Origin of the sequence: Blautia coccoides (assembly GCF_034355335.1) — a bacterium.
Classification (GTDB): Bacteria; Bacillota; Clostridia; order Lachnospirales; family Lachnospiraceae; genus Blautia; species Blautia producta.
The window spans coordinates 5737571-5852913 of sequence record NZ_CP136422.1 but is presented as its reverse complement, the minus strand read 5'-3'; the positions used below and the strand labels follow the sequence as shown (position 1 = coordinate 5852913).

The 115343-nt window shown below is 46.8% G+C and carries 98 protein-coding genes and 1 riboswitch (2 of these 99 running past the window's edge); of the genes, 74 read left to right on the top strand and 24 right to left on the bottom strand.

All coding sequences use genetic code 11. From position 1 onward, the window contains the following. Positions 1–233 carry the 5' end (the start) of a LacI family DNA-binding transcriptional regulator gene (locus BLCOC_RS26355; protein ID WP_115623871.1) on the bottom strand. The gene continues 799 nt to the left of window position 1, outside the view, so the window shows 233 of its 1032 coding nt (coding positions 1–233); it begins with the start codon at positions 231–233; its stop codon lies off the left edge, out of view. Between the two features lie 100 nt (positions 234–333). Next, the gene (locus tag BLCOC_RS26350; protein WP_029471496.1) at positions 334–1383 is read right to left on the bottom strand and encodes a LacI family DNA-binding transcriptional regulator; all 1050 of its coding nucleotides are present in this window, start codon (positions 1381–1383) and stop codon (positions 334–336) included. A gap of 351 nt (positions 1384–1734) precedes the next feature. Between BLCOC_RS26350 and BLCOC_RS26345 the strand changes: the two genes are divergently transcribed. The 23 genes from BLCOC_RS26345 to BLCOC_RS26235 all read left to right on the top strand — a co-directional run bounded on the left by BLCOC_RS26345 (position 1735) and on the right by BLCOC_RS26235 (position 26225). Beyond that, on the top strand, positions 1735–2829 hold the full coding sequence (locus tag BLCOC_RS26345) for an ABC transporter substrate-binding protein (protein WP_115623870.1): 1095 nt from the start codon (positions 1735–1737) through the stop codon (positions 2827–2829). A gap of 21 nt (positions 2830–2850) precedes the next feature. Beyond that, positions 2851–3678, top strand: a complete 828-nt coding sequence (locus BLCOC_RS26340) for an ABC transporter permease (RefSeq protein ID WP_029471494.1) — start codon at positions 2851–2853, stop codon at positions 3676–3678. Next, positions 3678–4451 (top strand): ABC transporter permease, encoded by a 774-nt coding sequence (locus tag BLCOC_RS26335; protein ID WP_049924672.1) that lies wholly within the window; start codon positions 3678–3680, stop codon positions 4449–4451. The genes BLCOC_RS26340 and BLCOC_RS26335 overlap by 1 nt, the downstream gene beginning before the upstream one ends. Then, the gene (locus tag BLCOC_RS26330; protein WP_115623869.1) at positions 4421–5185 is read left to right on the top strand and encodes an ABC transporter ATP-binding protein; all 765 of its coding nucleotides are present in this window, start codon (positions 4421–4423) and stop codon (positions 5183–5185) included. Before BLCOC_RS26335 ends, BLCOC_RS26330 begins: the two co-directional genes overlap by 31 nt. Positions 5186–5204: 19 nt before the next feature. After that, positions 5205–5948 (top strand): ABC transporter ATP-binding protein, encoded by a 744-nt coding sequence (locus BLCOC_RS26325; RefSeq protein ID WP_115623868.1) that lies wholly within the window; start codon positions 5205–5207, stop codon positions 5946–5948. Between the two features lie 40 nt (positions 5949–5988). Next, positions 5989–6765: an SDR family NAD(P)-dependent oxidoreductase gene (locus tag BLCOC_RS26320; RefSeq protein ID WP_115623867.1), complete on the top strand. Its 777-nt coding sequence runs from the start codon at positions 5989–5991 to the stop codon at positions 6763–6765. A gap of 12 nt (positions 6766–6777) precedes the next feature. After that, complete coding sequence (locus tag BLCOC_RS26315; RefSeq protein ID WP_115623866.1) at positions 6778–7611, top strand: transketolase; 834 nt, start codon at positions 6778–6780, stop codon at positions 7609–7611. Beyond that, positions 7608–8552 (top strand): transketolase family protein, encoded by a 945-nt coding sequence (locus BLCOC_RS26310; RefSeq protein ID WP_207660199.1) that lies wholly within the window; start codon positions 7608–7610, stop codon positions 8550–8552. The genes BLCOC_RS26315 and BLCOC_RS26310 overlap by 4 nt, the downstream gene beginning before the upstream one ends. Continuing rightward, positions 8549–9571: a zinc-dependent alcohol dehydrogenase gene (locus tag BLCOC_RS26305; RefSeq protein ID WP_115623864.1), complete on the top strand. Its 1023-nt coding sequence runs from the start codon at positions 8549–8551 to the stop codon at positions 9569–9571. The genes BLCOC_RS26310 and BLCOC_RS26305 overlap by 4 nt, the downstream gene beginning before the upstream one ends. Before the next feature lie 2 nt (positions 9572–9573). Further along, positions 9574–10245, top strand: a complete 672-nt coding sequence (locus tag BLCOC_RS26300) for a ribulose-phosphate 3-epimerase (RefSeq protein WP_165907280.1) — start codon at positions 9574–9576, stop codon at positions 10243–10245. A gap of 5 nt (positions 10246–10250) precedes the next feature. After that, positions 10251–10997: an L-ribulose-5-phosphate 4-epimerase AraD gene (gene araD, locus BLCOC_RS26295; protein WP_115623862.1), complete on the top strand. Its 747-nt coding sequence runs from the start codon at positions 10251–10253 to the stop codon at positions 10995–10997. Between the two features lie 97 nt (positions 10998–11094). Next, entirely contained in the window at positions 11095–11964 is an 870-nt protein-coding gene (locus BLCOC_RS26290; protein ID WP_115623861.1) for a triose-phosphate isomerase, read from the top strand. After that, positions 11961–13403, top strand: coding sequence for a lactate racemase domain-containing protein (locus tag BLCOC_RS26285; protein ID WP_115623860.1), 1443 nt, complete (start codon positions 11961–11963; stop codon positions 13401–13403). The genes BLCOC_RS26290 and BLCOC_RS26285 overlap by 4 nt, the downstream gene beginning before the upstream one ends. Before the next feature lie 476 nt (positions 13404–13879). Then, on the top strand, positions 13880–14284 hold the full coding sequence (locus BLCOC_RS26280; protein ID WP_115623859.1) for a DUF4430 domain-containing protein: 405 nt from the start codon (positions 13880–13882) through the stop codon (positions 14282–14284). A gap of 21 nt (positions 14285–14305) precedes the next feature. Continuing rightward, a complete protein-coding gene (locus tag BLCOC_RS26275) occupies positions 14306–14824 on the top strand; it encodes a hypothetical protein (protein WP_018595413.1) in 519 nt (172 codons plus the stop codon). 159 nt (positions 14825–14983) lie between these two features. After that, the gene (locus BLCOC_RS26270; protein ID WP_115623858.1) at positions 14984–16210 is read left to right on the top strand and encodes an amidohydrolase; all 1227 of its coding nucleotides are present in this window, start codon (positions 14984–14986) and stop codon (positions 16208–16210) included. 190 nt (positions 16211–16400) lie between these two features. After that, positions 16401–17792, top strand: a complete 1392-nt coding sequence (locus BLCOC_RS26265) for a glutamate synthase-related protein (protein WP_115625499.1) — start codon at positions 16401–16403, stop codon at positions 17790–17792. Positions 17793–17979: 187 nt separating this feature from the next. After that, a complete protein-coding gene (locus tag BLCOC_RS26260; protein WP_165907281.1) occupies positions 17980–19722 on the top strand; it encodes a cache domain-containing sensor histidine kinase in 1743 nt (580 codons plus the stop codon). After that, on the top strand, positions 19715–21178 hold the full coding sequence (locus tag BLCOC_RS26255) for a response regulator transcription factor (protein ID WP_029471480.1): 1464 nt from the start codon (positions 19715–19717) through the stop codon (positions 21176–21178). Before BLCOC_RS26260 ends, BLCOC_RS26255 begins: the two co-directional genes overlap by 8 nt. Positions 21179–21270: 92 nt before the next feature. Then, the gene (locus tag BLCOC_RS26250; RefSeq protein ID WP_115623856.1) at positions 21271–22674 is read left to right on the top strand and encodes an ABC transporter substrate-binding protein; all 1404 of its coding nucleotides are present in this window, start codon (positions 21271–21273) and stop codon (positions 22672–22674) included. Between the two features lie 77 nt (positions 22675–22751). Further along, positions 22752–23663, top strand: a complete 912-nt coding sequence (locus BLCOC_RS26245) for a carbohydrate ABC transporter permease (RefSeq protein WP_165392389.1) — start codon at positions 22752–22754, stop codon at positions 23661–23663. 3 nt (positions 23664–23666) lie between these two features. Further along, positions 23667–24500 carry a carbohydrate ABC transporter permease gene (locus tag BLCOC_RS26240; RefSeq protein ID WP_226826303.1) on the top strand — a complete coding sequence of 278 codons (834 nt, stop codon included), beginning with the start codon at positions 23667–23669 and terminating at the stop codon, positions 24498–24500. Between the two features lie 18 nt (positions 24501–24518). Continuing rightward, positions 24519–26225 (top strand): amylo-alpha-1,6-glucosidase, encoded by a 1707-nt coding sequence (locus BLCOC_RS26235; protein WP_115623855.1) that lies wholly within the window; start codon positions 24519–24521, stop codon positions 26223–26225. 106 nt (positions 26226–26331) lie between these two features. Here the strand turns inward: BLCOC_RS26235 and BLCOC_RS26230 are convergent, their stop codons facing one another. Next, positions 26332–27699 (bottom strand): MATE family efflux transporter, encoded by a 1368-nt coding sequence (locus BLCOC_RS26230; RefSeq protein ID WP_029471475.1) that lies wholly within the window; start codon positions 27697–27699, stop codon positions 26332–26334. Between the two features lie 218 nt (positions 27700–27917). On the opposite strand from BLCOC_RS26230, the gene BLCOC_RS26225 reads away from it, so the two are divergent. From BLCOC_RS26225 to BLCOC_RS26185, 9 genes are all read left to right on the top strand, one after another. Further along, positions 27918–28724 carry a hypothetical protein gene (locus BLCOC_RS26225; RefSeq protein ID WP_029471474.1) on the top strand — a complete coding sequence of 269 codons (807 nt, stop codon included), beginning with the start codon at positions 27918–27920 and terminating at the stop codon, positions 28722–28724. Between the two features lie 193 nt (positions 28725–28917). After that, the gene (locus BLCOC_RS26220) at positions 28918–29511 is read left to right on the top strand and encodes a hypothetical protein (RefSeq protein ID WP_242999008.1); all 594 of its coding nucleotides are present in this window, start codon (positions 28918–28920) and stop codon (positions 29509–29511) included. A gap of 201 nt (positions 29512–29712) precedes the next feature. Continuing rightward, on the top strand, positions 29713–31026 hold the full coding sequence (locus tag BLCOC_RS26215) for an ABC transporter substrate-binding protein (RefSeq protein WP_115623854.1): 1314 nt from the start codon (positions 29713–29715) through the stop codon (positions 31024–31026). 137 nt (positions 31027–31163) lie between these two features. After that, positions 31164–32045: a carbohydrate ABC transporter permease gene (locus BLCOC_RS26210; RefSeq protein WP_018595420.1), complete on the top strand. Its 882-nt coding sequence runs from the start codon at positions 31164–31166 to the stop codon at positions 32043–32045. A gap of 15 nt (positions 32046–32060) precedes the next feature. After that, entirely contained in the window at positions 32061–32897 is an 837-nt protein-coding gene (locus BLCOC_RS26205) for a carbohydrate ABC transporter permease (protein WP_029471471.1), read from the top strand. A gap of 16 nt (positions 32898–32913) precedes the next feature. Continuing rightward, positions 32914–33747 (top strand): response regulator transcription factor, encoded by an 834-nt coding sequence (locus BLCOC_RS26200; RefSeq protein ID WP_029471470.1) that lies wholly within the window; start codon positions 32914–32916, stop codon positions 33745–33747. A gap of 54 nt (positions 33748–33801) precedes the next feature. Further along, positions 33802–35562, top strand: a complete 1761-nt coding sequence (locus BLCOC_RS26195) for a cache domain-containing sensor histidine kinase (protein WP_029471469.1) — start codon at positions 33802–33804, stop codon at positions 35560–35562. After that, entirely contained in the window at positions 35563–37620 is a 2058-nt protein-coding gene (locus BLCOC_RS26190; protein ID WP_115623853.1) for a beta-galactosidase, read from the top strand. It abuts the gene before it with no gap. Positions 37621–37798: 178 nt separating this feature from the next. Then, the gene (locus tag BLCOC_RS26185; RefSeq protein ID WP_115623852.1) at positions 37799–38332 is read left to right on the top strand and encodes an NUDIX hydrolase; all 534 of its coding nucleotides are present in this window, start codon (positions 37799–37801) and stop codon (positions 38330–38332) included. Between the two features lie 28 nt (positions 38333–38360). Here BLCOC_RS26185 and BLCOC_RS26180 read toward each other — a convergent pair whose 3' ends face one another. Genes BLCOC_RS26180 through BLCOC_RS26170 form a run of 3 tightly spaced genes read right to left on the bottom strand, consistent with a single transcriptional unit; the run spans position 38361 to position 43154 of the window. After that, entirely contained in the window at positions 38361–40274 is a 1914-nt protein-coding gene (locus BLCOC_RS26180; protein WP_115623851.1) for a GHKL domain-containing protein, read from the bottom strand. Then, positions 40261–42426 (bottom strand): hypothetical protein, encoded by a 2166-nt coding sequence (locus BLCOC_RS26175; protein ID WP_115623850.1) that lies wholly within the window; start codon positions 42424–42426, stop codon positions 40261–40263. Before BLCOC_RS26175 ends, BLCOC_RS26180 begins: the two co-directional genes overlap by 14 nt. Further along, positions 42423–43154: a LytR/AlgR family response regulator transcription factor gene (locus BLCOC_RS26170; protein ID WP_018595429.1), complete on the bottom strand. Its 732-nt coding sequence runs from the start codon at positions 43152–43154 to the stop codon at positions 42423–42425. Before BLCOC_RS26170 ends, BLCOC_RS26175 begins: the two co-directional genes overlap by 4 nt. A 266-nt stretch (positions 43155–43420) precedes the next feature. On the opposite strand from BLCOC_RS26170, the gene BLCOC_RS26165 reads away from it, so the two are divergent. From BLCOC_RS26165 to BLCOC_RS26105, 13 genes are all read left to right on the top strand, one after another. After that, complete coding sequence (locus BLCOC_RS26165; protein ID WP_115623849.1) at positions 43421–43606, top strand: hypothetical protein; 186 nt, start codon at positions 43421–43423, stop codon at positions 43604–43606. A 219-nt stretch (positions 43607–43825) separates the two neighbouring features. Continuing rightward, a complete protein-coding gene (locus BLCOC_RS26160; RefSeq protein ID WP_115623848.1) occupies positions 43826–44746 on the top strand; it encodes a DMT family transporter in 921 nt (306 codons plus the stop codon). Between the two features lie 392 nt (positions 44747–45138). Then, entirely contained in the window at positions 45139–46599 is a 1461-nt protein-coding gene (locus tag BLCOC_RS26155) for a sensor domain-containing diguanylate cyclase (protein WP_115623847.1), read from the top strand. Positions 46600–46874: 275 nt separating this feature from the next. Further along, the gene (locus BLCOC_RS26150; protein WP_018595434.1) at positions 46875–48284 is read left to right on the top strand and encodes an ABC transporter substrate-binding protein; all 1410 of its coding nucleotides are present in this window, start codon (positions 46875–46877) and stop codon (positions 48282–48284) included. A gap of 11 nt (positions 48285–48295) precedes the next feature. Further along, positions 48296–50137, top strand: a complete 1842-nt coding sequence (locus BLCOC_RS26145) for a cache domain-containing sensor histidine kinase (protein ID WP_115623846.1) — start codon at positions 48296–48298, stop codon at positions 50135–50137. Further along, positions 50130–51701, top strand: coding sequence for a response regulator (locus BLCOC_RS26140; RefSeq protein WP_115623845.1), 1572 nt, complete (start codon positions 50130–50132; stop codon positions 51699–51701). Before BLCOC_RS26145 ends, BLCOC_RS26140 begins: the two co-directional genes overlap by 8 nt. 207 nt (positions 51702–51908) lie before the next feature. Further along, complete coding sequence (locus BLCOC_RS26135; protein WP_115623844.1) at positions 51909–53210, top strand: ABC transporter substrate-binding protein; 1302 nt, start codon at positions 51909–51911, stop codon at positions 53208–53210. Between the two features lie 268 nt (positions 53211–53478). Continuing rightward, positions 53479–54387 carry a carbohydrate ABC transporter permease gene (locus BLCOC_RS26130; RefSeq protein WP_018595438.1) on the top strand — a complete coding sequence of 303 codons (909 nt, stop codon included), beginning with the start codon at positions 53479–53481 and terminating at the stop codon, positions 54385–54387. A gap of 18 nt (positions 54388–54405) precedes the next feature. Continuing rightward, on the top strand, positions 54406–55248 hold the full coding sequence (locus BLCOC_RS26125; protein ID WP_018595439.1) for a carbohydrate ABC transporter permease: 843 nt from the start codon (positions 54406–54408) through the stop codon (positions 55246–55248). A gap of 12 nt (positions 55249–55260) precedes the next feature. Then, positions 55261–57369, top strand: coding sequence for a glycoside hydrolase family 36 protein (locus tag BLCOC_RS26120; protein WP_029471458.1), 2109 nt, complete (start codon positions 55261–55263; stop codon positions 57367–57369). Positions 57370–58066: 697 nt separating this feature from the next. Beyond that, positions 58067–58990 carry an Rpn family recombination-promoting nuclease/putative transposase gene (locus tag BLCOC_RS26115; protein WP_115623842.1) on the top strand — a complete coding sequence of 308 codons (924 nt, stop codon included), beginning with the start codon at positions 58067–58069 and terminating at the stop codon, positions 58988–58990. 229 nt (positions 58991–59219) lie between these two features. Next, positions 59220–60095, top strand: a complete 876-nt coding sequence (locus tag BLCOC_RS26110; RefSeq protein WP_115623841.1) for an Rpn family recombination-promoting nuclease/putative transposase — start codon at positions 59220–59222, stop codon at positions 60093–60095. A 278-nt stretch (positions 60096–60373) separates the two neighbouring features. Continuing rightward, positions 60374–60601 (top strand): HPr family phosphocarrier protein, encoded by a 228-nt coding sequence (locus BLCOC_RS26105; protein WP_026255494.1) that lies wholly within the window; start codon positions 60374–60376, stop codon positions 60599–60601. A 105-nt stretch (positions 60602–60706) separates the two neighbouring features. Here BLCOC_RS26105 and BLCOC_RS26100 read toward each other — a convergent pair whose 3' ends face one another. Beyond that, positions 60707–61543, bottom strand: coding sequence for an AraC family transcriptional regulator (locus tag BLCOC_RS26100; RefSeq protein WP_029471455.1), 837 nt, complete (start codon positions 61541–61543; stop codon positions 60707–60709). A gap of 283 nt (positions 61544–61826) precedes the next feature. Here BLCOC_RS26100 and BLCOC_RS26095 point away from each other — a divergent pair, with 283 nt between their 5' ends. The 7 genes from BLCOC_RS26095 to metG all read left to right on the top strand — a co-directional run bounded on the left by BLCOC_RS26095 (position 61827) and on the right by metG (position 69485). Next, positions 61827–63005, top strand: a complete 1179-nt coding sequence (locus BLCOC_RS26095; protein WP_115623840.1) for a Gfo/Idh/MocA family protein — start codon at positions 61827–61829, stop codon at positions 63003–63005. Positions 63006–63028: 23 nt separating this feature from the next. Then, positions 63029–63967, top strand: a complete 939-nt coding sequence (locus BLCOC_RS26090; RefSeq protein ID WP_115623839.1) for a sugar phosphate isomerase/epimerase family protein — start codon at positions 63029–63031, stop codon at positions 63965–63967. Between the two features lie 16 nt (positions 63968–63983). Beyond that, positions 63984–64898 (top strand): sugar phosphate isomerase/epimerase family protein, encoded by a 915-nt coding sequence (locus BLCOC_RS26085; RefSeq protein ID WP_115623838.1) that lies wholly within the window; start codon positions 63984–63986, stop codon positions 64896–64898. 25 nt (positions 64899–64923) lie between these two features. Beyond that, positions 64924–66321: an MFS transporter gene (locus tag BLCOC_RS26080; RefSeq protein ID WP_115623837.1), complete on the top strand. Its 1398-nt coding sequence runs from the start codon at positions 64924–64926 to the stop codon at positions 66319–66321. Then, on the top strand, positions 66303–66524 hold the full coding sequence (locus tag BLCOC_RS27695; RefSeq protein ID WP_081732816.1) for a cytidylate kinase-like family protein: 222 nt from the start codon (positions 66303–66305) through the stop codon (positions 66522–66524). Before BLCOC_RS26080 ends, BLCOC_RS27695 begins: the two co-directional genes overlap by 19 nt. Positions 66525–66715: 191 nt before the next feature. Then, a complete protein-coding gene (locus tag BLCOC_RS26070; protein ID WP_029471451.1) occupies positions 66716–67105 on the top strand; it encodes an HsmA family protein in 390 nt (129 codons plus the stop codon). A 409-nt stretch (positions 67106–67514) separates the two neighbouring features. After that, positions 67515–69485, top strand: coding sequence for a methionine--tRNA ligase (gene metG / locus BLCOC_RS26065; protein ID WP_115623836.1), 1971 nt, complete (start codon positions 67515–67517; stop codon positions 69483–69485). Positions 69486–69555: 70 nt separating this feature from the next. On the opposite strand, the gene BLCOC_RS26060 is transcribed toward metG, so the two are convergent. Further along, positions 69556–70008: a hypothetical protein gene (locus BLCOC_RS26060; protein WP_131918384.1), complete on the bottom strand. Its 453-nt coding sequence runs from the start codon at positions 70006–70008 to the stop codon at positions 69556–69558. After that, a complete protein-coding gene (locus tag BLCOC_RS26055) occupies positions 69965–70438 on the bottom strand; it encodes an RNA polymerase sigma factor (protein ID WP_242999109.1) in 474 nt (157 codons plus the stop codon). Before BLCOC_RS26055 ends, BLCOC_RS26060 begins: the two co-directional genes overlap by 44 nt. A gap of 279 nt (positions 70439–70717) precedes the next feature. On the opposite strand from BLCOC_RS26055, the gene BLCOC_RS26050 reads away from it, so the two are divergent. The 4 genes from BLCOC_RS26050 (at position 70718) to BLCOC_RS26035 (ending at position 75498) form a co-directional block, all read left to right on the top strand. After that, the gene (locus BLCOC_RS26050) at positions 70718–71728 is read left to right on the top strand and encodes a LacI family DNA-binding transcriptional regulator (RefSeq protein ID WP_029471448.1); all 1011 of its coding nucleotides are present in this window, start codon (positions 70718–70720) and stop codon (positions 71726–71728) included. A 145-nt stretch (positions 71729–71873) separates the two neighbouring features. Then, on the top strand, positions 71874–73139 hold the full coding sequence (locus BLCOC_RS26045) for a 6-phospho-beta-glucosidase (RefSeq protein ID WP_115623834.1): 1266 nt from the start codon (positions 71874–71876) through the stop codon (positions 73137–73139). Positions 73140–73154: 15 nt separating this feature from the next. Continuing rightward, positions 73155–74147: an N-acetylglucosamine kinase gene (locus BLCOC_RS26040; protein WP_029471445.1), complete on the top strand. Its 993-nt coding sequence runs from the start codon at positions 73155–73157 to the stop codon at positions 74145–74147. A 19-nt stretch (positions 74148–74166) separates the two neighbouring features. Further along, positions 74167–75498 (top strand): extracellular solute-binding protein, encoded by a 1332-nt coding sequence (locus tag BLCOC_RS26035; RefSeq protein ID WP_115623833.1) that lies wholly within the window; start codon positions 74167–74169, stop codon positions 75496–75498. A 152-nt stretch (positions 75499–75650) separates the two neighbouring features. Here the strand turns inward: BLCOC_RS26035 and BLCOC_RS26030 are convergent, their stop codons facing one another. Then, positions 75651–76826 carry an IS110 family RNA-guided transposase gene (locus BLCOC_RS26030; RefSeq protein WP_115622538.1) on the bottom strand — a complete coding sequence of 392 codons (1176 nt, stop codon included), beginning with the start codon at positions 76824–76826 and terminating at the stop codon, positions 75651–75653. Between the two features lie 291 nt (positions 76827–77117). Between BLCOC_RS26030 and BLCOC_RS26025 the strand changes: the two genes are divergently transcribed. From BLCOC_RS26025 to BLCOC_RS26015, 3 genes are read left to right on the top strand one after another with little or no spacing between them, the layout of a single operon-like run. Next, positions 77118–78011 (top strand): carbohydrate ABC transporter permease, encoded by an 894-nt coding sequence (locus tag BLCOC_RS26025; protein ID WP_029471443.1) that lies wholly within the window; start codon positions 77118–77120, stop codon positions 78009–78011. After that, positions 78008–78844 carry a carbohydrate ABC transporter permease gene (locus BLCOC_RS26020; protein WP_029471442.1) on the top strand — a complete coding sequence of 279 codons (837 nt, stop codon included), beginning with the start codon at positions 78008–78010 and terminating at the stop codon, positions 78842–78844. The genes BLCOC_RS26025 and BLCOC_RS26020 overlap by 4 nt, the downstream gene beginning before the upstream one ends. 18 nt (positions 78845–78862) lie before the next feature. Continuing rightward, positions 78863–79753, top strand: a complete 891-nt coding sequence (locus BLCOC_RS26015) for a glucosamine-6-phosphate deaminase (RefSeq protein ID WP_115623832.1) — start codon at positions 78863–78865, stop codon at positions 79751–79753. A gap of 21 nt (positions 79754–79774) precedes the next feature. Here the strand turns inward: BLCOC_RS26015 and BLCOC_RS26010 are convergent, their stop codons facing one another. Next, entirely contained in the window at positions 79775–80614 is an 840-nt protein-coding gene (locus BLCOC_RS26010; protein ID WP_115623831.1) for an AraC family transcriptional regulator, read from the bottom strand. A 350-nt stretch (positions 80615–80964) separates the two neighbouring features. Here BLCOC_RS26010 and BLCOC_RS26005 point away from each other — a divergent pair, with 350 nt between their 5' ends. Together BLCOC_RS26005 and BLCOC_RS26000 are read left to right on the top strand one after the other, a co-directional pair. Further along, positions 80965–84051 (top strand): glycoside hydrolase family 2 TIM barrel-domain containing protein, encoded by a 3087-nt coding sequence (locus tag BLCOC_RS26005; RefSeq protein WP_115623830.1) that lies wholly within the window; start codon positions 80965–80967, stop codon positions 84049–84051. A gap of 106 nt (positions 84052–84157) precedes the next feature. After that, entirely contained in the window at positions 84158–84982 is an 825-nt protein-coding gene (locus tag BLCOC_RS26000) for a tyrosine-protein phosphatase (RefSeq protein WP_044954607.1), read from the top strand. Between the two features lie 82 nt (positions 84983–85064). Here BLCOC_RS26000 and BLCOC_RS25995 read toward each other — a convergent pair whose 3' ends face one another. Further along, entirely contained in the window at positions 85065–85649 is a 585-nt protein-coding gene (locus tag BLCOC_RS25995; RefSeq protein ID WP_115623829.1) for a sugar O-acetyltransferase, read from the bottom strand. Between the two features lie 566 nt (positions 85650–86215). Between BLCOC_RS25995 and BLCOC_RS25990 the strand changes: the two genes are divergently transcribed. The 8 genes from BLCOC_RS25990 to BLCOC_RS25955 all read left to right on the top strand — a co-directional run bounded on the left by BLCOC_RS25990 (position 86216) and on the right by BLCOC_RS25955 (position 96331). Next, complete coding sequence (locus tag BLCOC_RS25990) at positions 86216–88822, top strand: cation-translocating P-type ATPase (protein WP_115623828.1); 2607 nt, start codon at positions 86216–86218, stop codon at positions 88820–88822. A gap of 24 nt (positions 88823–88846) precedes the next feature. Beyond that, on the top strand, positions 88847–89992 hold the full coding sequence (locus tag BLCOC_RS25985) for an AI-2E family transporter (RefSeq protein WP_115623827.1): 1146 nt from the start codon (positions 88847–88849) through the stop codon (positions 89990–89992). After that, the gene (locus BLCOC_RS25980) at positions 89982–90746 is read left to right on the top strand and encodes a TatD family hydrolase (protein ID WP_029471434.1); all 765 of its coding nucleotides are present in this window, start codon (positions 89982–89984) and stop codon (positions 90744–90746) included. Before BLCOC_RS25985 ends, BLCOC_RS25980 begins: the two co-directional genes overlap by 11 nt. Further along, a complete protein-coding gene (locus BLCOC_RS25975) occupies positions 90736–90957 on the top strand; it encodes a hypothetical protein (RefSeq protein ID WP_131918337.1) in 222 nt (73 codons plus the stop codon). The genes BLCOC_RS25980 and BLCOC_RS25975 overlap by 11 nt, the downstream gene beginning before the upstream one ends. Beyond that, positions 90950–91531, top strand: a complete 582-nt coding sequence (locus tag BLCOC_RS25970; protein ID WP_026255495.1) for a TetR/AcrR family transcriptional regulator — start codon at positions 90950–90952, stop codon at positions 91529–91531. Before BLCOC_RS25975 ends, BLCOC_RS25970 begins: the two co-directional genes overlap by 8 nt. A gap of 74 nt (positions 91532–91605) precedes the next feature. Further along, positions 91606–92982, top strand: a complete 1377-nt coding sequence (locus BLCOC_RS25965; RefSeq protein WP_115625496.1) for an alpha-amylase family glycosyl hydrolase — start codon at positions 91606–91608, stop codon at positions 92980–92982. 87 nt (positions 92983–93069) lie between these two features. Then, positions 93070–94980 carry a 1,4-alpha-glucan branching protein GlgB gene (gene glgB / locus BLCOC_RS25960; protein ID WP_018595461.1) on the top strand — a complete coding sequence of 637 codons (1911 nt, stop codon included), beginning with the start codon at positions 93070–93072 and terminating at the stop codon, positions 94978–94980. Positions 94981–95335: 355 nt separating this feature from the next. After that, positions 95336–96331, top strand: coding sequence for a dipeptidase (locus BLCOC_RS25955; RefSeq protein WP_115623826.1), 996 nt, complete (start codon positions 95336–95338; stop codon positions 96329–96331). Between the two features lie 10 nt (positions 96332–96341). On the opposite strand, the gene BLCOC_RS25950 is transcribed toward BLCOC_RS25955, so the two are convergent. From BLCOC_RS25950 to BLCOC_RS25910, 9 genes are all read right to left on the bottom strand, one after another. Continuing rightward, positions 96342–96926 (bottom strand): thiamine phosphate synthase, encoded by a 585-nt coding sequence (locus BLCOC_RS25950; RefSeq protein ID WP_115623825.1) that lies wholly within the window; start codon positions 96924–96926, stop codon positions 96342–96344. A gap of 22 nt (positions 96927–96948) precedes the next feature. After that, positions 96949–98109 carry a 2-iminoacetate synthase ThiH gene (thiH, locus tag BLCOC_RS25945; protein ID WP_115623824.1) on the bottom strand — a complete coding sequence of 387 codons (1161 nt, stop codon included), beginning with the start codon at positions 98107–98109 and terminating at the stop codon, positions 96949–96951. A gap of 14 nt (positions 98110–98123) precedes the next feature. Further along, a complete protein-coding gene (locus tag BLCOC_RS25940) occupies positions 98124–98891 on the bottom strand; it encodes a thiazole synthase (RefSeq protein ID WP_018595465.1) in 768 nt (255 codons plus the stop codon). Positions 98892–98921: 30 nt separating this feature from the next. Beyond that, positions 98922–99572 (bottom strand): sulfur carrier protein ThiS adenylyltransferase ThiF, encoded by a 651-nt coding sequence (gene thiF, locus BLCOC_RS25935; protein ID WP_115623823.1) that lies wholly within the window; start codon positions 99570–99572, stop codon positions 98922–98924. Between the two features lies 1 nt (position 99573). Continuing rightward, entirely contained in the window at positions 99574–99771 is a 198-nt protein-coding gene (gene thiS, locus BLCOC_RS25930) for a sulfur carrier protein ThiS (RefSeq protein WP_018595467.1), read from the bottom strand. A gap of 17 nt (positions 99772–99788) precedes the next feature. Then, positions 99789–101096: a phosphomethylpyrimidine synthase ThiC gene (gene thiC / locus BLCOC_RS25925; protein WP_115623822.1), complete on the bottom strand. Its 1308-nt coding sequence runs from the start codon at positions 101094–101096 to the stop codon at positions 99789–99791. 124 nt (positions 101097–101220) lie between these two features. Next, positions 101221–101331, bottom strand: a riboswitch (TPP riboswitch). 83 nt (positions 101332–101414) lie between these two features. Then, complete coding sequence (locus tag BLCOC_RS25920; protein ID WP_029471425.1) at positions 101415–103412, bottom strand: glycoside hydrolase family 31 protein; 1998 nt, start codon at positions 103410–103412, stop codon at positions 101415–101417. 129 nt (positions 103413–103541) lie between these two features. Then, entirely contained in the window at positions 103542–104429 is an 888-nt protein-coding gene (locus BLCOC_RS25915; protein WP_018595470.1) for an AraC family transcriptional regulator, read from the bottom strand. A 98-nt stretch (positions 104430–104527) separates the two neighbouring features. Continuing rightward, positions 104528–105568, bottom strand: coding sequence for a threonine aldolase family protein (locus BLCOC_RS25910; RefSeq protein WP_018595471.1), 1041 nt, complete (start codon positions 105566–105568; stop codon positions 104528–104530). A gap of 289 nt (positions 105569–105857) precedes the next feature. Here BLCOC_RS25910 and BLCOC_RS25905 point away from each other — a divergent pair, with 289 nt between their 5' ends. Beyond that, the gene (locus tag BLCOC_RS25905) at positions 105858–107009 is read left to right on the top strand and encodes a MerR family transcriptional regulator (RefSeq protein ID WP_165907233.1); all 1152 of its coding nucleotides are present in this window, start codon (positions 105858–105860) and stop codon (positions 107007–107009) included. A 44-nt stretch (positions 107010–107053) separates the two neighbouring features. Here BLCOC_RS25905 and hisD read toward each other — a convergent pair whose 3' ends face one another. The 3 genes from hisD to nhaC form a co-directional block, all read right to left on the bottom strand. Beyond that, positions 107054–108235, bottom strand: a complete 1182-nt coding sequence (gene hisD, locus BLCOC_RS25900; RefSeq protein ID WP_416387591.1) for a histidinol dehydrogenase — start codon at positions 108233–108235, stop codon at positions 107054–107056. A 153-nt stretch (positions 108236–108388) separates the two neighbouring features. Further along, entirely contained in the window at positions 108389–109288 is a 900-nt protein-coding gene (locus BLCOC_RS25895; RefSeq protein ID WP_165907232.1) for an acetamidase/formamidase family protein, read from the bottom strand. A gap of 26 nt (positions 109289–109314) precedes the next feature. Next, positions 109315–110763 (bottom strand): Na+/H+ antiporter NhaC, encoded by a 1449-nt coding sequence (gene nhaC, locus BLCOC_RS25890; RefSeq protein WP_115625495.1) that lies wholly within the window; start codon positions 110761–110763, stop codon positions 109315–109317. A 429-nt stretch (positions 110764–111192) separates the two neighbouring features. Here nhaC and BLCOC_RS25885 point away from each other — a divergent pair, with 429 nt between their 5' ends. The 4 genes from BLCOC_RS25885 to BLCOC_RS25870 form a co-directional block, all read left to right on the top strand. Then, entirely contained in the window at positions 111193–111864 is a 672-nt protein-coding gene (locus BLCOC_RS25885) for a response regulator transcription factor (RefSeq protein ID WP_115623818.1), read from the top strand. A 1-nt stretch (position 111865) separates the two neighbouring features. Further along, positions 111866–112771, top strand: a complete 906-nt coding sequence (locus BLCOC_RS25880) for a sensor histidine kinase (protein WP_115623817.1) — start codon at positions 111866–111868, stop codon at positions 112769–112771. 73 nt (positions 112772–112844) lie between these two features. Continuing rightward, positions 112845–113528 (top strand): ABC transporter ATP-binding protein, encoded by a 684-nt coding sequence (locus BLCOC_RS25875; RefSeq protein ID WP_018595479.1) that lies wholly within the window; start codon positions 112845–112847, stop codon positions 113526–113528. Beyond that, a protein-coding gene (locus BLCOC_RS25870; protein WP_115623816.1) for an ABC transporter permease crosses the window boundary here: on the top strand, positions 113525–115343 show its 5' portion. Its footprint extends 809 nt past the window's final position; only the first 1819 of its 2628 coding nucleotides appear in the window; its start codon is at positions 113525–113527; the stop codon falls past the right edge of the window. Before BLCOC_RS25875 ends, BLCOC_RS25870 begins: the two co-directional genes overlap by 4 nt.

Here is a 115343-nt window from a genome sequence, read left to right as displayed (position 1 = left end):
TGGTCACCGTAAATACAGTCAATAGAGTAAGACGGCACGGATGCTTCAGGAATGAGGTTTCCGTTTTTTAATGTTTGCGCAGCAGCGTTTGGGATGTACCCGCTTTTTCGGACAATGGACCAGATCTTGTCCTGTGTGTGTTTGCTGGCAGCGCTGCCTCCTTTATTATTTATCACTCTTGAGACTGTGGAGACGGAAACACCGGCTTCCTTTGCAATATCCTTCAGTGTCATTTGATTTCCTCCTGTGTAGTTATATTATAGGCCAATACGGAAAATCCATACTACCACGGATATTCCCCAAATGAACAGGGCAGATATGCGGAAAATCAAATCATTGCTGTCTGTTTGTGGTCCGGCATTTTGAGCAACTGTCCCGTTTGGCAATAAAAAACGGAAGTTCAACCTTCATTGGAAGGGTATGCCTGCCGTTTATTCGGTCAATTAATGTACGCGCAGTCTGTCTGCCCAATTCTTCGATGGGGATGTGCACGGTGGTGAGCATAGGGGTTATGTATTGAGCCAGGTCGATATCATCCACACTGATGACGGAGATATCTCTGCTGACCTGTTTTTTGTTTTCGTGAAAGGCTTTGATGGCACCAATAGCAGTCAGATCATTTGCACAAAAAACAGCTGTGAAATCGGAACTGCTGTTCAGAAGCTTTTGGGCACCTTTGTATCCACCGTCTGTGGATTGGATCACGTTAGCTGTATTGTGAATCGTAAAATTTATATTATGCAGGGATAGGGCATCCTTGTAGGCCAGAAAACGGCATTCATTCGCCTGTTCTCCAATGTAGGCGATTTTTTTATGCCCTAATTCTATTAAATATTCTACTGCGCTGATACCTGCCTTGTAGCCGTCGCATATAACCTGGTCACATTTGAGAGGAATCGCGTTGAGTCCTACATATATAATATTTTTGTAGACTTCTTTTAGAATCTTTAACTGTTCCTTTGTAAACATATATCTGCCAAGTATGACAAGGCCGCATATGTTTCGTTCATCTGCCTGTATGATAGAATCCAGAGACTTAAGGTCCATAGGGCGGTATGTATGTTTGATAATGTAATTATAATTAAAGGCCTCCTGTTCCAAGGCCCGTTCCAGTTCCGAGAAAAAAGGGTCAGTATTCAGATTAGAAGTGCGGGCCTGGAGGCAGTCAATATAATACAGTGGTTTTTCTTTTGGATCCGTTAGAGAGGTCCTGCGTTTCAGATTTTGGGCCAGGACATTTGGAGTATAACCATTTTTGCGCACAATAGACCAAATTTTATCACGGGTTTCTTTACTGGCAGCCCCCTGTTCCTTTCCGTTGATAACCCGGGAGACAGTTGAGATAGAGACGCCGGCTTCTTTTGCGATATCTTTTAAGATCATGGAATTCCCTCCTTGTCCTGGTCATATCTTATTTTCATTTCTTCTGCAAAGCATGGCACACAGCCTGCAGAGACAAATCCCGGGATACGTTTTGTATCCATATTTTCATTATATTGAAAAAATAAAATATTAAAACGCAAAAAAATACAAACGTTTGCGTAGAAAACTGTAATCTCTGTGTGCATAAAAAAGTTAAAGAAAACACAAAGATAATCATTAAATTGACTGTAAAAATACTAAAAATAGGAAAAACGTTTGTGTAAATAGGCGTTGAAACGAAAGAAAATACAAGATAAATTGGAGATAGTAACAAAAAGAGCGTGGATCAAATCATATTTGGGAGGTAAAAACATGAAGAAAAAATTGGCAGTATTGTTAATGGCAGGGCTTTTGGGTGTTACCCTGGCTGCATGCGGAGGCAGCAAAGAACAGAAGAAAGAATTGGAGACCACGGGAAATGAAAGTAAAAGTGAAGAAAAGATACCGCTTAAGATCAGCCACCATCCGTATCTGCACGCGCTGCCCAGTATCTATGCAGAGGATAATGGACTCTACGATGAATTCGACTATACCATTGATATGTATGCGGGAGGTCCTGTTCAGAACGAAGCTATTGCATCAGGAGCCTGGGAAGTTGGTACTACAGGAATCGGCGGAGCGGTTCTTGGGTGTCCTTCCTATAACATGAAAGTTATCGGATACGCCTGCGATGATACACAGGCACTGGATATCTGGGTGAGAAAGGACAGCGCGCTGGCCGGAAAGGAAGCAGATGAGATGGGAGTCAGAGGCAGTGCGGAAGACTGGAAGGGTAAAAAAATCCTCTGCCAGACAGGAACTACATGCCACATGACGTTGATAGCAACCCTTGAACATCTTGGCCTTACCATGAATGATGTGGAGATAATCGATACGGCGGTAGCACAGTCATATGCTGCATTTAAGGCAGGAGAAGCTGATATTGTTTGTCTGTGGTCACCATTCGGATATCAGGCAGAGGACGACGAGGGATGGGTAAAAGTGGCGGATGCAGGTCATCTGGGATTAAAGATGCCCACCTTGATCGTTGCCACAGAGGATGCGGTGAAGAACAGGCCAGAAGTGGTACAGGAATGGCTGAAGTGTTATCTGAAATCAGTGGAGGAATTGAGAGCAGATCCGGAGGGCAGTGCGAAACTTTTGTATGATTTTGAGGAGGAAGAGGGGATTTCCATGACTGAGGAAGCTGCGAAAAGAGATATAGAGACCCGTATTTTCCCTTCCCTTGAGGAAAACAAAAAAGCGTTTGCACAAGATGCGGACGGAAATAGCGCAGCCCAGGAGGATTTGCTGAAGTTTGCTGACTTTATGATATCACAGGGCAAATTAACAGAGGCGGACAAACAGGCCATGATCGATGATAAGGCAGTTGACGGAACTTTTATGGCAAAAGTTGCACTGGATTAAGGTGCTTATGAGGTAAGAACTATGAAAGAAACAGAAAAAATTGTGAGTTCTGTTCAGATTGAGGAGAAAAAGAGAGCTAAAGAAAAAATACATCTGTTTTTGATCTCAGCAGCCAGTGTCATTATATTTCTGGGAATTTGGGAGACGGCAGTGCGGCTGGCCTGGGTAAATCCTCAGTTTGTATGTTCTCCATCGGAGGCCTTCCTGGCATTTGTGGACAAACTCACTCAGCCGAATCCTGACGGGGCAGTCCTGGGGGTACATATCTGGGAAAGTTTAAAGCTGGCATTGATAGGTTATGTGGCAGCAGCAGTTATAGGAGTGCCTTTGGGGCTTCTTCTTGGATATTATCATACATTTGACCGGTTAGTAAACCCTATTTTTGAGATCATCCGTCCAATTCCTCCCATCGCCTGGATTCCATTGTCTGTTATCTGGCTGGGAATAGGAACTACGGCAAAATGTTTTATCATTTTTCTGGCTGCCTTTGTTCCCTGTGTGATCAACTCTTATACAGGTGTGAAGCTTACAAATTCTGTACTGATCGATGTGGCGAAGACATGCGGGGCAAGCAGGTGGAAGATTTTTATCACAGTCTGTACCCCTTCAGCTATGCCCTTGGCATTCACGGGTATCAGGGTGGCTTTGGGCAATGCCTGGTCCACTCTGGTTGCGGCAGAAATGCTCTCTGCCACTGCGGGATTAGGTTATATGATCCAGCAGGGGAGAGCGCTTGGAAGATCAGACATAATCATCGTTGGTATGCTTACGATCGGTGTCATAGGAGCTGTTCTCACGGCTGTTCTGAATAAATTGGAGAACAGGGTGATCAGATGGAGGGCCAAATAATGGAGAGACGTAAGATAAAAGACATTTGCCTGACATGTATATCCCTTATTGCCTTGGTTGTTCTATGGGTGATCGTTTCCAACAGTAAGCCTGATTTCTTTCCCACTCCTCAGGCGGCTTGGGAGAGATTTGTAAAGATGGCGGAAAAGCCCATCAGTAAAACTACGATCATGGGCCACATTTGGATCAGTCTGAAAAGAGTTTTGACTGCCCTTGTGCTGGCGGTTGTCTCAGGTATCGGTATCGGCCTGATCATGGGGTGGAGTAAAAAAGTGAACGCTGTGCTGAGTCCTATTTTGACGGCTCTGCGTCCGATCCCTCCTATTGCCTGGATACCACTGGTGATTCTATGGTTTGGAGTCGGTGAATTTTCAAAGGTTCTCCTGGTCTTCATAGGCGCGTTTTTTCCGGTGGTATTAAATACGGCTACCGGTGTGAGTATGGTGGACCCTATGTACTTAAATGTAGGCCGTGTGTACAATGCAAATACCTTCCAAATGCTGCGCCATGTGGTTATGCCGGCAGCTCTCCCGGCTGTCATGGCGGGAGTAAAGATTGCGCTGAGCAGCGGCTGGATGGTTGTTGTGGCGGCAGAGATGATAGCCAGTAAATCAGGACTTGGCTTCCTGATCACAAGAGGCAATGAGAGCTATGATGTGGCTCTTGTCCTGTGCGGAATGATATTGATCGGCCTGGTGGGCGCAGTTTTAAGTGCGGTCTTTACATTGATGGAGAGGTGGTTATGTCCGTGGACAGAAAAGAAAAACGGGTAAAATTAACATTAAAAAATATATCAAAATCCTTTTATGCCAGAAAGGAAATCTTCGAGGCCGTGAGTAATATTTCCATTGATGTCTACGAAAACGAATTTCTTGTCATACTGGGGCCTGGACAATGCGGGAAAAGTGTACTGCTGAACATGATAAGCGGACTGGAGGAGCCTACAGCAGGAGAGGTAATGTTCCCAAACAATGACGAAAAAAAAGTGGGTTTTGTATTCCAGAAGACAGCGGTATTTCCCTGGAAGACGGTCATGCAGAATGTGGAATTCTCCCAGGAGCTGAAAGGGGTCAATAAAGCGGAGCGAAGAAAACAGGCAGAGTATCTGATCGAGCTGGTCGGACTAAAGGGATTTGAAAATTCCTATCCGCGTCAATTGTCAGGAGGGATGAAGCAGAGAGTGGGAATCGCAAGAGCTTATTGCAGTAATCCGGATATTCTACTGATGGATGAGCCTTTCGGGGCACTAGACGCGCAGACACGGTATCAGATGGAGGAGGAAGTGCTGAGGATCTGGGAGAAGGAAAAACGCACGGTGATTTTCGTCACAAACAACATTGAGGAGGCTGTATATCTGGGAGACAGGATCATTCTGCTCAGTGAGTGTCCTGCGTCAGTGAAAGAAATTTATCCTCTGGAGGCCCTTCAACGTCCAAGAGATTATGTGGATACAGAGTTTCTCAAAATGAGGGAAACCATAGAGAAAAATATGGATTTGGCATTATAAAAGAAGGCAGGATACACATATGGGAGAAGAGGTAAAGGTAAGGGTAGAAAACCTGACAAAGTGTTTTGGGGATTTAAGGGTTCTTGATAAGGTTTCCTTCCAGATTAAAAAAGGTGAGTTTGTATGTATTGTGGGTCCTACAGGCTGCGGAAAGACAACGTTTTTGAGGCTTTTGACAAAGCTCACAGAGCCGACGTCAGGAGAAATATACATAGACGGTGAGCCGGCGGATCCCCGGAAACATAACTTATCTTTTGTGTTTCAGGAACCTTCGGCATTTCCGTGGCTGACTGCAGAAGAAAACATCCAATATGGACTGAAGATCAAGAAAAGGCCGGCTCGGGAGATAAAAGCGCAGTCCGATAAGATCATTGGCTTATTGGGATTGGAGAAATTCCGAAAAGCATATCCCCATGAGATGTCAGTTAGTATGGAGCAGAGAGTGGTGATCGGCAGGGCTTTTGCCATGAATCCCGACTTACTGCTGATGGATGAGCCGTATGGTCAGATGGATATTAAAATGAGATATTTTCTGGAGGATGAGGTGATAAAGCTTTGGAAAGCAACAGGCAGTACGGTTTTGTTTATCACACATAATCTGGAAGAGGCAGTATACCTGGCAGAGAAAATACTGATTTTATCTAATAAACCTGCCAGGATAAAGGATGAGGTGTTTGTGGATCTGCCGAGGCCGAGAGATATTGCAGACGAAAAGTTTGTTGAGATCAGGAAAAAAATAACAGAGGAGATTAAGTGGTGGTAGACAGCGATCGTTATGTGTGGGGGAATACGGAGGACAAAACATGAAAAATCTCAAAGGGAAGAAAGTGTTGGTGACTGGGGGTGCGCAGGGGATCGGCTTTGCAGCCGCACAGTGTTTTGCCGAAGAAGGCGCGGATGTTTTTATAGCAGATATCAAGCTTGAAGATGCGGAGACAGCGGCGGAAAGACTGCAAAAGGAATATGGCATTACCAGCAGAGCATATATGCTGGACGTTGGTGACAGGGACAGTATCAGCTCTTGTTTTAGGACATACAAAAATGAACAGCAGACTCTGGATGTTTTGATTAATAATGCAGGTATCCAGATTCGCAGCCCATCTCTGGAATTTTGTGAAGAGAAGTGGGACCTGCTTATGGATATCAACTTAAAAGGTGCCTTCTTTTGTGCCCAGGAGGCAGCAAGTATGATGAAAGACGGGGGCGGCTCTATTGTAAATATTTCGTCAGGAACTTCTACGGAGACCCTGCCCGGAAGAGCGCCGTACTGTATCAGCAAGGCCGGGATCAACGGCATGACTGCTGTACTGGCAGCCGAGTGGGCAAAATATCACATTCGGGTAAATGCGGTTGCGCCGGGTTGGATCCTGACCCAGTTATTAATAGACGGGATAAGTATGGGGATTGTCAGCGAAAAGCAGATAAAGGCAGCCGTTCCTATGAAAAGGCTGGCTGATGTCAGGGAAATTGCAGAGCCTGTAGTTTTTCTGGCATCAGAGGAGGCCAGTTACGTGACAGGCCAGACTTTGTTTGTGGATGGGGGACAGACGGCTCTGGGACTGCCCGATATGGAGTTTTGAGGAGGTGTGTAAATGAGACTGCAGGAGAGAGAGCAGGAAGTGCTCAGACATGTTCAGGAAATACGGAAAAATACAGTGATCAGTCTGCACAGTGCAGGTTCCGGTCACCCGGGCGGAGCGTTGTCTATAGCGGAGATGTTGGCAGTACTGTATTTTTATGAGATGAATGTCAGCCCGGACAAGCCGGCAGAGGAAAACCGTGACCGTTTTGTTTTATCAAAAGGCCATGCAGCGCCTTCCTACTATGCTGTATTGGCAGAAAGGGGATATTTTGAGAAAAGTGTTCTGACTACGCTTAGGAAAATGGGGAGTATTCTTCAGGGGCATCCGGATATGAAAAAAGTACCGGGGGTTGACATGTCAACAGGCTCCCTGGGGCAGGGGATATCTGCAGCATGCGGCATGGCTCATTATGCAAAGAGAATGGGCAGAGACTACAGAGTTTATTGTATCATAGGGGACGGCGAAATGCAGGAAGGGCAGGTATGGGAGGCATTTATGAGCGCAGGGCATTTTAAGCTGGATAATCTTGTGGTGCTTTTAGACAACAACAACCTGCAGATCGACGGAAGAGTGGATGAGGTTATGTCTGTATATCCTGTGAAAGAAAAGCTGCAGGCTTTTGGATGGGAAGTGGAGGAGACAGACGGGCATGATGTCAAAGGGCTTATGGATTCGCTGGACCATGCCAGACAGGTAAAGAATAAGCCTTTTTTTATCATAGCAAAAACAATAAAAGGCAAAGGAGTATCTTTTATGGAGAACCAGGCAGGATGGCATGGGGCTGCTGTCAATGACGAACAGTTTGAGCAGGCTATGAAAGAGTTGGGGGAGGAATGCATATGAGTTCAACGAGAGAAGCATATGGTGCTGCACTGACAGAACTGGCAGATAAATACGAGTTTTTTGTTTTTGATGCGGATTTGTCAAAAGCCACTCAGACCGTCCATTTTGCAAAAAAATATCCCGGCCGATTTACAGATATGGGCATTGCTGAGTGTAATATGATGGGATATGCGGCAGGGTATGCTGCCAGCGGAGCGGTGGTATTTGCAAGTACATTTGCAGCGTTCGCGGCAGGCCGGGCTTATGACCAGATCAGAAACAGCATAGCCTATCCAAACCTGAATGTGAAGATTGCAGCTACCCACGGCGGTGTATTGATCGGTGCCGACGGCGGTTCTCATCAGTGTGTGGAAGATTTGGCCCTTATGAGGGCAGTTCCAAATATGACAATTCTCTATCCTGCAGATACCACAGAAACAAAAAAATGTGTGGAAGAGGCGATCCAATATAAAGGACCCGTTTATCTCCGGTTCGGAAGACTGGATTCTCCGGAAATCTATACAGGAAACAGGGTATGTAGAGCAGGGATCGGAAAAGGTACTTTAGTAAATGAGGGACAGGATATAACCATCGTGGCTGTGGGGGATCTGGTCAGCAGAGCTTTGGAAACTGCCCGGATAATGGAAAAGGACGGTATCTCCGCCGATGTCATAGATATGGCATCTGTCAAGCCTATGGATGAAGATCTGCTTTTGGAATCTGTAAAAAAGACAGGGTGTGTAGTGACTGCAGAAGACCACAATGTACTGGGGGGATTAGGAGGGGCGGCCAGTGAAGTGCTCTCCAAAAAGTATCCGGTACCGGTAGAAATGATTGGGATACAGGATGAATTTGGCTGTTCAGGAAAGCCTGAAGAGCTGGCTGAATATTACGGGCTGACCAGTAAAAATATTGTAGATGCTGTATATAAAGTAATAAAAAGAAAAGAAGGGAAATCATGAGAAAAATTGTTTTTGAAGGTCCGAAAAGAGCAGTGATCCAAGAAGCTGAGAGACCAGTGTGCGGAACCGGACAGGTATTACTGAAGATGAAACGGGTTGGAGTATGCGGTACAGATATTCAGGTATTTGCAGGAAAAAACAGATATATGGAATTCCCTGTTGTACCGTTCCACGAGGGGATCGCTGTGGTTGAAGAGACAGGGGAAGGTGTGAATGATATAGCACCGGGCTGTCTGGTGACGATCCGCCCTATTCTTAGCTGCAATACGTGCTATTCCTGCAAAAAAGGCAGAAAAAATGCCTGTATGAACTTTAATTCATTGGGAGTTCAGTCCGATGGTCTTGGCGCAGATTATTTTGCAGTCAGCAGGGAATATGTATATCCGCTTGAGCAGGATGCGGATCTGGACAAAGTTATTTTTATCGAACCCTTTGCCGTGGGGGTACATGCGGCTTATCAGGGCGGAGTGAAGGGGAAAGCAGTTTTAGTTGTGGGAGGCGGTACAATAGGAAATTTTACAGCCCAGGCATGCAGACTTGCCGGTGCGGAAAAGACCGCGGTCTGTGATATCAGTCAGGATAAGATTCGGATGGCTGAGAAGTCGGGGATTGACTTTGCGGTTAATACATCAGAGCTTACCCTGGTACAGGCAGCGCAGAAATGTTTCGGGGGTTTTCCTGATGTGATCATTGACTGCGCAGCGGTGCCGGCAGTTTTTTCCCAGATCTTAGAGATGGCAGGTAAGACGACCGATATTGTGATAGTTGGAAATTACAGTGTTTTGGTGGAAACAGACATTGCAAAAATCCAGAGAAATGAACTGACGGTGAAAGGATGTATCACATACCGAGAGGAAGATTTTATAAGGGCAAAGGAGTTGATAGAGGAGGGCAGTGTCTATCTGGAGGGTTTTATATCAAAAAGGTATTATTTCTCCCAGGTCCAGGAGATGATGGAGCAGGCATTGGAGAATAAAGGGATAAACATGAAAACGATCATGGACTTTGAGGAGGAATGAGAATGTATCATATTGCACCTACAATGCTGTGTGCAGACCTTTTCCAAATGAGAGAAAGCATGGACGTTCTGGATAAGCTTGGGATCGACTGGTTTCATATAGATGTTATGGATGGAAATTTTGTGCCGAATTTTGCATTTGGTACGGATTTTCTGAGACAGATGACAGCAGTGGGGAAAAGTCCTTTTTACCTGCATCTGATGGCTGTCCGGCCGGAGGACTACGTGGATTTGTATGCTAAGATCGGAGTGAGATATTATTGTTTTCACTATGAAGCGGCTAAGAACCCGTTTCGGCTGTGCCGGCAGATCAGAGCGCTGGGGATGAAGCCTGCAATTGCTTTAAATCCGGCTACGCCCATCAGTGCTCTGCAGGATTTGATTCCCTATCTGGAAGCGGTGACACTTATGTCAGTGGAACCTGGGTTTTCGGGGCAGAGTTTTATGGATTTTACATACCGCAGAATAAAAGAGTTAAGGGAAATGGCAAAAGAATATAAGCTTTTGATCGAGGTAGACGGCGGTGTAGATAATGATATCGCAAAGAAGTGTATGGATGCGGGCTGTGATGTTGTGGTAGGAGGATATTTTACAATATTTCAGAAGAAAAAGTCAATAGAGGATAATTATAATGCGTTTCAAATGGCTGTAAAAGAATGCCGGACCGGGAGATGAGCAGTATGGAGTTGAAAGAGTTAAAACAAATGGTAGTGGAGGCAAATAAGGAACTGCCCCGTCGGAAATTAGTCAAGTATTCCTGGGGGAATGTGAGTGCAGTGGACCGAGAGAAAGGTGTTATTGTCATAAAACCTGTTGGGGTGCCTTATGAGGAACTGACAGAGGAAAATATCAGTGTTGTGACAATGGATGGAAAAATACTGGGGGAATCCTGGACTCCATCTGTGGATTTGGATATTCACAGGGCGGTTTATGAGAATTTTTCCGGTGTCAATGCCATTGTCCATACACACTCCACTTATGCCACAATCCTGGCTCAGCTTAGGCGCCCGTTAGTCTGCTTTGGGACTACACATGCAGACTATTTTGCGGATGATATTCCATGTGTCAGAGAGTTAGAGGAGAGAGAGGTCCTTGATAGGTACGAATGGAATACAGGAATGTCTATTGTTGACTACTTTAAAGAAAACCATATTTCTCCGGAGGATATTCCGGCTGCCCTCACACCGGGACATGGCCCGTTTACATGGGGAAAAGATGTGTGGGACGCTGTTCACAAATCAGTTGTGTTGGAAGAAATAAGCAAAATGGCGGTTTGTATGTTATGCATAGACAAAAATGCACAGCCTTTGAAACGGTCGGTGGCAGACAGACATTATAACAGAAAACATGGGGCTGATGCGGCATTCACAAAAGATGATTATGGGCATGGGATGGTACAGAGACAGACGGATGTGGAGATGCGTTGATACAGAGACAGACGGATGTGGAGATGAATCGATGCAGAGGCAGAAGGATGTGGAGATAAGTTGATACAGAGACAGAATGATTGGGGGGATTCAAAGGATGAAGTATATATTTGCGAACTTAAAGCGGTTCGATATACCAAAGGAAATGGACGGAATTAATGGTTTGGCGCCGGTCAATAAGTGGGGAAGCTGTCTGACCAAGCAGATTCGTGAGACTATGAACCAATATGGTGATCAGGCAGAAATTGCTGTTTTCTATCCGGAAGCCTATCTGCTTCAGGCGGCGGAGGCAAAAGGTGTAGAGGATAAATGGAAGATAGGAGTGCAGGGCGTTTACCGGAAGGATACGGAAAGAGGAGGAAATTTTGGCGCATTTACCACCAACAGAACGGCTAAAAGCGTAAAATCCATGGGATGTGAATACGTTCTGATCGGACACTGTGAGGAGCGCATGGATAAAGCCGGAGTTCTGGCTGAGGCGGGAGTTGTGGATCCCGGAGCTGTGAACAGAATTTTAAACGAAGAGATATCCTGTGCGGTAAAGGCAGGACTTTCCGTTTTGTATTGTGTGGGAGAGACAGAGGAGGAACAGGACAAATGGCAGGAGGTGATCGGGCAGCAGCTGGATGTGGGGCTGGGTCAGGTAGAACTGTCCCGGGTCGCTGTGGCTTATGAACCTCTTTGGGCAATAGGGCCAGGGAAACCTGTCCCGGATGCTGATCACATTACAAAGGTGGCCAAATTTATTAAATCACGCACAGGCGGCTGTCCGGTGATATACGGCGGCGGACTGAAAGAGGAAAATGCCCGGATGCTGGCAGAAATCCCGTGCGTGGATGGGGGACTTATCGGGTTGACAAAGTTCAGCGGTGATATTGGATTTTATCCGGCGGGTTTTGCTGTCATCGTAGAAAAATATCTGGGAGAAGGTAATGGAGAAGATAAGGGAGAAGGTGAAAGGGTATGAAACTGGAGTTTGAATATGGTACAGGTACCATGATGGCTGATCTGCCGGATGAACTGACGGACGTTTTTATTCCGGGCATAACGGTTTCTGATCCTGCTTGTATTTCCAGAAATCAACTGGTAAATAAGACAAGGGAATCTATTTTACACCCTGTAGGAATGCCGCCCCTTTCAGAGTTGGCTGGTAAGGGCAGTACAGTGACAATAACCATTCCCGATATAGTAAAAGGAGGGTGCCAGCCTACTTCCCATAGAAAGCTTGCGGTTAAACTGATTCTGGAAGAGTTATATAAGGCCGGGGTGGAGAAAAAAGATATTCTTCTGATATTTTCCAATGGACTGCATCCCAGAACTAATAAAAAGGAGATGCAGCAAATTCTGGGAGATGAACTTTTTCACGAATTTTACTATTCTCATCAAATCATCAGTCACGACAGTGAAGATTATGAGCACCTGGTTGATCTAGGCTGCACAGAACGCGGCGACAGGGTTTTGATGAATAAGTATGTTTATGATTCGGATGTACCTGTTTTGATCGGGCATACCCAGGGGAATCCCTATGGCGGTTATTCCGGCGGGTATAAGCACTGCGCAACAGGAATAACACACTGGCGGAGTATTGCGTCACATCATATTCCAGATGTGATGCACGGAAGTGATTTTACACCGGTCAGTAATCATTCTCTCATGAGGACAAAGTTCGATGAGATTGGCATGTATATGGAAAAATGTATGGGCAGAAAGTTTTTCTGCTGTGATGCTGTCCTGGACTCCATTTCCCGGCAAATAGAAATCAACAGTGGTTATGCAAAGGAAATGCAGCCGCTCTCATGGCAGACAGCAGACAAAAGGACATATGTGCCATGGGCGGAGAAAAAATACGATGTGATGCTGTTCGGCATGCCGCAGGATTTCCATTACGGTGATGGTATGGGAACGAATCCGATCCAGATGATGCAGGCTTTGTCGGCACAGATCATCCGCCATAAGAGGGTGATGAGTGACAATTGTGTGATCATATGTTCTTCTATCTGTAATGGATACTTTCACGATGAACGCTGGCCATATCTGCGGGAACTATATGAAATGTTCCAGCATGATCATATGAATATACTTCCGGATATGGACAAGTACGGGGAGTATTTTGCTACGAATGAGGAATATATAAGAAAATACCGTTTTGCCGGTGCATTTCATCCTTATCATGGATTTTCTATGATGAGCTGCGGTCATATAGCAGAAATGAATACCTCTGCGATATATATCGTTGGTGCGCAGGAGCCTGGAATTGCAAGGGGGATGGGGTTAAAGACTCGGGCCACTTTTGAGGAGGCATTGGAGGATGCTATGAAAAAATATGTTGGGGTTAAGCCTAATATTCTGGCTTTGCCGCTGGCCTTTAAGAGGGCTTCAGTGCATCTTTGTATGAAAGAGGAGTAAAGGAAGGAAATATAAGCGTGGGAGCGGAAAGCGGGGAACATGAAGTTCTCCGTTTTTTTGTGGGATTTTTATTATTGTCCATACAACCACAATTCGGTGAAGCGCGCTGCCTGGCATGGAGTGAACGGTAACTCATTATTATGATTTGTATAAAATGCAGGTGTAAAGAGGTTTGACACCTTATAAGCCGGTGTGTTAAGATGAATTTAATTAAAGTGGTGGGAGAGTAGGATATCCACTGCGAAATAAAACAACGAAGTCTGTCATTAGGGGAATCAGGTGTAAATCCTGAGCGATGTGGTCACTGTAAGTGGGAATTAGAAATCCCATGAGCCAGAATGCCTGATGCCGGATGGAATGAAGCTTCCGAACAAAGCCATGCATTCTGGATTCTCTATAGAAACATATACTGATTCGGAAACGGACCGGCCACGGAAGCGGGTCTGTTTTTTTACGTTTAGAGGAAGGAGAAGAACATGAAAGAGAAAAGCAGCACCAAGAAAATCGTAATAGGAGCAGCCGCCCTGGTCATCGTATGTGCAGCCCTGCTACTCATTTACAGGAATTTCATGCCAAAAGGTATGGAAGGAGAAAAAACCATAACAGTAAAGGTGGTACACGGAGACGGCAGCGAGAAAGATTTTAAGTACGGGACAAACGAAGCATATTTAGGAGCTGTTATCCAGGAGAATAAGCTGGTGGAAGGTGAGGATGGACCTTACGGGCTTTTCATGACATCGGTGGATGGAGAGAAAGTGGATGATTCCAAACAGCAGTGGTGGTGCCTGACAAAAGGCGGAGAACAGGTCAATACATCAGCGGATCAGACGCCCATAGAAGACGGGGATACATTTGAACTGACCCTGACGGAAGGCTATTGATTGAAAGGATGCGATATACCAATGAAAACAAGGTCTCTTGTTATTATGGCAATGCTGACAGCCATTCTGTTTCTGGGACAGGTATGCATGGCATTTCTTCCTAATATTGAAGTGGTTACATTGCTGGTGATCCTGTACACACAGGTGTATAGGAAAAAGGTTTTCTTCATTATCTATGCGTTTGCACTGCTGGAAGGTGTGTTTTACGGCTTCGGCCTCTGGTGGTTTAACTACCTGTATGTCTGGAGCATCCTGGCACTGATCGTTCTGTTGGTGCGAAGTGAGTCACCCCTTGTGTGGAGCATGATCTCAGGAGCCTATGGCCTGGCCTTTGGCTTTTTATGTGCGCTGCCCTATTTTGTGTCAGGCGGTGTGGGCGGCGGTCTGGCCTATTGGATCTCAGGTCTGCATTTTGACGTGCTGCACTGTGTCGGCAATGTAGTGGTCTGTCTGGTATTATACAAGCCGCTGTATTATATTTTGAAGAAGCTTGAAAACAGCCGGCAGGTCAGTGTACACTCAAGTCCTCAGATCCATTAGAGGATGCCGAGGGCTGCTGACAGATTCGTGAACACCAAATTCCGGATTCATTTTGCCTTAATACTATTTTACCACATACCTTGCAGGAACTTGGGGGAATACGAAAAGCCTCCTTTGCGGATACTAAAGAAATCAGGTATCTGTAAAGGAGGCTGTTTTATGCTGATCATAAATGGAAAAATATTTACAATGACCGGAAAACCGGTAGACTGCGGATATGTAAGAACCGAAGGCGAGGTTATTACAGAGGTGGGAACAATGTCTTCCCTGGACAGGAGACATAAGGGAGAAGAAGTTCTGGATGTGGACGGTGCCTGGGTGATGCCCGGGCTGATCGAAGCTCATGCCCATATCGGGATTTCGGAGGAGAAGTGGGGGGCTATCGGGGATGACTGTAATGAGCAGACCAGTCCTGTGACACCGGCTCTGCGGGCAATTGACGCTGTGAATGCCATGGACCCGGCATTCCATGACGCCATCAAAGCAGGGATCACTTCTGTCATGACCGGACCGGGAAGTGCCAATGTAGTGGGAGGACAGTTTGTCTTTATGAAGACGCAGGGGCGGTGCGTGGACAATATGGCCCTCCTTGATCCGGCAGCTATGAAGGCAGCGCTGGGGGAAAATCCCAAAACCGTTTATGGGGACCAGGGAAAATGTCCCTCTACCAGAATGGGAGCGGCAGCGCTTTTGCGCAGAACACTGACGGAGGCTGTACAGTACAGGAAGGACAAGGAGCGGGGCAGACTGGACAGGGAAGATTTTGATATAGAACCGTGGATGCCGGTTCTTCAGAAGGTGATCCCATTGAAGGTACATGCGCACAGGGCAGATGATATTCTGACCGCGATCCGTATTGCAAAGGAATTTAACATAGATATCACCATAGATCACGGCACAGAAGCCCATCTGGTGGTGGATGAGGTGAAAAAATCAGGATTTCCTGTGATCGTGGGCACGGACTTGACTTCACGTTCCAAATTGGAAGTGCAGAATATGAGTTTTAAGACTAATAAAATATTGGCGGAGGCAGGCGTGCTCATTGCCGTGACCACAGATCATCCGGTGGCACTGATCCAATATCTGCCCCTGTGCGCAGGCCTTGCCGTGAAAGAAGGGCTGCCTATGGAGGAAGGCCTGAAAGCCATCACCATTAATCCCGCAAAAATATGCCGTGTAGAACAGAGGGTGGGAAGTCTGGAAGCCGGAAAAGACGCAGATATTGCCATTTTCACAGGAAATCCTATGGAGATTTTTACAAAGACGCTTTATACCATTATAGATGGTGAAATTATCTATAACGGAATGAGAGAGGAAGAATCATTTTCTGATACCCAGGGAAGAACAGTAAAAGATATGAAAAAAAACGAGCAGGGGGATAATTAGTAGTATTCTGCAGTCCGCTGTGGTAAGATAAATTATAAGGATTCAGTGGGTCTGCGCATTTACTGCGCGCTGGCCGTAAGAAGGCTTTTTGCCTATAACTGTAAAGGTACTGAACAGATACGATGAATTTATCATAGGCGGACTGCAGCTTTATGCCTGTCAGACCGCAGGGACAAAGGAGGATGTAAGTGTGGCAAAATTCAAATGCAGTGTATGTGGGTATATTTTTGAAGAGACAGAGGAAAAAAAGTTTACGGACTTAAAGCAGTGTCCTGTATGTAAGCAGCCGGCTTCCGTATTTGTACGCATAGAGGAGGAAGAGGAGGTGCAGGCACAAAAAAGTCCGGATGAAGGCACTCCCCTTGATTATCCCCCCGAATATGTGCGCCGTGATGCTTCCTGCCGCTACATGGCAGAAATCCATCAGATGGCAGTCACCGGAAAACCGATCATCGAAGCCATGGGCACGCAGATGAAAATGCCCAATTGGGATGATATCCTGATACTGGGCGCCCAGCTCAATCCTCCGCCGCTTATGGAGAACGAACCGGTGAACACCACTACAGTCATTGGTAAGCATGCCAAGAAGCCAATGGTTCTGGATATGCCGGTCTACATATCCCATATGTCCTTCGGGGCTATGTCAAAGGAGATGAAGACATCTCTGGCAAAGGGCAGCGCCATGGCCGGGACTGCCATGTGCAGCGGAGAGGGAGGTATTCTGCCTGAGGAAAAAGCGGCTGCATATAAGTACATATTTGAATATGTTCCAAACCACTACAGTGTTACGCCTGAGAATCTGTCCACAGCGGATGCCATAGAAATTAAAATCGGCCAGGGTACAAAGCCGGGAATGGGCGGCCATCTGCCTGGTGAAAAGGTGACACCTGAGATTGCGGCCATCAGGAATAAACCTCTGGGGCAGGATGTCATCAGTCCGTCCAAATTCCCTGACGTGAATACAAAAGAGGATTTAAAGGCGCTGGTGGATCAGCTCAGAATGGCCTCTGGAGGGCGCCCCATAGGGATCAAGATCGCGGCGGGGAAAATAGAGAAGGATTTGGAATATTGTGTGTTTGCAGCACCTGATTTTATCACAATTGACGGCAGAGGAGGGGCTACCGGGGCCAGCCCCAAATTGGTGCGGGACTCCACCAGTGTGCCTACGATCTATGCGCTTCACAGAGCCAGAAAATATTTGGACAGTGTGGGTGCTGAGATCGATCTTGTCATCACCGGCGGTCTGCGAGTGTCCTCGGATTTCGCAAAAGCCATTGCCATGGGCGCGGACGCCGTGGCCATTGCCTCAGCAGCCTTGATCGCTTCCGCCTGTCAGCAGTACCGCATCTGCGGTTCCGGCCAGTGCCCCGTAGGTGCGGCAACCCAGGACCCGGAACTCAGGCAGCGCCTGAAAGTGGATGCGGCAGCGAAAAGGACAGCAAATTTTCTGAACTGTAGCAAAGAGGAGCTGAGAACCTTTGCCAGAATCACAGGGCACAGAGATGTACATGAACTGAATGTGGAGGACTTGTGTACCATCAGCCGTGAGATTTCAGAATACACGGATATTGCCCACGCCTGACAGCTTTTACAGAATAAATAATGTTATAAAAACAGAATGAAAAACCATATAGACATATAGAGTGGGAGAAAGCAGTTTACTGCTTTCTCCTGTTTTTTATGATTGTAAACAATACAGCTTTGGTTATATAATTTATGTTATGTCGAATAATGACGAATATGGTCGCAAGCCAAGATTGGGGGATGTTATGAAGAGCAGAAAAAAATTGGGGCGCAGCATTATGGATATGGGACTGAGACAAAAGACAGTGGCTCTGGCTATGATGTTTTTCGCTGTGGTGGTCGTCTTGTCCAGTGCCACTTTTTTTACCATATACGAAAATATGAGGATAGAGACCACAAAAAAGGCTGTGGAAAGCCTTACGGCGCAGAAAAAAGAGGAGGTGGAATCTTATTTTGACAACCTGGAAAGTTTGGCCTACAGCATAGGATTCTCTTCCTGGATGCAGACCCTGTTCCAGCCCAAAAGTCTGGACACGCGCACCATGCAGGAGGTCTCTGAAAATATCGAATATTTTCTGGGAACCATATCAGGGATGAATGAGGGGGTCCGTCTGGCTGCCATCATGGACAGCGGAGAACGCCTTCAGGGGACATCACCTTTTCATCTGGATTACTCTGTACACCTGGAAAGAAAGAGCTGGTACCCTGTATTCCTCTACAATGGAAAATACATTGAGGAAGGAGAGGGGAAAGGACTGTATACAAAGGGCCAGGGGTGGTATATGAACATCTATTATCCCATCAACAACCAGTATTCTCTTGAACAGGAAGGTATCCTGGCTGTCACGCTGCCTGTGCAGAACATTCTGCGTTTTACAGATATGGGGGCAAAGGGTGAATACATGACTATAAAAAACAGCAGTGGAAAAGTCATAGCCTCCAGTCTGCCTGAAAAGATATCAGAAGAGATAGAGAAAAGGCCTTCCTATTACAGCAAAAGAACAGCGGAGATTGATATAGGAGGGGAATTCTGGACAGCGGAGGTGATCCTGGACACATCAGGTCTTGCTGTGGACAGCAGGAACATCTGGCTGGGTTTTGGAGCAGCTCTTCTGCTGGCAGCAGTGTTCTTTTTACTGGCATCCGTCATGTTCTCCAGATACCTGACAGTGCCTATTCTGGAATGCAGGCATGCCATGACAAAAATCCGCAACAACCAGATGGGTATCACCATGGAAAACCATTACCATGACGAGATCGGAGAACTGATAGACGGATTTAATGAGATGTCCTGTTCTATCTGTGACCTGATAGAAAAGAACAGAGTGATCAGCACTCTCCAGAAAGAAACAGAATACCAGATGCTGCTGCAGCAGATAAATCCTCACTTTTTATATAATACACTGGAGATCATAAACGGTCTTATATTGAGCCACGAGGAAGAGTCAGCGGTGAGTATCTGCGAGAATCTGGGAAGTATGTTCCACTATAATCTGAAGCAGGAAAAATGGATCAGTGTGAAGGAGGAGATGGCCTACTTTCGCCAGTACCTCCTTATCATGAAGTATAAAATCCCCGGACTGTCTGTCTTCTGCCAGACAGAGGAGGAGGTGGAGAAGAAAAAGATACTCAAGGCAGTCCTGCAGCCACTGGTGGAAAACTGTATCAGACATGGATTTGCACAGAAGACAGAGGAATGCTGTATATCTATATCTATTGAGAACCAAGACGGGAAGATGTGCATTTCCATTATGGACAACGGCAGAGGAATTTCCAGGGAAAAATACATCAGCCTTGTAAAGGAACTGCAGGATATCAGGGATAACCCAAACCAGAGAAAAGAATCATCCGCGCACATTGGTATCTGGAATGTGTTCCACAGGCTGTACCTGGAGTATGGAGACGCCATGGACTTCCAGATCATATCTAAAGAAAACGCGGGGACAAGAATACAGATGGTACTGCCGGGGGAGGACGAACATGATTAAAATATGCATTGCCGACGATGAAGAATATGTATTGAAGAGCATACGCCGCAGGATTGAACAGTCCGGTCTGGATGTGGAGATCGCAGGCACGGCGAAGAACGGAGTGGAAGCCTATGAGCTGTATGAAAAGGTAAATCCGGACATTTATTATGTGGATATCAATATGCCTCTGTGCAGCGGACTGGACTTTGTGGAGAGAGTCCGAACGCTGGATAAGAACAGCATAACAAAGTTTATAATTGTCAGCGGCTATGATGATTTTGCCTATATGAAAAAGGCCATAAAAACAGGTGTTGTGAATTACATTATGAAGCCTATTTCCCAACAGGAATTTATGGATACCCTGAGGGAGGCGTGTGAGGATATTGAGGCGCTCAGGGAAAAGCAGATAGAGGAGTACGGAAGGCAGTGGGAGTTTTTTCAGGACTACATGGAGCGCCGGGAGAAGTTTTCTGGGACAGCCCTTTTGTTTTATGGAGAGGATGTTCTGGCGGGCATCAGGGAAGCCGCAGAGGGACTGAGGGAAATTCTGCATGAGAAGATTTCCCATGATTCTTGGGATCATATCCGATTCCACGGAAGTGAGCATCTGGCCATGCTTCTGGGTTCCGATGTGTGGCTGAATGAAAAGCAGATCTGCGCGCTGTGGGAGGAGACAGGAAAATATCAGGAGGTATATCTGGCGTATAAAACGGGTAGAGATATGAAAGTGACGGATATGGCAAATACTCTGGAGTACGCCATGCTCGGCAGGTTTTTCCCCGGTGCCCTTCATATTATGGAGGCGGACAGGCCTGCGGATCGTGGCGGAGAGATGAACCTGGAAGTTCTTGACAGGGCTATAGAGAATACAAGAGAAGAAAAGTGGGAGGAAGAGGTGGAGAGCGCTTTTGATGAAATCTTTGCGCACAGAGACAACAGGGGCCTTTTAAAATCCTTTTACCATTCCGTTTTGATCCTTACTGCCAATAAATATACCCAGCACAATTTTGAGATCCCTGAAAAGCTCAAGACAGAGCTTTATCCGTTTTCCCTGATGAACTGCGCAGATCAGGAGGAAATACGCCATAAGGTGAAGGGCTATATCAGGATGATACACGAGAAGATAGCCGGAGAGTCTGAAAAGGACGGCCTTGTGCAGCAGGTGATCCGATTTCTGGAGACACATTATACGGAGGACATCAGTCTCACAGATGTAGCAAATGAATTTTTTGTGGTACCCAACTACCTTGCAAAGAAGTTCAAAGAAAAGAAGAATATGACAGCCATGCAGTATCTGGAGAATTTCAGGATGGAGAAGGCTGCGGATTACCTGAGAAACACAGAACAAAGTGTCACGGAGATCGCCGGTAAAGTGGGATATAACGATGCAAATTATTTTACACGTACCTTCAGAAAACGGTACGGTATATCCCCCAGGGAGTATAGAAACAGGCAGAGGGTGGATTTGTGCTAGTTATTGGAAGGAAATGTACTAGTTTGGAAAAGCCTGTTTTTATAAAATGAACTTATCAAACAGAGGAACAGTAATAAGAAGGAGGAAACAAAATGTTTAAGAAGAGTTTAGCCGTTATACTGGGCACCTGTATGGTTTGTTCATTGGCAGGATGCGGCAGTGCGCCGGATTCGGGGTCCGGAAATTCAGGAGCAGACAGTAAGAAAGAAGCGTCAGCGGGCGGCAAAAAAGTAGTGAGCTTTTATTCCTGGTCCGAGAGCGCGGAACAGGACTTTGACAAGGCAGTGGTAGCCCAGTATGAGAAGGAACATCCGGATATAGATATAGAGGAAAACTTCATTCCCTATAATGAATATCTGAGCAAAATGAATACCATGGCTGCAGCGGACAGTCTCCCGGATGTGTTCAAGATGCCTGAGGGAAGCGTGCTGGAGTGGGGGTCCAAGGGGGCGCTTCTGGATCTGGCGCCTTTATATGAGAAAGCGGGAGTAAAACCGGAAGACATCATGCTGGAATCCACTGTTTTTAGGAGCGGAGAAAATATTTGGGGCAGCGGCTGCAATGTGGCGACGATCGCCCTGTATTATAACAAGGATCTTCTGAAAGAGGCAGGCGTGGAATTCCCCACAACAGACGCGGACAACCCCTGGACCTGGACAGAATTTGTGGAAAATGCAAAAAAACTCACAACAGACGGCAGTGGAAAGCATCCTGGTGAAGATGGGTTTGACACGGACAATGTCAGCGTGTATGGCACTATGATGCCTACAGACTGGGTTATATTTACACCCCTTTTATATACCAATGGTGTTGGAATCGCCAGCGAAGACGGAACCAAGTTGGAGATCAATTCCGAGAAAGGGCTGCAGGTGATCCAGGGGATCGCAGATCTGTCTTTGAAAGAAAATTGCGCACCTTCTGTGGGAATGGCCAAAGGCGCGTTTGCAGATAAGAGTACCATGCTTATGAATGGTCAGGTTGCCATGCTGATCGACGGTTCCTGGGCATTGAGCAACTATTCAAATGAAGGCTTTGACGTGGGCGTGGCACAGATCCCGGCCTTTAGCCAGGCGGCAAATATGAGCTGGACAGCAGGTATCTGTATGTCACCAAAGAATGCCGAAAATGAGGAGGCCTTTGATTTTTACCGGTACTATACTGACTTTAATGAGGCAGTCAACGCGGCAAATGAGAACCAGGTGGCACTGGGCGGACTTCCCCATACATTGGACGTCTTTGACGGCGGAGAGAATGAAAAGGCATGGATGTCCACTTATACCAATATAGACGAGAGCAGCAATTGTGAAGCATTTAAAAATATCCTGAACCAGGAAAATACACGTGTGGGAGAGAATATAACCCTCAAGAATTTCCCGGTTATTGTAGACAATACTATCATTCCTATCCTGGACAATGTATGGCTGGGAGAACAGACAGCAGCAGATGCCCTTGGTTCTCTGGATGTGTCCTCAGAACTGCAGGGAACATGGAATTGACATGAGCCTTTGTGTCTCAGGAACGCAGGTTCCTGAGACATTTCTGAAAAGAGGACAGACCGTGTCAGGAGGAAGATATGAATAAAAAAGCTACAAAAACAAAAATGAATATAAAAGAAAAAAGTCAGTTGAAATGGGGATATTTCTTTATCGCTCCGGCCATCATAGGCCTCATCTGTTTCAGCTTTGGTCCCATGCTGTTCAGTCTGGGTATCAGTTTTACAAAATGGGATGTGATCTCCGCAAAAGAATTCATAGGGCTTGACAATTATAAGGCGCTGTTTCATGATCCCCTGTTTTTTAAATCTTTGAAGGTTACGTTATATTACACTCTTTTAAGTGTACCTCTGATCACCTGCATTCCGCTGTTGATCGCCATGCTGCTGAACACAAAGGTGAAAGGGATTTCCATATTCAGAGCCATATTTTATGTACCATCCATAGTTCCTATTGTTGCCAGCGCGGCTGTGTGGATGTACATCTATAATCCCATGTACGGACTGCTCAACAGTATCCTGAAGGCACTGGGCCTTCACACACAGAATTTCATATTCAGTGAGGGCGGCGCGGTGCCTTCCCTTGCGGTGATGGCACTCTGGGCAGCGGGAAATACAGTGGTCATATATCTGGCAGGTCTGCAGGGCGTGTCCCGGCAGTTGTATGAGGCGGCGGAGATTGACGGGGCAGGTGCCGTTGCCAGGTTCTTTCACATAACGGTTCCTATGATGACACCTATCATTTTCTACAACTTTGTAATGGCGATCATCAATTCCATGCAGATATTCACACAGGCGTACATTATGACAGACGGAGGGCCGGCAAATGCCACCTTCTTCTATTCCCTGATGGTATACAGGACGGCATTTAAACAGTCACGGATGGGATATTCGGCTGCTATGTCTTGGATTTTCTTTATCATCATTGCGGTTCTCACGCTTATTGTGTTTAAATCCCAGAAGAAATGGGTCGTTTACGAGAATGGAGATTGACGTATGAAGAGTAAAAAGCAAAAGAGGGTCAAGATTACCTGTTACATATTATTGATAGTGATATCCATTACCATGCTGTTTCCGTTTTTCTGGATGGTGCGCAGCGCATTCATGACAAACAGGGAGATCACAACGGTTCCGATCAAGTGGATTCCCTCCCGGTTCAGCTTTGACAATTTTAAGGAGGCGTTTACAAAGGATTCCTTTGGAAGATACTTTTTGAACTCCGCGGTCATTGTGGTTGTGAACATGGTTGGTTCTATCTTAAGCTCCAGTTTTATCGCATTTGGTTTTTCAAGGCTGAAATTCAAGGGCCGCAATATCTGGTTCGCGCTGCTTTTGTCCACCATGATGATACCATACACGGTCCTTATGATCCCGCAGTTTCTGATATGGCAGTCTGTGGGCGGGTACAACACGTTCCTTCCTCTTACGGTTCCCTGTTTTTTCGGAACAGCGTTTAACGTGTTCCTAGTGAAGCAGTTCTACAGCGGGATACCAAAGGAGTATGATGAGGCGGCACTTGTGGACGGAGCGAATTATTTTACCATCTATGCAAAGATCATCATGCCCATGGCAAAACCGGCGCTGTGTACAGTGGGCGTCTTTACCTTTATGAATACATGGAATGATTTTATGGGACCGCTGCTCTACCTGGATGACCAGAAGCTGAAAACAGTCTCTTTGGCACTGCAGAATTTTATGGGGCAGCACAACAGCCAGTGGAATCTGCTGATGGCAGTGGCCACAGTCATTACGATCCCAATGATCGCCGTATATTTTGCGGCGCAGAAATATTTTATTGAAGGAATCACATTTTCAGGATTAAAAGGATAACAGCAGGAGGTATTGAAAGTGAAGCTTAATTTAATGGAGGTGCCGTTCAGCACCAGAGGGTCTTATCTGGCAGTGTCCTATCTGGAAGGGAAATTCCAGGGAAAGGAAGTTGAGACCGGACTGTATCTCAGAACGGTTCACGGTTCTGCAAAATCTTCTTTCCTTGCCCGTATCACTCCGGTGCACGAGAAAAAAGCACTGCAGTATACATATGAGGCAAAGCCTCAGAATATCAGAATCCACACAGAATACGGGGAGGCGGGAATTGCCTTTGCGGATGATAAGACAATGGTGTTTAACGGGGATGTGGATCTGGAGCTGGACTTTATGTCAGAGGGGACTATGTTTACCTTTGCGCAGCCCTGGAAGTCAGGGGACAGGGATTTTTATCTTGTAAATTGTTTTAACGGCAACTCCCGCTATATGCTCCGTGCCGGGGAGGGTACCATCACACTGGACCAGAAATGGAGTGTGAGCACAGCGGAGTATTGCCGGCTGCTGCTAGGGGCAGGTACAGGGGAAAAGTATACAGTTACACTGGAAGAGAATTTTGAAGACTGGATGGACAGAGGCCTGGACTATGATTATGAGGAAGTGGTAAATAACAGTCTGCATCAGTTCATGGAATTTTACCGCTCTATGCCTACGGTTCCCGCAGAATATGAGGAGGCAGCTCTGGTTGCGGCGTACGTGGACTGGGCAAGTATTGTATCTCCCTGCGGCGTACTCCAAAGGGAATCCATGTTCATGTCAAAAAACTGGATGTGCAATGTATGGAGCTGGGACCACTGCTTTAATGCCATGGCTCTGGCCTACAATAATCCTAAGGAGGCATGGGATCAGTTCATGGTCATGTTTGACTTCCAGAAAGAATCGGGAAATATTCCTGACAGCGTCAATGACGCGGTGGTCATCAATAATTACTGTAAGCCTCCCATTCACGGCTGGACTTTGAAAAAGCTCATGAAGATTATGGACCTTAGCAAAGAACAACTCCTGGAAGCCTATGAGAAACTGAGCAGATGGACAAACTGGTGGCTGAATTGCAGAGATGAAAATGGGGACGGGCTTTGTGAGTATACACACGGAAATGACTCCGGCTGGGATAACGCCACAGCATTTTCCCAACTGCCGCCTGTTACACTGCCTGATCTGAACGCATTTCTTGTACTCCAGATGGATGTTCTGGCTGATGTGGCGGAGAAACTGGGATATATGTCAGATGTGGATATGTGGAAGACACGGTCTGAACGGATGATGCAGAGGATGCTGGACGTCCTTTTCCGTGATGACAGACCGGCTGCTCTGGCGGGATTTGATATGAAACAGGTGGAGACAGACAGCCTGATCCTGTACCTTCCTATCATACTGGGAGATAAGCTGCCGGAGAAGATCCGCAGGAACATGACAGAGTCCATAAAGAGTGAAAAATTCAACACAAAATACGGATTGGCAACTGAGAGCATAAAGAGCAGTGCGTATGAAGCTGACGGCTACTGGAGAGGGCCGATCTGGGCGCCGAGTACCATGATCATTTTGGATGGAATGAGAGAATGCGGGGAAAACGAATTTGTGCAGGAGATCACCCACAAGTTCTGCCGTATGGTGCAGAAAAGCGGCTGTGCGGAGAACTTTGACGCGCTGACCGGATGCGGTCTGCGTGACAGAGCATACACATGGACTGCCAGTGTTATGCTGGTAATGGCTCACGAGTATCTGAATTGAGAATATAATTTTGATTTGCCGGGGGAAAAGAATCACAGACAGATTCTTTTCCCCCGGCCTTTTTGTGTTATTAAATTAGTTCGATACCTTCACCGCTGTGTGCTATCTACATTTCATTGGGAAGGCTCTTATAAAATTTTTTCTGTTTCACAAAGTAATAGATAATAAACAGCACGGCTGTCAGTGCCCAGGAGATCGGGTAACTCATAAGTATGCTCTGGATTCCGGGAATATGCGGTACGACTGCAAAAATCCAGAAGATCCTGAGCAGGCAGACGCCGCCGCAGGTCATGATCATAGGGATCAGCACATCCCCGATACCGCGGAGGGCGCTGGAAAGGATTTCGATGAAGATAAACAATACATAGCTGGGCGCGATCACCTGGATGATCTTCATTCCCACTTTGATAACCTCCGGGTCCTGGGTGAACATGCGGAAGATATAGCTGCCAAACAGCAGGAAAAGGGCACTTACCAGTATAGACGCGATAAAGTCCATGAACAGGCAGACAAACACGCTTCTCTTCATACGGGAGTATTTGCCTGCTCCGTAGTTCTGCCCCACGAAGGTGGTGATGGCAATGGAAAAAGCACCGGATATCATCCAGTAAATAGAGTCCATTTTGCCGAATGCGGTGTAAGCCGCCATGGTATCTGTCCCCAGATTATTCAGCGAGGTCTGTATGATAATATTTGAGATATTATACATGACGGATTGGATTCCGGCGGGAAGACCGATCGTGACTATGGACTTGAGCAGGAATCTGTGAAAACGGATGTTTTTCATCTCCAGAAGGTACATGCCTCCGGGCTGCATGAGTGCCCGCACCACCAGGACAGCACTCACCGCCTGTGATATCAGTGTGGCAATGGCAGCGCCCTCAACGCCTAGATCCAGTCCCACCACTAAAAGCACATCCAGAAATATATTGATAAAGCAGCATACGATCAGATAATAAAGAGGACGTTTGGAATCCCCCACTGCCCTTAAGATGGCAGAACCCACATTGTAGATAAAGACAAATATGATTCCTCCGAAATAAATGCGCAGATAAGACGCGGAACCTGCCATTACATTTTCAGGTGTGTGCATCAGATCCAGCATGAAAGGCGTAAGGAGCAGGCCGAGGACAGTGATGATGATACTGCCCGCGATGGAAAGGGCTGCCGCTGTGTGCAGAGTGGCGTTTAAGTCCTTTTTATTTCTGGCTCCGTAGTATCTGGCGATGATGACTGTGGCACCGGATGAAAGCCCCACAAAAAATCCCACTACCAGGTTGATGATCTGCCCGGAAGAACCGCCCACGCAGGCAAGAGCTTCCTTACCCACAAAACGGCCTACCACGATGGCGTCTGCCGTGTTGTAAAGCTGCTGAAATAATGTGCCCAGCATAATGGGAAAGAAAAACAGGAGAATCTGTTTCCAGATGACTCCTTCTGTGATCTGATTGCTTTCCATTGGTTTTGTACCCATGTATTGTTTCCCCCTGTTCATCGTGTCTGAAACCATGCACAGAGCATGTTTCTATCCAAAAAAAGCACATAAGGTGTATCACCCTATGCCCTATATATACATATATAACACAGTTTTTTAAGAAAGTCGATAAGATAAAATTGTTTTACATATTTTTGATGATTTTTGTGGTATGATAGAAGCAGAAAATCAGATTTGGGGTAAGACTGGAGGAACATATGAAGGTAAAAATACGTGTAGCGGACCCGGCCGGCAATATCACGATCTTTGTCATGACACCGCTTAAGAGAGACCAGTATGCGGAGGCGGCAAATCAGCTTTTGAAAATGAGTGAGTACAGAGCGGAACAGGTGGGATTTGTGGAGGAGAACAGGGACGGCTCCCTGCATATGCAGATGATGGGCGGAGAATTCTGCGGAAATGCCACCAGGAGCTTTGGATACCTGAAAAGCCTTTTGGACCCGGCTCATCCGCGGCTGGTGGAAGTGGATGTAAGCGGTTCGGATACTCCTTTAAACGTTGAGACAGACCTTGAGGCAGGTACAAGCCGCACCACCATGCCGCTTCCTCAGAAAATAGTAGAGCTGGCGGTGCCCGGACAGGGAAGCTGTCCCATGGTCTGCTTTGACGGCATCAACCATATTATTGTGAAGGGGCCAAGGCGGAGTGACGCATTTGTACAGGCTGTGTTAAAGGCAGCCCAGGATCATGAAAAATGTGATGCATACGGCATCATGTTCCTGGAACCCAGCGGTGACGGTATGGAGAAGTGCTATCGGATGACGCCTGTGGTATACGTGGCAGAGACAAATTCCCTGGTGTGGGAGTCAAGCTGTGGCAGCGGAAGTATGGCCTGCGCAGTGTATCTGGCCGGCAGAAAAGAGGACGGCACTTATGTGTATGTGCTGAGACAGCCGGACGGGCTGATCGAAGCTACGGTGATCCGCCGGGAAGGAAAGACAGTACAGTGCAAAATGGGCGGAACTGTTTCTATTTCAGAAGAACTGGAAGCGGAGATCCTGTGAGGCAGCAAATGAGTGAATGATAACATGCAGAGCTGTGAATCGTAATATTCTGTAAAGCCGGTGTTGTGTAAAATAAAAGAGAAAGGTTGACATAAATATGCAGAGGAGCAGTTTACATAATCCATATCCAGTAATTGAAAATGATGGTACCCTGTCATTTGGGGGAAACCAGGCGTGGTCGGATTCCGCCGTTATGAGAAAGTGTGGATGCGGTGTTATAGGCGGTACAGATTTATTGTTGTATTTAAGTTTACATAAAGATATCTGCCGGACGGAATTATTCAAGGAAGCATATTTGGAAAACGGTATTCTTGAACTGCCCGAGTATATGAATTATGTAAACTATTTTAGGAGGAAATATCTTCCAGTGATCCCCCATTTCGGCATGGCCGGATGGATGCTTGTGCTGGGGCTTAACAGATATTTCAGGCATGAGAGAATCAGACTTCGGGCGGCTTTCGGTGTTCTGCCCAGGAATCTGTGGGTGAGGATCAGCGCTATGCTGGCCCATGATATCCCCGTGATTTTATTGGTAGGGCCTAATTTTCCTTTTGTGTGGGGAAAGCACCGGCTGAATATGTACTACCGGTCATCAGAGGGAGAGTATTCGCCCTCCTGTCAGATAAAGGCGCATTTTGTTACCGTGACAGGCATGGATGAGACCTGGATGAGGGTTTCCTCCTGGGGAAAAGAATATTATATCAACAGGCAGGAGTATTACAATTATGTGAGAAAGCACAGCAGTTTTCTCATCAGCAATATCTGTTATATTAAGAGCAGGAAATAGCGGAGATACGGAAACATTTGGCTATACTGGGAATTATCGCGGACAGCGGATGGGCTGTTTGGTGATAATTCCCTTTTTGTTTTCCTGATACACCTATACAATGGTCAAAATATCAAACATTTTTGGTAAGAAAGACACCTGTTCCGTTATAATGACATAAGTTACAATGATTTCATCAAATAAATTACGGAGGAAATAAAAATGAGAAAGAGAACAACAGCTATATTGCTAACAGCAGCCATGACAGCCGGCATGCTGGCAGGATGCGGAGGCAGCCAGGGAGACGGAAGTAAAGAGGCTTCCGGTTCAGGAGGAAAAGAAGGGGACAGCGATACCCTGACCGTTATGTGTGTGGGGACAGAGGCAGATACTTATATTGATGCCTACAACTCCATTGCTGAAAAGTTTTCAGAAGATAATGAGTTTGGGGTAAAGGTAAAGATTGATTTTTATGAAAATGAACAGTATAAGACAAAGCTGACGACTCTGATGGCCTCAAATGCGGTGCCGGATGTGTTCTTTACATGGGAATTGTCCTATCTGCAGCCGTTTGTGGAGGGTGGTAAGGTAACGGATATCACGTCCTATCTGGAGAAGGATGCAGAGTGGAAGGACAGCTTTGCGGACGGAACCCTTGAGCTGCTGTCATATGACGGTAAAAATTATGGAATCCCTACGCAGAAATCATTATGTGTTATGTTTTATAACAAAAAGATATTTGAGGAAAACGGAGTTCAGGTGCCTTCTACATATGATGAGTTTCTGAGTGTGTGTGATACCCTGAAAAATAATGGGGTGACACCAATGGCTATGTGCGGTACAGACGCCTGGATCCCTGCCCAGTTTGTACAGCAGATTGCAGGCGGAATGGCAGGCGACAAACTTTTCCAGGATATTTGTGACGGAAGTGAAAAGTGGAACAATGAAACCCATGTAAAAGCGGCCGAAGAAGTGAAGAAAATGGCAGATGCGGGATACTTTCAGGATGGATACATCGGCATGGGACCGGAGGAATCAACAGATTTATTTACCAACGGAAAATCCGCCATGTATTTTATGGGAGCATGGGACGCGGATAAGATCCAGAAGAGCGGTATAGGGGAAGACGCAGGGGCTTTTGTACTGCCGGCCTATGACGCACAGTTCAATAATATTTCCGTAGGCTCAGTGGATACCAGCTTTGCAGTATCGGAGACCTGTAAAAATAAAGACGCGGCTGTGGCATTTTTAAAATTCTGGACCTCCCAGGAAATGGAGGAGATGCTGCTGTACGAAAACAGCAGAATACCGGCAGACAATTTTGAACTGGATACCAGTAAACTGACACCGCTTATGGGAGAAGTGCTGACGATCTCCAATGAGCAGGTAGGACTGACTCCCTGGTGGGACAGGCAGTTTGGAGCCGGAGAAGGCGTGGAGTTTAACAATACCTGCGTCTCGGTTCTTGGAGGGGAAGACGCAAAAGGGGCGTTTGATGCCCTGCAGCAGTTTGCGGAGGATAATGCAGACAGGTAAAGGGATTGTTTAGCAGATGGCTTGGGGGGATGGGGAAGGAGGAGGACTGCAGTTTGCCTCCCCCTGGGGCATCACCTTCCCCTGACTTTGGCTGCGATAGTTAATAAAATAGTTTGGGTTTGGCGAGGTGAAATGGGATGAATAAGGTTTTAGGAAATAAGAAGAGTATCGCGGTTTTTGTGCTGCCGGCTTTTTTGATATATGCGGTTTTTGTGTTGGTGCCTATCGGATATAATGTGTATGTAAGTTTTTTGCAGACAGATCTGATGAGTCCGAGCAAGTTTGTGGGGTTTAAGAATTATGTAAATTTATTCCGGGATTCTACCTTTACCGGAGCTTTGAGGAACAATATTCTGATGGTGATCGGGTCATTGATCGCGCATTTGCCGCTGGCGCTGTTGTTTGGAAATATTTTATTTCAGAAAATTAAGGGAAGTCATTTCTTTCAGACGGTGTTTTTCCTGCCGAGTGTCATCTGCGGAGTGGCTGTGGGGCTGACCTGGACTTTTGTGTATAACTCGGAGTTTGGACTGCTCAATAAATTTTTGGAAGTGATCGGACTGGAGAGTCTGCAGCATGTGTGGCTGTCCGATAAGAATCTGGCGCTGTTTTGTATCATTGTGGTGGTGATGTGGCAGTTTGTGGGATATCACATGATTATCCAGCTTGCAGCTATGAAGAATATCCCCTCCTCTTATTATGAGGCGGCGGAGATAGACGGGGCCAGTAAATGGGTACAGTTTAAGAGTATTACCTTTCCTCTGATCAAACCTATTTTGAAGGTGGATGCTGTACTGATCATCACAGGCTCCCTGAAATATTATGATCTGATAGCAGTTATGACCGGAGGCGGTCCCAATCATGCTACGGAACTTATGTCAACCTATATGTTTTACCAGGGGTTCCGGACACTGAAGTATGGGTATTCCGCCGGGATCGGCGTGATTCTGCTGATCCTGTGCATGTGTTCTGTATTGCTGTCAAACCTGGTGTTCCGTTCGGAACCTGTTGAATTTTAAGAGGAGGACAGTGAGATGAAATTATCGGCAAAGGATAAGGTTTTTCTTGTACTGAAATATATTGTGCTGGGGATTTTTACCATACTGTGTCTTTATCCTCTTTTGTGGCTGTTTTTAAGCTCATTTAAGACAAATACAGAGCTGTATGCAAACCCCTGGGGACTGCCGGAGCAGTTTAGGCTGGATAATTATGTTCAGGCCATAACAGAGGGGCACATTTTGCAATATTTCGGCAACTCTGTTATTATTGCAGTATCAGCCGTTTTGGTGGCAGTTGTGCTGAGCAGTATGGTGTCTTATGCGATCACAAGAATGGAGTGGAGGCTGTCTAAGCTGACGCTGAATATATTTTTGCTGGGAATGATGATCCCGGTGTATGCTATGGTGGTTCCCCTGTTTTCCATGTTCAACAGGATGGGGCTTTTGAATACGCATCTGGCAGTTATCATACCGCATATTGCAATTGCTTTTCCTATGGCAATATTTATTATGACGGGATTTATGGGTTCTCTTCCAAAGGAAATGGAGGAGGCTGCTGTTATGGATGGGTGTAATATCTACCAGATATTTTTTAAGATCATTATGCCTATCTCCAAATCGTCTATCGTGACGGTAGCGGTGGTTACTTTTATCAATATATGGAATGACCTTCTGCTTCCCCAGATTTTTCTGACGGATTCCTCCAAGATGACGCTTCCGGTGGGGCTGACAGAATTCCAGGGACAGTATGCAACCAATTATGTGGCAGAAATTGCGGCGGTCATTATCACCATCGTTCCAAGTGTCATTGTTTACATATGGCTGCACAGACATATTATGGAAGGCATGGTGGCAGGAGCAGTAAAGGGTTGAGACAAGGGAGGAAGACATGAATTTACTGGTTGCGGATGATGAAATGGCTATTCGGAAGGGAATGCTCTCCCTTCCCTGGGGCAATATCGGGATTGAAAATGTGTATGAGGCAGAAAACGGACTGCAGGCCAAAGAGATACTGCAGCAGCAGAAGGTTGACATCATGATCAGTGATATTAAAATGCCCGGCCTTACAGGGCTTGAACTGGCTGAATATGTAAAAGAGTATGATCTGGATACAGCCGTGATACTCCTGACAGGATTTTCTGACTTTTCTTATGCCCAGAAAGCAATCAGAAATGAGGTCTTTGACTATATGCTGAAACCCCTGAGACCCAGGGATATTCTGGAAACGGTATCAGGGGTAATGAGGCGGCTGGAACAGAGGCGCTATCAGGAGAAGGTGGTGCGCAGATATGAGACAGATGCGGACAGTGTTGATCTGGGAGACCAGATACGCTGCCATTTCCGGGGCATCAATCCCCAGTGCATGGAGATCCTTCAGGATATGGCACAGAGCTTTACACAGGATATCACATTGAACTCCATTGCAGACACCTACCATTTTTCACCGGCGTATCTTTCCAGAATGATCAGGAAGGAGACAGGTTACTCCTTCAGCGAGATTTTAAACAGTATGCGCCTGGCTGAAGCAGTGTGGCTGCTTCGTGAAGACAGCGTGAAAATTGGACTGCTGTGTGAAAAATCAGGGTTCCGGGACGCCAGATATTTCAGCCAGGTGTTCAAAAAAGCATTTGGATGCAGCCCGGGAGAATTCAGGAAAAACGCCGGACAGCAGAAAAGTCACAGCATTAAGAGCATACTGGAGCTGATACAGGAAAAGAAATGACATAAGGGCAGGTATGCACAGAGATAAAATAACAGAGATATCCGGGGGCATGTAATGACAGAAAAAGGAAAAGGGAAGCTGAAGATCACGGGAATAAGAAAAAAGATGCTGCTTGTATTTGCCGTTCTTATTACCATAACAGGTGCCGGCATCTCTGTCTTTTCCGCGGCGGTTTTCAAACAGGGATATGGAAAAATCTCCAAGGTCTATCTCCAGGACATAACACAGCAGACCACCAACAATCTTGAAAACATGATACAGACCATAGAGGATATCAATATTCAGATCCTGTCCAGCTCTGTGATACAGGAACAGCTTGAAATTGTAAACGGACAGGAGATGGAGCTGTACAGTATCAGGAATATCAGCAAGATCGTGGAACGGGAGCTGGAGACAAATGCTCTGTTCAGTTCCGATGTGGTTTCCCTGAGTGTCTTCTCAAAAAGCGGTCTGGAATTCTCTGTGAAGAAGATCACGGGGCGGGGGACTGATCTGGCATTTTCCGAGAGGGAGATCTATGCCGCCAACGGGACAACCCTCTGGGGGCTGGTAGGACCGGATGATGACATCTGCATAGCCAAGGCCATTCTGGATCTGACCACTATGAGGCCTATAGGATATATTAATATTGTTTATGAGAGAGAATATTTTGGTGACATTGTCAGAGATAATTCCACAGAATATTCCGGAGCGTGTTATGTAGTGGACCGGGATGGGGTGATCACAGTCACGAACCATGAAAGATACCTGGGAGATGAATTTCCTGTTGAGATAGAGAAATTGAGAGAGTCCGAGACATGGCGGTATGACATACTGAATGGGACAAATTCTTTTTATTATGTGGGGAATGAGATGCCGAATGGATGGACCCTGGTGGAGGCGGTATCTGTAAAGGAGTTTTACAAAAATACATACAGGGTGATCGGATTAACCGGTATTTTTCTTCTGGGAATCTTAATCCTCAGCTTTATCTCTGTGAGCATGGCGACGAAGCATATTGCAAAGCCCACCCAGGACCTTCTGGAGAGCATGAAGCTGTTTGGAATGGGAAACCTGTCTCACAGGGTGGAGGTTAAGACCACAGACGAGATCGGACAGATAGGAAGCGAGTATAACCGCATGGCGGAGAATATCGAGACCCTCATTGAAAAGGTGTATAAAATGGAGATCACGCAGAAGCAGGCTGAGATTGACTTTTTATGTATGCAGATCAATCCGCATTTCCTCTATAATACCCTGGATACCATCAGTTGGATGGCCATCATGCAGGGGAATCTGGATATCTCAGAGATGACGATATCTCTGGCAGACTTGTTGAGGGCAATGATCCAGAAGGACAGATTTGTCACTGTGGAGGATGAGATGAAGACGGTGAAGGATTATCTGCTGATACAGGGACAGAGGTTCGGTGATAAGATTTCTGTTATATATGATATAGATGAACAGGCATATCCCTGCCGGATTCCTAACTTTATCCTTCAGCCTCTGATCGAAAATGCTATCATCCATGGACTGGAACCAAAGCTTGAGAAGGGGACGCTGCGCGTGCAGATAAAATTGGAAAATGAGGCAGTGGCATTTTGTATTGCGGACAACGGAGTGGGAATGAGCAGGGAGGAAATTCAGGCATTGTATGAGAAATGCGAGATGAATGATACCAATCAAAATATTGGACTTAAAAATGTTTACCGAAGACTCATCCTGTGTTATGGTGAAACCAGCAGGCTTCATATAGAGAGCGAAAAGCACAGAGGAACAAAAATCAAGTTTATCCTGCCCATGACGATTATAGGGCAGCAGGAGGAGGAAAACTAAATGAGGAAAACACAGAATTTCAAATGGGACGGCCTTTCTCTGGGTACTTGTTATTACCCGGAACACTGGGACAAAAAGCTGTGGAGGGAAGACCTTAGGCGGATGAAGGAGAACGGAATCTTTACCATCCGAATCGCAGAGTTTGCGTGGAGCAAGCTGGAGCCAAGGGAGGGGGAATTTACTTTTGAATTCTTCGATTCATTTCTGGATTTGGCTGAGGAGGAGGGGATGAAGGTTATATTCGGCACCCCAACGGCTACGCCTCCGGTCTGGCTGACAGAGAAATACCCGGAGGTGCTGAACTGCCGTCTGGACGGGACACCGTTTCGGCATGGGATGAGGAGACATTATAATTACAATTCTCCTGTCTATCGGAAGCTCTGCTCCGTTATTGTGGAGAAGGCGGCAGAACACTACGGACAGCGTCCCTGTATTGTGGGGTGGCAGATTGATAATGAGATCAACTGCGAGGTGGATGTCTTCTATTCTGAGAGCGACACAGCGGCTTTCAGGGAATTCCTGAAGGGGAAATATGGGACACTGGATGCTTTGAATGAGGCCTGGGGAACTGTATTCTGGAATCAGACCTATACAGAGTGGGAGGAAATCTATGTGCCCAGACCCACCGTGCACGATTCCACAAATCCCCATCAGGTTCTGGATTACACCAGATTTATATCTGCAAGCGCTGTGCAGTTCTGTAAAATGCAGAGTGATATCATCAGAAAATATAAAAAACCTCAGGATTTTATCACAACAAACGGTATGTTTGGAAATCTGGACAACCATGAGATGATGGATGAGTGTCTGGATGTCTATACGTATGACTCCTACCCTAATTTTGCCTACTGTCTGTGTGAGGACCCCAAACACTCGGACGATTTAAATGACAGGAAATGGAGCCGGAATCTGTCGGAAGTGCGTTCTGTCTGTCCGCATTTCGGCATTATGGAACAGCAGTCAGGGGCAAACGGATGGAATACCCGCATGGAGGCTCCGGCTCCGAAACCCGGGCAGATGATGCTCTGGACCATGCAGAGTATTGCACACGGTGCGGACTATGTGAGCTTCTTCCGCTGGAGAACCGCAGTTATAGGAACAGAAATATACTGGCATGGAATCCTGGATTATGACAACAGGGACAACAGGAAACTCTCTGAGGTTCACAGAATCTGGAAACGTATCCAGGCTGTCAATGAGATGGCAGGAGCGGAATATCAGGCAGCATTTGGGCTTGTGCGGGACTACGATAATATATGGGATTCCCAGTTGGATGTGTGGCACATGCGGCTGGCGAAGAAAAGTGAAAAAGAGATTTTTACAGCCTCACAGATCAGCCACACACCTATGGATATGGTGTATCTTCTGGAGGATACAGATGCAGAGGAACTGATGAAATATCCTGTTCTCATTTATCCCCACCCCCTGATCCTCACAGAGAAAAGAGCAGAGGTGCTGGAGCAGTACGTGAAGGCAGGCGGATGCCTGATCCTGGGATGCAGAACAGGGCAGAAGGATGAGAACGGCAGGTGTGTGATGCAGCCAATGCCGGGTCTTCTCTCCTCTCTTGCACAGACAGATGTGAAGGAGTTTACGTTTATAGGGCCGGCGGACGATGCAGTGTTCATGGATTGGCAAGGAAAACAGGTGGAGACAGGGCTGTTTAATGATATTCTTGCCACCACAGGGCCGGATGTCAGAATTTTGGCAAAATACAGCTCTAACTATTATGAAGGGCGCCCGGCGCTGGCAGAGACTGTATGCGGCAAGGGAAAGGTTCTGCATTTCGGAGGAACCTTTACCAGAGAAAATGTAAAGGAATTCCTGGCCTATACAGGAGTGCTGAGTCCTTATCAGGAACTGGTGGAGGTGCCGGAGGCCTGTGAAATAGCCATGAGGGTGAAGGATGGAAAAAAATATCTCTTTGTTCTGAACTATGGCAAAGAGCCGCAGAAAATTGTGCTCAAAGAGGCAGTCATGGATATGGACACAAAAGATGAGGTACAGGGAAATGTCCTGCTTAAGGGATATGAGACCAAAGTTTACAGGATTTTTTAACACATATCAGGCAGAATGAATCACAGAAATTCAGGAAAACGCAGAAGTCCGCAGAGTCTTATACGGCGGCTTCTGCGTTTTATATTGCGTTCAGATAAGGGACAGCCATGATTGCCACAAATTTTCTTTGGCGGTATAATGAAAATATTATCCATGAAAAGACAGGAGGAACAGCAGAATGGAAATATTGGATATTGTAGATGAATCAGGCAGTCCCACAGGGGAGACCATTGACAGGGAGACTGCCCATGCAAAAGGGATCCTGCACCGCACCGCTCACGTGTGGCTTCTTCGCAGACGCAATGGCAGGACAGAGGTACTGCTTCAGAAACGGAGCAGGGATAAGGATTCTCATCCCGGATGTTATGACATTTCAAGTGCGGGGCATATACCCGCGGGTGTGGATTTTATTCCCTCTGCGCTCAGAGAACTGAAAGAGGAGCTGGGAGTAGATGCCCGCGCGGAGGATCTGGTTTTCTGTGGCAGGAGAAGGATTTTTCACAGGGATGTGTTTTACGGCAGGGATTTTGTGGATAACCAGGTCAGTAATATCTACTGTATGTGGACAGACATAGAACCGGAGCAGATGAGGCTTCAGAGAGAAGAGGTGGAGGAAGTAAAATGGATGGATCTTGATCTTTGCAGAGAAATGGTCAGGACAAACGGCATTCCCCACTGTATTTACATGGAAGAACTGGATATGCTGCCCTGACAGCATATCCAGTTCTTCTGGAAGATCATTAATGGTCCAGGGGAATCAATACAGATACCTGGAAAATATTATCTTTTGCCTCAAAGCTGACCAGTCCCCCATGCCGCTCCACCACGGCCTGCACGGATTGGATTCCCAGGCCCATTCCTTTTCTTTTGGAGGAGTAATAATGGCCGTCTTTTTGACGGATGACCCCGTCAAAGCTATTGTCTGCAACAAGACGAAGCTGCTTCCGGCTTGTCTTGCCTTTCAGAATGATGAAGCGCCTTCCTGTCTTCTGACGGGAGCAGGCTTCCACAGCATTTTCCATGAGATTTCCCAGTAAAATGCATAAATCCGCATCCGTAAAGTCTAACCCTTCAGGCAGAAGAAGAACGGCGTCAAAGTCGGCATGGATCTGGGCCGCCGCGGTGGAGTAGTAATGCAGAATGGCATCTGCCGCAGGATTGTTAGAGTATGTGACTACGTCGTGTACTTCTTTGGAAGGCTCATATTCTGCCAGATATCTCCGGATGCCTTCCAGGGACTCCTTGTCTGCCAGGCCCCGAAGTGTGCGCATATGATGCCGCAGGTCATGGGATGCGGTCCTTGCGGCATTGATCTGCTCCGTTAGCTGCAGATAGTGATCTTTCTGCATGGCGAGCTGACGTTCCATCTGCCGGTGTTCCTCCTGCATGGTAAGGCTGCGGCGGTATGCCTCCGCAAGATTGCCGCACAGTACACAGAAGAGACCAACCATGAGGGCTGCCCCGCCAATCTCTACAAACCGTCCGCCGTATACAGGCTCATACATGGACATAAACCGGTCCGAAAGAAGAGCTGCGGCAAATATTACTGAGGTGTAGAGCAGCAGGAGCGAATATTTTTTCTGCAGAATGAATGCCATGGCTGAAGTGATGAGAAGGTAGAGGGCAGTTCCGTATTTTAACAGGCCCGAAATAAAGGAAAAGCCTGTGAGCATACTGACACTCATGCGGGAAGCAAAGATACCCACAGCCAGGGAGATTACGGTTCCCAAGGAGCAGACGGTGATCCATGGGATGGAAAATACACCCTTCAGACTGCAGAGGCGGCTCTGCAGTATCACTACCAGCAGTAGAATAAAATAAAAACAGGTCAGATTCAGTGTGTACCAGGGCTGTACCCCGGTGGTGAAAAAGCCGTGCAGCAGGGGAAAGGCCGTATACCCAATATGGCACAGGCACAGCAGGGCGTACAAAAACCCTTTGTTCCACCGGGCGCGGACTCCTATGTAAAGGGACAGAAATACACCAAAAGAGGCCAAAAGCAGAGAGGCAATGCGCAGCATATGCCGTGTTTCCCTGGCGCTGCTCACCGCATCGACCGTTCCGAAGGCTGGTGGATAGACCATTCCGCTGTATATCCAGGAATAGTCAGTGACAGCCAGAAGGAGGACAGCGGTTCCTTCGCTCTGGAAAATGACCATGCGGTTGTTGATGGCAGGTTTGTAGGCGTGAGGCGCCGGATTTCCTGATTGCAGAAGCAGTTCATTGTCCAGGTAAAGACTGTAGGAGGAGTAGATTTCCGGAAGCTCCAGCGCATATGAGCGGAGACCGGGAGGAAGATGCAGGGTGAGGCGGTAAGTACAGCATCCGTGAGGAGAATTAATATAATTTCCTGTCTCCATTCCTCCGTACTGTCCTACGGATACATACTGCCGGTAAGTATCTGCCGGCCTTTTGGCAAAGGTTTCAGGTGAAAAGCTCACATTGGGATAAAACTCCCATTCGCGGATCAGGTAGCGCAGGGGATCTTGGGCAAGCTCACCCTCAGACAGAGAGAGGACGCCGCAGATCGGCAGGGCACCATTTCGTGTATATTTATTGTCATATCGGTACAGCAGTCTGAACATAAAAAGCGAAGCGATCAGAATGAAAAAAGGAATGACTCCGAGAAGAAACAGCTTTTTAGCGTTTTTCATGGTGTGCCCTCCTTTTCAGTATAACTATAATGACAGCAGAGAAAGACAGGATACCTGCAGCCAGGTACAGGATGATATAAGCTGCCTTTTTCCGGGACAGTGGTTCCAGTATCTGCCCGTCTTCCTGCTGAAGTGTGTATGTGCCGGTGGCGTATATTTTAGCTGAGGCTCTGTTCTGCGGGGCCAGATACTGTATCTGGCTTTTACTGCCTGTGCCTACGTGGATCAGAGACAGTTGTTTGGCCTCATCCTTGTCCGGGAAGGGAAAGGGCATGGTCACAGTGCTCTCTGAAAACGTGCCGGCTTCGCTGCCGTCAATACGGATCGACAGGGTAAAGGAGTAATCGTCCGTCTTCTGAATGGAAACCTCAAACAGAGCATGGTCTGCCAGATCCAGAGCGGAGAGGTAGGCAGAGGGGATTTCCACGGTGATCCCCTTCTTCTCAAAAAGAACAGAATCCGGATTTGCCTCCAGCAGCATCCGCAGGCGTGCTCCAGTGATGATAGTTGAGGTGTCAGTGACCTGTTCCATTACAGGCGTCTGTTCCTTGTCCCCGAGGGAAGTCTCAGATGTTTTCTCCGAAGGGGCAGTGGTCCCTGTCTTATCCGTATTCGTGCTTGCAGTGACAGAGGTATCCGGCTGCGCGGATGAGGGCGGCGTTTGAAGCGTCGGGCGTGTAATGTGGGTCTCTGTGCCGCTGCCGTCCGGCGTTGTGCTGTCCAGTGTTGTACTGTCTGACGTTGTGCTGTCCGGCGCTGAGTTATCCGGCACAGGCTGCTGTTTTTCGTCTGTGGTGCCGGGCATATCCTCTGCTTCCTGGGTATCGGTGACAGGAGGGGGCTGATTGAAAGACGGAAGTTCCTGTTCATTCCGGTCACCGCCGTCGTCATCACCACCGCCGTCAATATCCACTTTTCCGAAGGAGAATTTCAGGACGTTGGATCTGCCTTCCCTGCTTCCCCCCTCTACTAAAAGGCAGAAGAGATATTCTTTATCCTCAGAAAGGCCTACTACCTGCGCACTGAGAGAATAAACAGCGCTGCCTGGCAGTTCCATAATATCCCGCCAGGTTTTTCCGTTGTTATCTGAGTAAAATAATGTCATTTTGCGCGCGTCTGTAATTTCTGAAAAAAACTGTATTCCCACGCTGTCCATGAGTTGATAGGCGGCTGAAAGGAATGGCTGATCCGGTGCTATGATATGCAGGGGAATCTGCATAGGAGCCGGATAGACGGGAAACCAATCGGGGATAAGGGGCACAACCGTAATTGTGAAATCCCCTGCTGTGGGGTAGGAGTCCTGTAATCCTTCTATACTGACAGGGCAGTCGTATGCGTAATCAAAACCGTCATCGGAAGTGATAAGATAGTGCAGGCTGTCTCTGATGATCTGGTCGGAATAAACGCCTGTGGGATAGCAGTAGCCGGTAGTTTCAAAATGTCGGTCATATAAACGGAAATCAAAGTCCAGGGCTACGGCATCCGGTGATTCCGGATAAACCTGACAGCCCAGCAGGGAGACAGAAGAAAGAGCGGAAACGGCAGTGCCGCTTTCGCTGGTGATGCTGCTGAGCACAGCCCGCAGAGGCCGTTTTGTGCTGAGGGCCAGCGCGCCTTGTCCCTGTGCTGATATATGGGCCAGTGCCAGAACAGAATCGGGTCCGTCTTCATAGGATACAGCCACAGCATTTCTGCCGCAGGCAGTGACAGAGGCCAGATTGGAGTCCCATACTCCCTGATCCACTATCTGTACAGCGGTACAGCTTTCTCCGGAAGCTGTGATCTGTGTCTGTTCTGTGGTGTTCAGGTATCCGTTTACCAAAAACATAGGCTGTGTGCCGGTACCTCCGTAGAATTCAACAGGTCCCTTTGCGTAAAAGCTGCAGTCGTACGGAATCTGTATGCTGTAATTTCCCATATAAACCGCAGTGGGGGTGCTGAATTCCATTACATCGGGAAAGTTTTCCCATATAATATCATCCGTGAGGATGATCGTGTCTGTGGGATGGTACAGCAGTGCTTCGTACAGCTCACATGCATTGGAGCAATAGGTCATTTTCGTGGTCTCTGAGGCTCTTACAGGACAGGCAAATAAAAAAGTCAGGGGAAACAATATGAGAACAGAGAAAAACAATGTTTTGGCTGATTTCATATATCCTCCTCTCTTCGGAGATCTTTCAGGGAGTATTCAAGAAAGGCTCTTTTCAAAGCTTTTCTTCCCCGCTGGCGGATCGGTACATGTTCGTTGTTTTTCAGGAGAAATTCATCGGAAGGTACGCTGTCTATCCAGTCCATATTGACCATGATATTTCGGTTACAGGATAAAAAACGGGAATCCCCGGCAAGGGTGTCCAGAACAGCGGCAATGGGGTCATAAACCATGATCTGTTTGTCCAAAAGATGAACATAGGTGTGCCTGGCAATACAATCAACATAAAGAATATCACCCAGCAGAATTTTTGTTTTAAGGTTTCCTTTTGCCGTAAGTGTTATGTACTGGCTGTTTTTTTCAAAGGGGCAGCAGACAATGTCAAGGGCCTTCTCCAGGGCCTCTTTTTTCAGAGGTTTGGTCAGATAATAAGATGCATTTACCTCATAACTTTCCACTGCATGTACATAACTGGTAGTGAAGAAGATAAGGGAGCAGGAGGTGTCTGTCTGCCGGATCTTTCTGGCTGTGTCCATGCCGTTTATACCGTCCATATAGATATCCAGGAAAACGAGGTCATATCGTCCCGGGTAATGGGAATCAAGAAAATCCTGACCGGAGGAATAGCATGTCCAGTCAGCAGATATGTTTTTATTCTGAAAGTAGGATTTCAGCATTTTGATCAGTTCCCGGCTGTCGTTTTCTATGTCTTCAACTATAGCTATCTGCATAAAGATGTCTCCCCTCATTGCCCTGTAATGTATTATTTATAAATATTTTAACATAACAATTTTTAATTTACATTGCCAAAAACGGAATTTGGAGCAGAAAACCGGATTTTCAGTAATGAAAATATGACTTTTCGTCTTCAAACCGGAGTTTGAGTAAGGGTTTCTATCCATTCATTGTGGTATATGATATATTTTTATAATAAAGCACGAAAGCACGGAAAGTAAAAGGCTGGTTTATACTGTCCACGCGGATGGGAGGAAATATTATGGATGAAAAAAGAGAATTTTCTATTACGATCACAGGCTTTGAGTGTAATACATGGCAGGGGGACTTTGCGTGTGATGGATTTAATGCACCGTTTTTGAGTGAACTGGATCTGATTCATCTGATGGAAGACCAATTGAATGTATGCTCTCCCGTAACACCAAAGTTACAGGATCCGGAAGAATAGTCAGGAGAAGGAAACGAATGGGATATTAGGAAAAGTATCGGCAGACCAAATGGCTGCCGGTACTTTTTTTAGAAAGAAATAATATTGAATCTTATTGGTTAAAAAGTTATAATGATAAGGCACATAAACCAACAGCGGAAGAACCGGGGGATTCCGGTCAGTGCAGTGAATGTTCAGATCTGCTGAAGAGTTATAACACGCAGACAGAAGAGGAGAGAAATGAAAAAGAAAACAGGATATATCTATTTGTTTATTACATTTTTTATATGGGGCAGCATCTACGTGGTGAGCAAATTTGCCCTTGACGTTATGGCGCCTTTTATGCTGCTTCTTGTCAGGTATCTGGTCTCAGTGGCAGCTCTTGCCGTGCTGCTCAAACTGCGGGGAACCAGGAAAAAGGTGAAGAAGGGAGACTGGAAATATATTCTGATCGTAGGCGCTCTGGGATATTTTGTCTCCATTGGCTGTCAGGTCATAGGAACAAATCTTCTTGATGCCTCCCTGGCTTCTCTGATCAATGCCATGAATCCAATCTCCATTTCTATACTGGCTGTGATATTTCTGGGAGAAAAGATATATATAAAAGATGTGGTGAGTATTGCGGTATCCCTTGTGGGGGTTTACATAATATTGGGAGCAGGAGGAGGCAGTATCAGTGTCGCAGGCGTGCTGGCCTCAGTATGCTCCGTGCTTTTGTGGTCAGGGGCATCTGTGGCTATCCGGAGGATCTCCGGTGGTTACGATCCTGTCCAGATCGCGCTGTACGGAATGGCTGTTGCGCTTCTTTTAAACATTCCGGCTGCTGGAGTGGAGGCGGTGAGTGTACACAGCACCTTTACTGCCAAAGCTGTCTGGTCCTGCATTTATCTGGGAATTGTGGGGACAGCGGTTGCGCATACCTTATGGAATATGAGCCTGAAGCTTCTGGATGCCAGCGTGTGTTCCATGTTTTATCCTCTGCAGCCCTTGACCTCTGCAGTGCTGGGGATTTTCTTTCTGCACGAGGTGATCACGTGGAACTTTGTGGTGGGAGGCCTGCTTATCTGCGCAGGTGTGCTGATCACAGTTCTCTTTACAGCAGGGAAAAAGCAGCAAAGAGAAGTAACCGGCGGTGTGAAACAGAAAGAAAAGTTGGAGTGAAAAATGCATAGCACAGAAAAGAAGGAGCCGGCTTATATTAAGCGTTATTAAGCGGTATCTATCAGAACGAGCATAATGGGCAAAAATATACGCCGATATTTTCTCCTCTCAACAAAAATGATCAGAAAAGGCAGAAACAGGACAGCTATTTCTTTAGCATCTGTATCACCTATTGCGGTAAAAAGTGTGGAACCAGAATAAGGATTCCACACTTTTTTGTGGTTTAGCCGGTCCCCTGTTCAGACAGCGGCTATTCTGCAAAGTATGAACAGGGACATTGCCTGTCTCTTACAGGTGTAGAAGAGGGTAAAATCTATTGAATCTTATTCCGTAAAAAGCTATAATAGTAATATTATATATTGGTTGGATGCGGGAGACGCGGGGGAGAACAGATGGAATTGTCAGATATGCATTACAGTAAAAAAAGAAAATACAGATATCCCGCAAAAAGCCGAAGAATCTGGATCATGATTTCCGTTTTGCTGGTATCCTGTTGTATCCTGGATCTGATCTATTATAAAAAGGTACAGGATGGACTTTTGGAACAGACATACAGTGATCTGAAAAAGGAAAGTAATATCGCCCGGGGGAATCTGGAAAGCCGTTTACAGGCAAAACAGGAATGGCTGGAGATGATAGCAGCGTTTTGTGATATACCGGACGGTTCAGGAACCGAAAACTGGTGGGATAAGACCAGGCAGTTCTGCTCAGAAGATTACAGACTGGAAATGGGAGATACGCAGGGCAATATATATTACGGAGACCACCAGTCAGGCTATGTTGGGGATAAACCGTATTACCGGGAAATTATAGCCGGAAAAAGAAGTATATCCGGAATCCAGTCCATGGGATATCAGGATCAGAATAGTATTGTAGTGGGGGTTCCCATCTTCCGGGACGGGAAAGTGGAAGGTGCCGTATGCGCGGAATATACAGTGAGCAGCCTGGGAAATCTGATCAACGGCTCGGAAATGAGTCAATACGGGGCGAATCTTGTATTTACCCCCGAGGGCAAACTGGCTGCATCCTACAGCGGGATGGAACATTTTGAGACGGTTTATGAAATGCTGGAAACCATGGAATATAAAAAACAGGGTGAAGTCCGGCAGTTCAGAAAGAGTATAGAAGCCGGGGAATCGGGATATCTGATATATTATAACGAGGGTAAGATGCGTCTTCTCTATTATCAGCCTGTGGGGATCAGGGACTGGGCAATAGCTACCCTGGTTGTCACAGACAGTTATGAGAAGATTTTCAATGATTTAAGGAGCATGTCCATTGTTATCCTGTTGGCAACCACTGTCCTGATCATGGCTGCCGCTATTCTCACGGCTTACGCGCTGAAGGTAAGGCGTAAGGAGATCGAGAAGGTGAAAAAGGATGCCCTGACAGGAGTTTTCACCAGAGAGGCCGCGCTTCAGATGATACAAAAAGAGTTTGGAAAAAAGGACGGCGGGAATTATAGGGTGTGCATGTTCCTGGATATAGACCATTTCAAAGAAATCAATGATACATATGGGCATGATGCCGGTGACAGAGTCCTGATCGAATCAGGGGCAATTTTAAAAAGATGTCTGAGAAATACAGATATCGTGAGCAGATACGGCGGTGATGAATTCTGTATATGGGTCTATGGTGAGGCGGACAGCACTGTGCTTGTGAACATTGCCAACAGGATCCTGGGGGAATTCCGTAAAATCGGCTCTGTGAGTGTCAGCATCGGGATTGCTGCGGCAAAACAGAAGGAGTCTGATTACCTGGAGGTTCTAAAACGGGCGGATCAGGCCCTGTATAAGGCAAAAAGGCAGGGCAGGAATCAGTATGTTTTGGATTATTCAAAAGAGGAGACATGAGTGTGAGATGTATTCCGGTTTCGGGAGTATTGTATGGATTTTTATTTATAACTGTAGGAACAGGGATAGTTATGAAATGATACGATAAATATGTAAAATGAGAGACTGATAAATGGAAATATAAGCCGTCAGATAATTTCAAATATCTGGCGGCTTATATTTGCTTTTACCGGGTAAAATGGCAGGAATATACCTGTAGGATATTATTCTTGAATATTGGATATATCTGTGGAAAAATTTTCTGAACTTGTCCGCTTTACAGGGAACGGTTGTTTATGATACCGTGGATAAAGGTGAAGGGCAGGACAAAAGGATACTGTCTGAAGACGGATACAGAGGAGAAGAGTATGAGAAAGAAACAGGTATTGTTTATACTTACGGCTATTTTATTAACTCTGTCAGGATGCGGGGCCAGGGTTCAGAAGGGCGAAGGACTGGTGCCTCCAAAGGGACAGGATACAGAGGAGAAGACAGAGCTGGCCGTATTTTATTCCGGTGAGGATGCCAGAAGAATTTCCGTGATGGAGGAATTGTGCGAAAAATTTATGGAAGAGAATCAGGATATACAGCTTATAAGTGAGCACTCCGGCAGCGGAATCTACTCGGAGACATTAAAAGCGAAGGAAGCGGCCGGAGAGTTTCCCGACATTTTTGAGATTCAGGATCCGTATACTTTTGCGGAGGCCGGAAAGCTTGGAGTCATAACAGAGAATGTGGGGAAACTGGTGGAACAGCCGTTTACCATTGATGGAAATATCTATGCTGTGCCTTTTTACAAGACTTCTTTTGGAATTATCTATAACCAGGTGATCTTTAAGGAACTGGGATTGGAAGTTCCCAGGACATACGGGGAATTTTTGGAGGTGTGCAGAACTTTAAAGCAAAGTGGTACTGCACCTTTAGCTGCGGGGGGAAATCCCACAGAGACGGGAAAATACTGGCTGAATTATTATTTTCAGGTGGATATTGCAAAAGAAGACCCAAACTGGCAGAAAAAGAAAAATGAAGGCCGGGTATCCTTTCAGGACGACAATGTAAAGAAAATGCTCACAGATTATCAGGATATGATGAATGGGGAGTATATGCTGGAAGACTCTGTAAATATGAATGAGAATCAGGTTATTCAGGCTCTGATCAACCAGGATGCTGCCATGGTACTAACGGCACCTTCTATGGTTTCAAAAATATGGGAGGCATACCCTCTGGCAGTGGAATCCGGAAAGAATACCCTAGGCGAGGAGCTGGAGGAGGATCCCTGCAGATTCCGGCTGGGTTGGTTCTTTCTGCAGGACCAGGCAGGTGAGCCTGTGGTAGTCAGTGAAAAAGGTGCACAGTGGGCAGTTTCGGACACCTGCGGGGAGAACGCGGAAAAGAACCAGGCAGCCATGAGATTCTTGGAATTTTGTTACAGGAAAGAGAACTATAGAAAAGTATTGCAGACCGTTTACGCCATCCCTGCAACTAAGGAGAAAATACTGTACCCTGCCCCGGCAGTGCAGCAGAGCTTTCTTGTGGATTACAGGTATGCAGATAAAAGCGATGTGTATCTGGGGAATGAGGATACACCGGAGAATTTCAAGCGCAGCATGTACGATGTATTTTTTTCTGTTGCAACTAAGACCATGAGTGTGGACACAGCGGCGGAAAAACTGGATGAATACTGGGACAACATGGCGGGAGGCTGAAGGAGGAGCAAATGAAAAGAAAGGAAAACAGACAGCACTATCAGAGCCTTTTTGTAAAATCCGTGGCTGCACTGATTTTAATCGGCATTGTTCCTCTATTGATCATGGGTATATCCATCTACAGATCTTATATGGACTCCCTGAGACAGACCCTTCTCTCCAATATGTACCGAAGTGCCCTCTATGTGGGGAAAAATGCGGCGGATATGTTTCAGGAGATGGAGGAGACTACAAAATATTTTTATAATTATAATATCACAGAGTATGATTACCTCTATGAGCTGATGGAGGATGATACTATTACCCAGGCCCGCAGGGAAGCTTTGATGAATGACGTACTGCGAGACATTTTATATATGAATCAGCATATTGACCATGTGTTTTTTATCACCCCCAAAGGGGAGCAGTATTCTGTCATGCGTCCGCCGGAGGTCATGGTGAAGGAGGAGGAGATGAGTCAGTTTCATGAGGAAAATTTCCTGAAAGGGGAGAAACAGATGCGCCTTCTGCCTACTCACAAAACCAGTTATTATTCGGATGTCAGCGATTTTACTGTGACCAGGAATATCATGAACACAAGAACCATACAGTCCGCGGACGGACAGGTGCTGGGAACGCTGTATATTGATGTGAGCGCAGAGTATTTTGACAGTATCATCAATGAGACGGATTTGGAGGATGGCTGCAGGATGTATGTCATAGACAGAAAAAAGAAGGTCTTTGTCTACAGCCAGGAAAAGGAAAATATCGGAGGCAGCATCGGTAAGCTGGAGGATTATCTGTCTGATATGGAGGAGGATAAGCAGTACATAAAAGCAGACGGGAACTATTTTATATATAGGCTGATCCCTGAGACGGACTGGATCGTGACCGAGGAGATTCCTGCGTTTAACCTGGAGAACAGCTATCAGGAAATACAGACGAATATTTTGATCATCATTGGATTCAGTGTGGTCCTGCTCATGATCATCTATTTCTTTTATTCAAAAATGATGAATAAGCCTATCCTCACATTAAAAGATGCTATGGAACAGATCCAGGACGGCAATCTGGACACAAGAGTGACAATAAAGTCCAATGACGAGGTAGGATTCCTTGCAAAAGGATTGAATCAAATGACGGAGAACCTGCAGAATCACATACAGCAGGTGTATATAGCGGAAATCCGGCAGCGGGATGCGGAGATAGAGGCTTTGAAGACGCAGATACAGCCTCATTATCTCTACAATACTCTGGATGTTATCCGAATGACTGCCATTACAAATGATGATAATGTGACGGCAGAGATGATAGACAGTCTGTCAGGTCAGCTCAAGTATCTGATAGGGAACGCCAGGGATATGGTTACTCTCCAGGCTGAGATTGACAGTATACGCAATTATTTTAAGATCATCCGTATCCGGTATGACAACCGTTTTGAGCTGGAGATCAATATCGAGGAGAAGCTTTTGGGCTTGGAAGTCCCTCAGCTGATCATCCAGCCTGTAGTGGAGAATGCAGTTAAATACGGTCTGAAACCCAAAGACGGTACAGGGGTCATAGCTGTCAATGCCAAGGAAGAGGAAGGCTGTCTGGTGATCACAGTGATGGACAACGGTGTGGGGATGGAACCGGAGCGGCTGAACGCGGTACAGGAACGTCTGGAGAGCCCTGAGACAGTCAAGCACCCCAGGAGTAAACGGGCCAGTCTTGGACTCAAGAATGTGTATGACCGCATTAAGCTCATGTTTGGTGATGCTTACGGTCTGGAGATAAGCAGCTTTGAGAATATAGGAACTATGGTAAAATACCGGCTTCCCATCATAGACGGGACCAGTCCGGCAAAAGAGGATTCGGGAGGAGAGAATGTTTAAAATTATTATTGCAGATGACGAGCCGGTAATTATCAGGGGGCTGAAAAAAATGATGAATTGGGAGCGGCTGAACGCGGAGGTGATCGGGGAGGCTGCCAACGGGGAGGAACTGCTGAAAAAGACGGAAGAGCTGAAACCGGATATTATTATTTCGGATGTTGCCATGCCCAGAAAGACAGGACTGGATGTTATCCGGCAGATTCGGGAGAATGGTTGGAAGATAAAGGTCATATTCCTGAGTGGATATCAGGAGTTTGACTATGTAAAGAAGGCGATCAGCTATGAGGCTGTGGACTATCTTCTGAAACCCGTGGGGCAGGAGGAACTGGAACAGTCTATTCTGAGGGCAGAGAAAATGCTGCGCACAGACAGTCCCATGGAATACTGGGAAGAAGAGAAGGATGACATGCAGACTGTTTTCAAGAAGATCAATTCAGAGTACGAGTGCAGAGATCTGTACAGCCATTTTCAGGAGATGGGGATTGAGACGGAGGGAAAACGGTTCGTTGGTGTGTGTTTTGCAATCTCCCCCGAATTGAATCGGAAAGTGACAGACCAGAATATGAGGGAGCTGCTGCGGTTCTCTATATTTAAGCGTATCCAGGATCATCTCCGGGAGAATAAATGCGGATTTGTGATCAAGCGGGAACCAAACAGCAGCAATGTGGTCCTCCTAATGGAGAAGGACTGTGATGAAGAATGGATTAAGCGGAAAATCGGACGAATCAGAGAGTGCATTTATGGAGAGTATAAAACATGGCTCATAACCGGTGTGGGAAAGTGTGTGGAGCAGGCCGCTGACCTGAAATATGCGTATAAAACCGCAAAATTTTCCTGTGAGCTGTACTATTTCTGCCGGGAGGAAGTGGTCTGGTATCAGGAGATATCCAGAGAATTCTGTTCCTCTTTTGAAGATTATAATTCATGCTATAAGGAACTGCTGGATCAGATCCTGAATAGGAGAGAGGAATGGACAAAAACTCTTTCCAGGATTTTAGATATTATTGAAAACCTGCATTACGGAAACAGATATGCAGCGGAGAACCGCAGTATTGCCATGGCTATGGATCTGTTCCGGGATTTGCAGGAATATCATGTGCTGACAGATGGCGTTAGGGAAGAGTATGACAGATTTACGGCAAAAATACGGACTCAGAGTACATTCCGTGATCTGAAAAAGCTGGTGTGCATTTATCTTGAAAAACTCATCAGAGAAAATGTATGCAGCGGTGCAGACAGTGAGCGTGAGTCCATCACTCTGGTAAAGAATTATATCCAGGAGCATTATGCGGAGGATATAAGTCTTGGGAGCATGGCCAAGATGGTATACATGAATCCGTATTATTTCAGTACATTTTTCAAAAAAGAGACAGGACAGAACTTTAAGAATTATCTGGTGGAGGTGCGCATGAGGCAGGCTATGAGACTGCTTATGGCCTCTGATATGAAGACATATGAGCTGGCAGAGGCCGTGGGGTATCATGATGTCCGTACATTTACGGATAAATTCAGGGAAGTCTTCGGAGACAGCCCCTCCGCATATAAAAAGCGCAGAAAAATATAAAGCATCTGTTTAGTCAGATCTGGGCATTTACTGGGCTGACCATGTATAAGAACAAGGGGAATATAAAAAGGGTGGTGTTTTTAATATTATTCCGTGGGGTTTTTTAGGAGAGCGTCCGATTTCATTGTCCGTGTTTTGAAAGTATGATACTCTTTCGTCAGTACAAGTGGTACGGAAAAATTCAGATGAAGGAAAGAGGGAAATATCATGAAGAAAAAGGTAGTAGCAGCGTTAATGTGTCTCACAATGGCTATGTCACTGGCAGCATGCGGCGGCGGTTCCAGCAGCTCAGGGGGAGAATCAGCTTCCAAAGGGGACAGTAAGGACCAGGAGAGAGTTGTAGAACTTTGGACCTGCTGGACAGACGGCGCGGATACACAGATCGCGGGTACGGAGCAGATCAAGAAGTTTGAGGAGGAGACAGGAGTCAAAGTAAATCAGACAAACTTCACATATGATATGCTTCATGAGAAGATTCTGACAGCGGCAGCAGGCGGTAATGTACCGGACCTGATCTGGGGACTTCCGGAATATGTAGGCGAGTTCTACAACATGGGAATCGTTGAGGATCTGACAGACCGGTTTAACGAATGGGAAGATAAAGACGCCCTGTCTGAGGCTGTGGTGAAAGCCATGACCATTGACGACAAGATCGTGGGTATCCCCTATGAGATGACTGTGCGTGCCTATCTGACACATGAAAAGGACATCACAGCATCCGGCATTGAAGTGCCGGAAACATGGGAAGATCTGCTGGCACAGACAGATTATAAAGAGAAAAACGGAAAATACCTGACAGAGCTGGCCTGCACAGGCGTCCGCTCTGCACAGGAACTGCTGGTGTACCTGGCTCAGTACGATCTGGAAATTGCCTCTGCACAGGATGACGGAAAATATAAAAACACCTGGAAAGACAACAAGGATGAGCTTGATAAAGCTGCAAAAGTGTTCCAGTTCTACAAAGACCTTGTAGACCAGGGCATCATTGATCCTAACTGCAAGAATTGGGGCTGGGAAGAGACAGACGAGAACTTTGCAACGGGTATCACCTCCACATATGTATCAGGAAACTGGCTGGCAGAGCGTGAATCCTCCAACCCGGATACCATGGATGATGTGGCAGTAACCGCCATCCCTTATCCCTCAGACGGACATGAGGCTACTTACATGGAATGTAAACCGCTGTTCATCATGGCTGACAGCAAGAATAAAGATGACGCGTTTGAGCTGGCGACTGCATTCTGCAGTAAAGAGTGGCAGGAAGCAGGATTTGCAGACCGTTCCCCGCGCTCTGATGTATCTACAGACAGCAAATGGAGCAAGGATTTCCAGGCATTATCCGATACAGGGATCACCTTCCCTCCGGTAACTCTGGGAGGTATCACACAGGCGATGCAGGATGCCATGGCGAAAGTGCTTCAGGAAGGTGAAACTCCCGAAGCAACCGCAGAATGGTTATGTGACGCAGTCAATGCCTCCTTATCCGATTCCGGTGAATTAAGCGAATAAAAAACAGAATGCCGGAATGTTTAGGCAGCAAGCATAAGCGTTTCGGCGCAGGAGTCCGGCTTGCCGGGCTCCTGTTTCTTTTCAGGCAGAAGTTCGTCCATTGGAAATGTTACGTTTCAGGCAGAAGTTTGGCCATTGGAAATGTTACGTTTCAGGCAGAAGTTCGTCCATTGGAAATGTTACGTTTCAGGCAGAAGTTTGGCCATTGGAAATGTTTCATTTTAAATAGAGTTCCGGACTCGGAAATTCGTATAGGAGGGAATTAGAGTTGAACAAATTTAAGAAGCTTACCAGAGACCAGCGGAAATGGCGGACAGCTATTATCATGCTGCTTCCCGCGCTTGTTTTCCTGGCTCTTTTGATCGCGTATCCCCTTGGGAAAGTAATACACGACGCGTTTTACCATGTGCATCTGATCAACAAATCTATGACCGGTTTTGCCGGGATGGCCAATTTCCAGAAGGTACTGGCAGATGAGCATTTTGGTCAGGCAGTGAAAAACACTGCGTACTGGACTATCTTTTCCGTGCTGGGTGAATACTTGGTGGGTATGGTGACTGCAGTTCTGCTGAACCAGAAGTTTAAGGGCAGAGCCATATTCAGGACCTGTATCTTTATTCCGTGGCTTGTGCCCATCATCGTTGCAGGCATGACATGGGACTGGCTGCTGAACCCGGAGTTCGGTATCATCAATTATATGCTGACCAATATGCATATTATAAGCCAGCCCATCAATTTTCTAGGGGATTCCAAGTATGCCATGGCAACGGTTATTTTTGTAAATATATGGAGAAGTTTTCCTTACTACACCATCTCCTTTTTGTCAGCCATGCAGTCCATCCCCGGAGATCTGTCCGAGGCGGCTGCCATTGACGGGGCAGGCGTGTTCAAACGTTTTTTCAAGGTTACGCTCCCGCAGCTGCGCAGTGTTTCCCTTGTGATCGTGTTTATACATATTATCTGGACTGCAATCAACTTTGATTTTATCTGGGTTATGACAGAGGGCGGGCCAAACTATGCAACGGAGACCCTGCCGCTTATGATCTATCGCTATTCTATGAAGAAGTTTGACGTTGGTGCTGCTTCGGCGCTTTCTACCATGATGTTTACGGTTATGGTGGTGCTGTTTATTTTCTATTACAGGAAGCGTTCCAGTCTCAGTGATGATATGGCATAAGAAAGGAGGAGATAAGAGATGTTAAATAAAAGAAACCGTGTTATCAGCAAGATCGTTACCTATGTATCCCTGGTGTTTTTTTCAGCTATCTGTATTTTCCCCTTTTTGTGGATGCTTTTGTCAGCACTGAAGCCGAAGACGGAGATACGTACAGCAACGCCGTCGTTTTTGATCCATGCCCCCACTTTGGAAAATTTTAAAAGGGTACTGGTGGATGTGGGATTTTTGCAGTATATTAAAAATAGCTTTTTTGTTTCTATTGTGGCTTGTATCCTTTCCATGATCATAGCAGTTATGGCCGGATACGCCCTGAGCCGGTATTATAAGATGAAGCTGGTGAAGACTTCCAATCTGGCGATGATGCTCTCCCAGATGATTCCCGGTGTGTTACTTTTAGTACCCCTGTATCTGATCATGCAGAAAATGCAGATCCTGGAGTCTTACACCTCCCTGATTCTGGCTTACACGACTTTTGTAATACCCTTGTGCACCTTTATGATGAGCAGCTTTTTTGATACAGTACCCCTGGCACTTGAGGAAGCGGCGGAGATTGACGGGTGTAATAAGGCACAGACTATTTTTAAGATTATATTGCCCTTATCTCTGCCAAGCCTGGTGTCCACAGGACTTTACGCTTTTATCAACGCGTGGAACGAGTTTATGTTCGGGTATATTTTTATCTCCACTGATAAATATCGGACACTAACCCCGGCTATCATGCTATTTAAAGGGGTAAATACGGTTGACTGGGGCGGCCTTATGGCCGGTTCTGTAGTTGCCGTCATACCAGTCACTTTTATTTTCCTGTTCCTGCAGAGGTATTTCCTGGCAGGACTCATGAGCGGTTCAGTGAAGGGCTGATAGGAGGAAGAAATGAAGAGAATTGAATTATACGAGAACAGTATCCATATGCTGTGGGAGGTGACAGAGACCGGAGAGATCAAACTTCTGCACTTTTCCGCACTGCCTTTCGAGGAGGAGAATCTGACATCAGAGACAGGGACCCAGTCTTTCTATCCAGTGGAAATACTGGTTACGGGCCAGGACCGGGTGGGGGAGCGGCATGGTCATAAATATATCCAGACTTCCCCCGGATACAGGATGAAATACCGAGAATTCAGGGACTTCAGGAATGAACTGGGAAGGAAACTGGAGGTGGTGACAGGGGATGATATTACCGGCCTTGATGTTACCAGCCATTATCAGTTCTATGACGGGATTTCTGTGGTACGTGTCTGGACTGAGGTGAAGAACAGGGGAACAGAGCCACAGGGGCTGGAATATGTATCCTCCTTTGCGCTAAACGGCATTGAGAAGGAGGGAATGCGTGAGTTTGATGAGAAGCTGATGCTTAAGATTCCCCACAATGCATGGCAGAAAGAGCTGGACTGGGCTTCTTATGATCTGCATGAGCTGGGACTTTCCTCCACTCAGCCGCACTCCATGCATCGTTCTTCCAAGACTATCGGAATAGGAAATACAGGCAACTGGTCTGCAAAGGAGTATATCCCCATGGGATATCTGGAGAATCAGGAGACAGAGAGTTCCCTGTTCTGGCAGATTGAGCACAATGGTTCCTGGTATTGGGAGATCAGCGACCAGGACGGTCATGTGTACCTGAAACTGAGCGGTCCCACAGAGCATCACAACCATTGGTGGAAGAATCTTCAGCCGGGAGACACTTTTGTAACGGTTCCTGCGGCTGTGGGGGCAGCAGTGGGCGGTTTTGATGAAGCAATGGGAGAACTGACAAAATACCGCCGGGCGATCCGCCGGATGAATGATGACAATGAGAACCTGAAGGTTATTTTTAATGATTATATGAACTGTCTGTTCGGAGATCCCACAACAGAGAAGGAAATTCCGCTGATCAACAAGGCGGCAGAGGCAGGATGCGAGTATTTCTGTATTGATGCAGGCTGGTATTCCGCAGGCTACTGGTGGGACGGCGTGGGTGAATGGCTGCCCTCCGGGGAGCGTTTCCCGGGCGGTATCAAAGAGGTGACAGATTACATACGGGCGAAGGGAATGATTCCCGGTGTATGGCTGGAGCTGGAGGTCATGGGGATCAAATGCCCGAAGGCAGACAAAGTGCCGGATGACTGGTATTTCATGCGCCATGGAAAGCGCGTTTATGACAGGAGCCGTTACCAGCTTGATTTCCGCAATCCCCAGGTGCGTGCTCATGCCACAGAGGTGATCGACCGGGTTGTAAATGAGTACGGTGTGGGATATATCAAGATGGATTACAATATAGAGCCGGGAATCGGCACGGAACTGGATGCGGACAGCTATGGAGACGGGCTTCTGGGACATAACCGGGCATATTTGGAATGGCTGGACGGTATTTTTGAAAGGTACCCGGATCTGATCATAGAAAACTGTTCCTCCGGCGGTCTGCGTATGGATTACGCTATGCTGTCACGCTACAGCATTCAGTCCACCAGCGACCAGGAGGACTATGTGAGATACGCCACGATCACAGCCAACGCACCCTCCGCAGTGACACCGGAGCAGGCTGCGGTCTGGTCTTACCCTCTGACTGACGGGGACTGCGAGGAGGTTGTCTTTAATATGGTGAATGCGCTGCTTCTGAGGATCCACCAGAGCGGACATTTAGTGAACCTGAGTCCGGAGCGGTTCGGATATGTGAAGGAGGCAATTTCTTATTATAAGACGATCCGCCATCTGACGAAAAAGGCATTGCCTTACTGGCCGTTGGGGCTGTCCTCCTATAGTGACCCGTGGGTGAGCCTTGGATTAGAAGCGGAAGGGAAGGATTTCCTGGCTGTGTGGAGAAGAAACAGCCAGATGCCTGTACAGGAGATCCCTGTTAAACACCTGAAAGGGAAAGCGGTAAAAGCAGTGTGTGCCTACCCGGAGAGCGCGGAGTGTGCATATCACTGGAATAAGGAGGCAGGCACCTTGACCGTTGAACTGCCGGCAAGGGTAAGTGCCAGGATTTTTGAACTCAGGTATTGATCAAGCAAAATAAGAATTGTTTTGTGCAGTGACAGGTGAAAGGGTATTGCCTTGCATTTGCAAGGCAAGCCCGAGGCAGCCACGCGCCAGACTGCGTTTTTGCAGTCTGTGTGCATGCTTTTGTTACTATGAAGCCGTAAGGCTGAATAGTAACGTTATGGTAATGGTTCAGTCTTTCACTGTCCCGCGAGGTGTTGCCTTGTATTTGCAAGGCAAGCCCGAGACAGCCACGCGCCAGACTGCGTTTTTGCAGTCTGTGTGCATGCTTTTGTTACTATGAAGCCAAAAGGCTGAATAGTAACGTTATGGTAATGGTTTAGTCTTTCACTGTCCCGCGAGGTGTTGCCTTGTATTTGCAAGGCAAGCCCGAGGCAGCCACGCGCCAGACTGCGTTTTTTGCAGTCTGTGTGCATTCTTTTGTTACTATGAAGCCGTAAGGCTGAATAGTAACATGTTTTGTATGAAAGCTTGGGAGATATGATTGACACGGCTGTGGAAGCATGATAAAGTATTGGCATCAATAAAAATGTATTTTCTGTTATACATTTCTGATATCCCTGTTCAGGGATGGAATACCCAAAAAAACAATTAAATAAACTGCTGTCTGAAAGATATTGAGGTATCAGTCTGTAACGGTTATAATATGAATATAGATAACCAGTATTTCTTTATCCTTCAGATACAGAGAGGAGGAAGGATGAAGAGAGATACTAATGACGGATTCATCATGAGGCCCAAGGTGGATTTCTGTTTTAAGGAACTGATGGAGGATGCAGAGGTACGAAGAGGGTTCATAGCGGCAGTTTTGCACATTTTGCCGGAGGAGGTTGTTGAGTCAACTCTGCTCCCAACACACCTGAGAACCAGATACGAGGAAGATAAGCTGGGGATTCTGGATGTACGTGTGCTTCTAGCCGGTGGGACACAGATTGATATTGAAATTCAGGTCAGTCCGTTTCCGCTGTGGCCGGAGCGTTCCCTGTTCTATCTTTCAAAAATGTTTACAGACCAGTTGGAAAAGGGTAAGGGATATGAAATTCTGGAAAAATGCGTACATATCGGAATCCTGGACTTCATTTTGTTTGACGCGGAGAAAACTTTTTATTCCTGTTATCATATGAGGGAAGATACCAGTCACCATCTTTATACGGATAAACTGGAAGTCCATATCCTTGAACTGCCTAAACTTAATAGGTATCAATATCCTGAAACAGAGCTTCTGAACTGGGCAAAATTCATGAATGCCGAGAGGCAGGAGGAGTTTGAAGAGATGGCGGAGAAAGATAAATATATTGAAAAGGCATATGAAGCTTTGAAGAATATCAGCGCAGATGACGAGAAAAGGCTGGAATATGAAGCTAGGGAGAAGGCGCTGCGGGACCATAATTATCTTATGAAAAGTAACTGGGAAGCCGGAATGGAAGCGGGAAAGAAAGTCGGATTGGAAGCCGGAAGGAAAGCCGGAGAGAAAATCGGAATAAGTAAAGGCATGGAACAGGGCGAGAGCAGAGTCAACAGACTTGTACAAATGCTGATCGCAAACTCACGTACAGACGAGATTGAAAGAGCAGTCAGTGATAAAGTGTATCAGAATAAATTATTTATGGAGTTTAAATTATAACAATTCTTTTTGGCAGAGGCTGAATTCCGGATAACGGCACATTCCTTATATTCCGGAATTCAGACTATACTCATATATTTCTAATTTCCCTGTTCAGGGAATGAACACCCACAAAAATAATTGAATAAACAGTTGTCTGAAAGGTGTTGAGGAATCTTCCTTTTATAGTTATACTATTTATATAGATAACCGGTATCTTTTCATCTTTCAGAAGCGGAGAGGAGCATAGATGGAGAGATATGCAGACATAGAATTCATCATGAAGCCAAAGGTGGACTTCTGTTTCAAGGAGCTGATGGAGGATGCAGAGGTACGAAGAGGTTTTACAGCCGCTGTACTTCATATTCCGCCGGAAGAGATAGCAGAGACTGTGCTGCTTCCAACCAGTCTGAGAAAAAAATATGAGGAAGACAAACTTGGAATCCTGGATGTGTGTGTATTGTTAAATAACAGTACACAAATTGATATTGAGATCCAGGTCAGTCCGTTTCCGCTGTGGCCGGAGCGTTCCCTGTTTTATCTTGCAAAAATGTTTACAGACCAGATAGAAAAGGGTGAAGGCTATGAAAGACTGGAAAAATGTGTACACGTTGGGATACTGGATTTCATCCTATTTGGAGAAGATGAGGAGTATTACTCCTGTTTCCATATAAGAGAGGACCTCAGAAACCGTCTTTACACAGATAAGCTGGAAGTACATATTCTGGAACTGCCCAAGCTTAAAAAGAATGACTATCCTGAAACAGAGCTTCTGAACTGGGCAAAATTCATGAATGCCGAGAGACAGGAGGAGTTTGAAGAGATGGCGGAGAAAGATAAATATATTGAAAAGGCATATGAAGCTTTGAAGAATATCAGCGCAGATGACGAGAAAAGGCTGGAATATGAAGCCAGGGAGAAAGCGCTGCGGGACCATAATTATCTTATGAAAAGCAACTGGGAAGCCGGAGAGAAAATCGGAATAAGTAAAGGCATGGAACAGGGCGAGAGCAGAGTTAATAGACTTGTACAGATGTTGATCGCAAACTCACGTACAGAGGAAATCGAAAAGGCGGTCAGTGACAGGGAATACCAACAGGCTTTGTTCCGGGAATTCCATTTATAAACTGGGCAGCCTCCATAGAACAAAATCTAAAAAAAATACACATTGCTATTTTCTCGACTTTGTTATATTCTTATAATTACCGCGAAAGACTTCCTGGGCCGGCGTGTATCTGAAGTTCATTGTGACGCACAGCCTGCCGAAAGAAATATTCAGACACACGCTATGATAAACAGAGCAGTGCAGCAACAGAGTCATGGGCGGCAATTGAGATACCAGGCAGAGCCGCACAAGACCCTGCAGTGGAGGAGAATAAGACAGAGGATAAAGGAGGAACCGGCATGTGTGAGAGAACCGTTCGCTTCAGTGAGATCAATGAAATTAAGGAGTTTGTGAGCGCGGCATGCCGATGTAAATTTGACATCGACGTTGTCAGCGGCAGAATCGTGATTGACGCCAAATCCATTCTGGGTATGCTGAGCCTGAACTGGAATGAGGAGCTCCGTGTGGTTTATGATGAACAGGACCCGCATTTTGAGAACGTTTTACAAAAATATATGACCAGTTGAATAAAGTGTATCGAGCTATATAAAATCCCGTCTGCGTATGCAAAAGCATGTGTTCAGACGGGATTTTTCTGTTATACAGGTATAACCAGTTTAGGATGTGCGTTACTATTTTTCCAGCTTTCGGTATTCCTTTGGGGAGAATCCCAGCTTTTGGTTAAATAAGTTGATCAGGCTGTTGCTGCTTTGATACCCTACCTCATAGGCGATCTCCTCCACCGTCATTGCAGTTCGGGCGAGAAGAATTTTGGCCTGGTCAAGCCGTGTATTGATAACGTAGTCGATGGGGGACAGCCCTGTCTCTTCCTTAAAGCGGTGTGAAAAATAATAAGTGCTTAGATTGGCAATACCTGAAAGCTCTTCCAGTGTGATTTTTTTGCCAACATGACTTCTGATATAACGAATAGTCTTTTCAATAGAAGTATCTTCTTTCTGGTTATGGAGATCCCTCTCGCTGAGCAGCTGGAGCAGTTTGTAGATCCGCATAGAACTGTCAAACATATTCTCAACTCCATCCTGCTCATAAAACTTTACCATATTGTAAATCAAATTTCCGACCAGCGCATTGTTCTGATTGCGTATCAGCGGTCCGAATAATTTTAGTATATGCCCACAGATTTCATGGGCATTGGAACCATCAAAATGGATATACACGAACTCCAGTCCGTCCATGGCCTGGTAATAGTGAGGTTTGACACAGTCCAGCAGCAGCACGTCTCCTTTCTTCGCATCAAAAGATTCCCCTTCATACTCCACATGCAGAGTTCCCTCTCTGATATAGGCCACAAGAAGTGGAGGAAAATATTCCCTTTTCATAAAGTACCTGCTTGTGCAAAAGTAATGCCCGCACCAGGTAGGGTAAAAATAAAGCTGCCTGGCTGTATCGGAAGGCGTAAAAGAGAAGCATACAGAGCGGGCAAGTACACCGGTATCAACACTTTTCATATTTCCTTATCTCTCCATCTTTTTATTCCATTATAAGCCCTTTGTTTGATAAAAGCAATATCCATGAACTTTTTGGCAAAAATCCATATTTAAAAGCACGCTGTTAATGCGTATAATACAACTATCAAAACAAACAAACCAAAACAAATACAAAAAATCACCGCAATATAAAGGAAAATGGCCATTTTCGTGGTGGGAGAACTGCGTGCAGTTAAAATGCATCAAAAAAACGAATAATTATTAAAAAAGCAAATTAATATGAATTTATCAGGAGGAAAATAAAATGTTAAATGGAGAAAAGAGAATTGAAAGACCGCTTCGCTGGGGAATGATCGGTGGAGGAAGAACAGGAAATGTAGGCTACAAACACAGACTGGGAGCATTGAGAGACAACACGGCATATGAACTGGTGGCAGGAGCTTTTGACCTTGACTTCGAACGCTGTAAAGATTTTGGTATGAATCTGGGCGTAGCAAAAGACCGCTTATACCCGGATTACAAGACCATGTTTGCTGAGGAGGCAAAACGTGCAGACGGCGTGGAAGTGGTGTCCATCGCGACCCCCAATTTTACACACTATGAAATCACAAAGGCAGCTCTGGAAGCAGGACTTCATGTAATCTGTGAAAAACCTCTGTTTTTCAAAGTAGAACAGGGTGAGGAGATTAAAGTTCTGGCAGAGAAGATGAATAAAATTGTGGGTGTTACATACGGATTTTCAGGAAGCCAGCTCCTGCTTCAGATGCGCCGGATGGTGCAGAACGGGGACCTGGGAGACATTCATATGGTAGAGCTGCAGTACACACACGGTTTTGCCTGTGATGAGATTGGCGATAAAGTTTCAGAGGGACAGAAATGGCGCGTTGACCCGGAAAAATCAGGACCTTCTTTTGTACTGGGCGATCTGTCCACACATACTTTCTACATGTCAGAGCTGGTTTGTCCGGATCTGAAGCTGAAAGAAGTTCTCTGCGACCGCCAAAGCTTCGTAAGATCACGGGAACCCCTGGAGGACAATGCCTACGTTTTGATGCACTATGAAAACGGAGCAGTGGGCCGTATGTGGGCTTCTGCTGTGAATGCAGGCTGCATGGACGGACACAGGATTCGTATCGTAGGCTCCAAAGCTTCCGTTGAATTCTCAGATAACCAGCCAAACGAACTGCTCTATCAGGTACAGGGTGAGCCAATCCGCAAGATGATCCGTTCCATGCCGTACCTGTACGACGAGTGTAACGCTGACGAGCGCCTGGGTGCTCTGCACGCAGAGGGACTTCCGGAGAGCTGGGCAAATATCTATCTGAAATTTGCCATTGCCATTGACGCTAAAAACAGAGGCGATGAGGAAACTTTAAAAAATCTCGTTTATCCGGGGATCGACGCCGGTATCGAGGGTATCCGCTGGGTGACAAAATGTGTGGAATCCGCTGACAAAGGCGGTGTCTGGGTGGATTTTAAATGATTGGATAAGAGGAGGAAAATAAAATGCAGTTAGCTATATGTACAGATGTTTTTGCAGATTTATCTTATACAGAGATGCTTGATAAAGTGAAATCTCTTGGAATAGACGCAGTGGAGATGACAGCAGGAGGCTGGGGTGCCCGTAAACACTGTGATACGGCAAAATTGCTGGCTGACCCAGCAGAGCTTGAAGCGTTCAGGGGTGAACTGGAGAAAAGGGGCATGCGTATTGCTGCCCTGAATACCTCCTGCAATCCCCTCTGGCCGTCCGAGACAGGTAAGGAGTACAAAAAGTCCATGTATGCCTGCGTGGATCTGGCAGAAAAACTGGGTGTCAAAAAACTCGTAGCCATGGCCGGACTGCCAGCAGGCAGTGAGACAGACACTACACCGAACTGGATCACATCCACTGTTTCATGGCCTGATTTCATGACACCTGCCTATGAATACCAGTGGAAAGTCACGATTGCTTTCTGGAAAGAATTTGCGGAGTATGCAAAGAGCCATAATATTGGGCAGATTGCCATAGAAGAGTTCCCGGGAACTATGGTGTGGTCAGCAGAGACTATGCTGAAGCTGAGAGAGGCAACAGATCCCATCATTGGGATTAATCTGGACCCTTCCCATATGATGATACTGGGAGCTGATCCGATTGCGGCAGCCCGTGCGCTGAAAGGCTGTATCTTCCATGTACACGGAAAAGATGCCCGCATTGAGCGCGGTCTGGCCGATACAAACGGTATTCTGGAGCCAAAGCCTGTGACAGAATCTGCTGATCGGGTATGGAATTACGTTGCAGTGGGATGCGGAAAAGATCTGCAGTGGTGGAAGGAATTCTTCTCAGTTCTCAGTATGATGGGCTATAACGGAGATGTATCTCTGGAGATGGAAGACCTGACCATGTCTGTGGAGGCAGGGGTAGTCACATCCATTGATGCCCTGCGTCAGACCATCAGCCGGTAGAGCAGGAGGGATTACCATGAAGATTGCATTTGATGTTGATGTACTGGCAAAGCAGATGGATATCAACCGGATGGTGCATCAGGTGTCGGACTGGGGATATCAGTACATCGAACAGTCCCCCCATCCCCGCATCAATCCTTTTTATAAGCACCCTCTCTTTTCAAAAGAATGTGAGGCCGAATACCGCAAGGCTCTGAGAGAGACAGGTGTGGAGATTTCTTCCTTTATTGTGGTATACCGCTGGTCAGGCCCCACAGAAGAGGATCGCCAGTTTGCGGTGCGTAATTGGAAGCGTATGATCCAGATCGCCGGAGATATGGGGGTAAAAGTCATCAACACAGAGCTGTCCGGTGACCCCAACAGGCAGGAGATCTGCAATGGCATGTGGTTTAAGTCCATGGATGAACTGCTCCCCATAATAGAAAAAGAAGATATCCGGGTGGAAATACAGTCTCATCCTTATGATTTCTGTGAGCTGAACAATGAGACCTGTGATATGGTGAAATCCTTCCGCTCCAAACATTTGGGATATGTGTATTCTTCCCCTCACGGCTTTTTCTACGATGAGGGAAAAGGAGATGTCCGTTCCATGCTGCGCTATGCAGGGGATGAACTGACTCATGTACTCTTTGCGGATACCTTTAACCAGACTCTGGACTGCCGTTATATTGCAAACCCTCCATGGCTGAACGGGCGGGGAAAAGCTGATGTGACGATTCATCAGCATCTTGCAATGGGTGAAGGAGATGTGGATTTTGACGGCATTTTCGAGACTCTGCGGGAGATGGATTTTGCCAATAAACAGCTTCGTGGGGGTGCGCCGAAGGCAGGCGGAGACAACATTGCCTGCGTATCCATGTTTGGATTCCCGGAAAAAATGGACCGTCAGGCGCCTGAAGCGCGTGAGCGGATCGAGAAAGAACTTCTCTGAGAAAAGAAAGGAATGGAGAAGCGGTATGAAAAATGAAAACACTACAGGAATACAGCAGTCAGGCGGAAAACTGGGCTGGGGAACACGTGTAGCTTATGGATGCGGCGATACGGCCTGCAATGTGGTTTTCGGTATGATCAGTACGCTGCTCACGTTGTTTTATACGGATTATGTGGGCATCAATGCGGCAACTGTAGGATTAGTTATGCTTTTATCCCGTATTTTCGACGGTGTTTCGGATGCCATAATGGGGATCATTGTGGAAAAGACAAATACCAGGTGGGGAAAATCCAGGCCCTGGCTGCTGTGGATGTGCGTACCATTTGCAATTTCGGCAGTGTTGCTGTTTGCGGTTCCCCAGACGAAGGTGAGCCTTCAGTTTTTGTATATGTTTGTCACTTATAACTTCTGTAATACAGTCTGTTATACTGCTATCAACCTTCCCTACAGCAGTCTTTCGGCCATGATGACAAGAATTTCATCGGAGCGGGATATGCTGAGTATTGTCAGGATGGGACTGTCCCCCTTTGGCCGGATCCTGGCTGTGACCTGTACTATGCCGGTGGTGAAATTGTTTGGGGATGATCAGGCTGCCTGGGTGAAAACAATGGCAATGTGGGCAGCCATAGCCCTTGTGCTCCTGCTGATCTGCTTTTTCAAATGTGAGGAAAAAGTGGAGATTGAAGCTAAGAAAAATCAGAAAAAGGTTCCTGTAAAAAGTGCATTAAAAGCACTTGTATGTAACCAGTATTTTTGGGCGGTTGTGGTTTTATGGACCATGCAGAACGGAATTTACTGCATTACCGGAACCATCCTCCCATATTACTGCAAATATATATTTGGTAATGATACCTGGATGTACAGTACCTTGTATCTGACAGAGACACTATTGATCGTAGCAGTGATTTTCTGTTGTCCTGTTCTGCTGAAAAAGTTTGGAAAGAGAAATATGTCCCTGGCTGGCATCTGGCTGGCACTTATCGGTCAGCTTGTTTTCTTCCTGAACCCAACCAGTTTTCCCTGGATGGTCATGAGCTGCATTGTCCGTGCGGTTGGGCTTGCGCCTTTGAATGCGGTAGTATTCGGTTTCCTTGGAGATGTGGTTGAATTTGGTCAGTGGAAGACACATATTCGGCAGGAGAGCTTGATCTTTGCAGGAAGTTCCGTGGGAATGAAGCTGGGAGCCGGGTTGTCTTCCGCAATTATCACAGGGCTTTTGTCAGCTGCGGGTTATATCAGTTCCTCGGCAGGCGCTGCCATGCAGCCCCAGTCATCGGTGGATATGATCATTAATATTTATAAATACGGCCCTCTTGTTGTCTGGGTGACAGTTCTTATAACCCTGACCCTTTACAAGCTGGATAAAAAATACCCGGCTATTATGCAGGAGCTTATTGAACGTGAATCCCGCGGAGAATTATAATAATACAACAAATATATGGCAGCCAGTCCCTGAAAGAACTGGAGAAGGGAAATAAGACAAGAGAGCGGTATTATAACTACTACACAGGACAGAAATGGGGAGACCTACAGAATTATGACCTGATGATCAATTCCAGCAAATTATCTCCAGAGACAGCGATTGATTTGATTCTTGGTTATATCGAAAAGAGAGACCAAAAATGATGGGATATATAAGAGCCGAAGGGCAGAGCAATGGAAATTGCCCTGTCTTCCGGTTTTTCTCTTGTGCTTCCAGGCAGGCGTGCTATAATAGGGTAATGCGTGTAACTGCGCAGCATTTTCCGCCCTGCCGGGCAGCTGCTGCAGGACACGGGATAGCTGGCAATATATAAAAATAAAGGGGGCATATTTCTATGGACATGAAACTGATCATGGCTATAATAACCATTACACTGGCGCTTGTTTTCTATACCATAGGTGTTTTCTCAGAGCGAAGGGCGCATACCCTGAAAAAGCAGCATGTTTTCATTTTCTGGCTTGGCCTTGTTTTTGACACCACCGGTACTACGATCATGAGCCTTATCACAAAAGAAGGCGGCGGGGCACAGAACGGTATGGGGCTTCACGGCATAACAGGTGCACTGGCCATTGTTCTGATGCTTTTTCACGCATTATGGGCAACGCTAGTGCTTGTGAAGAAAGATAAGAAGAAACAGGAAAGCTTTCACAAATTCAGTATTTTTGTCTGGCTTGTCTGGCTAGTACCTTATGTTCTGGGCATGGTAATAGGTATGAGCCATTGACCATAAAGACAAAATTTCCGGCTTTACAAAAAACAGGAAATGTGCTAGCATGAAATTTATAGTGGAAACACGAGGACGGAGAGAGTATGTGCAGATTCTTCTTTTACAGAGAAGTTCCGTTTGCTGAGAGGAACAAAGAAGACTGTGCAGAAGATGGCTCCTGAGAGGCGCACCGAACTGTAACCTGACACAAGAGGCAGGAGCGGCAAGGCTGCGACAGGTTCCGCCTGTTACAGCGGGAGGGTATGCAGGTACCTGATAAGGTCTGTGTTGTGAGACACAGATGAAAAGAAGTGGTAACACGGGTTGGAATGCTCGTCTTCTCAAAATGAGGGGATGGGTGTTTTTTTTGTTCTTAACTGTAAGGGTACGGAACAGTTACCCGTTGAGAAAGTAAAGGAGATAACAAATGGACAGGAAAAAATATTATATCACAACAGCGATTGCCTACACCTCAGGCAAACCGCACATTGGCAACACCTATGAGGCTGTTCTGGCTGACAGCATTGCCAGATTTAAAAGACAGCAGGGGTACGACGTGTTCTTCCAGACAGGAACCGATGAGCATGGACAAAAGATCGAGATGAAAGCAGAGGAAGCAGGTGTAACCTGTAAGGAATTTGTGGACCGGGTATCCGGGGAGATCAAGAATATCTGGGACATGATGAACACGTCCTATGACAAGTTCATTCGTACCACAGATGACTATCATGAGAAACAGGTACAGAAGATTTTCAAAAAGCTGTATGACCAGGGCGATATCTATAAAGGGCATTATGAGGGGATGTACTGTACTCCATGTGAATCCTTTTTCACAGAATCCCAGCTTGTGGACGGCAAATGTCCGGACTGCGGACGCCCGGTGACTCCGGCAAAAGAGGAGGCATATTTCTTTAAAATGAGCAAATATGCCCAGCGGCTTATCGACCATATCAATGAACACCCGGAATTCATCCAGCCGGTTTCCAGAAAAAATGAGATGATGAACAACTTCCTGCTCCCGGGACTTCAGGACTTGTGCGTGTCCAGAACCTCCTTCAAATGGGGAATCCCGGTAGATTTTGACCCGAAGCATGTGGTGTATGTGTGGCTGGACGCCCTGACCAACTATATCACCGGAATCGGATATGATTGTGACGGGGATAGCACAGAGCAGTTTAAGAAAGACTGGCCTGCAGACCTGCACCTGATCGGCAAGGACATTATCCGTTTCCATACCATTTACTGGCCGATTTTCCTGATGGCTCTTGAACTGCCTCTTCCGAAACAGGTATTTGGGCATCCCTGGCTTTTACAGGGGGATGGCAAGATGAGCAAATCCAAAGGAAACGTCATTTATGCAGACCAGCTTGTGGACTTCTTCGGAGTGGATGCTGTGCGTTACTTTGTGCTCCACGAAATGCCATTTGAGAACGATGGTGTCATCACTTGGGAGCTTATGGTGGAACGCCTGAATTCCGAGCTGGCAAACACTCTGGGCAATCTGGTAAACCGCACTATCTCTATGTCTAACAAATATTTCGGCGGAGTGGTATCCAGTACAGGTGTGACGGAGCCGGTTGATGAGGAATTAAAGGCAGTTGTCCTTGGCACAAAGAAAAAAGTAGCGGACAAGATGGAGGAACTTCGCGTGGCAGATGCCATCACAGAGATTTTCGCCCTTTTCAAACGCTGCAACAAATATATTGATGAAACTATGCCGTGGGCACTGGCAAAAGACGAGAGCAAAAAAGACCGTCTGGCAGAAGTGCTTTATAATCTGGTTGAAGGTATCTGCATCGGAGCGTCCCTGCTGGAATCTTTTATGCCTGAGACAACAGAGAAGATCCTCTCTCAGTTGAATGCGTCAAAGAGAACCTATGAGGAGCTGGATACCTTCGGTTCCTATCCTTCAGGCAGCAAAGTGACAGAGAAACCAGAAATTCTCTTCGCCCGCCTGGATGTCAAAGAGATCATGGAGAAAGTGGAAGCTATGCGTGCCGCTGAGGCAGCAGCAAACGCACCGGAGGAAGAGACAGAGGAAGAAAAGCCCGTTGTGGATATAGAAGCAAAACCGGAAGTGACATTTGATGATTTTATGAAAATGCAGTTCCAGGTGGGAGAGATCATTTCCTGTGAGGAAGTGAAAAAATCCAAAAAACTCCTTTGCTCCCAGGTGAAGATCGGAAGCCAGGTGAAACAGATCGTCTCCGGTATCAAAGCCAGCTATAAGCCGGAAGATATGGTAGGCAAAAAAGTAATGGTTCTGGTTAACCTGAAACCGGCAAAATTGGCCGGAATCCTGTCAGAAGGCATGATCCTGTGTGCGGAGGGGCTGGATGGTGAACTGGCGCTTATGACACCGGATAAGGATATGCCGGCCGGAGCTGAGATTTGCTGAAAATGATATAGGAAAACTGCCGCTGTGTGGAAGAACTTCTCCCGCAGCGGCAATTTTAATGGAATGGATCTTATTTTAAATCTGACCAGATTAATTTTGAATCCTTCTTTATTTCGTAAATGATTTTCTGCACTTCATTCTCATTGCCTTTCTCCTCAAGTTTATCCATCTTATTGCTTTCTTGAAAAGCTTTCTCGCTCAAATAATACACATTTTCAACAGATTTTGGTATACTTTTATCATCCGGTGAGGCTTCATCCGTTTCTGCAGAAAAATCCTGTACTAACATTTTCTCCCCGTCCAGGTCCAGTTTTCCGGCATAACCTGCGTCAACTGCATAGATTAATTCCGTCTTTCCATCCTCCACATACAAAACACGGGTTCGGCTGGTCATGTTTTTAGTGGAATACAGCTTGTTGTTTTCTACATACATGCCGATCTCCTGCATCGTCAGAAAGGTTTCATTAAAATACCAGTGGCTATAGACTGCCCTGACAATACACAAGGTCAGGACTACAGCCATAATAAGTTACCCTGGCCCAGTTTTCGCTCTTTTCAAACAAGGTTCCGATTTCCGTAAATGAAAGCTCGCCAAATGTCCGCAAAGAAAATACTTCTTTATAAGGTTCCTGCATTTGATGCAGAACTGTATGGATCTTAATGGCATCACTGTGATCTGCCATTTTTTCTTTCAGATTCAAGGGGGAAGCAGCTTCTTTCGGTTCAGAAACAGATATCTGTTTTTGTTCTTTTTTTACATGGTCATACAATGTCCGTTTGGCAATCTGACATAGCCAGACACGCATATCACAATCTCCGCGAAATTGTCCTATTTTCTTTATTGCCTTAAAAAAAGTTTCCTGTGTGATATCCTCAGCGAGAGATTCATTTTGAGAGATTGAGCGAATATACCGGTACACAGTTGTAAAACATGTCAGATAAATTTCATCCATGTCCATATGTCATGTCTGTTCCTTTCGTATGTTGTATATGTTGTTTTCTCTCTGCACTTTTTCTCCTTTCTTTGGCCTTGCTCTTATAAGACGATGGAAAGCATGGCTTTTTGTACAGCGATTGATTATACGCATCATATGAAAATATTTTCAGTACAAACCACAGAAAATGCCGGGGTATTTTTGTGCAAAAAGTAAAAATTGGTGATAATATACAAAAAATAATTGACGTGGAACGATACACATGATAGGATTGTACATGAAAAGAGGAGATACGATATGGTGACAATATATGATGTGGCAAAGAGAGCAGGGGTATCAAAGACACTGGTGTCCAGGGTACTGAATAATCAGTCAGGTGTAAGCCCGGAGTCGAGGAGCCGCATTACGGAAGCAATGAAGGAGCTTCACTACAAACCTAATACACTGGCCAGGTCTCTGGTATTACAGAGGACAAATGTTGTGGGTGTTATTCTGGATTCTTTGACAGAGCAATATTTCTTCGATGTGATCAGAGGCGTGGAAGATACAGTAAAAGAGAACCATTTCAGAGTTATATTCTGCAGCGGAAGAAATGACAGAGGCGAAAAGGAAAACTATATAGATTTTTTCAGCAACGGAGCAACAGACGGTGCCATTATCTATGGAAGTGCACTGGATGACGCAGACCTGATCCGCAAGCGTGCAGAGATGGAATTTCCTTTCGTGGTTGTGGAGAATGAGGTGGAGGATGCCAATGTAAACAATGTTCTGGTGGATAATACATACGGTTCCAAGCTGGCTGTGGACCATCTGGTGGAAAAGGGATGCAGACGCATACTGCATGTTACAGGGGCAAAGGGAACAAAGGCTTCACTGCGCAGATGGCAGGGATATCTGGCAGCTATGGAACAGCAGGGGCTTGCAGAGTATATCTCTGTTGTGGAATGTGATGAATTTGGTGTAGATGAGGGATATAAGGCTGTAAAGACCTGGCTGGCAGAACACTGTAGGGAAGATTTACCGGATGCCATATATTTCGGTGCTGACAATACAGCTTTTGGAGGCATGATCGCTCTGGAGGAGGCAGGCATTCAAATACCTGAGCAGATCAAGATCGTGGGATTTGATGATGACAAGCCTTGGGGAGTGGAAAAGAAACTGAAAAAGCTCACAACGATTCGCCAGCCGTTGTATGAGGTGGGGGCAAAGGCAGTGCAGGTTCTTCTCAGGCAGATACAAAATCCGGAGACACAGAGACAGAAGATCGTTATAAAACCGGAACTGGTAATCCGTGAGACAACAGAATGAATGATTAGGACAACAAGGAAAATCCTTGTTTGTTCTTTCAGATAAATGTGGAACGATACACAACGGAAACAAGCACATGGGAAGGATGTGTTTTTTCTATCGGGAAATGTGGAGCGCTACACAAAAAATAAAGGAGGTCAATCATATGGAGGGAATGAAGTTTACAATTGTAGGAGCGGGAAGCTCCTACACCCCGGAATTGCTGGACGAAATGGCAATGAGAAAGGAGCAGCTTCCGGTAAAAGAGATAATGCTCTATGACATTGATGAAGAACGTTTGGGTATCATGGAAGGATTCTGCCACAGATTTGCGAAAAAACTGGGACTGGAAGTGAAGATATGTGCAACAACCAGCCTGGACAAGGCGTTGTACGGCGCAGATTTTGTGGATACCCAGATAAGAGTCGGGGGGAACAAGCAGAGAGTAAAGGATGAAAAGATTCCTCTTCGATATAATTTGGTAGGACAGGAGACCACAGGCGCCGGTGGAATGATGAAAGCCTTCCGGACGATTCCGGTCATGCTGGAAGTGGCTGAAAAAATGGAGGAGCTGTCTCCAAACGGGTGGCTCATTAATTATACCAACCCTACAGGACTGGTGACGGAGGCGGTCACCCGTTATACTAAGGCAAATATTGCGGGCTTTTGTTCCGGAGGCATCTTCCCCAAGATGTGGGCAAAACGGGCACTGGGGATACCATATGAACAAGTGCAGTATGATTACATGGGACTGAACCACATGAACTTTATCAGCAATATCACCATAGACGGGCGTCCTGTCACAGAGACAGAGTTTGAAAAGATCGCGGCACAGAATGATGATGTTGATCTGGAACTGATCAAGCTTTTAGGTGTGATCCCAAGTCCTTATCTGCAGTGGTATTATCATACCAACGAAAAAGTTGCCAAATTTAAAGCTGCACCAAAAACCCGTGGGGAATATGTGCAGGATTTGGAGAATGACGTATACGCTGCCTATGCAGATGAGACAAACTGTGAGAAGCCAAAAGCCTTGTCAAAGCGCGGCGGAGGCGGATATTCTGAGGTGGCAATGGGATTTGTGAATGCTGTTTACAATAATGTAGATACTAAGATGGTAGTGAACGTGCCAAATAAAGGGGCTGTCTCTTTTCTGCCGGACAGTGCAGTGGTGGAAGTCGGATGCCTTGTAAATAAGACTGGAATGCAGCCATTACATGTATCAGAGGTTCCGTCTATGTGCTGGGGGCTGGTTGCAGCAGTGAAAAATTATGAACAGCTGGCTGTGGAGGCAGCAGTGGAGGGCGATGTGAGAAAGATGAAGCTGGCACTGCTGGCACATCCCCTTGTCCGCCAGTGGGAGTATGTGGAGAAGCTGGTACCGGAGCTTCTGGAAGCCAATAAAGAATACCTGCCCCAATTTCATTTATAAGCCAGGAGGCACAGTATGAGATATGTATTGGGTATAGATCAGGGCGGCAGTAAAACCCACGTTGTCATAGCAGACCAGGAGGGAAATCTTCTGGGAATGGGAAAAAGTTATGGTGCGTGCCATTCCAGCACCAGTCTGGAATATGCGGTACAGGCTATTATACAGGCGGCTGACCAGGCCATATCCGGATGCGGTCTGCTGAAAGAGGATGTGACGGCAGTGCTGGGGGGGCTTACAGGGATTGACTGGGATTACGAGGCAGAGCTTCTGGAGAATGAGATACAAAAACATTTTCCGAAAGCCCATGTGAAAATTGTGAATGACTGTATAATTGCCATGCGGGCGGCAACCAGAAAACAGCAGTGCGGAATTCTCTGCGCGGGTTCAGGACTGAACTGTGCGGTACAGAATGGCGAGAATTGTTTTGTATACGGATTCTATATTCCCGATGAATATCAGGGCGGATGGAGCCTGGGCAGAAGGGCAATACAGGCTGTGTTTGACGCCCACATGGGACTGCTGGAAAAGACTGAGCTGACACCGCGTCTGCTTAGACATTTCCGGGTTCGTACAGTGGATGAACTGCTGTATATGCAGGTTACAGGAAAGATTAAGAGCAGTGACTATCTGAGCCTCCCTATTATTCTCGAGGAGGCCGCGCAGAAGGGGGATAAAACAGCAGGAGATATCTGGATACATTATGGAAAGAAGATAGTGGCTTACCTGGAGGCCCGTATGAATAAGATGGGAATTTTGGGATGCGACGTGGATATTGTGCTTTCGGGCAGTATCTTTAAGTGTAAATTTCAGGGGTTTCAGGAAGCAGTCAAAGAAGAAATTTTGAAGAGAATACCCGGGGCTAATGTGATTGCCGCAGAGTATGAACCGGTGATAGGTGCAGTATTAATGGGAATCAATGGAATGAACGGGGTTCTGACTGAAAACATTTACAGAAACATAGAAAAAGGTGCTGACAGATTTCCGGTGAGAAGACTGGAAAATATCTGATGGGATAAGGAGAAAAGATATGAGAGCAAAAAAAGTATTGGGGTTTGTATTAGCGGGGACATTGACTGCAGCATTAATGGGATGCGGGAGCACCGGAGGCAGTGTGGAAGAGAAGAGTGACGGGGATAAAAAAGAGAGCAGCAAAGATTCCGGTGAAGATATTGATCTGACTTTCTGGCATATATGGCCGGATGCGGAGATGAGCGAGATTGTAGACAATTATGTTGAAAAATTCGAGGAAGAGCATCCTAATGTTCATATTGAAGCTGTTGCTACACAGGAGGTTGAATATCAGAATAACAAACTTAAGGTTGCAGCAGCCACAGACTCTCAGGGGGATGTATTTGTGTGTTGGGGCGGCGGATATGCAAAGAATTATGTTGATGCAGGTAATGTGCTGCAGCTTGATGAGCTGATGGAAAAGAATAATACAAAGGACGAACTGCTGGAAGGTACTCTTACATACGGAACTTATGATGATAAAGTGTACGGACTGCCTCTGAAGCAGTGGGCAGGCGCTCTGTTTTGTAATGAGGAACTGTTTGAGGAGTATAACGTAAAGATACCGGAAACTTTTGAAGAGCTGATCGAGGCGGCCAAATCGTTCCGTGCTGAGAATGTGACGCCTATGGCTTTAGGGGCAAAGGATGGATGGCATATTGGCATGATCCAGAATGTCCTTGCTGTGCGCACAGAAGGTGCTGACTACATGAACCGCGCACTGCAGGGGGAAGAGACCCTGGATACAGAAGGAATTGTAAAATCTGCCGAACTGTTGTGTGAGTTAAATGATGCAGGTGCATTTCCGGATGGAACCCTTGGACTGGGGGCTGAGGAAGCTCAGGAGGAATTCTATATGGGCATGGTGCCCATGTATTTCGGCGGCAGCTGGGTGGCATCAGGGTGCGACAGTGATGAGAACGATATTCAGGGAAAGATCAAAGCCGTACCAATGCCCACTGTAGATGGAGGAAAAGGCGGGATCAACAGCTTTTCAGGTGGTGCTATAGATATGATCATGTTGAATGCAAATACAAAATATCCGGAGATGGCATATGAATTTGCTGTGGGAATCACAAAATACATGTCCGAGGAGGCATATAAGATTGGCGACAGTCTTCCGGCTTGGAAAGTAGAGGTGGATGAATCCGAGGTCAGTCCTACTTTAAAACAGATTGAAAATCTGATCAAAGACGCTGATGGATATGTACTGGCATGGGATACTTTTCTGGAGGGAACGGCTATTGAAAAACATTATGAACTGCTCCAAGGGCTAATCGCAGGAACAACAACACCTGAAGAGTTTGCGTCGGGAATGCAGGAAGCACAGGTCCAGGTAAAAAAAGACTAACTATTAAAGAAAGTCAATAAATAGTTTCAAAAACAGAGATGTTTTGAGTATAGTGGCGATGACTTATTCATCGCAATCAGTACCTTGAAAATTGCATGACAAATAGAGCATCGAGTATGATGCTCTGACAAGAAGATATGATGTTGGAAGAATTAGATTGCTTTTTGGTATTGCTGTCCAGTGCGTTCGAGATGATAAATTAGCCGAACTAGTTTCTTGGTCGCGTGAGACATTGCAACATAGTAATGCTTGCCTTCAGCTCGTTTCTTGGCAAGATAAGCCTTGTAGGTTGGATCCCATAGACAAACATATGCGGTTGCATTAAACAGAGCATATCTAAGGTATCTAGAACCACGTTTTTCCATTCTGGCATAACAGTTATCTAACTGGCCGGATTGATAGGTAGAAGGCGACATTCCTGCATAAGCAAGGATCTTATCTGGAGAGTCGAATTGGCTAAAGTCACCTATTTCAGCAATAATCATGGCACCCATTCGATAGCTGATTCCAGGAATGCTAAGGATTGGAGAATTGATTTCATCCATGATGACTTTAATCTCGTTTTCAATCTCTTCGATTTCAGAATCTAGCTCTCTAATGAGCTTAATGGTGTGCTTTAATTCAAGCGATTTAGCTGGCATATTTGAACCGATAGAGGTTCTTGCAGCCTCTCTAAAAGCGATAGAGGTTTCTTTTGTGTAGTGGCCTTTAGATGCGGTTTCAAGAAGATTTGAAAGTCTTGTGAGATGTGCATTAGCTACCTGTTTTGCACCAGGAAATTCGTAGAGTAACTCATAAACAGAATTCTGATGAAGTGTTGGAACAAGCTTTTCTAACTCAGGGAAAAGGATACATACAAGACGGGATATAGATGTTTTAAGCTTCGCGCGTTCTTTAACTTTATCAAAACGATAGCGAGTAAGTGACTTAAGCTCTTCGTTGTGATACGATGTGTCTGAGTAGGACTTTAAGTTCACGTCAGACATTAGCATAGAAGCAATTGTATGGGCATCAACTTTATCCGTTTTCGTCTGTCTAAGGCTTAGACTTTTTCTGTACAGATTAGTATGTAACGGGTTGATAACAAAGGTGGCCAGACCTTTATCAAGCAGATATCCGAGAAGATTGTAACTATAGTGTCCAGTGGCTTCTAGGCCTACTTTTACTTTAGAAGCATCTTCCATAACGGATTCTATTTTCTGATAAAGCTCGTCGAACCCATCGAGATTGTTTTTGATGGTAAAAGCCTTGAAAAGGACTTCGCCATCAGAGTTTGTGATAAAGCAATCATGCTTATCTTTTGCGACATCAATTCCTACGTAAATCATATAGGACCTCCTGATATAAAGTATTGATACTGTCTTAAGATCCACAGGGCTCCTTGCAATCGTAACCTACTTCTTGATAAACCGTCATGCGGTAACTAACTGATTAACAAATAAACAAAGAGACTGTGGTTGGAGCCTTTTTTAAACCATCAAGTGGTAGGAGGTGATAACCAATCCACAGTATCTTAAAATAGCATAGTCAAACCTGTAGAAAAGGTAAAGAAAGACTATGACTTTATATAATAGTAGGAGATACCGAGTAAGTACAGAGAGGGAAAGTGAGGCAGTAGTATGGAACGAGCATTGAGGGATAAAAAAGCAATTTGTATTTTTGTACTGCCGGCACTCATATGGTTTTGTGCCATTGCACTGTTCCCGGTTTTTCAGTCAGCAGGTTACAGCCTGCTGGACTGGGATGGGGTGACAAAAGCAAAATTTATTGGTGCGGCAAATTATATAAAAATGTTCCAGGACCCCTTATTCTTTAAGTCCATTTGGAATTCAATCTTACTGGCAGCCGCTTCTGTGTTTATCCAGCTTCCCATTTCCATGATTCTGGCATTGGTGCTGGCAGGAGGTGTCCGAGGGGAGAACTTTTATCGAAACGTATTCTTTGTACCGGTTATAATTTCCGGCACGATCATTGCCCATCTGTGGCTGAAGATTTACCATCCTTCCTATGGACTCCTGAATATGGGATTGGGAGCCGTGGGGCTGGATGCCCTCCAGAGAGAATGGCTGGGAGATAAGGGGACAGCGCTGCTTGCCTGCTTTGTGCCTATGGTCTGGCAATATATTGGTTATCATATGCTGCTGTTTTATTCCGCGGCAAAATCAATTTCCCCGGAGATCATAGAGGCGGCCCAGGTAGATGGGGCCACCAGATTCCAGACTTCAATACGGGTCATCATTCCAATGATCGTACCCATGATAAAGGCCTGTGTGATTTTTGCAATTATTGGTTCCCTGAAATCCTTTGATTTAATATATATTTTGACAAACGGCGGGCCGGTCCACGCGTCTGAAGTACCATCACTTTTGATGTATAAAAAAATATTTGTGACAAATGAGTATGGATATGCCAGTGCCATTGCAATATTTATTATATTGGAATGCCTGCTGTTTACCTTTATTGTACAGAAAATATTTAATCGTATCCAGAAAGATCAGGAGGAGCCGGTATGAAGAAAAGAAACTCAAAGCTTAAGAAGACCGGTACAGTTAAAACAATTATTTTACTGTTTATCACAGTGATCCAGCTATTTCCACTATACTGGATGTTTACTTTTTCCCTGAAAAGCAACCGTGAGATATTTGGTGGAAATATTGTGGGTCTGCCGGAAAACTGGGAGTGGGAAAACTATTCCAAGGTGTTTGAAAAGGCCCATCTGGGGAAATATCTGTTTAACAGTACAGTGGTTACAGGCCTGACTATTTTATTTACCCTGATTTTGTCTGCTATGGCTACCTATGCCATTGTCAGGCTGAAATGGAAGCTGAGCAAACTGGTATATTTTATTTTCCTGACAGGGATGATGCTTTCTATTCATGCAGTGCTGCTTCCCCTGTTTGTAAATATGAAACCAGTGTTGGACACTTACTGGGCGCTCATTATTCCATATGTAGCATTTGCCATGCCAACAGCTATATTACTGATGGTGGGAACTCTGGAGGCACTGCCGAAAGAACTGGAGGAAGCTGCTTTTATTGACGGGGCAAATATATACAGAGTTTTCTGGCAGATCATCATGCCGCTGTTAAAGCCCATATTATCTACTGTTGCCATCCTTACTTTTTTGTCTGCATGGAATGAAATGATGCTTGCCATTGCCTTTGTAAGCGGGGAGAAATATAAGACTATCACAGTGGGGGTTAATGATATGGTGGGAAAATACTCTACCAAATGGGGACTTATCGGTGCGGGACTGACCATAGCCACGATCCCTACGCTGTTTTTATATGTATTCCTGAGTAAGAACATTCAGAAGAGTCTGGCAATGGGAGCTGTCAAAGGATAGAACCGAGAGGAGAGAAATATGAAAAAAATTTGCAGATGCCCGTATATCCCCTGTAAACACAGGAACCACTGTACGGCCTGCATCATACATAACAAGGAGGACAAGACATTGCCGAACTGCATGGAAGAGATTGATAAAAATATGGGAGCGTGTCTCCCCATAAAGATTCCGGCCACGGAAGTTATGCCGGACATGGAGGGGATGTCCAGACGATGCGCACAATTAGTAAAAGAGTGTCTGGACGAGAAAAAAAACGCATTATTGTGTTTTCCGGCAGGAAGCACTGTGGTGAGGACCTGCGAAATACTGAAAGAGATGAAAGAACAGGGAGTAGTTGATTTTTCACAGGCGGAATTCGTTGCTCTGGATGAGTGGCTGGACTTGGAAGAGGAGAGTGAAAACTGCACGAACTTTCTGATGCAGCATCTGTATGGGCCACTGGGAATTCAACCGGAAAAAATGCATCTGTTTGATATTCATGCAGAGAACCTTCAGGATGAATGCAAAAGGATTGACAGTATTATTTTTGACCGTGGGGGAATTGACCTTATGCTGCTGGGTCTTGGCATGAATGGGCATCTGGGGTTAAACGAGCCGGGCGGAGATTTTGAGGATTATGCAAAGGTGGTTGATCTTTCCGAGACGACTATGAATGTAGGGCAGAAATATTTTTCCGGCCCTATGAAACTGACCAGGGGAATCACACTTGGGGTACATCATATGTTTGAGGCAAAGAAAGTGATTCTGCAGGTTTCGGGAAAGGCAAAGCAGGATATTGTAAAAGAAATGTATTATACAAATCCCACAGAAGAACTACCGGGTACTGTTCTGAAGCTTCTTCCGGGAGGCCTGGTAGTTCTAGATCAGGATGCCGCAGAGGGAATCCAAAATCTTCTGGCCGAGTCATAGGGAATAAATACACAGACAGGGTTATGTTTTCCGGTATCCCGCCGGAGAAACCCCTGTCTGTTTTTTGAATATCCTGCTGAAATACAGGGGATTTTCATATCCAACCAATGCCCCGATCTCACTGACCGTATAGTCCGTAGTCTCCAGAAGTTCCCTGGCTCTGCGGATCCGGACGGAGGTGAGATACTTGAGGGGCGGGACGTTCATGTACTGCTTGAAGCTGCGGATAAACCAGCAGGTGCTCATATGCTGCTGTCTGGCATAATCCTCAATCTTTATGTCCCGGTAATAATTTTCGTTAAAGTAATGGATTGCTTTTTCCATCTCTTTTTGAATCCTGTGTCTCTCCCCCGGCCCTTCCATGCGGTGACGGCGCACAAGCAGAAGAAGCTGTTCTAAAAGAAGGGGAAGCAGGTCCTCATAGGCGGGACGGAACACCTGAAGCTCTCGTATCATCTGGAAGAAAAGGTCCCTGTATTCAGAGAAAACACCTGCATACAGAATTTGATTTTGTGCAAACCCGGCCTCTTCCAGGAGGGATTCTGCCCGGCTGCCTGTAAAGTGGACCCAGAAGGCCTCTGGTTTGTCTTTTCCGTAATACACATATTCCTGGCGGACGAAGGGCCGCAGGAGAACCAGGTTCCCCTCACCTACCTCCACTTTCTCCTGACCGATGGTAAACCAGGCACTCCCGGAAGCAATGTAAATAAGCTGGTAATCAGCCCGTCCCTTGGGTCTTAAGGTAGACATGGAGGGACGGGAAATGACTCTGTATACCCCGCTGCTGTTAATGCGCAGGGGGACCTGCATATTTTCTAAATCTGTTTCTGCCTGGTTCAGGTATCCGGTATTTACATACATAAGACGGCACTCCCTCATTCTTTAAAAAGCTCTAGTCTCTTTTCTTGATTGGTTATTCTTCAGCCTTTCCGCTTCATAGCGGCAAAAGCATGCACACTGACTGTAAAAACCGAAGTCCGGCGTGTGGCTGTCTCTCGATTGCCTTGCAAATGTAAGGCAGCACCCGGTAGGACAGCGGAAGGCTGAACAGTTACCTTGATTGTATCATTTTGTGCATGTTTTGTCTAATACAGGATATGGATTTTGCTGTTGTGTATTTTATAATAGGCAGTATAAAGTGATTGTTCAACAGTGTTAAACAGTAACTGAACAATTGCCGCAAAAATTATATTTCAGGAGGGCAATGACAAATGATCGTACCTAGATATTATGAAAACCTTCACATGCTGCACGAGAACACCATGCCGAACAGGGCCTACTATATACCTGCCGGCACACAGAGAGATGATCTGTGTGAAAACAGAGAGAATTCCGACAGATTTCAGCTTCTGAACGGCAGCTGGAAATTCAAATATTTTGACAGTATCTATGACTTAAAAGATGAATTTTTCAGAGAGGGATACAATACAGGAAGCTTTGATGAGATTCCAGTGCCGGGATGCTGGCAGAATTTCGGATATGACAAACACCAGTACACCAACACACGCTACCCATTTCCCATGGACCCGCCGTATGTGCCCCAGGAGAACCCCTGCGGAGCCTATGTACATACTTTTGTCTATGCGGAAAATGAGAATGCACCTAAAGCTTATCTGAACTTTGAAGGCGTGGATTCCTGCTTTTATGTATGGGTGAACGGCAGTTATGTGGGATACAGCCAGGTATCACACTCCACAAGTGAGTTTGACGTGAGCAGCTTTTTAAGAGAGGGTGAGAACACCCTGGCAGTGCTGGTCCTGAAATGGTGTGACGGCAGTTACCTGGAAGACCAGGATAAATTCCGTATGAGCGGCATATTCAGGGATGTATATTTGCTGAAACGCCCTGCTCAGGGAATCTTTGATTATTTTCTTACAACAGACATTGCGCCGGATGGAAAAAGTACGTCGGTTGATGCCGCAGTGACCTTTTTTAATGAGGCAGTACCTGTAAAAGTTTCTGTTTATGATGCGGAGGGAAATTTAGCGGCAGAGAGCAGCCAGGTCTCAGAAGACGGGAAGATTCGCATGACCCTGGAGGATCCGATTCTCTGGAATGCAGAGGAACCATATCTGTATACCGTTGTACTGGAGGCCGGTGGTGAGGTTATCACAGACCGCATGGGTATCCGGGAAATCTGTACCAAAGACGGAGTGGTTTACATAAATGGAGTAAAAGTGAAATTCCACGGTACCAACCGCCACGACAGTGACCCTGTCACAGGATTTACCATCAGTCTGGAACAGATGAAGAAAGATTTACAGCTCATGAAAGAGCATAATATCAACTGCATCCGTACCAGCCATTATCCAAATGCGCCGCAGTTCTATCAGCTCTGCGACGAATACGGTTTCTTTGTTATAGATGAGGCGGACAATGAGAGCCACGGAACTGCGGATATCTATATGGAGGACGATTCCTGGGAGGAGAGAGCATCCAGATGGAACCATGCCATTGCAGACAACCCTGCTTTTACAGAGGCCACTGTGGACAGGACACAGCGCTGTGTTCACAGGGATAAGAACCGCCCCTGCGTGGTGATCTGGTCCATGGGAAACGAATGTGCATATGGATGCACTTTTGAGGCGGCGCTTGCCTGGACAAAGGAATTTGACCATACAAGGCTGACACATTATGAGAGTGCCCGCTATACGGCAAAAGATAAAAAATATGATTATTCCAACATAGATCTGCACAGCCGCATGTACCCGGCCATTGAGGAGATCCATCAGTATTTTGCGGAGAATCCCGACAAGCCCTATGTCATGTGCGAATACTGCCATGCAATGGGCAACGGCCCCGGTGACTTTGAGGACTATTTCCAGGTTGTCCAGCAGTATGACGGCGCTTGCGGCGGCTTTGTTTGGGAATGGTGCGACCATGCCATTTACATGGGCAAGACCATTGAGGGCAAAAAGAAATACGCATACGGCGGCGACCATATGGAATACCCACAGGACGGCAATTTTTGTATGGACGGCCTGGTGTATCCTGACCGCACACCCCATACCGGACTTCGGGAGTTTAAGAATGTACACCGGCCGGCCAGAGTGGTCTCTTTTGACCAGGAGAAAAAAGAGGCAGTGCTGCACAATTACATGGATTATGTAAACTTAAAGGATTATCTCTTTATCACCTACAGCGTAAACTGTGACGGTGCAGTCATTGGGGAGGGATGTATCTGTCCTGACAATATGCCGGATATCAGCGCACACAATGAGGGGGTCATTGGACTTGACTATCAGGTGCCAAAAGCCGGAAAATGTTACCTGAAACTGGAATATCATCTGCAGAACGCAACAAAATTCCTGCCGGAAGGCTTTAAACTGGGCTTTGATGAAGTACAGCTTCAGACAGAGGATATGAGAAACCAGAAGGCAGTGAAGATATTGGAAGTGACAGAGGAATCAGGAGAAACAGGCAAAGAGGCAGGGCAGCCGCCTGTATTCAGTGTAGCCCAGGATGACAGGAACCTGTTTGTGAGCACAGACAAATTCTCCTACACCTATGATAAGCTTACCGGATTATTCTCTGAACTTAGTTATGTAAACTGTAAAGTGTTGGAGCGTCCAATGGAATACAACATTTGGAGAGCGCCCACGGACAATGACAGAAACATTAAAAACATCTGGAGAAAGGCAAAATACGACAAGATCGTGGCAAGAGCCTACCGCACGGACTACACGGTCCTGGAGGAGGAAGTGCAGATACACACGGTTCTGTCCGTTTCAGCAGTCATCATCCAGAGAATTCTGGATATTGATGCCACGTGGACTATCCGTGCCAACGGAAGGATCGACGTAAAGCTGGATGTGAGAAAAGATCCGGAATTCCCGGAACTTCCCAGATTCGGCCTTCGCCTGTTCCTGCCCCGTGATATGGCAGACATCACATATTATGGATTGGGCCCTGTGGAAAGCTATCAGGACAAACGAAAAGCCAGCTATCATGATGAGTTCCATGCAAATGTAAAAGACCTGCATGAGGATTATATCCGCCCGCAGGAAAACGGCAGTCATGATGAATGTGATTATGTAAAGGCCGAAGGCAGCAGGATCAGTCTGGCAGCAGTAAGTGCGGACACCTTTGCTTTTAACGCGTCTGTATACACACAGGAAGAGCTTACGGAGAAGGCACATAACTATGAGCTGAACGCTTCTCCTTATACGGTGCTCTGTCTGGATCACCGCCAGAACGGAATCGGTTCCAACAGCTGCGGCCCCAGACTTCTGGAGCAGTACCGCTTTGCTGAAAATGAATTTACCTTTGCAATCAGCCTGCTTCCGGTGGTAAAATAATAAAATAACCGAACATATGAGATGGGGATGCGGACAGCCGCCTCTGCGGGACAGCAGAGGCGGCGGCCGGCAGCCCCATTTTCGTACGCAGCGGAGACTTTGATCTATGGAGGAGGATATTATGTGCAGCAGGATTGAAATGGAAGGCCCTGTTTATAATACACGGGATCTGGGAGGGTATACAGGAAAGGACGGCAGGACCATCAGACCCCGCCGCCTGTTAAGGAGTGGTGCTCTTGGAAAATGTACAGAGCCTGATATCAGGCGGCTGACAGAGGAGTATGGGCTGAAAACAGTGGTGGACTTAAGGACAAACGGTGAGAAGACAGAACTGCCGGACCCGGAGATAAAAGGGGTAGAATTCATACATGATCCTCTTTTAAGCGACGCCATGCTGGGAATCACTAGGGAGGGCCAGGAGCAGGCGGACAGTCTTTCCGCCATGATCCTGGAACTGCTCAAAGAGGCGGAAAACCATCCCAAGGAAAAGATGGAAAAAATTTACCTGGCGCTTGTCTCAGATGACTTTTCCGTCACCGGACTGAAACATTTTTTTGATATCCTTTTAGCTCAAAAAGAAGGGGCTGTCCTCTGGCACTGCTCTGCGGGAAAGGACAGGGTAGGCACGACTGCGGCCCTTCTGCTGACCGCGCTGGGCGTGGACCGGGAGGTGATCATTCAGGACTATCTGCTGACAAACGGATATCTGGAGCCGGAGACAGAGGCCATGATCGCAAAAGTCGCCGCAAAGGTTCCAAATGAGCGCATTCTTAACGGAATCCGCATTTTAAACGGAGCGGAGAGAAGTTACATAGAATCCATGTTTGCCGAGACAGAGAGACAGTGTGGGAGCACAGAGGCATACCTGCAGGAACGGCTGGGACTTACGGATGAGAAAAGAGAGATGCTGAGGGAAATGTATCTGGTGTAGAGGACAGAGAAAAGCAGCAGATGTATGATACCATGCGCTGGGTGAAGCGGTATAGTCAGTCTGCTGCTTTTTTCGTGCAGTTTTAGCAATTCTTACGTATCACCTTGCAGGGGTTTCCCACAGCGACACTGTTATCCGAAATTGATCTTGTCACAACACTTCCCGCGCCGATCACCACATTACTGCCTATAGTTACACCGGGCAGGATCACGGCGCCGCCGCCGATCCACACATTATCGCCTATTATGACAGGAGCAGTCCTGGTCTTGCAGAAAGAGAAACTGCCGTCCTCCTTTAGCGGACCGAAACGGTCTGCCGCGTTGGTGGGATGAAAGGCAGTGTAAATCTGTACATTGGGGGCGATCAGCGCATTGCTGCCAATTTCAATCCTGTTGTCATCCAGAAAGGTACAATTCATATTCACTTCACAGTTATCTCCGAAGTAAATGTTGTTCCCATAATCCACATAAAAAGGCGCGGTGATCCACAGATTGTCACCCCGGCCGCCCAGAAGACGGTTCAGTATGCAGTCTTTTTCTTCCAGATTCTCGGACGGAAGAGCATTGTACTCCCGAATCAAATTTTTAGCCAGGTGCCATTGTTCTAAAAGCTCAGGGTCCCCGCAGTCATACAGTTCTCCGGCCAGCATTTTTTCGCGTTCTGTCATTTTATTATCCTCCATAGGGTTTTGCTGTGATATTTCAGCAGAGAGATGATATTTTCCGTATTTTTAATTATAAGTGCTCTATGTATATTATTCAATAAAAAGTCAAGCTCTTTATCTTAATAAAAAAGCCCGTCATTAATCCCGGACAGCACGCCGGATTCTGCCGAAAACGGCTGACAGGAATATTTTACAAATTTATCATTGACAGTTCAAAAACAATCAGTTATAGTATCCATTAATAAGAGGGAGTAGCTGGCGCCGTTGGCGTTTGCGATATCGTCAATCTCGATGGGGGAAATCCCGTCCGTATCGTGATGAAACAGCGAGACTTTTATTGCATGCTTGTTGTGCAGTAAAAGTCTCGCTTTTTTGCGTTACAGGCCATGAAAAACATTGGTCCGGGCAGAGCATACCGGCAAAACGGTATGAAAGAGGTTTTTACAAAGCACACTAGTGATAAGCAGTATGTACCCGTAACCGTACAGATCTGCCGAATAGTTACACGTATCCACATGGAACCGGGGCAGCACATAAAGGTTCCGCAAACAACGTTTGGAGGAGAGCGAATGAAAGAATTTTATCAAATGTCGAGGACAGAGGCGCAGAAAACAATTAACGGAAGTACGCAGCCGCTGACAAACGAACAGATCAAGGCCAACCAGGAGAAATACGGCCCCAATGCTCTGACGGAAGAGAAGAAAAAATCTATTCCACAGATTTTTCTGGAGCAGTATAAGGATTTTCTGGTCATCATATTGGCGGTGGCGGCCATTGTTTCCGGTGTTCTGGGAGAAATGGAAAGTGCCATTGTTATTTTGGTAGTTATCACCATGAACGCCATACTGGGGACAGTGCAGACCGTGAAAGCGGAGCAGTCTCTTGACAGTCTGAAAGCCATGTCAGGGCCGGAGGCAAAGATTCTGCGAAACGGAGATGTGATAAAGATACCCTCTGACCAGGTCACAGTCGGTGACATTGTCATGCTGGAAGCCGGTGACTATGTACCTGCTGACGGTCGAATCCTGGAAAACGCCAGTCTAAAAGTAGATGAGAGTGCGCTTACAGGTGAGAGCCTGGGTGTGGATAAGACTGAAGATCCCATCGAAGGTGAGGTGCCTCTGGGTGACAGAACCAATATGGTATTCTCGGGAAGTTTTGTCTCCTACGGACGGGGCTCTTTTCTTGTAACCTCCATCGGTATGGAGACTGAGGTTGGTAAAATTGCCAAACTGCTGAAAACCACATCGGAGAAAAAGACACCGCTGCAGATGAACCTGGACCAGTTTGGCCAGAAACTGTCCATTATAATCCTGATTTTCTGCGGTATTTTGTTTGGAGTCAGCGTTTTCAGGGGAGAATCCTGGGGAGAGGCATTCCTGTTTGCCGTGGCACTTGCTGTAGCAGCTATACCGGAGGCACTCAGTTCGATCGTCACCATTGTTCTTTCCTTCGGAACCCAGAAGATGGCAAGGGAACATGCCATTGTACGGAAGCTTCAGGCAGTGGAAGGGCTGGGAAGTGTATCCATTATCTGCTCAGACAAGACAGGTACCCTGACTCAGAATAAGATGACTGTGGAATATTACTATGTGGAGGGCCGTGAAATCTCCGCAGAAAACATTGACCTAGATGATCCGGCTCAGAAACAGCTCCTCCGCCATAGTATCCTCTGCAATGACTCCACCAACAAAAACGGCGAGGAGATCGGAGACCCCACGGAGACCGCTCTTATCAATCAGGGCGATAAACTGGGACGTCCCGCAGAGGTAGTGCGTGACAAATACCCCAGATGCAGTGAGGTGCCCTTTGACAGCGACCGTAAAATGATGTCCACCCTTCATAATTTGAGAGAGGGTGCCACCATGATCACAAAAGGTGCGGTGGATGTTCTTTTAAACCGTGTCTGTTCCATCCAGAAAGATGGTGAGATAGTACCCATTACAGAGGAGGACCGTACTGCCATTGAGAACCAGAACAGGAATTTCTCCGAAAATGGTCTTCGTGTACTGGCATTTGCTTATAAGAGGGTGGAAGGCGGTAAACAGCTCTGTACGGATGATGAAAAGGATCTGGTATTTTTGGGACTCATCGCTATGATGGATCCGCCCCGTGAGGAGTCAAAGGCGGCGGTTGCGGAATGTATCAGCGCCGGGATCAAACCTATCATGATCACAGGCGACCACAAGGTGACCGCAGCGGCGATCGCAAAACGTATCGGTATTCTGAAGGATGAATCTGAGGCCTGCGAGGGCGCTGTGATCGAGAATATGACGGATGAGGAACTGCAGGACTTTGTGGAAGGCATTTCCGTCTACGCGCGTGTTTCACCGGAACATAAAATCCGCATTGTCAGGGCATGGCAGGAAAAGGGAAATATCGTGTCCATGACAGGGGACGGTGTCAATGACGCTCCGGCTTTAAAACAGGCTAACATCGGTGTGGCTATGGGTATTACGGGAACTGAGGTCTCCAAGGATGCCGCATCCATGGTTCTTACAGATGACAATTTTGCCACGATTGTAAAAGCAGTAGAAAACGGAAGAAATGTCTATAAGAATATAAAAAGCGCTATCCAGTTCCTGCTCTCAGGCAACTTTGCAGGAATCCTTGCAGTTTTATACGCATCTCTTGCAAATCTTCCAGTACCGTTTGCTCCGGTGCATCTGCTGTTTATCAACCTGCTGACAGACAGCCTTCCGGCTATTGCATTGGGACTGGAGCCTCATACAAAAGATGTTATGAAGGAAAAACCCCGTCCCATGAATGAGTCCATACTGACCAAGGATTTTCTCTCCTACATTGGGACGGAAGGTCTTGTGATCGGAATTATGACTATGATCGGCTTTTATATTGGATATCAGCAGAGTACGCTTCTTGCTATGACAATGGCATTCGGAACCCTGTGTACATCCAGGCTGGTTCATGGGTTTAACTGTAAATCAGCAAAACCTGTTTTATTTACAAAGAAATTTTTCAATAATATTTATCTTATCGGTGCATTTGTGTTAGGATTAGTATTGATCACCTCCGTGCTGATGATTCCGGGACTTCACAAGATTTTCAGCGTGCAGACACTGGATATTGCACAGCTTTTCACAGTGTACGGACTTTCCATTGCCAATCTGCCTGTTATCCAGGCCCTGAAATGGATCCGTTCCAGGATGAAAAAGTAAAGAGGGGAGAAGGAGAGGAGAAGTATGAACCTGAATAAAAAAGATATGAAGAATTTAATGCTTCTGATCCTGTTTGCCGTGGTTGTCTACGTGGGAATACAGAAGGCAGATGTGCTGTTGGTTTTCCTGCGCTTTCTGATAGGGATCGCCTATCCTTTCCTTTTGGGAGCTGCCTTTGCCTTTGTACTGAATGTCCCCATGAGCTTTATGGAAAAGAAACTTTTCGGCAGCGCCGAGAGTAAAGGAAAAATGAAGAAGCTGGGCAGGCCGTTAAGCCTGATCTTGTCACTCATACTGGTTGTGGGCATCGTGCTGGTTGTCATTCTGGTGGTTGTTCCGGAAATGGGGCAGACCTTTATGAGCGTCAGCGCAAGTATAGAGGCTGCCATACCAAGGCTTCAGACCTGGGCTGTGGACACCTTCCACGACAATAAACAGATAGCGGAGTGGATACAGAACCTGGAATTTGACTGGAATTCCATTATTGGAGCCGCAGTTGACTTCCTGAAAAACGGTGCCGGAAATGTTCTCAACTCCACAGTTGCCATGGCCCGAACAGTAGTAAATGTACTTATGAACTTTTTTATCGCTCTTGTATTTGCCGTTTATATTCTTTTGCAGAAGGAGAAGCTGGCAGTTCAGATCCGAAAAGTTTTCTATGCGTTTCTGTCGGCAAAACTGGTGAAGAAAGTATTGGATGTATGTTCTCTCAGTTACAGGACCTTTGCCAATTTTGTTACAGGGCAGTGCCTGGAGGCTGTGATCCTGGGAACTATGTTTTTCGTATCCATGACACTGCTCCGGTTCCCGTATGCCATGCTGATCGGGATACTGATCGCGTTTACGGCTCTGATCCCTATTTTCGGGGCTTTCATCGGCTGTGTTGTGGGGACTTTTTTGATCCTGGTGGTGGACCCCATGAAGGGGCTTGCCTTTATTGTGTTGTTTCTGGTACTGCAGCAGGTTGAGGGCAATCTGATCTATCCTCATGTAGTCGGCAACTCAGTGGGGCTGCCCTCTATCTGGGTGCTGGTGGCAGTGACCGTGGGCGGCAGTTTGATGGGGGTTGTGGGCATGCTGATCTTCATACCGCTCACCTCCGTAGTCTACGCGCTGTTTCGCCAGACAGTTTACAAGAAGTTGAAGGAGCGGAATATCCATGATATTTGAGACACATGCACATTACGATGACGAGGCGTTTGACAAGGACAGGGACAGCCTGCTTCCTTCCTTGGCAAAGCACGGAATCGAGAAGATCATCAACGTGGGCGCCAGCCTGCGGGGGGTGGCCGATACGGTCAGGCTTACAGAGAAATATCCTTTTGTGTACGGTGCGGTAGGCGTTCACCCCGACGAGATAGGGAGTCTTGATGAGGAGAAAATGAAATGGCTCAGAAGTCTGTGTGACCTTCCAAAGGTGGTAGCCGTGGGAGAAATCGGACTTGATTATTATTGGGACAAGGAACACCATGATATTCAGAAAAAGTGGTTCGTCCGCCAGATGGATCTGGCTAAAGAGACAGAACTTCCCATTATAGTCCACAGCCGTGACGCGGCAAAGGATACGCTGGACATCATGAAAGCCGAGAGAGCAGACAATTTAAAAGGCGTGATCCACTGTTATTCCTACTCAGTGGAACAGGCAAAGGAATACATGAATATGGGTTATTATCTTGGCGTGGGCGGAGTTGTCACCTTCAAGAACGGAAAACGGCTGAAAGACGTGGTGGAATATGCGCCGCTGGAATATCTGCTGTTGGAGACAGATGCCCCGTATCTGGCACCGGAGCCGTACAGAAGGCACAGAAACTGTTCGGCCTATCTGACTTATGTGGCGGAAGAGATAGCCAGGATAAAAGGCGTTTCCTATGAAACTGTGGTGGATGTGACCAGGGAAAACGCCGGGAAGCTGTTTGGCATATAATAACAGTAACACGCTTCGCGATGCACACAAAATGCCTCGCGGGATAATATATGTGAACAGTGATCAAGAGGACATTGTAAAAAATGTAATTTACAATGTCCTCTTGATTTTTTGTATACCGATTGGTATAATAATAGGCAGAACAAATGATGGAAATGAAAAAACAAAAGATAGATACAATGCAGAACAGCCGGGAGGCAGTTATGGATAATAAAGAATTGATATTAAAGTCAGCGCTGGATTTGTTTTATGCCAAGGGGTATGATGCTGTGGGCGTCCAGGAAATCGTGGATAAGGCCGGAATTTCCAAGCCAACTTTATATTATTATTTTGGAAGCAAGCTGGGATTGCTGCAGAATCTGCTGGAGACAGGATACCAGGAGTTTGAAAGCAGGCTTATTGATATTGCCAGACCGGGAGAAAGTCTTCCCGGGGTGCTCTATCAGGCAGCAAGGACATTTTTTGACTATGCGGCTTCCAATCAAAAATTCTACTTATTCATGCTGTCTCTGTTTTATTCCGGAAGAGAAAATGAGGCCTATAAAACGGTTTCACCTCTTATTGAGAGGTATTATAAGATCATTGTGAAGATATTTGAGGACGCGTCCTCCCAACTGGGGAACATGCGGGGGCGGCAGGAATTATTTGCCGTGGGTTTTACAGGTGTGCTCAACCATCATATTATGACAGTGAGCTACGGTCTTTCCGAAGATGAAAAATTTGAAATTTCTGATGAGACCACATATGAAATTGTGCATCAGTTTATGTATGGGATATATTCGTAGTCAAGGAATGGCGTTCCTGCATGGTTTGTCTGGGCCTGTTGTTTTTGACAGAGCCGGAAAAGGAGGAAATGAAAATGGCAAAATGGTATGAAGAGGCAGTATTTTACCATATGTACCCGATTGGGATGACTGGCGCTCCCAGGGTGAATAAAGACGAAGGCGTTGTACACCGCTTCGCGGAACTGGAGAAATGGCTGCCGCATCTTGCAGACATTAAGGCAACGGCAATCTATATCGGACCGCTGTTTGAGTCCACCACCCACGGTTACGACACCAGAGATTATAAGCTGGTGGATCAGCGGCTTGGGGATAACGAAGATTTTGCCCGGTTTGTGGAAAAGGCACACCAGATGGGGATCAAGGTTGTGGTGGACGGTGTGTTCAATCACACAGGAAGAGAGTTCTTTGCATTCCGGGATATCCAGGAGAACCGGGAAGGCTCCAGGTACTGCGGATGGTACAAGGGAATCAATTTCGGATGGAACAATCCCTACAATGACGGATTTTCCTATGAGGCATGGAGAAACTGCTTTGAGCTTGTCAATTTGAACCTGCAGAATCCGGAGGTGAAAGGATATCTTTTGGATGTGATCGATTTCTGGATCGATACATTTGATATTGACGGTATCCGTCTGGACTGTGCGGACTGTCTTGACTTTGGATTCATGGAGGATATGCGCAGACGTACCGGGGAGAAAAAGGAAGACTTCTGGCTCATGGGAGAAGTTATCCACGGTGATTACAGCCGTTATATCCAGGACGGACAGAAAATGCTGCACAGCGTTACAAACTATGAGCTTCACAAAGGCATTTATTCCGGACATAATGACCACAATTATTTCGAGATCGCCCATACCATACGAAGAGAATTTGAGGAGAATGGGGGAATCTACAGGGGAATGAAGCTGTATTCCTTTGTTGACAATCACGATGTAGACCGCATTTACAGTAAGATCAACGTGAAGGAGCATATTTTCCCGATCTACACACTGCTGTATACATTACCAGGAATTCCATCCATCTATTACGGATCTGAATGGGGGATCGAGGGAAGCAAAAATAACGGCGGTGATGATGCGCTCAGGCCGGCTGTGGATATCAGTGAAGCGCTGGAAGAGCAGAAAGATTCCAAGATCATGCTTTGGGTCAAAACACTTGGGGAAATGCATGAAAAGTATAAAACCTGTCTTGCAGAGGGCAGATACAGGGAACTGCTGCTGACCAACAGACAGTTGGCATTTATGCGTTTTACTGAGGAAGAAGGCCTGATCACAGCAGTGAACAATGATGAGGAACCGGCACAGGTGAGCATCCCGGTGCCAATGGAAAATAAACATTATGTAAACCTTTTAACCCAGGAGGAAGCAGAGCCGGAGAACGGCCGGCTGAATTTTACCATAGAAGCAGCAGGCAGCGTCCTGCTGGAAATCCGTAACAGTACAGAAGACTGAAATATTGCAGTCAGTTGAAATGTTACAGAAATCCTGCAGCAGGATCAAAGTGCTGTAAAATCAGAGGAAAACAAAGGGGAAGGACTTATGGCTAAAGGAAAAACAATGAGGTTCTCGGAGATGGACCGCTATTTATTCGGGGAAGGGACACATTATGAAATCTATAAGCTGATGGGTGCACATCCTACAACACAGCGGGGCAAGGACGGCGTGTATTTCGCCGTCTGGGCTCCTCATGCAGAATCCGTGTCTGTTGTGGGGGATTTCAACAAATGGGATCCCGACAAAAACGTGATGAAATGTGACAACGACATGGGCATTTACCAGCTCTTCGTACCCAAAGTGCGGGAAGGAGATCTGTACAAATTCTGTATCACTACATACAAGGGCAAGCTTCTCTTTAAGGCAGACCCTTATGCCAACTATGCGGAGCACCGTCCGGGCACGGCCTCCTGTGTGTATGATATCTCCAGGTTTAAATGGGGAGACTCCGTCTGGATGAAGAAGCGTCAGGAGTTCAATGAAAAGAAGGATGCCATGTCCATCTATGAACTGCATCCTGGCTCCTGGAAAAAACATCCGTTAAAGGACGGAGATGAGGATGGATTTTACAATTACAGAGAGCTGGCGCATTCCCTGGCTGACTATGTGAAAGAGATGGGGTATACCCATGTGGAACTGATGGGGATTGCAGAGCACCCCTTTGACGGTTCCTGGGGATATCAGGTTACAGGATATTATGCACCCACTTCCAGGTATGGTACCCCTGAGGACTTCCAGTATTTTGTGAATTACATGCATAAAAATAAAATAGGCGTGATCCTTGACTGGGTGCCGGCACATTTTCCGAAGGATGCCCACGGACTGGCTGATTTTGACGGAACCCCTACATATGAATATGCAGATCCAAGAAAAGGGGAGCATCCGGACTGGGGGACAAAAGTTTTCGATTACGGCAAAAATGAGGTGAAGAACTTCCTGATCGCCAACGCGCTTTTTTGGATACAGGAATATCACATTGACGGGCTTCGTGTGGATGCAGTGGCCTCCATGCTGTATCTGGATTATGGAAGAGAGGCAGGGCAGTGGATACCGAACAAATACGGTGAGAACAAGAACCTGGAAGCGATTGAATTCTTTAAGCACCTGAACTCCGTAGTCCTTGGGAAAAACAAAGGTACTGTCATGATCGCCGAGGAATCCACAGCATGGCCAATGGTGACGGGCAAGCCTGAGGAAGGCGGTCTGGGATTCAGTCTGAAATGGAATATGGGATGGATGCACGATTTTCTGGAATATATGAAGCTTGACCCATATTTCCGCAAATATAATCACCATAAGATGACGTTCTCCATGAGTTACGCCTACAGTGAGAAGTACGTCCTTGTATTGTCTCATGATGAGGTTGTGCATCTGAAGTGCTCTATGATCAACAAGATGCCCGGGCTGGGACAGGACAAGTTTGAGAACCTGAAAGCCGGATACAGCTACATGTTCGGACATCCGGGTAAAAAGCTGCTGTTCATGGGACAGGAATTCGGCCAGTTCCAGGAGTGGAGCGAGGCCAGGGAGCTTGACTGGTTCCTGCTGGCAGAACCGGAACATGAGCAGCTTCAGGCTTATGTGAAGGAATTGCTTGCTCTGTATAAGAAGTATCCAGCCCTCTATGCCAATGATGACAATGAGCAGGGATTTGAGTGGATCAATGCGGATGACGCGGCGAGAAGTATATTCAGCTTTATCAGGAAGTCTCCCACAGGAAGGAATAATCTGTTGTTTGTCATCAATTATACACCGGTTGCCAGAGAGGATTATCGGGTTGGGGTGCCTAAGAGAAAGCAGTATAAGCTGATCCTGAACAGCAAAGACCCTAAATTCGGCGGGGATACGCCGGTGGAGCAGACGGTTTATAAGGCTGTGAAGAAAGAATGTGACGGCAGGGATTACTCCTTTGCTTATCCACTTCCGGCATATGGGGTGGCTGTGTTCTTATATTAGAGCGGATAGTATATGTTGGCTGTGTACTTATATAGAGGCGGCCAGCATGAGTTGGCTGCATATTTACATTGAAAGCAGACATCATAGCTGAAATTTGGAATCGTTAAAATTGGAGTGGGATTTTGTGATCCTGCTCCCTTTTTAAATACAGATATTTTGGCGCCGGCTAACTGGCATTTTACTGCGTATGGCACACTGCCCCTTTGGGGAAAACATGTCCCAGGACAATGGCCTGTGAACAGTAAAAGGAAACAGAATAAAAGAATCATCCCGAAACATAGAACATGGATTGCCGGCGTATAATCGTGTATAATGGAGGTAAGAAAATAATACAGGACAGAAACGAGGTTTTATTATGCAGATCCTAGACATGCACTGCGACACCATCAGCAAAATCCGTCAGATGAAAAAAGAGGGAGAACACATTAGTCTGCGCCAAAATCCACTCAGTGTAGATTTGGAGAAAATGAGAGAAGGCGGCTGTACTTTGCAGACCTTTGCTATTTATGTCAACTGGAAGGAAGAGCCGGACGCGGCAGAGGCGGCAAAAGATATCCTGAATATCTTCCGGCAGGAGATGGATCAGAATGCAGATATAATTTCCCAGATCACAACCTACCGCCAACTGGAAGAAAACATTAAGACGGGCGGAATGTCCGCGCTGCTTTCTCTTGAGGAGGGCGCCATATACCAGGAATCGGCGGATACGCTCAGGTGGTTCTGGGAACAGGGCGCCAGAATGGCAACCCTGACCTGGAACTATGAAAATGATCTTGGCTATCCAAACTGTATGGGGGATCCCTTTACCCAGAGGATCTGGAGCTGGGGTGAGGAACGGGGGTTAAAGGAGAAAGGCCTTCAATTTCTGGAAGAGTTGGAGCATCTGCATATGCTGGTAGATGTATCCCATCTCTCCGACGGCGGATTCTGGGATGTGGCCAGACATGCCACCCGCCCCTTTCTTGCCAGTCATTCTAATGCAAGGGGACTGGTCAAAGGTGCGGCCAGAAACCTTACAGATGAGATGATCCGCGCTTTAGCAGGCCGGGGCGGTGTCATGGGGCTGAATTATGCCGTCTCCTTTATGCGCCCCGACTGGAAGCCGGGTGAGGACGGAACAACTGTGAAAGAGATCATTCGGATGGCTGAGTATATTCTGAACATCGGCGGTTCCGAATGCCTGGGCCTGGGCAGCGATTATGACGGCATCCTGGAACTGCCTGAGATATCCCACTGCGGCCGTCTTCAGTTTCTTGCGGAGCAAATGGAAAAGTATGGTTTTACATACAGTCAGGTAGAAAAGATCATGGGCGGTAATGTAAAGAGATTCCTGAAAGAAAACCTGGACTGAAATCCGGGGACTATCTCCAAAGAGGCCCGCGCATGATACCGGACATTACACAAAATCCGGCTGCGCCTGCGTCCAGTACATCCTTTACGTTGTCAGGATTGATCCCGCCAATGGCATAAACAGGTATCCGGACTGCCGTGCACACATTTTTCAAAAAAGGGATTCCTCTGGCGGGAAGCCCTTTTTTGCAGTCCGTCAAAAAGATATGGCCGGCCGTCACATAACCGGCGCCCAACCTTTCGGCCGCGACAGCTTCTTTTACGGAATGGACGGACACGCCTACCGTATCAAAACCCTCCAAAACGTTTCCCTTATTACTGAGACTGCAGAAGCCGGAGAAAGGTAAATGAACAGCAGAACACGCAAGTCTCTGTGCAGTCTCGATCCGGGAGTGCAGAATGCAGGCTACACCGTATTTCCTGCATATTTTCTGGACCTTTTCTGCCAGTTCCAGATATTCTGAAGCCTCCAAGTCTTTCTCCCTCAGTATGATTCCTCTGGGCTTCTTAGCGGCAACCCTCTCCACCTGCGCCAGAAAAGGTCCGTCACAGAGATGACGGTTCGTCACTGCCAGCATGTTCCCATATGGAAACATATCCGAAAGTCCGTTTGATGATCTAAACAAACACATAGTCATTCATGACCGGCTGCATTCCCTTTTTCAAAACAGCCTGGTAAACTTCCTCAACTCCCCTGTCATCAGAAATCTCAAACTGGTCATCCCCTTTATCCTCCAAATCTTCCACATGACTCCCCACTCCTGTACTGACGCCTGCGGAAATTTTGGTGGCTGCGATGGTGATCACATGATCGCGGAATCCAGCCCGTTCCCTTGTAGAGATCGTAATTCCGGCAAAGGGCATAAAAAGCCGGTAGGCTGTGATCACCTGAAGAAGCTGAGGCTCATGTACATCTTTGGGATTGATCTTGTCATTATTGATGATGGGCCGTAGTCTCGGGCAGGAAAAGGAAATTTCAGCCTGCGGGTACTTCCTCTGCAGAAGCCATGCGTGCATGCCTGTGGCAAATGCGTCCTTTCTGAAATCATCTAATCCCAGGAGCGCTCCGAAGGCAACGCCTCTCATTCCGCCCTTCAGTGCCCGTTCCTGCGCGTGGAACCGGTAAGGGAAAACTCTCTTATGTCCGGCAAGATGGAGCGTTTCATATTTGTCAGAATTGTAAGTCTCCTGAAACACTGTTACATAGTCAGCGCCGCATTTGTGAAGGTAAGCATATTCATCACTGTTCATGGGATAGACTTCCAGTCCCACCATTTTAAAATATTTCCGGGCGATCCTGCAGGCTTCCCCCAGATACGCCACGTCACTTTTGGCACGGCTTTCACCTACCAGTATCAGGATTTCTTCTAATCCTGTTTTGGCGATGGCAGCCATTTCCTGGTCGATCTCTTCCGGGGTCAGCCTTGCCCTGCGTATATGGTTATGGCAGTTAAAACCACAGTAAATGCAGTGGTTTTCGCAGTAATTTGAGATGTAAAGCGGTGTAAAAAGGTTGATGCAGTTTCCAAAGTGCTTTCTTGTCTCAGCCTGGGCAGCCTGTGCCATTTCCTCCAGAAAAGGTTCTGCGGCGGGGGAGAGAAGAGCGGCGAAATCCTCCGGAGTCCGTATATCATGGGACAGTGCAGTGCGCACATGAGTTTCCGTAAAGGTGTTGGGATCATAATGATCCATGGCATGTATCACCTTGTCCAGAATATCAGAATCCAGGGCTTCCATACCGTCCATATATTCCATATGATCTGTTCTGCGTGCAGTCATTTTTCTATCCTCCTTTATTGTTCCAGGAATCCGGTGAGCGGGGAGGAGGCGCTGGCGCTGCCGTTTATGATCCGTCCAAGGCCGGAGAGATAAGCAGTGCGGCCGGCCTCAACTGCCTTTTTAAAGGCCTCCGCCATAGCCGGGATATTGCCTGCAGTGGCAATAGCTGTGTTTGCCATCACTGCGTCTGCGCCCATTTCCATAGCTTCACAGGCCTGGGAGGGACGGCCGATCCCTGCGTCCACGATAATGGGAAGATCGATCTCCTCGATAAGAATTTTTATGAATTCCTTTGTACATAATCCTTTATTGGTGCCAATAGGGGAACCCAGGGGCATAATACAGGCGGCACCGGCATTTGCCAGATCTCTGGCAGTGTTTAGGTCGGGATACATGTAAGGCATGACGATAAAGCCCTCGTTTGCCAAAAGCTCTGCGGCGCGTATGGTTTCCTGGTTGTCAGGGAGCAGATATTTGGAGTCACGGATGACTTCAACCTTTATGAAGTCCCCGCAGCCTAATTCCCTGGCCAGACGCGCGATCCTCACTGCCTCATCGGCTGTTCTTGCCCCGGATGTGTTGGGAAGAAGGGTAACGTTATCCGGGATATGCTCCAGGATGCTGGCAGTACCGCTGTTGGCTCTGCGCACGGCCAGCGTGATGATCTCAGCGCCGGCATTTTCAATGGCTGCGCGGATCAGTTCCGGGTTGTATTTTCCGGAACCCAGAATAAAACGGGAGTGGAATTCGTGTCCGCCCAATATCAATTTGTCATCTCTCATGATGTTGTATGCCTCTTTTCTATACTTTTTTTATACATCTGTCTCTCCCAGGATAATCCTCAATATCATATTGGCCTGATGGGCTGCGCACAGGGTTACCCTGGGGGCCGTGAGGCTTATGCCGGAGGCGGTGTCACTGGTACCATCCCCGCAGAGATACAGATTCTTCATTCTTTTTTTTGTATGTATGGTATTACTGCTTCCAAAGCCGGCCATACCGGAACCGGATACAATGACAGCGTCCGGCCGGTGTTCTAACAGATGATTGACCAGCATGGCTTTGCTTTCTGCCCGGTCAAATGCTTCACAGATGATCCTGTCATCTGCCAGCAAGCTGCCTATGTTGTCAGGCGTGAGCTTAACCGTGTCTGTACGGACTGAAATATAGGGGTTGATCTCTGAAATTTCTTCTCTCAGCGCGTCCGTTTTATATCTGCCCAAATGTTTCATTTTATAGGCCTGGCGGTGCAGATTGCTGGGCTCCACCCGGTCAAAGTCGATCAGGTGGAGGCTTCCGATACCGGTACGTGCCAGCATAACTGCCACATGAGAGCCCAGTCCGCCCAGACCGGCAATAGCTGCTCCTGACCTTTTGAGTTTCCTGTATATGGGGAGTGTGTGGCGTTCTGCCAGTACCTCCTCCATTTCACTTTTAGACAGGATGTGGTGTCCTTCTTCCAAATCAGCCGCCTCCTACAAAGCTGACAACCTCATAGGTGTCATTCTCAAGGACGAGGGTGTCAGCGTAATGTTTTTTGGGAAGTATTTCCCCGTTTCGCTCCACAGCGATCCGCTGCAGCGTGTAGCCCTGTTCCAGAAGAAATGTCTCCACTGTGCACGGGGCTGAGAGCTGTACGGGGGTGCCATTGATCTTTATCATAGTTTCCGCCTCTTTTCTCACTCGTCATAGATGTTGACGATCTCACCGTCCAATATCCGGTTCATATTCTTGACAGCGCAGAAATTGCCGCACATGCTGCAGGTATCCTCTTTTTCCGGTTTGGCCTCCGCGCGGTATCGTCCGGCTTTTTCCGGGTCCAGGCAGAGACGGAACATCTCTTCCCAATCCAGATTTTTACGGGCAGTGCTCATTTTTCTGTCCCAGTCAGCGGCGCCTTTTACGCCCTTGGCTATGTCGGCAGCGTGAGCTGCTATGCGGGAGGCGATAATGCCTTCCTTTACATCGTCCAGATTGGGCAGGCGCAGGTGTTCCGCAGGAGTTACATAGCACAGAAAGGAAGCGCCGTAGGTGGCTGCAATGGCACCGCCGATGGCAGCGGTGATGTGGTCGTATCCGGGGGCAACATCTGTCACCAGGGGACCCAGCACATAGAAGGGGGCGCCCTGACAGAGAGTCTGCTGGATCTTCATGTTGGCTTCGATCTGGTCCAGAGGCATGTGTCCGGGGCCTTCCACCATAACCTGTACATCTTTTTCCCAGGCACGTTTTGTCAGTTCGCCCAGGGTGATCAGCTCCTCGATCTGGGAGATATCAGAGGCATCTTGGATGCATCCGGGGCGGCAGGCGTCCCCGAGACTCATGGTAATGTCATATTCCCGGCAGATATCCAGGATCTCATCATAATGCTCGTAGAAAGGATTCTCCTGGCCTGTCATTTCCATCCAGGCAAAGATGATGGAGCCGCCGCGGGAGACGATATTGGTGAGGCGCTTGTTACGTTTGAATTTTCCTGCGGTTTCTTTGTTGATGCCGCAGTGGATGGTCATGAAGTCCACGCCGTCCTCGGCATGCATGCGCACTATGTCAAGCCATTGCCGGGACGTGATCTCTTTTAAGGGTTTGTGATAGTAGACTACAGCGTCGTAGATAGGGACGGTTCCGATAATGGCAGGGCATTCTTTGGTGAGACGTCTGCGGAAGGTGCGGGTGTCTCCGTAGGAGCTCAGATCCATAATGGATTCAGCGCCCATTTTCACAGCGTTGTTCACCTTTTCAATTTCCATATCCATGTCTTTGCAGTCCCTGGATATACCCAGGTTTACATTGATTTTTGTTCTGAGCATGGAGCCGATGGCATTTGGCTCCAGAGAGGTGTGCCTTTTGTTGCAGGGGATGATGACCTGGCCTTTTGCCATGAGAGCCATAAGCTGTCTCACATCCATCTGTTCTTTTTTAGCTGCCGCCTGCATCTCCTTTGTGATGATGCCTTTTCTGGCGGCGTCCATCTGAGTTGTGTACTGCATGAAAATCTCCTTTCTTTGGGACACGGAAATGTCCGAAAGAAAGGAGATAGAAGAGGTGAAGAGGTGACAAAAGGGGGACTTTTTTAGAAAAAAAGTGCACCCCTGATGGGATGCACCAAATATACATAAACTTCTGGTTCGCTTCCTACGCCGGCATTATCCGTATCAGGTTCTCAGGGTCGAAATCCGTTCGTATTTCCTCTCAGCCGACGCGTCAGCTCCCCTTGCATATTCAATTGTTTTCAGGTATTTTTCCTGCCATAATCATATAGCGGCAGGAAGGAAATGTCAACACTGAATTTTTATCAAATATTTTTATCAGATATTTTTTATCAGATATTCCTGTCTGCCATCCCGCAAAAATACAGGGATCGTGTCTATGGAGGCTTCCGCTTCTATCCACTGGCCTCCCTGAAGGATCTCCCCTGTATGGGCGTTTGTCCAGGTGCAGCCTGAGGGCAGATAAACTTTTCTTGACATAGCGTGAGGCTCCACTATAGGCGCAGCCAGAATATCTGAACCGTACATGTACTGGGTATCCAGTTCCCAGGTCCGGGTGTCCTCCGGGAATTCGTAGAACATGGTACGCATAACAGGAGCACCTGTCTCATGTGCCTTAGCCATAAGGCTTCTGGTATAGTCACGCATCATTTCACGGATTTCAATGAACTTTTTCATGATCTGATAATTTTCTTCCCCATAGCTCCAGATCTCATTGTCTGCACCTGTGCCCTCGGTCTCCTCTCCGTTTGCTTTGTAGAGAGGTGTGCGCGGGAGGCGGTTGCCGTGAAGACGCATAACAGGGCAGAAGGCGCCGAACTGGAACCAGCGGATCAGCAGTTCCTGGAAATCCTTGTCGTAGATATTGCCGCCGTGGAAACCGCCAATATCTGTGGTCCACCAGGGGATTCCCGAGAGGCCCATCTGCAGGCCGGCTACGATCTGATTGCGGAAATCCTGATAGGTGGAGTGGATATCACCGGACCAAATGAGGGCGCCGTACTGCTGGCTTCCTGCCCAGGCGCAGCGCACCAGGTTCAGGACATCCTCCTGTCCGTTTTTCTTCTGTCCCTCGTAAAAGCCTCGTGCATATTCACGGGGATAGATATTTCCCTGCTGCATAACGCTTCCGGCGTAATAGCGGTAGTTTTCATAGTCATAGGTGGTGTATTCCGGCTCCGCCTCATCCAGCCAGAAGAGCTTGATCCCGTTCTCTGCATAGTTCTTTTTACACTTGTCCCATACATATTCTCTGGCCTCCGGGTTGGTGGCGTCATAGAATACGTTGTTGCCCTGGAAATCCATCTGTACGTTCAGGCCGTGTTCCGTCTGGACAAGGAGGCCTTTCTGACGCATCTCCTGGAAATTTTCACTGCGCCAGTCAATCTGGGGCCACACAGATACCATGAGTTCCATGCCGTAGGAGCGCAGTTCCTCTGCCATGGCTTTGGGGTCCGGGAAGAAATTCTCGTCAAAGCGGTAATCGCCGCACCGGGGCCAGTGATAATAATCCACCACAAACACATCCACAGGAATGCCGCGGCGGTGGTATTCTCTGGCAACGGACAGTACCTGTTCCTGATTGTGGTAACGGAGCTTGCACTGCCAGAAACCAAGCCCGCATTCCGGCATCATAGGTGCTCTTCCTGTCACCTGGCTGTATTGGGATTCAATCTGGGCAGGAGTGTCGCCTGCTGTGATCCAGTAGTCCATTTTTTTGGTGCTGTCAGCCCGCCATTCCGTCACATTTTTGCCGAAGGACACGCTTCCGATCGCAGGATTGTGCCAGAAAAAGCCATAGCCTTTGCTGGATACATAAAAGGGGATGGAGGCCTGGGAATTTCTGTGAGCCAGCTCTATGTTGCAGCCTTTTAAATCTAAAATATCCTGCTGATACTGTCCCATTCCGTAGATCTTCTCATCTTTGTTGGCTTCAAAGGTGACCTTCAGGCGGAAATCACCGCCGATATAAGGGGAGAATTTCCTGGCACGCCGTATCAGGGCACCGCCGCCGTCCATCTCTTTCAGCAGTATTTCATTTTTGTCGTTAAAGAAGGTGACAACAGCCGCGCTGTTCCAGCCTCTGGTATCAATGAGGGCGGAAATCTTTCCGTTTTTGATGACCGCGGTTTCTTCATCTGTCTGAATCTGTACGTTTACAGGGGCCTGGTCTTTCAGGGCGCTGCTGGACATGTCCAGGGGACCGGAGGGGACAGACACGACTCTCAGGCTGTTCTCGCCCCATGCCGCAATGCGCAGAGTTTCGCCGGCATTGTGGTATTCAATATAGTTTTCACTTTTTGTAAAGAATGACATAATTTTCCTCCTGTTGATAAGTGGATCGTGTTTTTTTCGCCGGCCGGTGCCGGCTGACTGTGTATTTCTTTGTATTATAAAATTATCGGAGGAAAAAAACATCAAAGATGATGTCAGGGTATATTAAAATCATGTCATATTTCTATACTGACTGGGAGTCATTCCCGTTGCTTTTCGGAAGGAGATGGCAAAGTAGTTGCTGCTGTCAAAGCCCACGGCAATTGCAATGTCAATGACCGGAAGGCTGGTTTCCTTAAGCAGAGCCATGGAGCGGTTAATGCGGAAGCGGTTCAGGTATGAAATGGGTGTGGAGCGAAAGGATTTCTTAAAAAAACGGCAGAACTGCTCACGGCTCAGGGAGACGGACCCGGCAAGGGCGTCAAGGCTTAAGGGATTCTGGTAGTTTTCATCAATGTATTTTAAAATTTTCTTTTTCCGCTCTTCGTTTATGTAGTCGGACATGGATTTGATGTTGTGTTTTTCTTCCTTTATCAGCAGATGAGATAAAATCTGGTAAAGATAACCCTTGATCAAAAGTTCCCGGTAAGGATTGGAGGCGAGATAGCTTGCTGTCAGTTCCCTGAGAAGACCCCTTACGGTTTCGGATTTTAAATCCGTGCCGTATATGACGTAGGAGGACACAAAGCTGTTCTCAAAAAACGGATCTAGCTGCTGCGCCTGTATGATATCCCGATTTTTACTGGAAACGAAGTCGGGATGGAATACGATGGAGGAAAAACGGCATTTTTGGTTTTGATACTGATAGGCAACGTGGAGCAGATTGGGCGGGATCAGCACAATGGTGTCTTTCCCGGCAAGAATAGAAATGCCGTCTACGGCCAGTTCCATCATGCCCTCTGTCACAAACAGTATTTCCGCCTCCTCATGCCAGTGATTGTAAAGGATTAATCCGTTTTCGCAGTATTCCATATCCTGATATACCTGAAGGGGAAATTCCTGGCTCCCGTGGGCTGCCCGCTCTTTTAAGCTGTCATTGACGGATGGATTGATTTTCATAATGTGTCTCCTATGCAGACGATAATAAGAAAAGGCATCCCGGATAAAAAGCTTCCTGAATGCCTTTACATACTGAAATGTGTTTGAAAGTTCTGGTGTTACCTGTTGAATTTGGCTGCCAAATCCTCAAACTCCGAAGCAAAATCCCTGACAGCCTCCTCATTGGTGGCCCAGGAAGTACAGAATCTGAGACAAGTATGATCCTTGTCCGGCTTGCACTGGAAGGTGGTCAAAAATCTTTCATTTACGGCTTCTGCCAGAGCATCCGGCAAAATGGGGAATACCTGATTTGTAGGTGCCGGCGCCAGGAGCGGAATACCTGTTTTTTCAAATACCTCTTTCAGGATCTGTGCCATGGCAACGCCCTTTCGTCCAAGTTCCAGGTACAGTCCGTCCCTGAACAGTTCTTCGAATTGGACACCCATCATCCAGCCTTTTGCAAGAATAGCTCCATGCTGTTTCATGTTGAAGCGGAAATGATCTTTAAATTCCTCTTTTACAATGACAAGCGCCTCCCCGAACATGGCTCCCACTTTTGTACCGCCGATGTAAAAGGCATCACATAAATTGGGCAGATCCGGGAAAGTTAGATGTGTCTCCTCCGCTGCCATAGCCATGGAAAGGCGGGCGCCGTCCATATACAGGTACAGGTCATGGCGTTTGCAGAAGGCGTACAGGGTTTCCAGTTCTTCTTTTGTGTAAACGGTTCCCACTTCCGTGGGGTTTGATATATAAACCAGGCGAGGTTCCACCCAGTGTTCATTTTCATGTAATTTTAATACAGGGCGGATGAAATCCGGTGTCAGCTTTCCGTCTTCTGTTGGAATGGAAAAAACTTTGTGGCCGGTGGATTCAATGGCTCCCGTCTCATGGGTGTTGATGTGGCCGGTGTCAGCACTTAAAACTGCTTCATATGGCCGCAGAATATGGGAGATAAAGGTCAGGTTCGTGAGGGTGCCTCCGGCGATAAAATGAATGTCTACGCTGTAATCCTCAAGTGCTTCCTGGATCAATTCTCTGGCATTATCGCTGTGCTCATCCAGTCCATAGGAATTATTCTGGTGATAATTAATGGTTTCCAGCGCCCTGAGTATGTTTGGATGCGCTCCTTCACTGTAATCATTCTGAAAACTATACATGGCAAAAATCCCCTTTTCCTGTAGTTCAATCCGCATTCGGAGTCTGTATATAAGACTCAAAATGACATGCTGCTGTTTCAAGCTACATTCTATCACACTTTCCCGGAAAAACAAATCATTTCGTTGAAAATGTCCGTTTTTGTTGATATAATGGGCGCAACGAGCCAAGTGGGAGCTAGCTCACATTTGGCGACTGCAAAAGATTGGGAACGTAGTTCACAATATAATGGGCGCAACGAGCCAAGTGGGAAAGAGGTGAGGCTGTATCAAAATAGGTGAAGTTTCAAAATTGCTGCATATATCTCAGGATACCATACGCTATTACATGGAGCTGGGTCTTATCGTCCCAGGAAGGCATGGGAATCTGTATGATTTCAGCGGGGACAGTATTGAGGACATCCGCTGGATACATAAGCTGAAGGAAATGGGATTTCTGCTGAAAGAGATCCAGAAGGTTCTGTCTCTCAGACGTACTTCCAACTGGGTGGAGCCTCAGGAGATCGCCGAATACCTCATACTCCTGGACAAAAAGAAAAAATCCCTGCGCGGGGAGATTGAGAATATCAAAGAGGAAATCATCCGCATAGAGGAGGAGGAAAAATCCTTCACCATTGAGACTGCCGGAGACAAGGTTCTGGTAGGGGTTCCTCTGAAGGCACTGGAATACCTGCGCTGTCCCTTCTGCCAGGAGGCATTTGCCGTGGAGCAGGTACAGATGAACAGCAGGTACATCTATAACGGAAAACTGACCTGTTCCTGCGGATATGCCCTGGAGATCAGTGACGGGATCGTCCTGTCTCCGGGAGCGGCGGATGAGTCGGACGGCGGCGCGGACCTGGAACGGGAAAAATACAAAGACCTTCCGGCTTCTGTGGTGACCATGCTGCAGAGAAGCTATAATTTTCTCCTCCACCGTGTTTCCGGGCTGCAGCTCTATGACCGGGTAGTCATGGAGACAGATATCAATGAATTTTTTTATTTATATACACATTTCAGAAAGATAGAGAACCGCGTGCTGTTCATCATCACAGACCGTTACCCTCAGGTGCTAAGAATGTATAAAGAACGGATCGAGTATCTGAAGCTGGATCTGGATATCCTGTATCTGGCTGACGGCAGCGGAAATTATCCGTTAAAGAAAGAGAGCGTGGATCTGTTCATCGACTATTTCAGCTCCAATTACTGTAAGGTGAGGCGAGGCGAATCCCTGCCGGGCAGGATGGCTGAATATCTGAAGGAAAATGGGGAGATGATAGGGTGCTATTTTTCAGGAAAAGACAGAGAACGGTTTTTTGATAAAAGACAGTTTCTCGGAGATATCAGGGAAAAGGGATACGCTCTTGTCAAGGAGCGAACCATTGACTGCCCTGTGGAAGTGGGAAAAGAAAACCAGCTTCTGTTGTACGAGAGCAAAAGACAGGCCAATAACCGGGAAGGGTGACGCCCCGGGTATTGGCCTGTCTGTTATGTTGTGAGATAAGATTGTCAGGATTTCATCCGCATGGACGCCGCGTTTGCATGGCCGGGGAAGCCTTCTCCCTCTGCCAGGTGTGAGGCCAGGGCTGAAATCTGCTGTGCCGCCTCCTTAGTCAGGCGCTGGGTCGTGCAGACTCTGGAAAATGTGCCGATCCAGACGCCGCCGCTGTACCGGGCCGCCTTTCCCGTGGGAAGAGTATGATTGATGCCGTTTACATAGTCGCTGTATACAACAGCGGAATATTTTCCAATAAAGAGAGAGCCGTAATTCTTGAATCCATCGGTATGGGTCTCAGCGTCAGCAAAATGCAGCACCAGGTGTTCCGGTGCAAATGCATTGGCCAGACTGCACGCCTCATCCAGGGAGTCCGCCAGTATGACCTCGCCGCACAGGTTCCAGGCTGCAGAAGCAATGTCCTCCGTTTCAAGTTCAGGGAGCTGCATTTCCACCTGGCGGATAACTTCAAGGCCAAGTTCTCTGTCTGTGGTGATCAGCCGTGCGATGGACTGGGGATCGTGTTCCGATTCCGAGAGCAGGTCAGCCGCTATACAGCAGGGGTCAGCCTCCCGGTCTGCGATCACAAGAATTTCACTGGGGCCGGCCAGAAAGTCAATGCCGATACGCCCATAACACTGGCGTTTGGCCTCCGTCACATACTGGTTGCCGGGGCCTACGATCATATCCACAGGCTGTATCTGTTCTGTTCCGCAGGCAAAGGCGGCTATGGCATGGGCACCGCTCAGGGCGTAGATTTCGTGGATCCCGGCAATATCCATAGCTACCAGAGTGGAGGGATGTACGCTGTCTGTCCCGTTCACAGCAGGCGTGCACATGGCAATTCTTCTCACATCGGCTGTCCGGGCGGTGATGCCCATCATCAGGGCGGTGGAGTACAGGGGGTATCCGCCGCCGGGAACATAACAGCAGCAGGAATCAACCGGTATGATCTTTTGCCCCAGAAAAATGCCGGGGGATATCTCATAGTCGCTGAACCCATGGAGGGATGCCTTCTGCTTTAAGGCAAAATCCTCCAGACGCTGTGCCGTGACCTTCAGATCACGGATCAGTTCCGGGGAAGTGAGATTGTAAGCCCGTCTGATCTCTTCAGGTGAAATGCGCAGACTGGTGCGCGTATTTCCGTCAAACTGTGTATTGTATTCGATCAAAGCCCTGTCTCCCCGCGCGGACACATCTCTGATAATGGCGTGTACCTCAGCTTCCAGATCCTGCTGTCTCTGACGGTCCGCGGGCTTTGCTTTTTTCAGATATTCCAAAAAAATCCCTCCCTTGCAGATGGTTCTTATAACCAGTATACAAGAGAGGGAAATGCTTTGGCAAGCAGATTATTTCTGACGGTATCCGTATGCCTCCAGATATTTTAGGGGGATGGACATGCGTACGGTTTTGTTGGGGTTTACAGTCTGACAGATGGATAAGTCGGCTGCGATGGACTGCAGCATGACAGCCTCATCAGAGGTCAGTTCTGTCTCGGATACCATGTAGTCGTGCAGGTATTCCACTGCCTTTTGCCATGCCTCATCCACAGTTTTGCAGGAGGCCACAGCCATGACCTCTTTATCCGTGACAACAACAGGGTAGGGTTTCTGGTAAGCGGGAATGACAGTGAGCTTTAAAGTGACTTCACCCGCGATTTCCACACCGCAGCCGCCAATCTCCCCGTCGCCCATACAGGCGTGCAGATCTCCCAGGGATAAAAGGGCGCCTTTTGCAGATACGGGGAAATATACGCTGGCACCTGTTTTGATCTGTGTGCAGTCCATATTGCCGCCGTGGGAGTCAGGAGTATCTGTGGGGATGTCCCGGTCTGCCGGAGCTACGCCGATGACACCGATCATGGGTTTTAAGTCAAGGGACAGTTTGGGACTAAAGATGATCTTTTTGTTTTCTACAGGGAGCCGTTTGACAACAGGTTTTTTTACGAGTTTGGCAAGGCAGCCGAACTCGGGGTCGATCTCTGTTACCCCTAAAGGTGCAAGAGAGATATCCAGTATGTCAGCTCTTAGGGTATCCCCCGGTTTGGCATCCTCCACGAAGATTGGGCCGGTGGCGGGATTTAACTCATCAAAGAGCAGAGAATCAAAGGAGCTGTCTTCTGGGACCAGTCTGTCTTTAAAACAGTCATAGGTATGTACTGTGACTGTTTCACCGCTTTTTACTGTGAGAACAGGGCGGTGTTCTCTGCTCATTGTATAGATCACTTGGTCCCGGTTTAGATTTTTCATAAAGTTCCTCCAGAAAATAAACATTTTTATTCTTTAACAAGATGTTTCCCTTTTTTCTCTACATACTGGTCCGAGGAAGGGTCATCCTCAAGCTTCATGATCGTCAGCCCCGTAAAGCCGAAAATGGCTGAGATAACAGGACAAAGGATATTAAAGAAGCAGTAGGGCAGATAAGTCAGTGTAGGCACACCCAGGAAGCCGGACATGGTGGCACCGCAGGTATTCCAGGGAATGAGCGGTGAGGTAACGGTTCCGGCGTCTTCCAGCACCCGGGAGAGGTTCCGGGGAGCCAGGCCGCGTTTCCGGTATTCGTCCTTGAACATTCTTCCCGGAATGGCAATGGCGATACAGTGGTCTCCCAGGAGGACGTTGCAGAACAGGGCAGAGATAATAGTGACAAGCACAAGTGAGCCGGTGCTCTTGGCAAATTCCAGCAGTTTATTGGCGATAACACTCATCATGCCTGTGCACTCCAGGATACCGCCGAAGGACAGGGCACAGATGATCAGGGAAACTGTCCACATCATGCTCATGAGGCCTCCTCTGGTGAGAAGCTCATCCACCATGGCATGGCCTGTCTCAACGACAACGCCGTTTTGCACTGCGTTGAACACGATGGATAAATCCTGATGCTGGAAGATAACACCGCAGAGCATACCGAGCACGGTTCCTGCAAAGAGGCCGGGAATGGCAGGGACTTTAAGGGCGATCAGGGCAATTACGATGACAGGTACCAGCAGCAGCCAGGGAGTGATATTATAGTTGGAAGCCAGAGCATCCAAAATGCCGTTGATCTGGCCATGGTCCAGTTCCTGCCCGGCGAAACGGAAGCCAATGATGCCGAAGCCTACAATGGAAATGCCATAGGCTATGGCTGTGGTGTACATCATATGTTTGATATGGTCTGTGAGCTTTGCGCCTGCAATGGCAGCGGACAGGTTCGTGGTATCAGACAGAGGTGACATTTTATCACCGAAGTAAGCACCGGAGATAATGGCACCGCCGGCCAGACCTACCGGGATATCCAGGCCCTTTGCGATCCCCACAAGGGCAATGCCGATGGTGCCCACAGTAGCCCAGGACCCGCCTGCGGCCAGGGAGACAATACTGCACAGGATCATACAGGCTACCAGGAAGAAAGCAGGGGTGAGTATCTGCAATCCGTAGTATACAAGGGCGGGAACAACGCCGCCTACGATCCAGGTTCCGATAGTAGCGCCGATGATGATCAGCAGCAGGACAGCCTGCATAATGCTTTTTAGGGACTCAACGGCACCATCTTCCAGGTCCTGCCAGGTGTAACCCAGAAAGACGATAGCGATAAAGGCAGTGATGCAGGTGCCGAGAATAAGCGGAACCTGTACATCCACCTTCAGCACAGATACGGAAAAAATCAGGATGATGACAGTCAGCACCACCGGGGTCAGAGCCAGAAGCAGGGTAGGCTCTTTCTTTACTTTCTCTTTTGCATTCATAAATCTTTTTCCTCCATTCTTACTGAAACATATGTTATTCTTCATAGCCCTGCAGAAAGCGCAGTTCTGTGAACAGTAACACGCTTCGCGATGCACAGATACGGAGCATTCTGCTCCATATCGCGCTGGCTGCCGCAGAGGGGTTTCAGCTTTTGATGAATTAAGATTATCATAGCCTGTAAAACCAATGTCAACAAGCAAAAAGACAGATTTCATGGAGTATACTCCATGAAAGGAAACAAGTGCATTTTCTGCCCTTTTTTGCTATACTGATGGAAAATGTATGCTGTTTACAGCCCTGCAGAAACAGCGTTCTGTGGATAGTAACGGAAAATACATTATAGTGCAGCTCTTGCTGCTGTATAAGTTATGGGATGCCATTTAGGGTATAAGTTAATTTTTTATATGAGCTGTCAGGAGGAAAGCAGAATGAATAAATTGCTGATAGTGGAGGATGACCAGGACCTGCTGGAGGGGCTGGCATTTTCTATGGAGAGTGAGGGATACCAGGTTATCTGTGCATCCACAATGGAGGAGGGCCTTAAAAAATTCCGGGAATCGTGTCCGGATTTTATTATCTTAGATTGTAATCTGCCCGATGGAACAGGCTACGGGTTCTGCCGGGAAGTGAGAAAGACCAGTCAGGTTCCGGTACTGATGCTGACAGCCCGGGATACGGAAATGGACGAGATACAGGCCCTGGAGACAGGCGCGGATGATTATATGTCAAAGCCATTTTCCCTGGCAGTTTTAAAAACCAGGATAAAGAAGCAGTTAAAGCGTAAAGATGCGGAATTTATCCGGTTTTCTAATGGATTTTACATAGACAGGAGTACCTGCCGTGTGCTGCGTGGTGACAGGGAGATATCTTTAAGCACAGTAGAGTACAGGCTTCTCACCTATCTGATAGACAACAAAGGCCGGATTGTCAGCAAGGAGCAGATTTTGGCTCATGTCTGGGACAGCGAAGGACGTTTTGTGGACGAGAATGCAGTATCTGTAAATATCCGCCGCCTTCGCCGGAAAATAGAGGACGATCCGGATGAGCCGGTATTTATCAGGAATATCCGTGGGATGGGTTATATATGGAAGGAGATATGATATGGAGGCAGTATTACTGGGAATCGCAGTCCTCTGTATCGGTTTTGCTCTGTGGGAGCGGTACAGATCAAGGAAAATGTACCGGGAAATTGACCGAATGATGGATGAGATCCTAAGCGCAAAGCCGGTCACTATATCGGACTTAAAGGAGGGGCCTTTGTCCGCGTTGTCCTATAAAGCCAGAAGGCTGCAGGAGCGGCAGGATCTGGAAATGTCAGGGGCAAGCAGGGAAAAGGAACAGGTTAAAATGCTGGTCTCTAATATGTCCCACCAGTTGAAGACACCCCTTGCCAATGTAAGGATGTACGGTGAAATACTGGAAAACCAGAAGCTCTCCGAAGAGCAGAGGAAACATTTTCTGGAGAAGCTGCGCCGCCAGACAGAAAAAATACAGTGGGTACTCAATTCCCTTCTGAAGATGGTGCGCCTGGAGCAGGATGTCATTACTTTTGAGGGGAAAGATGCGGATATAAAGCCAACTCTTTTACAGGCAGTGAACAGCATATATGAGAAGGCAGAAAAAAAGCAGATCCAGATACAGGTGGAGGAAATCCCTTCCTTATATCTGTGGCATGATCCCTCCTGGACAGCGGAAGCGCTGGAAAACATACTGGAAAATGCTGTGAAATATTCGCCGCCCCAAAGCCGTATTATGATCTGTATAAAGTCTTACGAAATGTACAGTGAACTGCAGATATCCGACCAGGGGGCAGGGATTGACAAGACGGAAGAGACAGAGATTTTTAAACGTTTTTACAGGAGCCCCAAAGTGTCCGGGGAAGAGGGCTCCGGCATTGGTCTTTATCTTGTGAAACTGATCCTGGAAAAGGAAAAGGGATATGTGACTGTAAATTCAAAGCTGGGATGCGGAAGTACCTTCAGTGTATTCTTACAGAACTGTAAGTGAGAACCTCTGATTCTGTAGCCTGTTTGAAAGGCGGGCCTGATAAAATCAAAATTGTAAAGGAGGATGACACAAAATGATTTTACAGGTAAAAGACGTGACTAAAATTTATGGTCAGGATGAGAATGCAGTGAAGGCTCTGAATGGAATTTCACTGGAAATAGAGCAGGGAGAATTTGCCGCTTTGGTGGGAACCTCCGGTTCCGGGAAAAGTACGCTTCTGAATCTGATAGGAGGTCTGGATGTTCCCACTGAGGGGAAAATAACCATCAGGGACAGGGAGATACAGAGTCTGAAGCGAGGGGAACTGACGATTTTCCGAAGAAGAAATATAGGGTTTGTGTTCCAGAATTACAGTCTGATGCCGGTCTTAAATGTATATGATAACATCACTCTTCCCGTGACCTTTGACAAAGGAAAACATGTGGACCACCAGTATATAAAAGAACTTTTAAAGGATCTGGGACTCTGGGAGAAGAGGAAAAAGTACCCGGATGAGCTTTCTGGAGGACAACAGCAGAGGGTGGCCATCGCCAGAGCCTTAGCCAATAAGCCTGCGGTGATCCTGGCAGATGAGCCTACCGGAAACCTGGATTCCAAAACAACTATGGAGGTTATGGGTGTTCTGAAAGCCAGCAGTGACAAGTACCATCAGACCATACTTATGGTGACCCACAACGAGGCAATTGCCCAGACCTGTGACCGCATTATCCGGATTGAGGACGGCAGGGTTTATGAGAGAGGCGGTGCGTGGGTATGAGGACAGCCGCAAAACTTGCCTGGCAGTACAGCAGGTTTTATCTGCGCCAGACTTTGTCTATTTTTTTCAGCATTCTTCTCTCTATGGCACTTCTGGGCGGGATCAGCTCCCTTTTATACAGCGGCCGGTCCAGCAGCAGGGAGAAGGCCAGGGAGACGGGCGGAGACTGGCATTATTATATGAATGTAGATCAAAAGATGAGGGAGGAGATTGATAAACATCCCAAAGGAAAAGGATATGAGCTGAAACGTATAGGTCATATAGAAACCAAAGCAGTCATGGGGGAACCATACGTGATCTCTTTGAATTACGGGGACAGGAACTATATGGATATCATGGGCCGCACACTGGAGGAGGGGGAGTATCCCAAGCAGCAGGATGAGATTGCACTGGATGCTTATACCATCAGTAACCTTCAGGTTGAAAAAAAGCTGGGAACCCAGGTTACTTTAGGTGAAAAGACATATACCCTTTGCGGGATCGTGAAAAGCCGCCCGGCAAACAGCGGCGAAGAAATGATGGCTTTTGTCAGTGAAGACACACCTGACGAAACAGGGGAGACGCGGCTCTATCTGCGCTTTGATGAAAGGAAAAAAGTATATAAGCAGTTGGAAGCCCTGGCTGATCATTTTGAGATTCCTCTTGAGAAATTAAAAAGGAACAATGATCTGACTGCTTATGTGGAGGGGACCATACCCGCTGCATTTGTTCGTATCATCAAGACCGGGCTCCGGCTTCCCGAAGGAAAATTTACTTATATCCTGTCCTCAATTTTGAGAGATAATCCGGGGACAAACGGGAACGTTATATCGGTTGTGCTGATACTGTTCAGCGTTTTTATTATTTCCAGTATCTACAGGATTTCCCTGCAGAAAAGGATATCCCAGTATGGTGTATTAAATGTGCTGGGGATTGGTGGCATACGTCTTTTTCAGATGATGTTTCTGGAACTTTGGGGGATTTTTTTGATAGGATATCCGGTGGGCAGTCTGTTGGGTAACTTAGGGGCAAGAGCTTTATACAGCCGTTTTTCTCGTGTATTTACCGGTGAGGATACGGTTCCCGGCAGCTTTATGACAGATGTGGATTCCCTTGTGAAGAATTTTGCAGTCATGTCTGTATTACTGGTTCTGGTCAGTATGGCACTCTGCAGAAAGCTGATCAAAATGAATCTTATGCAAATACTCCGTAAGAACCCGGCAAAGCAGAGAAGCAGGAAAATCTATAGCCTGAAAACGGAGAATATGCCGGAAGTCCTTACTAAAAAATTTATGTTTGAGAGAAAAAGTGTTTTTGTTGGGATTTTATTCTCATTGTGCCTTGGGGGGATCATATTTTTGGGAACCACCTATATGACAGCCAACACAAAGGCAAACAATATGCTGACTATGAAGGCAGATGACGGTCTGGGATCGGATATGCTCCTGTATGAGGAATCCAATGATCTGTCCCAGGTGATTCCGGAAGATACGGCAGAGGAACTGAAGAAGATCCGGGGAATCTCAAGAGTCTTACCCACAAGTTATCTGTTGGGAGAAATACCTGTTAAGAGACAGGACTTTAAATGGCTTACCTATTATCCAGAAATCGGTGTTAAATATGAGCCGGAATGCGGGGAGAATATCAGTCAGAGGAATATGGAACTGTACGGAGGCAGGGCAGTGGAGGACGCTGACGGTGATTTCCGTCTGAAAACTAATGTGTATGGATATGAACCGGAGATGATCAGAAAACTTTCAGATTACCTGCTGGAGGGAACGATTGACCCGGAGACTATAGAGAAGGAGAACGCGGTGATACTTCAGACCATTATGG

Bases quoted from the DNA above. Each gene is read 5' to 3' on its own strand.
- BLCOC_RS26350 (WP_029471496.1), bottom strand. From the start codon at position 1,383: ATGATCTTAAAAGATATCGCAAAAGAAGCCGGCGTCTCTATCTCAACT.
- BLCOC_RS26345 (WP_115623870.1), top strand. From the start codon at position 1,735: ATGAAGAAAAAATTGGCAGTATTGTTAATGGCAGGGCTTTTGGGTGTT.
- BLCOC_RS26340 (WP_029471494.1), top strand. From the start codon at position 2,851: ATGAAAGAAACAGAAAAAATTGTGAGTTCTGTTCAGATTGAGGAGAAA.
- BLCOC_RS26335 (WP_049924672.1), top strand. From the start codon at position 3,678: ATGGAGAGACGTAAGATAAAAGACATTTGCCTGACATGTATATCCCTT.
- BLCOC_RS26330 (WP_115623869.1), top strand. From the start codon at position 4,421: ATGTCCGTGGACAGAAAAGAAAAACGGGTAAAATTAACATTAAAAAAT.
- BLCOC_RS26325 (WP_115623868.1), top strand. From the start codon at position 5,205: ATGGGAGAAGAGGTAAAGGTAAGGGTAGAAAACCTGACAAAGTGTTTT.
- BLCOC_RS26320 (WP_115623867.1), top strand. From the start codon at position 5,989: ATGAAAAATCTCAAAGGGAAGAAAGTGTTGGTGACTGGGGGTGCGCAG.
- BLCOC_RS26315 (WP_115623866.1), top strand. From the start codon at position 6,778: ATGAGACTGCAGGAGAGAGAGCAGGAAGTGCTCAGACATGTTCAGGAA.
- BLCOC_RS26310 (WP_207660199.1), top strand. From the start codon at position 7,608: ATGAGTTCAACGAGAGAAGCATATGGTGCTGCACTGACAGAACTGGCA.
- BLCOC_RS26305 (WP_115623864.1), top strand. From the start codon at position 8,549: ATGAGAAAAATTGTTTTTGAAGGTCCGAAAAGAGCAGTGATCCAAGAA.
- BLCOC_RS26300 (WP_165907280.1), top strand. From the start codon at position 9,574: ATGTATCATATTGCACCTACAATGCTGTGTGCAGACCTTTTCCAAATG.
- araD (WP_115623862.1), top strand. From the start codon at position 10,251: ATGGAGTTGAAAGAGTTAAAACAAATGGTAGTGGAGGCAAATAAGGAA.
- BLCOC_RS26290 (WP_115623861.1), top strand. From the start codon at position 11,095: ATGAAGTATATATTTGCGAACTTAAAGCGGTTCGATATACCAAAGGAA.
- BLCOC_RS26285 (WP_115623860.1), top strand. From the start codon at position 11,961: ATGAAACTGGAGTTTGAATATGGTACAGGTACCATGATGGCTGATCTG.
- BLCOC_RS26280 (WP_115623859.1), top strand. From the start codon at position 13,880: ATGAAAGAGAAAAGCAGCACCAAGAAAATCGTAATAGGAGCAGCCGCC.
- BLCOC_RS26275 (WP_018595413.1), top strand. From the start codon at position 14,306: ATGAAAACAAGGTCTCTTGTTATTATGGCAATGCTGACAGCCATTCTG.
- BLCOC_RS26270 (WP_115623858.1), top strand. From the start codon at position 14,984: ATGCTGATCATAAATGGAAAAATATTTACAATGACCGGAAAACCGGTA.
- BLCOC_RS26260 (WP_165907281.1), top strand. From the start codon at position 17,980: ATGAAGAGCAGAAAAAAATTGGGGCGCAGCATTATGGATATGGGACTG.
- BLCOC_RS26255 (WP_029471480.1), top strand. From the start codon at position 19,715: ATGATTAAAATATGCATTGCCGACGATGAAGAATATGTATTGAAGAGC.
- BLCOC_RS26250 (WP_115623856.1), top strand. From the start codon at position 21,271: ATGTTTAAGAAGAGTTTAGCCGTTATACTGGGCACCTGTATGGTTTGT.
- BLCOC_RS26245 (WP_165392389.1), top strand. From the start codon at position 22,752: ATGAATAAAAAAGCTACAAAAACAAAAATGAATATAAAAGAAAAAAGT.
- BLCOC_RS26240 (WP_226826303.1), top strand. From the start codon at position 23,667: ATGAAGAGTAAAAAGCAAAAGAGGGTCAAGATTACCTGTTACATATTA.
- BLCOC_RS26230 (WP_029471475.1), bottom strand. From the start codon at position 27,699: ATGGGTACAAAACCAATGGAAAGCAATCAGATCACAGAAGGAGTCATC.
- BLCOC_RS26225 (WP_029471474.1), top strand. From the start codon at position 27,918: ATGAAGGTAAAAATACGTGTAGCGGACCCGGCCGGCAATATCACGATC.
- BLCOC_RS26220 (WP_242999008.1), top strand. From the start codon at position 28,918: ATGAGAAAGTGTGGATGCGGTGTTATAGGCGGTACAGATTTATTGTTG.
- BLCOC_RS26215 (WP_115623854.1), top strand. From the start codon at position 29,713: ATGAGAAAGAGAACAACAGCTATATTGCTAACAGCAGCCATGACAGCC.
- BLCOC_RS26210 (WP_018595420.1), top strand. From the start codon at position 31,164: ATGAATAAGGTTTTAGGAAATAAGAAGAGTATCGCGGTTTTTGTGCTG.
- BLCOC_RS26205 (WP_029471471.1), top strand. From the start codon at position 32,061: ATGAAATTATCGGCAAAGGATAAGGTTTTTCTTGTACTGAAATATATT.
- BLCOC_RS26200 (WP_029471470.1), top strand. From the start codon at position 32,914: ATGAATTTACTGGTTGCGGATGATGAAATGGCTATTCGGAAGGGAATG.
- BLCOC_RS26195 (WP_029471469.1), top strand. From the start codon at position 33,802: ATGACAGAAAAAGGAAAAGGGAAGCTGAAGATCACGGGAATAAGAAAA.
- BLCOC_RS26190 (WP_115623853.1), top strand. From the start codon at position 35,563: ATGAGGAAAACACAGAATTTCAAATGGGACGGCCTTTCTCTGGGTACT.
- BLCOC_RS26185 (WP_115623852.1), top strand. From the start codon at position 37,799: ATGGAAATATTGGATATTGTAGATGAATCAGGCAGTCCCACAGGGGAG.
- BLCOC_RS26180 (WP_115623851.1), bottom strand. From the start codon at position 40,274: ATGAAAAACGCTAAAAAGCTGTTTCTTCTCGGAGTCATTCCTTTTTTC.
- BLCOC_RS26175 (WP_115623850.1), bottom strand. From the start codon at position 42,426: ATGAAATCAGCCAAAACATTGTTTTTCTCTGTTCTCATATTGTTTCCC.
- BLCOC_RS26170 (WP_018595429.1), bottom strand. From the start codon at position 43,154: ATGCAGATAGCTATAGTTGAAGACATAGAAAACGACAGCCGGGAACTG.
- BLCOC_RS26165 (WP_115623849.1), top strand. From the start codon at position 43,421: ATGGATGAAAAAAGAGAATTTTCTATTACGATCACAGGCTTTGAGTGT.
- BLCOC_RS26160 (WP_115623848.1), top strand. From the start codon at position 43,826: ATGAAAAAGAAAACAGGATATATCTATTTGTTTATTACATTTTTTATA.
- BLCOC_RS26155 (WP_115623847.1), top strand. From the start codon at position 45,139: ATGGAATTGTCAGATATGCATTACAGTAAAAAAAGAAAATACAGATAT.
- BLCOC_RS26150 (WP_018595434.1), top strand. From the start codon at position 46,875: ATGATACCGTGGATAAAGGTGAAGGGCAGGACAAAAGGATACTGTCTG.
- BLCOC_RS26145 (WP_115623846.1), top strand. From the start codon at position 48,296: ATGAAAAGAAAGGAAAACAGACAGCACTATCAGAGCCTTTTTGTAAAA.
- BLCOC_RS26140 (WP_115623845.1), top strand. From the start codon at position 50,130: ATGTTTAAAATTATTATTGCAGATGACGAGCCGGTAATTATCAGGGGG.
- BLCOC_RS26135 (WP_115623844.1), top strand. From the start codon at position 51,909: ATGAAGAAAAAGGTAGTAGCAGCGTTAATGTGTCTCACAATGGCTATG.
- BLCOC_RS26125 (WP_018595439.1), top strand. From the start codon at position 54,406: ATGTTAAATAAAAGAAACCGTGTTATCAGCAAGATCGTTACCTATGTA.
- BLCOC_RS26120 (WP_029471458.1), top strand. From the start codon at position 55,261: ATGAAGAGAATTGAATTATACGAGAACAGTATCCATATGCTGTGGGAG.
- BLCOC_RS26115 (WP_115623842.1), top strand. From the start codon at position 58,067: ATGAAGAGAGATACTAATGACGGATTCATCATGAGGCCCAAGGTGGAT.
- BLCOC_RS26110 (WP_115623841.1), top strand. From the start codon at position 59,220: ATGGAGAGATATGCAGACATAGAATTCATCATGAAGCCAAAGGTGGAC.
- BLCOC_RS26105 (WP_026255494.1), top strand. From the start codon at position 60,374: ATGTGTGAGAGAACCGTTCGCTTCAGTGAGATCAATGAAATTAAGGAG.
- BLCOC_RS26100 (WP_029471455.1), bottom strand. From the start codon at position 61,543: ATGAAAAGTGTTGATACCGGTGTACTTGCCCGCTCTGTATGCTTCTCT.
- BLCOC_RS26095 (WP_115623840.1), top strand. From the start codon at position 61,827: ATGTTAAATGGAGAAAAGAGAATTGAAAGACCGCTTCGCTGGGGAATG.
- BLCOC_RS26090 (WP_115623839.1), top strand. From the start codon at position 63,029: ATGCAGTTAGCTATATGTACAGATGTTTTTGCAGATTTATCTTATACA.
- BLCOC_RS26085 (WP_115623838.1), top strand. From the start codon at position 63,984: ATGAAGATTGCATTTGATGTTGATGTACTGGCAAAGCAGATGGATATC.
- BLCOC_RS26080 (WP_115623837.1), top strand. From the start codon at position 64,924: ATGAAAAATGAAAACACTACAGGAATACAGCAGTCAGGCGGAAAACTG.
- BLCOC_RS26070 (WP_029471451.1), top strand. From the start codon at position 66,716: ATGGACATGAAACTGATCATGGCTATAATAACCATTACACTGGCGCTT.
- metG (WP_115623836.1), top strand. From the start codon at position 67,515: ATGGACAGGAAAAAATATTATATCACAACAGCGATTGCCTACACCTCA.
- BLCOC_RS26060 (WP_131918384.1), bottom strand. From the start codon at position 70,008: ATGGCTGTAGTCCTGACCTTGTGTATTGTCAGGGCAGTCTATAGCCAC.
- BLCOC_RS26055 (WP_242999109.1), bottom strand. From the start codon at position 70,438: ATGGATGAAATTTATCTGACATGTTTTACAACTGTGTACCGGTATATT.
- BLCOC_RS26050 (WP_029471448.1), top strand. From the start codon at position 70,718: ATGGTGACAATATATGATGTGGCAAAGAGAGCAGGGGTATCAAAGACA.
- BLCOC_RS26045 (WP_115623834.1), top strand. From the start codon at position 71,874: ATGGAGGGAATGAAGTTTACAATTGTAGGAGCGGGAAGCTCCTACACC.
- BLCOC_RS26040 (WP_029471445.1), top strand. From the start codon at position 73,155: ATGAGATATGTATTGGGTATAGATCAGGGCGGCAGTAAAACCCACGTT.
- BLCOC_RS26035 (WP_115623833.1), top strand. From the start codon at position 74,167: ATGAGAGCAAAAAAAGTATTGGGGTTTGTATTAGCGGGGACATTGACT.
- BLCOC_RS26030 (WP_115622538.1), bottom strand. From the start codon at position 76,826: ATGATTTACGTAGGAATTGATGTCGCAAAAGATAAGCATGATTGCTTT.
- BLCOC_RS26025 (WP_029471443.1), top strand. From the start codon at position 77,118: ATGGAACGAGCATTGAGGGATAAAAAAGCAATTTGTATTTTTGTACTG.
- BLCOC_RS26020 (WP_029471442.1), top strand. From the start codon at position 78,008: ATGAAGAAAAGAAACTCAAAGCTTAAGAAGACCGGTACAGTTAAAACA.
- BLCOC_RS26015 (WP_115623832.1), top strand. From the start codon at position 78,863: ATGAAAAAAATTTGCAGATGCCCGTATATCCCCTGTAAACACAGGAAC.
- BLCOC_RS26010 (WP_115623831.1), bottom strand. From the start codon at position 80,614: ATGTATGTAAATACCGGATACCTGAACCAGGCAGAAACAGATTTAGAA.
- BLCOC_RS26005 (WP_115623830.1), top strand. From the start codon at position 80,965: ATGATCGTACCTAGATATTATGAAAACCTTCACATGCTGCACGAGAAC.
- BLCOC_RS26000 (WP_044954607.1), top strand. From the start codon at position 84,158: ATGGAGGAGGATATTATGTGCAGCAGGATTGAAATGGAAGGCCCTGTT.
- BLCOC_RS25995 (WP_115623829.1), bottom strand. From the start codon at position 85,649: ATGACAGAACGCGAAAAAATGCTGGCCGGAGAACTGTATGACTGCGGG.
- BLCOC_RS25990 (WP_115623828.1), top strand. From the start codon at position 86,216: ATGAAAGAATTTTATCAAATGTCGAGGACAGAGGCGCAGAAAACAATT.
- BLCOC_RS25985 (WP_115623827.1), top strand. From the start codon at position 88,847: ATGAACCTGAATAAAAAAGATATGAAGAATTTAATGCTTCTGATCCTG.
- BLCOC_RS25980 (WP_029471434.1), top strand. From the start codon at position 89,982: ATGATATTTGAGACACATGCACATTACGATGACGAGGCGTTTGACAAG.
- BLCOC_RS25970 (WP_026255495.1), top strand. From the start codon at position 90,950: ATGGATAATAAAGAATTGATATTAAAGTCAGCGCTGGATTTGTTTTAT.
- BLCOC_RS25965 (WP_115625496.1), top strand. From the start codon at position 91,606: ATGGCAAAATGGTATGAAGAGGCAGTATTTTACCATATGTACCCGATT.
- glgB (WP_018595461.1), top strand. From the start codon at position 93,070: ATGGCTAAAGGAAAAACAATGAGGTTCTCGGAGATGGACCGCTATTTA.
- BLCOC_RS25955 (WP_115623826.1), top strand. From the start codon at position 95,336: ATGCAGATCCTAGACATGCACTGCGACACCATCAGCAAAATCCGTCAG.
- BLCOC_RS25950 (WP_115623825.1), bottom strand. From the start codon at position 96,926: ATGTTTCCATATGGGAACATGCTGGCAGTGACGAACCGTCATCTCTGT.
- thiH (WP_115623824.1), bottom strand. From the start codon at position 98,109: ATGACTGCACGCAGAACAGATCATATGGAATATATGGACGGTATGGAA.
- BLCOC_RS25940 (WP_018595465.1), bottom strand. From the start codon at position 98,891: ATGAGAGATGACAAATTGATATTGGGCGGACACGAATTCCACTCCCGT.
- thiS (WP_018595467.1), bottom strand. From the start codon at position 99,771: ATGATAAAGATCAATGGCACCCCCGTACAGCTCTCAGCCCCGTGCACA.
- thiC (WP_115623822.1), bottom strand. From the start codon at position 101,096: ATGCAGTACACAACTCAGATGGACGCCGCCAGAAAAGGCATCATCACA.
- BLCOC_RS25920 (WP_029471425.1), bottom strand. From the start codon at position 103,412: ATGTCATTCTTTACAAAAAGTGAAAACTATATTGAATACCACAATGCC.
- BLCOC_RS25915 (WP_018595470.1), bottom strand. From the start codon at position 104,429: ATGAAAATCAATCCATCCGTCAATGACAGCTTAAAAGAGCGGGCAGCC.
- BLCOC_RS25910 (WP_018595471.1), bottom strand. From the start codon at position 105,568: ATGTATAGTTTTCAGAATGATTACAGTGAAGGAGCGCATCCAAACATA.
- BLCOC_RS25895 (WP_165907232.1), bottom strand. From the start codon at position 109,288: ATGAAAAATCTAAACCGGGACCAAGTGATCTATACAATGAGCAGAGAA.
- nhaC (WP_115625495.1), bottom strand. From the start codon at position 110,763: ATGAATGCAAAAGAGAAAGTAAAGAAAGAGCCTACCCTGCTTCTGGCT.
- BLCOC_RS25885 (WP_115623818.1), top strand. From the start codon at position 111,193: ATGAATAAATTGCTGATAGTGGAGGATGACCAGGACCTGCTGGAGGGG.
- BLCOC_RS25880 (WP_115623817.1), top strand. From the start codon at position 111,866: ATGGAGGCAGTATTACTGGGAATCGCAGTCCTCTGTATCGGTTTTGCT.
- BLCOC_RS25875 (WP_018595479.1), top strand. From the start codon at position 112,845: ATGATTTTACAGGTAAAAGACGTGACTAAAATTTATGGTCAGGATGAG.